Source organism: Leptospira fluminis (assembly GCF_004771275.1).
GTDB lineage: Bacteria > Spirochaetota > Leptospiria > Leptospirales > Leptospiraceae > Leptospira_B > Leptospira_B fluminis.
In genome coordinates this window covers 1-115,343 of record NZ_RQEV01000009.1, presented here as the reverse complement: position 1 = coordinate 115,343, position 115,343 = coordinate 1, and the positions used below count along the sequence as shown (strand labels likewise).

The 115,343-nt window shown below is 47.4% G+C and carries 109 protein-coding genes and 2 tRNA genes (1 of these 111 running past the window's edge); 87 read left to right on the top strand and 24 right to left on the bottom strand.

Annotated features, from left to right (window positions below; translation table 11 throughout):
• A protein-coding gene (gene rpoD, locus EHO61_RS08655; protein ID WP_135813272.1) for an RNA polymerase sigma factor RpoD crosses the window boundary here: on the top strand, window positions 1-22 show its 3' portion. It extends 1,748 nt beyond the left edge of the window; only the last 22 of its 1,770 coding nucleotides appear in the window; its start codon lies off the left edge, out of view; the stop codon is at window positions 20-22.
• Window positions 23-95: 73 nt separating this feature from the next.
• On the opposite strand, the gene EHO61_RS08650 is transcribed toward rpoD, so the two are convergent.
• The gene (locus EHO61_RS08650; RefSeq protein ID WP_135813225.1) at window positions 96-1,712 is read right to left on the bottom strand and encodes a glycerol-3-phosphate dehydrogenase/oxidase; all 1,617 of its coding nucleotides are present in this window, start codon (window positions 1,710-1,712) and stop codon (window positions 96-98) included.
• Window positions 1,713-1,798: 86 nt separating this feature from the next.
• On the opposite strand from EHO61_RS08650, the gene tyrS reads away from it, so the two are divergent.
• Together tyrS and EHO61_RS08640 are read left to right on the top strand one after the other, a co-directional pair.
• Window positions 1,799-3,016 (top strand): tyrosine--tRNA ligase, encoded by a 1,218-nt coding sequence (gene tyrS / locus EHO61_RS08645; protein ID WP_135813224.1) that lies wholly within the window; start codon window positions 1,799-1,801, stop codon window positions 3,014-3,016.
• Window positions 3,017-3,032: 16 nt separating this feature from the next.
• Complete coding sequence (locus EHO61_RS08640) at window positions 3,033-4,229, top strand: polysaccharide deacetylase family protein (protein ID WP_135813223.1); 1,197 nt, start codon at window positions 3,033-3,035, stop codon at window positions 4,227-4,229.
• A 34-nt stretch (window positions 4,230-4,263) separates the two neighbouring features.
• On the opposite strand, the gene def is transcribed toward EHO61_RS08640, so the two are convergent.
• The 3 genes from def to EHO61_RS08625 form a co-directional block, all read right to left on the bottom strand.
• On the bottom strand, window positions 4,264-4,800 hold the full coding sequence (def, locus tag EHO61_RS08635; RefSeq protein WP_135813222.1) for a peptide deformylase: 537 nt from the start codon (window positions 4,798-4,800) through the stop codon (window positions 4,264-4,266).
• A 5-nt stretch (window positions 4,801-4,805) separates the two neighbouring features.
• Window positions 4,806-5,486, bottom strand: a complete 681-nt coding sequence (locus EHO61_RS17345; protein ID WP_246032054.1) for a hypothetical protein — start codon at window positions 5,484-5,486, stop codon at window positions 4,806-4,808.
• A gap of 68 nt (window positions 5,487-5,554) precedes the next feature.
• Window positions 5,555-5,627 (bottom strand) — tRNA-Ala (locus EHO61_RS08625).
• Between the two features lie 61 nt (window positions 5,628-5,688).
• Here EHO61_RS08625 and EHO61_RS08620 point away from each other — a divergent pair.
• The 7 genes from EHO61_RS08620 to EHO61_RS08590 all read left to right on the top strand — a co-directional run bounded on the left by EHO61_RS08620 (window position 5,689) and on the right by EHO61_RS08590 (window position 17,651).
• On the top strand, window positions 5,689-5,994 hold the full coding sequence (locus EHO61_RS08620) for a hypothetical protein (RefSeq protein WP_135768886.1): 306 nt from the start codon (window positions 5,689-5,691) through the stop codon (window positions 5,992-5,994).
• 11 nt (window positions 5,995-6,005) lie between these two features.
• Complete coding sequence (locus tag EHO61_RS08615) at window positions 6,006-8,771, top strand: SpoIIE family protein phosphatase (RefSeq protein ID WP_135813221.1); 2,766 nt, start codon at window positions 6,006-6,008, stop codon at window positions 8,769-8,771.
• A gap of 12 nt (window positions 8,772-8,783) precedes the next feature.
• Complete coding sequence (locus EHO61_RS08610) at window positions 8,784-9,113, top strand: STAS domain-containing protein (protein ID WP_135813220.1); 330 nt, start codon at window positions 8,784-8,786, stop codon at window positions 9,111-9,113.
• Window positions 9,114-9,345: 232 nt separating this feature from the next.
• Window positions 9,346-11,001: an acyl-CoA carboxylase subunit beta gene (locus EHO61_RS08605; RefSeq protein WP_135813219.1), complete on the top strand. Its 1,656-nt coding sequence runs from the start codon at window positions 9,346-9,348 to the stop codon at window positions 10,999-11,001.
• A 6-nt stretch (window positions 11,002-11,007) separates the two neighbouring features.
• Window positions 11,008-13,752: an ATP-binding protein gene (locus EHO61_RS08600; RefSeq protein WP_135813218.1), complete on the top strand. Its 2,745-nt coding sequence runs from the start codon at window positions 11,008-11,010 to the stop codon at window positions 13,750-13,752.
• Between the two features lie 498 nt (window positions 13,753-14,250).
• Entirely contained in the window at window positions 14,251-15,540 is a 1,290-nt protein-coding gene (locus EHO61_RS08595; RefSeq protein ID WP_135813217.1) for a sensor histidine kinase, read from the top strand.
• Between the two features lie 8 nt (window positions 15,541-15,548).
• Window positions 15,549-17,651 (top strand): DUF1577 domain-containing protein, encoded by a 2,103-nt coding sequence (locus tag EHO61_RS08590; RefSeq protein WP_135813216.1) that lies wholly within the window; start codon window positions 15,549-15,551, stop codon window positions 17,649-17,651.
• Here the strand turns inward: EHO61_RS08590 and ispH are convergent.
• Window positions 17,640-18,578 carry a 4-hydroxy-3-methylbut-2-enyl diphosphate reductase gene (ispH, locus tag EHO61_RS08585; protein ID WP_135813215.1) on the bottom strand — a complete coding sequence of 313 codons (939 nt, stop codon included), beginning with the start codon at window positions 18,576-18,578 and terminating at the stop codon, window positions 17,640-17,642. The genes EHO61_RS08590 and ispH overlap by 12 nt on opposite strands.
• Before the next feature lie 293 nt (window positions 18,579-18,871).
• Here ispH and EHO61_RS08580 point away from each other — a divergent pair, with 293 nt between their 5' ends.
• Together EHO61_RS08580 and EHO61_RS08575 are read left to right on the top strand one after the other, a co-directional pair.
• The gene (locus EHO61_RS08580) at window positions 18,872-19,720 is read left to right on the top strand and encodes a flagellin N-terminal helical domain-containing protein (protein WP_135768878.1); all 849 of its coding nucleotides are present in this window, start codon (window positions 18,872-18,874) and stop codon (window positions 19,718-19,720) included.
• Between the two features lie 235 nt (window positions 19,721-19,955).
• Window positions 19,956-21,620 (top strand): ArnT family glycosyltransferase, encoded by a 1,665-nt coding sequence (locus EHO61_RS08575; RefSeq protein WP_210415324.1) that lies wholly within the window; start codon window positions 19,956-19,958, stop codon window positions 21,618-21,620.
• Here the strand turns inward: EHO61_RS08575 and EHO61_RS08570 are convergent.
• Window positions 21,617-22,564, bottom strand: a complete 948-nt coding sequence (locus tag EHO61_RS08570) for a glycosyltransferase family 2 protein (RefSeq protein ID WP_135813214.1) — start codon at window positions 22,562-22,564, stop codon at window positions 21,617-21,619. The genes EHO61_RS08575 and EHO61_RS08570 overlap by 4 nt on opposite strands.
• Window positions 22,565-22,777: 213 nt before the next feature.
• Here EHO61_RS08570 and EHO61_RS08565 point away from each other — a divergent pair, with 213 nt between their 5' ends.
• The 6 genes from EHO61_RS08565 (at window position 22,778) to EHO61_RS08540 (ending at window position 30,667) form a co-directional block, all read left to right on the top strand.
• The gene (locus EHO61_RS08565; protein ID WP_135813213.1) at window positions 22,778-23,869 is read left to right on the top strand and encodes a CehA/McbA family metallohydrolase domain-containing protein; all 1,092 of its coding nucleotides are present in this window, start codon (window positions 22,778-22,780) and stop codon (window positions 23,867-23,869) included.
• Window positions 23,870-23,915: 46 nt separating this feature from the next.
• Window positions 23,916-24,335, top strand: a complete 420-nt coding sequence (locus EHO61_RS08560) for a hypothetical protein (RefSeq protein ID WP_135813212.1) — start codon at window positions 23,916-23,918, stop codon at window positions 24,333-24,335.
• A 43-nt stretch (window positions 24,336-24,378) separates the two neighbouring features.
• A complete protein-coding gene (locus EHO61_RS08555; protein WP_135813211.1) occupies window positions 24,379-25,752 on the top strand; it encodes a TolC family protein in 1,374 nt (457 codons plus the stop codon).
• 103 nt (window positions 25,753-25,855) lie between these two features.
• Window positions 25,856-26,863, top strand: a complete 1,008-nt coding sequence (locus tag EHO61_RS08550; RefSeq protein ID WP_135813269.1) for a heavy metal-binding domain-containing protein — start codon at window positions 25,856-25,858, stop codon at window positions 26,861-26,863.
• A gap of 13 nt (window positions 26,864-26,876) precedes the next feature.
• The gene (locus tag EHO61_RS08545; RefSeq protein WP_135813210.1) at window positions 26,877-30,194 is read left to right on the top strand and encodes an efflux RND transporter permease subunit; all 3,318 of its coding nucleotides are present in this window, start codon (window positions 26,877-26,879) and stop codon (window positions 30,192-30,194) included.
• Window positions 30,195-30,355: 161 nt separating this feature from the next.
• Window positions 30,356-30,667: a hypothetical protein gene (locus EHO61_RS08540; RefSeq protein WP_135813209.1), complete on the top strand. Its 312-nt coding sequence runs from the start codon at window positions 30,356-30,358 to the stop codon at window positions 30,665-30,667.
• Window positions 30,668-30,741: 74 nt separating this feature from the next.
• On the opposite strand, the gene EHO61_RS08535 is transcribed toward EHO61_RS08540, so the two are convergent.
• Entirely contained in the window at window positions 30,742-32,121 is a 1,380-nt protein-coding gene (locus EHO61_RS08535) for an MBL fold metallo-hydrolase RNA specificity domain-containing protein (protein WP_135813208.1), read from the bottom strand.
• A 145-nt stretch (window positions 32,122-32,266) separates the two neighbouring features.
• Window positions 32,267-33,118 carry a flagellin N-terminal helical domain-containing protein gene (locus EHO61_RS08530; RefSeq protein WP_135813207.1) on the bottom strand — a complete coding sequence of 284 codons (852 nt, stop codon included), beginning with the start codon at window positions 33,116-33,118 and terminating at the stop codon, window positions 32,267-32,269.
• A gap of 308 nt (window positions 33,119-33,426) precedes the next feature.
• Between EHO61_RS08530 and EHO61_RS08525 the strand changes: the two genes are divergently transcribed.
• Genes EHO61_RS08525 through EHO61_RS08515 form a run of 3 tightly spaced genes read left to right on the top strand, consistent with a single transcriptional unit; the run spans window position 33,427 to window position 36,505 of the window.
• Entirely contained in the window at window positions 33,427-33,984 is a 558-nt protein-coding gene (locus tag EHO61_RS08525; protein ID WP_135813206.1) for a cob(I)yrinic acid a,c-diamide adenosyltransferase, read from the top strand.
• Window positions 33,957-35,258, top strand: coding sequence for a peptide MFS transporter (locus tag EHO61_RS08520; RefSeq protein WP_135813205.1), 1,302 nt, complete (start codon window positions 33,957-33,959; stop codon window positions 35,256-35,258). Before EHO61_RS08525 ends, EHO61_RS08520 begins: the two co-directional genes overlap by 28 nt.
• On the top strand, window positions 35,255-36,505 hold the full coding sequence (locus EHO61_RS08515) for a C40 family peptidase (protein ID WP_135813204.1): 1,251 nt from the start codon (window positions 35,255-35,257) through the stop codon (window positions 36,503-36,505). Before EHO61_RS08520 ends, EHO61_RS08515 begins: the two co-directional genes overlap by 4 nt.
• A 39-nt stretch (window positions 36,506-36,544) precedes the next feature.
• Here the strand turns inward: EHO61_RS08515 and EHO61_RS08510 are convergent, their stop codons facing one another.
• Entirely contained in the window at window positions 36,545-37,168 is a 624-nt protein-coding gene (locus EHO61_RS08510) for an LON peptidase substrate-binding domain-containing protein (protein ID WP_210415326.1), read from the bottom strand.
• A gap of 57 nt (window positions 37,169-37,225) precedes the next feature.
• Between EHO61_RS08510 and rfaE1 the strand changes: the two genes are divergently transcribed.
• The 28 genes from rfaE1 (at window position 37,226) to EHO61_RS08370 (ending at window position 61,052) form a co-directional block, all read left to right on the top strand.
• Window positions 37,226-38,236 (top strand): D-glycero-beta-D-manno-heptose-7-phosphate kinase, encoded by a 1,011-nt coding sequence (gene rfaE1, locus EHO61_RS08505; protein ID WP_135813202.1) that lies wholly within the window; start codon window positions 37,226-37,228, stop codon window positions 38,234-38,236.
• Window positions 38,233-38,721, top strand: coding sequence for a D-glycero-beta-D-manno-heptose 1-phosphate adenylyltransferase (gene rfaE2, locus EHO61_RS08500; protein WP_246032053.1), 489 nt, complete (start codon window positions 38,233-38,235; stop codon window positions 38,719-38,721). Before rfaE1 ends, rfaE2 begins: the two co-directional genes overlap by 4 nt.
• Window positions 38,722-38,833: 112 nt before the next feature.
• Entirely contained in the window at window positions 38,834-40,453 is a 1,620-nt protein-coding gene (locus tag EHO61_RS08495; RefSeq protein WP_135813201.1) for a CTP synthase, read from the top strand.
• On the top strand, window positions 40,450-41,313 hold the full coding sequence (gene kdsA / locus EHO61_RS08490) for a 3-deoxy-8-phosphooctulonate synthase (RefSeq protein WP_135813200.1): 864 nt from the start codon (window positions 40,450-40,452) through the stop codon (window positions 41,311-41,313). The genes EHO61_RS08495 and kdsA overlap by 4 nt, the downstream gene beginning before the upstream one ends.
• Window positions 41,314-41,392: 79 nt before the next feature.
• Window positions 41,393-41,950, top strand: a complete 558-nt coding sequence (gene lptC, locus EHO61_RS08485; RefSeq protein WP_135813267.1) for an LPS export ABC transporter periplasmic protein LptC — start codon at window positions 41,393-41,395, stop codon at window positions 41,948-41,950.
• A 7-nt stretch (window positions 41,951-41,957) separates the two neighbouring features.
• Entirely contained in the window at window positions 41,958-43,295 is a 1,338-nt protein-coding gene (locus EHO61_RS08480; RefSeq protein WP_135813199.1) for a hypothetical protein, read from the top strand.
• A gap of 7 nt (window positions 43,296-43,302) precedes the next feature.
• Window positions 43,303-44,028 carry an LPS export ABC transporter ATP-binding protein gene (gene lptB / locus EHO61_RS08475; protein ID WP_135813198.1) on the top strand — a complete coding sequence of 242 codons (726 nt, stop codon included), beginning with the start codon at window positions 43,303-43,305 and terminating at the stop codon, window positions 44,026-44,028.
• Window positions 44,025-45,455 (top strand): RNA polymerase factor sigma-54, encoded by a 1,431-nt coding sequence (gene rpoN, locus EHO61_RS08470; protein ID WP_135813197.1) that lies wholly within the window; start codon window positions 44,025-44,027, stop codon window positions 45,453-45,455. Before lptB ends, rpoN begins: the two co-directional genes overlap by 4 nt.
• Before the next feature lie 5 nt (window positions 45,456-45,460).
• A complete protein-coding gene (hprK, locus tag EHO61_RS08465; RefSeq protein ID WP_135768857.1) occupies window positions 45,461-46,426 on the top strand; it encodes an HPr(Ser) kinase/phosphatase in 966 nt (321 codons plus the stop codon).
• On the top strand, window positions 46,398-46,664 hold the full coding sequence (locus tag EHO61_RS08460) for an HPr family phosphocarrier protein (RefSeq protein WP_135768856.1): 267 nt from the start codon (window positions 46,398-46,400) through the stop codon (window positions 46,662-46,664). The genes hprK and EHO61_RS08460 overlap by 29 nt, the downstream gene beginning before the upstream one ends.
• The gene (locus EHO61_RS08455) at window positions 46,661-48,451 is read left to right on the top strand and encodes an LIC_11548 family sensor histidine kinase (RefSeq protein ID WP_135813196.1); all 1,791 of its coding nucleotides are present in this window, start codon (window positions 46,661-46,663) and stop codon (window positions 48,449-48,451) included. Before EHO61_RS08460 ends, EHO61_RS08455 begins: the two co-directional genes overlap by 4 nt.
• 6 nt (window positions 48,452-48,457) lie before the next feature.
• The gene (locus EHO61_RS08450; protein ID WP_135813195.1) at window positions 48,458-49,801 is read left to right on the top strand and encodes a sigma-54-dependent transcriptional regulator; all 1,344 of its coding nucleotides are present in this window, start codon (window positions 48,458-48,460) and stop codon (window positions 49,799-49,801) included.
• On the top strand, window positions 49,794-50,642 hold the full coding sequence (locus tag EHO61_RS08445) for a hypothetical protein (RefSeq protein ID WP_135813194.1): 849 nt from the start codon (window positions 49,794-49,796) through the stop codon (window positions 50,640-50,642). The genes EHO61_RS08450 and EHO61_RS08445 overlap by 8 nt, the downstream gene beginning before the upstream one ends.
• Window positions 50,639-52,582, top strand: a complete 1,944-nt coding sequence (priA, locus tag EHO61_RS08440) for a replication restart helicase PriA (protein WP_135813193.1) — start codon at window positions 50,639-50,641, stop codon at window positions 52,580-52,582. Before EHO61_RS08445 ends, priA begins: the two co-directional genes overlap by 4 nt.
• A complete protein-coding gene (fmt, locus tag EHO61_RS08435; protein WP_135813192.1) occupies window positions 52,582-53,526 on the top strand; it encodes a methionyl-tRNA formyltransferase in 945 nt (314 codons plus the stop codon). The genes priA and fmt overlap by 1 nt, the downstream gene beginning before the upstream one ends.
• Window positions 53,523-54,524, top strand: coding sequence for a PASTA domain-containing protein (locus tag EHO61_RS08430; protein ID WP_135813191.1), 1,002 nt, complete (start codon window positions 53,523-53,525; stop codon window positions 54,522-54,524). The genes fmt and EHO61_RS08430 overlap by 4 nt, the downstream gene beginning before the upstream one ends.
• Window positions 54,521-55,174, top strand: a complete 654-nt coding sequence (gene rpe / locus EHO61_RS08425) for a ribulose-phosphate 3-epimerase (protein WP_135813190.1) — start codon at window positions 54,521-54,523, stop codon at window positions 55,172-55,174. Before EHO61_RS08430 ends, rpe begins: the two co-directional genes overlap by 4 nt.
• A 141-nt stretch (window positions 55,175-55,315) precedes the next feature.
• The gene (gene rpsP, locus EHO61_RS08420; RefSeq protein WP_135813189.1) at window positions 55,316-55,582 is read left to right on the top strand and encodes a 30S ribosomal protein S16; all 267 of its coding nucleotides are present in this window, start codon (window positions 55,316-55,318) and stop codon (window positions 55,580-55,582) included.
• The gene (locus EHO61_RS08415) at window positions 55,582-55,812 is read left to right on the top strand and encodes a KH domain-containing protein (protein ID WP_135813188.1); all 231 of its coding nucleotides are present in this window, start codon (window positions 55,582-55,584) and stop codon (window positions 55,810-55,812) included. Before rpsP ends, EHO61_RS08415 begins: the two co-directional genes overlap by 1 nt.
• A complete protein-coding gene (gene rimM / locus EHO61_RS08410; protein ID WP_135813187.1) occupies window positions 55,805-56,332 on the top strand; it encodes a ribosome maturation factor RimM in 528 nt (175 codons plus the stop codon). The genes EHO61_RS08415 and rimM overlap by 8 nt, the downstream gene beginning before the upstream one ends.
• Complete coding sequence (trmD, locus tag EHO61_RS08405; protein ID WP_135813186.1) at window positions 56,322-56,990, top strand: tRNA (guanosine(37)-N1)-methyltransferase TrmD; 669 nt, start codon at window positions 56,322-56,324, stop codon at window positions 56,988-56,990. The genes rimM and trmD overlap by 11 nt, the downstream gene beginning before the upstream one ends.
• Window positions 56,987-57,421 carry a 50S ribosomal protein L19 gene (gene rplS / locus EHO61_RS08400; RefSeq protein WP_135813185.1) on the top strand — a complete coding sequence of 145 codons (435 nt, stop codon included), beginning with the start codon at window positions 56,987-56,989 and terminating at the stop codon, window positions 57,419-57,421. Before trmD ends, rplS begins: the two co-directional genes overlap by 4 nt.
• Window positions 57,422-57,424: 3 nt before the next feature.
• A complete protein-coding gene (locus EHO61_RS08395; protein WP_135813184.1) occupies window positions 57,425-58,090 on the top strand; it encodes a ribonuclease HII in 666 nt (221 codons plus the stop codon).
• On the top strand, window positions 58,087-58,896 hold the full coding sequence (locus EHO61_RS08390) for a hypothetical protein (RefSeq protein ID WP_135813183.1): 810 nt from the start codon (window positions 58,087-58,089) through the stop codon (window positions 58,894-58,896). The genes EHO61_RS08395 and EHO61_RS08390 overlap by 4 nt, the downstream gene beginning before the upstream one ends.
• Entirely contained in the window at window positions 58,893-59,153 is a 261-nt protein-coding gene (locus tag EHO61_RS08385) for an EscU/YscU/HrcU family type III secretion system export apparatus switch protein (RefSeq protein WP_135813266.1), read from the top strand. The genes EHO61_RS08390 and EHO61_RS08385 overlap by 4 nt, the downstream gene beginning before the upstream one ends.
• 10 nt (window positions 59,154-59,163) lie before the next feature.
• Complete coding sequence (locus EHO61_RS08380; RefSeq protein WP_135813182.1) at window positions 59,164-60,348, top strand: HD-GYP domain-containing protein; 1,185 nt, start codon at window positions 59,164-59,166, stop codon at window positions 60,346-60,348.
• A gap of 54 nt (window positions 60,349-60,402) precedes the next feature.
• On the top strand, window positions 60,403-60,759 hold the full coding sequence (locus tag EHO61_RS08375) for a YraN family protein (protein WP_135813181.1): 357 nt from the start codon (window positions 60,403-60,405) through the stop codon (window positions 60,757-60,759).
• A 95-nt stretch (window positions 60,760-60,854) separates the two neighbouring features.
• Window positions 60,855-61,052 (top strand): hypothetical protein, encoded by a 198-nt coding sequence (locus EHO61_RS08370; RefSeq protein ID WP_135768838.1) that lies wholly within the window; start codon window positions 60,855-60,857, stop codon window positions 61,050-61,052.
• 33 nt (window positions 61,053-61,085) lie between these two features.
• Here the strand turns inward: EHO61_RS08370 and EHO61_RS08365 are convergent, their stop codons facing one another.
• Complete coding sequence (locus tag EHO61_RS08365; RefSeq protein WP_135813180.1) at window positions 61,086-62,621, bottom strand: YifB family Mg chelatase-like AAA ATPase; 1,536 nt, start codon at window positions 62,619-62,621, stop codon at window positions 61,086-61,088.
• A gap of 90 nt (window positions 62,622-62,711) precedes the next feature.
• On the opposite strand from EHO61_RS08365, the gene EHO61_RS08360 reads away from it, so the two are divergent.
• The 14 genes from EHO61_RS08360 (at window position 62,712) to gspN (ending at window position 76,304) form a co-directional block, all read left to right on the top strand.
• The gene (locus EHO61_RS08360) at window positions 62,712-63,077 is read left to right on the top strand and encodes a type II secretion system-associated lipoprotein (protein ID WP_167884835.1); all 366 of its coding nucleotides are present in this window, start codon (window positions 62,712-62,714) and stop codon (window positions 63,075-63,077) included.
• Window positions 63,046-64,059: a M23 family metallopeptidase gene (locus tag EHO61_RS08355; RefSeq protein WP_167884834.1), complete on the top strand. Its 1,014-nt coding sequence runs from the start codon at window positions 63,046-63,048 to the stop codon at window positions 64,057-64,059. Before EHO61_RS08360 ends, EHO61_RS08355 begins: the two co-directional genes overlap by 32 nt.
• A gap of 92 nt (window positions 64,060-64,151) precedes the next feature.
• Entirely contained in the window at window positions 64,152-65,048 is an 897-nt protein-coding gene (locus EHO61_RS08350; protein WP_135813177.1) for a general secretion pathway protein GspC, read from the top strand.
• A gap of 7 nt (window positions 65,049-65,055) precedes the next feature.
• Window positions 65,056-66,843, top strand: coding sequence for a type II secretion system secretin GspD (gene gspD, locus EHO61_RS08345; protein WP_135813265.1), 1,788 nt, complete (start codon window positions 65,056-65,058; stop codon window positions 66,841-66,843).
• Between the two features lie 4 nt (window positions 66,844-66,847).
• The gene (gene gspE / locus EHO61_RS08340; RefSeq protein WP_135813176.1) at window positions 66,848-68,521 is read left to right on the top strand and encodes a type II secretion system ATPase GspE; all 1,674 of its coding nucleotides are present in this window, start codon (window positions 66,848-66,850) and stop codon (window positions 68,519-68,521) included.
• A gap of 13 nt (window positions 68,522-68,534) precedes the next feature.
• On the top strand, window positions 68,535-69,761 hold the full coding sequence (locus tag EHO61_RS08335; RefSeq protein WP_135768832.1) for a type II secretion system F family protein: 1,227 nt from the start codon (window positions 68,535-68,537) through the stop codon (window positions 69,759-69,761).
• A 27-nt stretch (window positions 69,762-69,788) separates the two neighbouring features.
• Entirely contained in the window at window positions 69,789-70,256 is a 468-nt protein-coding gene (gspG, locus tag EHO61_RS08330; RefSeq protein WP_135768831.1) for a type II secretion system major pseudopilin GspG, read from the top strand.
• A gap of 6 nt (window positions 70,257-70,262) precedes the next feature.
• A complete protein-coding gene (locus EHO61_RS08325; protein WP_135768830.1) occupies window positions 70,263-70,829 on the top strand; it encodes a type II secretion system protein in 567 nt (188 codons plus the stop codon).
• Window positions 70,810-71,367 carry a type IV pilus modification PilV family protein gene (locus EHO61_RS08320; RefSeq protein ID WP_135768925.1) on the top strand — a complete coding sequence of 186 codons (558 nt, stop codon included), beginning with the start codon at window positions 70,810-70,812 and terminating at the stop codon, window positions 71,365-71,367. The genes EHO61_RS08325 and EHO61_RS08320 overlap by 20 nt, the downstream gene beginning before the upstream one ends.
• An 8-nt stretch (window positions 71,368-71,375) precedes the next feature.
• Window positions 71,376-72,062, top strand: a complete 687-nt coding sequence (locus EHO61_RS08315; protein ID WP_167884833.1) for a type II secretion system protein GspJ — start codon at window positions 71,376-71,378, stop codon at window positions 72,060-72,062.
• Window positions 72,059-73,207 carry a type II secretion system minor pseudopilin gene (locus EHO61_RS08310; RefSeq protein ID WP_135813174.1) on the top strand — a complete coding sequence of 383 codons (1,149 nt, stop codon included), beginning with the start codon at window positions 72,059-72,061 and terminating at the stop codon, window positions 73,205-73,207. The genes EHO61_RS08315 and EHO61_RS08310 overlap by 4 nt, the downstream gene beginning before the upstream one ends.
• Complete coding sequence (locus EHO61_RS08305; protein WP_135813173.1) at window positions 73,207-74,826, top strand: cell division FtsA domain-containing protein; 1,620 nt, start codon at window positions 73,207-73,209, stop codon at window positions 74,824-74,826. The genes EHO61_RS08310 and EHO61_RS08305 overlap by 1 nt, the downstream gene beginning before the upstream one ends.
• A 13-nt stretch (window positions 74,827-74,839) precedes the next feature.
• Window positions 74,840-75,364, top strand: a complete 525-nt coding sequence (locus tag EHO61_RS08300; protein ID WP_135813172.1) for a hypothetical protein — start codon at window positions 74,840-74,842, stop codon at window positions 75,362-75,364.
• Window positions 75,365-75,371: 7 nt separating this feature from the next.
• Window positions 75,372-76,304, top strand: coding sequence for a type II secretion system protein GspN (gene gspN, locus EHO61_RS08295; RefSeq protein ID WP_135813171.1), 933 nt, complete (start codon window positions 75,372-75,374; stop codon window positions 76,302-76,304).
• Window positions 76,305-76,432: 128 nt separating this feature from the next.
• Here gspN and EHO61_RS08290 read toward each other — a convergent pair whose 3' ends face one another.
• Entirely contained in the window at window positions 76,433-80,020 is a 3,588-nt protein-coding gene (locus EHO61_RS08290; protein ID WP_135813170.1) for a vitamin B12-dependent ribonucleotide reductase, read from the bottom strand.
• A 219-nt stretch (window positions 80,021-80,239) separates the two neighbouring features.
• On the opposite strand from EHO61_RS08290, the gene EHO61_RS08285 reads away from it, so the two are divergent.
• Window positions 80,240-80,312 (top strand) — tRNA-Asn (locus EHO61_RS08285).
• Between the two features lie 273 nt (window positions 80,313-80,585).
• Window positions 80,586-81,065 carry a hypothetical protein gene (locus EHO61_RS08280; RefSeq protein ID WP_135813264.1) on the top strand — a complete coding sequence of 160 codons (480 nt, stop codon included), beginning with the start codon at window positions 80,586-80,588 and terminating at the stop codon, window positions 81,063-81,065.
• A gap of 8 nt (window positions 81,066-81,073) precedes the next feature.
• On the opposite strand, the gene EHO61_RS08275 is transcribed toward EHO61_RS08280, so the two are convergent.
• The 6 genes from EHO61_RS08275 to EHO61_RS08250 form a co-directional block, all read right to left on the bottom strand.
• The gene (locus EHO61_RS08275; protein WP_246032052.1) at window positions 81,074-81,397 is read right to left on the bottom strand and encodes a DUF2752 domain-containing protein; all 324 of its coding nucleotides are present in this window, start codon (window positions 81,395-81,397) and stop codon (window positions 81,074-81,076) included.
• A gap of 115 nt (window positions 81,398-81,512) precedes the next feature.
• The gene (locus EHO61_RS08270; protein ID WP_135813168.1) at window positions 81,513-81,869 is read right to left on the bottom strand and encodes a DUF5684 domain-containing protein; all 357 of its coding nucleotides are present in this window, start codon (window positions 81,867-81,869) and stop codon (window positions 81,513-81,515) included.
• A 132-nt stretch (window positions 81,870-82,001) separates the two neighbouring features.
• Window positions 82,002-82,292 carry an exodeoxyribonuclease VII small subunit gene (locus tag EHO61_RS08265; RefSeq protein ID WP_135813167.1) on the bottom strand — a complete coding sequence of 97 codons (291 nt, stop codon included), beginning with the start codon at window positions 82,290-82,292 and terminating at the stop codon, window positions 82,002-82,004.
• Window positions 82,276-83,565: an exodeoxyribonuclease VII large subunit gene (xseA, locus tag EHO61_RS08260; protein WP_135813166.1), complete on the bottom strand. Its 1,290-nt coding sequence runs from the start codon at window positions 83,563-83,565 to the stop codon at window positions 82,276-82,278. Before xseA ends, EHO61_RS08265 begins: the two co-directional genes overlap by 17 nt.
• Window positions 83,566-83,586: 21 nt before the next feature.
• Complete coding sequence (locus tag EHO61_RS08255) at window positions 83,587-84,702, bottom strand: AI-2E family transporter (RefSeq protein WP_135813165.1); 1,116 nt, start codon at window positions 84,700-84,702, stop codon at window positions 83,587-83,589.
• Window positions 84,702-85,298, bottom strand: coding sequence for a hypothetical protein (locus EHO61_RS08250; RefSeq protein WP_246032051.1), 597 nt, complete (start codon window positions 85,296-85,298; stop codon window positions 84,702-84,704). Before EHO61_RS08250 ends, EHO61_RS08255 begins: the two co-directional genes overlap by 1 nt.
• Between EHO61_RS08250 and EHO61_RS08245 the strand changes: the two genes are divergently transcribed.
• Window positions 85,272-85,937, top strand: a complete 666-nt coding sequence (locus tag EHO61_RS08245; protein ID WP_135813164.1) for a DedA family protein — start codon at window positions 85,272-85,274, stop codon at window positions 85,935-85,937. The genes EHO61_RS08250 and EHO61_RS08245 overlap by 27 nt on opposite strands.
• On the opposite strand, the gene EHO61_RS08240 is transcribed toward EHO61_RS08245, so the two are convergent.
• Window positions 85,909-87,450, bottom strand: a complete 1,542-nt coding sequence (locus tag EHO61_RS08240) for a phosphatase domain-containing protein (protein WP_135813163.1) — start codon at window positions 87,448-87,450, stop codon at window positions 85,909-85,911. The two genes, EHO61_RS08245 and EHO61_RS08240, sit on opposite strands and share 29 nt — an antisense overlap.
• A gap of 123 nt (window positions 87,451-87,573) precedes the next feature.
• On the opposite strand from EHO61_RS08240, the gene EHO61_RS08235 reads away from it, so the two are divergent.
• Genes EHO61_RS08235 through hslU form a run of 6 tightly spaced genes read left to right on the top strand, consistent with a single transcriptional unit; the run spans window position 87,574 to window position 92,984 of the window.
• Complete coding sequence (locus tag EHO61_RS08235; protein WP_135813162.1) at window positions 87,574-87,891, top strand: Smr/MutS family protein; 318 nt, start codon at window positions 87,574-87,576, stop codon at window positions 87,889-87,891.
• Window positions 87,888-89,438: a (R)-citramalate synthase CimA gene (gene cimA / locus EHO61_RS08230; protein ID WP_135813161.1), complete on the top strand. Its 1,551-nt coding sequence runs from the start codon at window positions 87,888-87,890 to the stop codon at window positions 89,436-89,438. The genes EHO61_RS08235 and cimA overlap by 4 nt, the downstream gene beginning before the upstream one ends.
• Window positions 89,426-89,995 (top strand): aminoacyl-tRNA hydrolase, encoded by a 570-nt coding sequence (pth, locus tag EHO61_RS08225; RefSeq protein ID WP_135813160.1) that lies wholly within the window; start codon window positions 89,426-89,428, stop codon window positions 89,993-89,995. Before cimA ends, pth begins: the two co-directional genes overlap by 13 nt.
• 58 nt (window positions 89,996-90,053) lie before the next feature.
• On the top strand, window positions 90,054-91,001 hold the full coding sequence (locus EHO61_RS08220; RefSeq protein ID WP_135813159.1) for a tyrosine-type recombinase/integrase: 948 nt from the start codon (window positions 90,054-90,056) through the stop codon (window positions 90,999-91,001).
• The gene (gene hslV, locus EHO61_RS08215) at window positions 90,979-91,542 is read left to right on the top strand and encodes an ATP-dependent protease subunit HslV (protein WP_135813158.1); all 564 of its coding nucleotides are present in this window, start codon (window positions 90,979-90,981) and stop codon (window positions 91,540-91,542) included. Before EHO61_RS08220 ends, hslV begins: the two co-directional genes overlap by 23 nt.
• Window positions 91,539-92,984, top strand: a complete 1,446-nt coding sequence (gene hslU / locus EHO61_RS08210) for an ATP-dependent protease ATPase subunit HslU (protein WP_135813157.1) — start codon at window positions 91,539-91,541, stop codon at window positions 92,982-92,984. The genes hslV and hslU overlap by 4 nt, the downstream gene beginning before the upstream one ends.
• Before the next feature lie 13 nt (window positions 92,985-92,997).
• On the opposite strand, the gene EHO61_RS08205 is transcribed toward hslU, so the two are convergent.
• Window positions 92,998-93,831, bottom strand: coding sequence for a hypothetical protein (locus EHO61_RS08205; RefSeq protein ID WP_135813156.1), 834 nt, complete (start codon window positions 93,829-93,831; stop codon window positions 92,998-93,000).
• A gap of 70 nt (window positions 93,832-93,901) precedes the next feature.
• Between EHO61_RS08205 and EHO61_RS08200 the strand changes: the two genes are divergently transcribed.
• Genes EHO61_RS08200 through EHO61_RS08185 form a run of 4 tightly spaced genes read left to right on the top strand, consistent with a single transcriptional unit; the run spans window position 93,902 to window position 96,818 of the window.
• Complete coding sequence (locus EHO61_RS08200) at window positions 93,902-94,162, top strand: lipoyl domain-containing protein (protein WP_135813155.1); 261 nt, start codon at window positions 93,902-93,904, stop codon at window positions 94,160-94,162.
• The gene (locus EHO61_RS08195) at window positions 94,159-95,040 is read left to right on the top strand and encodes a metallophosphoesterase family protein (RefSeq protein ID WP_135813154.1); all 882 of its coding nucleotides are present in this window, start codon (window positions 94,159-94,161) and stop codon (window positions 95,038-95,040) included. Before EHO61_RS08200 ends, EHO61_RS08195 begins: the two co-directional genes overlap by 4 nt.
• A gap of 1 nt (window position 95,041) precedes the next feature.
• The gene (locus EHO61_RS08190; protein WP_135813153.1) at window positions 95,042-96,088 is read left to right on the top strand and encodes an Mrp/NBP35 family ATP-binding protein; all 1,047 of its coding nucleotides are present in this window, start codon (window positions 95,042-95,044) and stop codon (window positions 96,086-96,088) included.
• A gap of 40 nt (window positions 96,089-96,128) precedes the next feature.
• Entirely contained in the window at window positions 96,129-96,818 is a 690-nt protein-coding gene (locus tag EHO61_RS08185) for a hypothetical protein (protein WP_135813152.1), read from the top strand.
• A gap of 28 nt (window positions 96,819-96,846) precedes the next feature.
• Here EHO61_RS08185 and EHO61_RS08180 read toward each other — a convergent pair whose 3' ends face one another.
• Both EHO61_RS08180 and EHO61_RS08175 read right to left on the bottom strand, forming a co-directional pair.
• Window positions 96,847-97,491 carry a UbiX family flavin prenyltransferase gene (locus EHO61_RS08180; protein ID WP_135813151.1) on the bottom strand — a complete coding sequence of 215 codons (645 nt, stop codon included), beginning with the start codon at window positions 97,489-97,491 and terminating at the stop codon, window positions 96,847-96,849.
• A gap of 18 nt (window positions 97,492-97,509) precedes the next feature.
• Complete coding sequence (locus EHO61_RS08175; RefSeq protein WP_135813150.1) at window positions 97,510-98,424, bottom strand: UbiA-like polyprenyltransferase; 915 nt, start codon at window positions 98,422-98,424, stop codon at window positions 97,510-97,512.
• A 101-nt stretch (window positions 98,425-98,525) separates the two neighbouring features.
• On the opposite strand from EHO61_RS08175, the gene EHO61_RS08170 reads away from it, so the two are divergent.
• From EHO61_RS08170 to ychF, 3 genes are all read left to right on the top strand, one after another.
• Entirely contained in the window at window positions 98,526-99,176 is a 651-nt protein-coding gene (locus EHO61_RS08170) for a hypothetical protein (RefSeq protein ID WP_135813149.1), read from the top strand.
• A 41-nt stretch (window positions 99,177-99,217) separates the two neighbouring features.
• Entirely contained in the window at window positions 99,218-100,129 is a 912-nt protein-coding gene (locus tag EHO61_RS08165) for a hypothetical protein (protein ID WP_135813148.1), read from the top strand.
• Window positions 100,130-100,195: 66 nt separating this feature from the next.
• Window positions 100,196-101,293, top strand: a complete 1,098-nt coding sequence (ychF, locus tag EHO61_RS08160; protein WP_135813147.1) for a redox-regulated ATPase YchF — start codon at window positions 100,196-100,198, stop codon at window positions 101,291-101,293.
• A gap of 15 nt (window positions 101,294-101,308) precedes the next feature.
• Here the strand turns inward: ychF and EHO61_RS08155 are convergent, their stop codons facing one another.
• Window positions 101,309-102,898 carry a helix-turn-helix domain-containing protein gene (locus EHO61_RS08155; RefSeq protein WP_425460343.1) on the bottom strand — a complete coding sequence of 530 codons (1,590 nt, stop codon included), beginning with the start codon at window positions 102,896-102,898 and terminating at the stop codon, window positions 101,309-101,311.
• A 619-nt stretch (window positions 102,899-103,517) separates the two neighbouring features.
• Between EHO61_RS08155 and EHO61_RS08150 the strand changes: the two genes are divergently transcribed.
• From EHO61_RS08150 to EHO61_RS08115, 8 genes are all read left to right on the top strand, one after another.
• Window positions 103,518-104,501 carry a sodium-dependent bicarbonate transport family permease gene (locus EHO61_RS08150; RefSeq protein ID WP_135813146.1) on the top strand — a complete coding sequence of 328 codons (984 nt, stop codon included), beginning with the start codon at window positions 103,518-103,520 and terminating at the stop codon, window positions 104,499-104,501.
• 209 nt (window positions 104,502-104,710) lie between these two features.
• Entirely contained in the window at window positions 104,711-106,711 is a 2,001-nt protein-coding gene (locus tag EHO61_RS08145) for an alginate export family protein (protein WP_135813145.1), read from the top strand.
• Window positions 106,712-106,728: 17 nt separating this feature from the next.
• Window positions 106,729-108,453, top strand: coding sequence for a proton-conducting transporter transmembrane domain-containing protein (locus EHO61_RS08140; RefSeq protein ID WP_135813144.1), 1,725 nt, complete (start codon window positions 106,729-106,731; stop codon window positions 108,451-108,453).
• On the top strand, window positions 108,420-109,307 hold the full coding sequence (locus EHO61_RS08135) for an NADH-quinone oxidoreductase subunit H (RefSeq protein WP_135813143.1): 888 nt from the start codon (window positions 108,420-108,422) through the stop codon (window positions 109,305-109,307). Before EHO61_RS08140 ends, EHO61_RS08135 begins: the two co-directional genes overlap by 34 nt.
• Before the next feature lie 4 nt (window positions 109,308-109,311).
• On the top strand, window positions 109,312-109,923 hold the full coding sequence (locus tag EHO61_RS08130; RefSeq protein ID WP_135813142.1) for a formate hydrogenase: 612 nt from the start codon (window positions 109,312-109,314) through the stop codon (window positions 109,921-109,923).
• Window positions 109,920-111,128, top strand: a complete 1,209-nt coding sequence (locus tag EHO61_RS08125) for a proton-conducting transporter transmembrane domain-containing protein (protein ID WP_135813141.1) — start codon at window positions 109,920-109,922, stop codon at window positions 111,126-111,128. Before EHO61_RS08130 ends, EHO61_RS08125 begins: the two co-directional genes overlap by 4 nt.
• Window positions 111,125-112,546, top strand: coding sequence for a hydrogenase large subunit (locus EHO61_RS08120; RefSeq protein ID WP_135813140.1), 1,422 nt, complete (start codon window positions 111,125-111,127; stop codon window positions 112,544-112,546). The genes EHO61_RS08125 and EHO61_RS08120 overlap by 4 nt, the downstream gene beginning before the upstream one ends.
• Entirely contained in the window at window positions 112,543-113,361 is an 819-nt protein-coding gene (locus EHO61_RS08115) for an NADH-quinone oxidoreductase subunit B family protein (protein ID WP_135813139.1), read from the top strand. Before EHO61_RS08120 ends, EHO61_RS08115 begins: the two co-directional genes overlap by 4 nt.
• Before the next feature lie 81 nt (window positions 113,362-113,442).
• Here the strand turns inward: EHO61_RS08115 and EHO61_RS08110 are convergent, their stop codons facing one another.
• Both EHO61_RS08110 and EHO61_RS17290 read right to left on the bottom strand, forming a co-directional pair.
• Window positions 113,443-114,879, bottom strand: coding sequence for a hypothetical protein (locus tag EHO61_RS08110; protein ID WP_135813138.1), 1,437 nt, complete (start codon window positions 114,877-114,879; stop codon window positions 113,443-113,445).
• 276 nt (window positions 114,880-115,155) lie between these two features.
• A partial coding sequence (locus tag EHO61_RS17290) for a hypothetical protein (RefSeq protein WP_210415323.1) occupies window positions 115,156-115,343 on the bottom strand: 188 nt, incomplete at its 5' end.

The window sequence follows — 115,343 nt, the reverse complement described above, 5'->3', positions numbered from 1 at the left end:
ACTTCGGGATTATATCGACTAAGAAAGCCGAAAACGGGATGAGGATTCCGGACGGTTTTTCCGTTCGGAATTCTTTCTTCCTTCGGGAAAGGCGGTTATTTTTTTCCCTTTTCCCGGATGCTTCCCGACAGGTTGTGCACCAGCAAGAACGCGGATTCTTCCTGCTTTTTCCTCTCCGATTCTTTCCAGCTTAAGCGTTTAGAAAGGACTTGGGCGATAGGAGAGATCAATTTCTCCGATAATTTCAGATCTAGAAACTGGACCCGGAACCTACGCGCAATCACGTCCGTCACTGTCAGAGCGAATTCTTCGGCTACGAACCATTCCACTTCCTCTTTGTAATAGCCGGACCCCGGGACCAGAAGGGAAGGTTTCTTTCCTAGAACAGTAAAGACTTCTCCGCCATAAGCATCTTGGAGACGCTTCGCGGTCTCGGGAGAAGTCTTGTATGTCTTTCGGATTTCCGAATGCAGTTCCTCGGAAAATCCTTCTTTGCCGGGAAATTCGTAATGGTAGGTATTGCATCCGAAATTCGGTGCGAGATTTCCCTCTTGAACGACCCGATCGATCAGATCCTCCGACATTTTCCGGTACGTGGACCATTTTCCTCCGCCCATAGTAACCAATCCGGAGGGAGAGACCAAGATCACCTCTTCCCTAGAAATACTTTTCGTATCCTGGTTCCCTTCGGGCGAGATGAGAGGGCGAATCCCCGCATATACCGAAAGGATGTCTTTTCGTTCCAAAGGTTTTTCGAGATAATCGGAACCGGTCTGGAGGAGAAATTCGACTTCCGATTCCAACGGCAGGGGGTCTTCGGAAATCTCGTGGACAGGAGTGTCCGTCGTACCCAAAATCACATGGTTCTCCCAAGGAATCATAAAGACCACCCGGCCGTCTTTCGTTTTGGGAATAATGAGAGCCGTATTACACGGGATGGTTTCTTTTTTAAATACTAGGTGAATCCCTTGGCTTGGGGAAAGCACGCGATAGGTCCTGGGATCGTCTTTTAAACGGATATCGTCCACCCAAGGTCCTGTTGCGTTGATCACTACCTTGGATTTGACGTCGATCGTCTGGCCCGAAAGTAGGTCCTTGATTTTCGCTCCTACGATTTTTCCGTTCTTTTTCTGGAAAGATACCAGTTCCGTTCGGTTTAGTACCACGGCTCCTTCCTTTCGGGCGGATCGAGCCAATAGTACGTTCAATCTGGAGTCGTTAAATTGGGAATCGTAATATACGATTCCTCCGGCCAGATGTTCCCTCTTTAAGGCGGGAAAATCCTTTAGGACTTCCTCTTTAGAAACCCTTTTGTGTGCCGGGAGCCTTCCTTTCCAAGCGAGGATGTCGTACATGGTCATTCCTATGCTATAATACGTTTTTTCGTAAAATTTATAGGTTGGAAGAACGAAGGGAAGAGGTTTTACGAGATGGGGAGCGTTTTCCAAAAGTCTTTGTCTCTCGGTCAAAGCCTCGTGGATGAGTTTAAAATGAAATTGGGCAAGGTATCTGACTCCGCCATGGATGAGCTTCGTGGAACGAGAGGAAGTACCCGAGGCAAAATCCGATTTTTCGATCAATGCCGTTTTCAAACCTCGTAAACTTGCGTCGAGCGCCGCACCTGCACCGGTAGCCCCTCCGCCAAAGATCAAAACGTCGAATTCCATTTCCGAGAGGCTCTTAAATCCGGCTTTGCGATCTTGTTTTTGCATTCTTAGTTTCTTCCTGCTTTACAGACTGGTTTCCGCCTGCGAATTTGCAAATAGATTTCCTAAATCGGAACGACTTAAAGGACTCCATGGACCCAAAGAAACAGATAGAGATCATCAAACGCGGTTGCGTAGACGTTATCAGCGAAGAGGAACTTCTGTCCAAACTCAACCGTAAGAAAACTCTGAAAATTAAGGCGGGTTTCGACCCGACCGCTCCGGACTTGCACCTGGGGCACTTCGTTTTACTCAGAAAGATGAGACACTTCCAAGAGTTAGGTCATGACGTTCAATTTTTATTGGGCGATTTCACGGCTATGATCGGAGATCCGACCGGAAAATCCGAAACGAGAAAACGACTTTCCAAAGAGGAGGTTTTGGAAAATTCCAAGACCTACCAAAACCAAGTCTTTCAGGTACTGGATCGGGAAAAAACCAAAATCGTGTACAATTCTGAATGGTGCTCCGGAATGAATTTCGAGAACGTGCTAGTGCTTTCCTCGAAATACAGCGTCGCTCGACTCTTAGAGAGAGACGATTTCAGTAAACGTTATAAATCGGGGCAATCGATATCGTTGATCGAATTCCTGTACCCTCTGGTCCAAGGTTACGATTCGGTGGAAATGGAAGCGGATGTGGAATTAGGCGGCACGGACCAAAAATTCAATCTACTCGTAGGTCGCGATTTGCAGAGGGAGTATGGAAAAGAACCCCAGTGCGTCTTGACCGTTCCTCTTTTGGTCGGGTTGGACGGGGTCAAGAAGATGTCCAAATCTCTGAGCAACTATGTCGGGATCACGGAAGAGCCGGTCGAAATGTTCGGAAAATTGATGTCCATGGCCGACGATTTGATGTGGAACTATTTCGAACTATTGACCGACCTGGCTATGGACAAGATCGAAGAGCGAAAGAAGGGGATAGAATCCGGAAATCTGCATCCTAAGGAAGTTAAGACGGAGTTGGCCAAGCTGATTATGGACCAATTTTCTTCGGAGGAAAAAAATCGGGAGGCGATCGAAGAGTGGAACAAGGTTCACAATCCTAAATCCAGGGCAGTTCCGGAAGAGGTTCCGGTCGCCAAATTGGGGGAGGAATTCTTTTCGGAATCCCAAAATCCCCAATTGGTCTGGGTTTTGGCCAAGTTGAACTTTCTTCCCTCCGTTTCGGAAGGAAGAAGGATCATCAAAGCGGGAGGAATTTATGTCGACGAGGAAAAGATCGGAGATGAAAAATTTACCATTTCTAGGGGCGGAGAGTACTTGATTCGCCAGGGTAAAAAGGGAAAATTCCTCCGTTTGGTCACCTAAGACCAGACGTTCAGATATGCTCAGCGAAGAAGAATCCTCCGTACTTTCCAAAACCATTAAGGAAATCCAGGATACCGGAATCGAATCCGAGGAATTGGAGAGAAAGTTTCGTACGATCCGATTGGTTTCCTCCGGAATCTTCTTTTTCATTCTAAGTTTGACTACCGTGTTCGCCTTAGCTAGACGCTTGGATTCCCTCCAAAGTACGGTGGAATCCCAGAATAAGGTCATTTCCGTGCTCTCCGAGGATATCACGAGTCTCAGGCTGGAGGAACAACAACGGGAAGAGGAAGTACTCCGTTTTAAATCCTCCCTCTTGGACGACGTACCGGAAGGGGATCTTCAGGAAGAAGTGGATAAGAATTTCTCTTTGCTGGAGCATTCCTTAAGTGCGAGGGGCGTAGGAAAAAATATCACGAGAGGAAATCCGAATTTCAAAGAAATCGCGCTTACCTTCGACCTAGGCACCGGAGAGGATCTGCAGATACTTTACGAATTCATGAATCGATTTCCCATAAAGGTCACTCTGTTCGTTTCCAACGAAAATCCTGCAAAAAAAGGGGGCTCACTATTTTCGAGTACGAATATCACGTATCTGCGAAAGTTGTCGGGGATGAAAGAAAGAATCGTGTTCGGAAATCACACTTGGAGCCACTATAATTTGCCCAGGAGTCTAAAGGAACCTTCCCTGAGGAAGCGGGCCCTGTTGAGCTACGTGGACGACGAGATCCCGGATATGGACGACCTGTTAGTGGAAATGAAATCCGTGGAGGAAAGATTCAAGACTCTCACGGGAAAAGAATTAACCAAATATTATAGACTTCCCTACGGAGCCATCGATCCGATTCTATTGGACGTATATGCCGAACACGGATATGTAAATCACATTTTTTGGAGCAATAACAACGTCGGTTCTCTGGATGTCCCGGACTTCGTTTATAAAAAATACATCACGAGAAGGGATTCCGGCGGAAAAATCAAACTGATCCCGAACCCGCATTACAAAACAAAACAGGAAATGCTGGATTTTCTCTATCGTTGGGAAAAGTCCGACAAGAACGGAATGAACGGCGCCATTATTCTCATGCACTTAGGTTCGCCTAGGCAGACGGAAAAATTGATCTACATTCTACCGGACTTCATCCAGGCTATGATGGACAAAGGATACAAGTTCGTTACGGTTCCGGAAGTGCTGAACGACAAGCAGGACTAAAGATCGGATTTCCCGTTTTCGTTCCCGGATTTCTTTAGTCTAAAACGGGACCGGAAAGCTCCAGAGCATCGTTGAATCCGAACATCTTCGTGTCTTTCAACCTATCCACGTAAAGAACTCCTTTCAAATGGTCGCATTCGTGCTGAAAAACGACAGCCTCGTATCCTTCCAGCACTTCTTCGTGACGGTTTCCCTTTTCATCCATCCAAGTAACACGGATCTTGTTCGGTCTTTCCACAAAACCGCGCATGCCGGGAACGGACAGGCATCCTTCCCAATTTCCATCCACGGATTCCGTCAAAGGAGTAATCTCCGGATTGAGTATTACTCTTTCTTTGACACGGGAACTTTCGGGATAATCCTCCTTGGGATCCGTTCCGACGACGACCATCTGCTTCAAAATTCCGATCTGAGGTGCCGCTAAACCGACTCCTTCGGCATGTCTCATCGTATCGAACATGTCCCGGATTAACTTCTTGAATTCTTTCGTCTGCAGTTCGTCGGTTTGAATTGGTTCGCTCACCCTGCGGAGGAGCGGGTCGCCGATTTTGAGAATTTTACGTATGGACATATCTATTAAAATCTTGTCCTAGAGTTAGACCGTTTTTGAACAGTATTATTCCGAAAGATGTCTAGGATTTTCCCAAGTTCCTTCCTGTCGGGGACGGAAAATCTAGGATTTCGGGATTCCCATCGATAAATTCGAGCATTTGCGGACAGTTTAGAAAGGAATTCCGACTGATCGGAAAGAGAAAGAACAGTTCTAGGCAATAACATTCCCAGCGGCGGATGGACAGGGAGAGAATAAAAATCGGAAGAATCGAATTCGGAAAGGATTCGATCCAATGCGAAAGGTTGGAGAAAAAACCCCGGTAGCAAATGCAGATTCTTTAACAGCCAATCCGTCTTTTCCAAAAAAGGAATCCGAAAACCCGAAATCGGAGGCGGATTCGGAAAAACAAGGAATAAAAATTGTATTTTTTCGGGGGCTTTTTGAGCGATTTCCCAGGCGAATCGTACTGAAAAACCCTCCGCTACGATTCCGATCTTTTTTTTTCTGGAGGAAATCGTCTCGAGCAATTGGGAAAAGGTTTCCTTCCCCAAATTTTTAGGCGGAGTCGCTAGAGTAAAGTACGTACCCTTTATCGGAATCGGCTCTTCCGACTCGCTGGAAAGATGCCATAGGTCCCGGATCCAGAGGATTTCTTCCCCGTTCGAAGAACCCGTATCGGTAAAAGTCCAATGGTTATCGTTCATAAGTCCCAAAAGATATTGACAGTGGCCGTGAAAAGTAAGTAGTTATAGGGAAGAAAACGGGAGGGTATTGGAGACGAGGGGAATCGAACCCCCGACCTTTTGAATGCCATTCAAACGCTCTCCCAACTGAGCTACGTCCCCTCGGGCCCAAAGATTCCACGGGAGGGCGTGCTGTCAATAGATAATTGTTAGGAGCACATGGATGAGCGAATCCATAGAGGAATTAAAGAAAAAGATAAAGATTCAGAACGACATTATCAAGGGCTATGAAAAAGTCCTTAGGCTCAACGAACAGGAATTAGAGAATGCGGACGAAATCATCCGGATGTATGAGACGATCATCCAATACTCCGGCCAAGAATTAAAGAATGTGAAAGAAGCTTTCGACGCTACTTCCATAGTCACGAATCTTTCCAGAGACGAACTTATTACCGCAATGAACAGAATCAAGGAATTGGAACTCACCAATAAAAAACTGCGGGAAGAATCTCTCAAGTTCCAATCTTAAGCGTTTCACACTTGTCCCAAGTCAAAAAACAGGAGACTCTACTTCGAAGCCGTCCGGATGGCTCCCTCGTCTTAGAGGAAGGAGAGGGAGTCTCCGCTATCTTCGAGAGTTTTTTGCGGGAATCGATCGGTCTTACGCACGCCGAGAGTGGAGCCGTGTTTTCACGATTTCATTCCGGCGGACTGCGACTGGTCTCCGGATCTTCGGACAAGGATTTAGTGGAAGCGGCGGATTGGGTTTTTTCCCATAACGGAAAAGATCTGCTGCTCGATAGAGGAAAATCTCCTCCTTGGACAAAGAGTTCTTCTCCCGCTCCTCTTATAGTCTGCAAACTGAAACTAAACGGGCTCGAAATTCCCACTCAGAAAGAATCGGCGTATGCGGTTTTAGTACTGAGAGGGAAGCGAACCCTAGATAAGTTCGCTAAGACCGACTTCGAACTTTTACGAACCACCTGTAGAACCATCGGCAGACTTCTGCGGGAATCCTACGTTTCGGGAGATTCCTCCCTAGTCACTCTCTCCTTATTAGCAACGACTCAGTTGGTCCTGGAGGCGGCGCAGGCCAAAAGACAATCCGAACGTTTCGATTTTTTACTAACCGAAGTGATCCGCGTATCCGGGTTGATCAATTCCTCCTTGGATTTGTCGCAGCTTTTGGAGGCGATCATGCTTTCCTCCAAAACGGTCTTTCGAACGGAAGCCTGCAGCGTGCTTCTCTTAGATGAAACCAAGGAGCACCTTTATTTTCATACGGTTTTGGGCGAAAAAAGCGAAGCCGTCACGAAGATGAAAGTGCCTGTTGCAAAAGGCGTGGCAGGCTTAGTCGTCCGAGAAAGCAAACCGATGATCATCAACGACGCGCAGAACGACGATCGAGTCTATAAGGAAGTGGATCGGGTTTCCCAATTTACGACTCGGAACATCATGGCGGCGCCGCTTGTCGCGAACGACGAGGTGATCGGAGTCATCGAGGCGATCAATACCGTAGACAGAGAAGCGTTTACGACCGAGGATCTGGAACTATTCTTAAGTTTTTCCGGAACCTCGGCTCTGGCCATACAGAAAACCGGACTGTTACAGAACCTGGAACTCGCAAACAGGGACCTGAGAAAAAAAGTCTCGGAACTCGAATCTCTTTTCGAGCTTTCGCATGCCGTGACTCAATCTAGAAACAGGTTAGGTCTCGTTCGCAAAACGATTCGCATGGTTCATCACGAGTTGGACGCCACTATTTCGGGAATTTTTCTGTACAGTCTCAGCAGAGAGGGAAGTATCAGTTGCGCTTTTTATGACGGAGTGCACGAAAGGATCGATCGCATTCCGGAAGCGGAGATCGAGACTTCGCAGATTTTCGCGAGCATTAGGGAAGGGCTTCCCATATTAAAGCGGGATATTCTAAACCAACCCTTTCCTCACTCTCTGGATAGAACCTATCTGAAAGGTTCCTATATTATCGTTCCGTTATTTCTTTCCAGCGGGGAACCGTACGGCGCCGTTACGGTGGCGGATCGTAAGGATAAACTTTCCTATAGGGATTCCGATTTTCGTCTTTTGCAAACTATGGCCTCCCAGGTCACGAAGGGATTCGAAGCGTTTCGATTACGGAACGAGATGCTGGCCAAAAAGGCGATCCAGCAGGAAATCGATATCACACGAAAGATCCAACAGAATATTCTTCCTTCCGAAAAAGTCTTTCTGTCCAATTTCGATTTGGGAATTCTTTCCTACCCCGCCAAGGACGTATCGGGCGATTTTTACGACTACTACCAGTACAGTGACGGACAGTATTCCTTTTTGGTCGCCGATGTTTCCGGTAAAAGCCTTCCCGCAGCGCTTTTTATGGCGATGAGTTCCTCCATTATCCGCACTCTCGCGAGAAATCACGACCTGACCCCGGAGGAAATCCTGCGTCAGGGAAACGAACTCATTTTCGAAGATTCCCATTTCGGGATGTTCGTGACCGCTTTCTTTATTCATTATAATCCCTCCATTTTTACGGTGGAATATGCGTCCGCCGGACACAATGATCAGGTTTGGATCAAAGAGGACGGATCCTACGAATTGATTAAAGGACAGGGTCCTCCCTTGGGAGTGATTCCTACGGCGAAATATAAGGGTGGAAATTTCAGAGTACGTCCCGGCGACATCGTAGTCCTCTATACGGATGGGGCGGTAGAAGAAAAGGATCCCCAAGGCGCGGAATTCGGCCTGGAAAGGATGATCGAAGAGATCAAAATCAGACGCCATCTCCCGTCCAGACAGATCGTTCAGGAACTATATTCGATCATTCGAGCTTTTTCGGGTTCCAAAGAGCCGTTCGACGATTTTACAGTTTTGCTCCTGAAATTCAACGACGACTTCCAATTTTACCGCACATTCGACGCAAATACTTCCCAGATTCCGGTATTTAGGGAGTTCATCTACGATACGATCAAGGTCAGAAATTTGGACGAGGCTTTCCGGGACGATATACTACTTGCTTGCGATGAAGCAGGGACGAATATAGTGATGCACGGATACAAGGATACTCTACTCAGAAATCCGAAATTCGATTGTAAAATACGCTTTACTGAAGATTCTATCACGATCGTCCTTACCGATTCAGGCACAGAATTCAATCGATCTACGGTAAAAAACCCGTCGATCGAGGAAAATCTTTCCGGAAAAAGGAAGGGCGGATTCGGTGTGTATTTAATCGAAAAACTGATGGACTCGGTGGACTATAACACCGAAGAAGGGCGGAACATTCTGACCCTCAAGAAAAACTTTCGCTAGCGGCGGTTGAAAATGGAGCTTACTGTAGAAATCAAAGGGAATTCGCGAGTCGTTCATCTGATCGGAAACATGGACGTTCATAATACCCATAAAATCGAACAGGCGTTCATGGAACATATCAATAAAGCCAGCGAATCAAATATCGTTCTGGATATGTCCAACGTGGAATTCGTTTCTTCAGCCGGCCTGAGAGTGATCGTGGGATCCTTACGCGTTTGTAAGGAACGCGAGATCCAGCTTAAATTGGCGGCGCTACGCCCGGCAGTCCGTAAGGTATTCGAAATTATCGATATGGATTCCCTTTTTAAGATCTACGACACGGTGGATTCCGCCTTAAAATAAAGCGGGGTCCTTTTCGTTATTAACCGAAGCATGCAAGATCCCGCTTCGGTCTCGCTTTAGGCTTGCCGAAGCTAGGGACTTCCTTTATTTTCCGCTTTCCTCCCTGGCCTTTTTAAAAAAACTGTGTACCGGCTAGCCTCGGCACGTATAGAATCGCCTTTCAAAGCAAACGGCGGACATACTTCGATCAGATTCCGAGAAAAGCCATTATTCCCAACGGACAGGAACAAGCATGTCGGAACAAACCTATTCCCTGGAAAATCCCTTCCTCAATCCTTCCGGATTCCACCAAGGCTCCGTCTCCGGCGGCATTTATGAAGAAGCCAATGCAATGGGCAAGGAACTGCTTACCAGACCTTTGCAAGGAGGCGGAACGGATCGGATTTTGGTTCAACATTCCAAAGGACGGATGACCGTTTGGGAACGTATCAAGGTTTTGACCGAATCGGAACCGAATATTCTATATCAGAATTGGGGAAAAAATCTAGACGGGGCCTCTCTCGTCACCGGAATCTTAAACATTAACGGAAGAGATGTCGCCGTATACGGACACGACTTTACCTTGCGTGCCGGATCCATGGACGCGACCAACGGAAGTAAACTTGCCAGATTGATCTATATGGCGGGCGAACACGGAATCCCTCTCATCGGAATGAACGACTCCGCAGGGGCCTATGTTCCCGCTGGAGTCGGAGGTTTGGACGGGTATTCGGAAGCGTTTACCGCTTTGCGTAAGATCAGCGGGGTGGTTCCGAGCATCATGCTTATGTTCGGATTCAACGCGGGGGGCGGATCCTATCTTCCTCGCCAGGGATCTTTTATGATCCAGTCCGAAAACACCTTTTTCGGTCTGACCGGTCCCGGAGTGGTCAAATCGGTATTAGGAGAGGATATCTCCGCGGACGATTTGGGAGGTCCGAAAGTACACGGTCAGAGCGGAGTGGTGGATCTCGTCACCAACGACGAACTGGGCTCTCTGCGTACCTCGCTGCGATTGCTGTCTTATCTCCCGAACAACAACTCCTCCTTTGCTCCTTTCCACCCTACTTCGGATCCTACGGATCGATTCATATACGAGGAGGATATTCTATTCAAGAAAACCTTCAATTCACCGACCGGGATGAATACCCCCTTTGATATTACTCTCTACATTCAGAATATCTGCGATCACGGACAGTATTTCGAACTGCAACCCCAGCGCGCCAGAAATCTGGTTACCGCCTTCGGAAGAATCGGAGGCCACGTAGTGGGATTCGTAGCGAATAATTCCGCGGTGTCTTCCGGACAGATCGATATCGGCGCGGCAAGAAAAGGAACCAGATTCATTCGATTCTGTAACGTGTACAACATTCCGGTGATCTTCCTGGAAGATACCACAGGATTCCTCCCCGGAAAAGAACAGGAGCACAACGGAATCGTTTTAGAAGGACGCAAACTGTTGGATTCCATCATCGATCTGAGAACGCCTCGACTGACTCTGATCATCCGTAACGCGTTCGGGGGAGCCTATGCTTCCTTTAACTCCTACCACACCGGCGCAAATATGGTATTCGCATTGCCGACCGCAAGAATCGCGGTTATGGGTCCCGCGGGAAAAGACTACGTCTATAAGGACGAAATGACCGCCATCCACAAAGAGTTTCAGGAAAATCTGAAAAAAGGGATGGGGGAAAAAGAAGCGGTCTCCATAAGAGATAAGAAATTCCAAGCTCTTTCCCAACAATATGAAAAAGAGCTAATGAACCCGAAAGAAGCATTGTCCCTGGGTTCCGTTTCCAGAATCGTCCTTCCGGGAACGACTCGAAGCATTCTATTCCAGAATCTTGACTATCTAGTCCGTCACTATAAACCGGCGCCGATGTCCGGACCACAAAGGGAGTTCGAATAAGAACCGATGATCGACTACCAAAACAGACGTATTAAATTCCACGAATCTTCTTCTCCATGGATTCGATCTTTTTCGCTCGAATCCATTAAGTGCCTGATCGTTTGCCGTGGACCGGTCCGTAAGGAAGCGATGGAGATTTTCGATCTGATCGGAATCCGCGAATACGGGATCCTTCTTTCCGAAAAAGATTCGGTAGTTTATCCCATGTCCTTGGCTCCCGAACTGAGAGGATTCCGATTTCCTTCCAATATCCATCGCGTTCCCGATTATATGGGCGCCGGAGCCGAAGAAAAAGCGGCCAGAATCAAGCAGATTATCGGGATCGCAAAAGAGAACCAATACACCCATATTTTCGCCGGCTACGGTTTCATGGCTGAAGACGCCGAGTTCATCGAAGCCATAGAAAAGAGCGGAATTATCTTCATGGGACCTTCCGCCTATGTGGCCCACCAAGCCGGTTCCAAAGACGAGGCCAAAAAATTAGCCAGGAAGTTGAACGTTTCCGTTACTCCTGGAGTGGATAATATTTCCGCGATTTGTCTTCTGAAAAAGGCGAAAGACAAGTCGGCTTTGGAAGCGCTCGCGAAGGAAAAAGGGATTTCCTTTACCTTCGATTCCTCCAAGAGCTTGGAAGACAATGCGGAAGCACTGTTATACCTAGGATACGATAAAATCATAGAACTAGTGACGATCGCGGATTTGCAAATGCAAGCCGAGCTGGAGTGCGCCGAGATCTGGAAAAAATATCCTTCGAACCGAATCCGTTTCAAATACGTAGGAGGCGGAGGAGGAAAGGGACAACGCGTGGTCGCGCGACCGGAGGAAGTCAAAACCGCCGTTCAAGAGATCCTATCCGAATCCAAAGTGACCGCTCCCGGATCCAACCGAAACTTTTTGATAGAATTGAACATCGAAAAGACCAGACACAACGAGATACAATTGATCGGAAACGGAGAATGGTGTCTGGCCTTAGGTGGAAGGGATTGTTCCGTGCAGATGCACGAACAAAAACTTTTGGAAATCTCCCTGACCCAAGAGCTTTTGGAAAAGGAAATCGAAGCTACGGAAAAAGTTTCCAGAAAGAAAGCGGAGATATTAAAAGCCGACTTGAAAGTTCTGAAAGAAATGGAGGAACAATCCGAAAGATTCGGGGAAGCCGTAAAGCTGAACAGCGTTTCCACATTCGAGTTGATCGTGGAAGGAACGAATCACTTCTTCATGGAGATGAATACCCGGATCCAAGTAGAGCACAGAGTGACCGAAATGGTTTACACTCTGAAGTTTATGAATCCGGAAAATAAGGCGGAATTCTTCGTCGTAGATAGTCTGATCGAAGCGATGGCATTGATTTCGCTTCACGGAAAACGTTTACCGAAACCGACCCGCGGGGTTCGAAACGTTTCCGGCGCGGAAGTCCGGATTAATGCCACTAATAAAGCCATCCAACCGCACGCCGGTGGAATTATCCTGAATTGGTCAAAGTCTTTGCCGGAAGAGATCCGGGACGATCAGGGCATTTCTGTACGAAATCCGGATACCGGCCTCTTCGTTCATTATCGGGTTGCCGGCGCTTACGACTCCAACATAGCGCTTCTCATAACCTACGGCTCTACCCGGGAAGATAATCTTCGCAAATTAGGAAATATTCTGCGAAAAACGGAATTGAGAGGGCAAGACCTTCAGACGAACCTGATCGTACATTACGGATTGATCAATTGGATCCTGGGTAAGGATCCTATGTTCAAACCGTCCACCGCGTTTATGATCTCGTACTTAGCCGCCGTCGGTTCCCTTGAAGTCCTAGCGAAGGACGTGGACTTAGAAGTAGCCTGGAAGAAAGTTACTTCTTCGGGGCCTGCGGAAGCAAAGAAGACGACGGGTCGAAAACTGACCTTGATCACAAGACCGCTCGGAGATCTGCTTTCCGATGCGCATCTTTTGGCCGGCTTTTTAGGATACCACTTGAACCGATCTTGGAAACTGGATCGGGAAAATGTGGTGTGGCTTAGGAACCCGTTGCACGTTCTTTCCGACCTTTACACTTATCTGAATATGGAAGGGGAACTTCACCAATCTCCGTCCGAAAAGATTTGGGACCATGACGACCAAATCCTGAAGGCCGGTCTCGCTTTCTATTCCGAATTGGAAAAACGAACCGGTATCAAAGCGGATTCCGCCGAATGGGATTCCTTTTTTGCCGCCAAAAAAGCCCCTGCAGAATTCGACGATTCACTCTGGTCTAGGGCGATTTCATCTCACAAAGGTTTCCAGATCGGATTGGAACTACTGAAAATCATTCCGAATCTAGGAAATCGTTCCAGATTTTACACACTCTCCGTAGACGAAAATCTGGAACCCATAATTCCCGATGAATTCAAGAATGCCTCCACTAGAGACGCGCTCATTAAGTATTTGGCACCGGCTCCCAAAGCGAGTTCGGACGAAATCGTATCCCCTATGGGAGGGATGTTCTACTCCAGGGAAGCTCCGGACCTTCCTCCTATGATCCAGGAAGGGGACCATTTCAAGGCCGGACAGCCATTATTCATCGTCGAAGTGATGAAAATGTTCAATAAAGTGACAGCTCCTTTCTCCGGGAGAATCAAAGAGATCGTACTAAAGGAAAGCGACGGTAAGATCATCCAGAAAGGCCAGACCATTTTTAAAATCATTCCGGATGAAATCCTAAAAGTAGAAACTCCGGAAGAAATTCAGGAGAGAAAGAACAAAACTACCCTATCTCTTCTTTGAGAAACCGCAAATTCCAAAGAAAGACTTCCGGATACATCCGGAGTCTTCTTTGGAAGCTCCCGAAAATTTCGGAACAGGTCCGTTCCTAAAATTCTTTCCCGCTCTTATTTTTTCTTTCCTATCTATAATTTATCCCCTAAAATTATACCAAAATCGATAGCGCGTGTAACGTTTTCGGTTTATAATATGCCCCTATCCCAAAATAAAATGAGGAAAGTTAGAATATTTAGAAAATCTAATTATTGACATCCTATTCAAAAATTGTATTAATTTTTCCATAAATTAGCAAACAAAATAATACATACTAAAAAACTTCGACCCGCGGTCGAGCGGGAGTATGGCAGGAGAGCCGAGCCGATGGATATTTCTTTTCTGACAGGTATTTTTGCATTTTGGACCGGAGTCGATGGGACAGGTATTTCCGGAAGAAATCACTTCGATTTCAAAGAAAGTGTAATTATGAGAATTACATTCTATTCGAATGGAGGAGCTTGATCGATGAACAACGCTCATTATACTGAAGCGAATCTGCTCGAATCCGGAACTGAACTGCGGCTACTGATTTTAAGTTCCTCGCAAAGTTTATGGGAAACGGCAGAAACCAAACTATCCGACTTTTCCGCAAATATAGTCCCGGCGGATTCGTATGAAGAAGCTCTGAAAGATATCATCTCGACCACTCCCGATCTGTTGCTTGTGGAGTACGAAACGGTCTCCGAAAATCTGCACACGAGACTTTCGCTTCTTCACAAGCTCTGCCCGGAAAGTCTATTTTTGTTCGTATTGCCTGCAAAGACTCAGACAAGAAGTCTGGAAGGTTACGATTGGATTTGGAGCTACTTACGGGAGGAATCTCTCAACGAAGATTTATCATCCGAAATTTCGACGGCGATCTTCCACATCCTAGAATTGAATCAAAAAATAAAGTTACAAAGCGCAAAAAAGGAAAACCTGTCCTACGAATTGGAATGGTTGGTTTGGAAAGAATCGATTTCCGTTACCGACGATTTGCAATTGGGAAAGGGAATCATTCACAATCTTGCCAATAGTATGTTTCAAGGGATCGGAATCGGATCCTTGGTCGGCCAGTTAGACCTTTGCGAGTTCTTTATGAAAAAGGAGGAGGAATGCACTCGATTGCCCGAAAAGCTGATGGATGTGGTTTTAAGCACTAAAGATGCCCTTAGAGAAAGGATCGATCAGATCGAATTCTTTAAAAGATATCTAGACCTAAACGTAGAAAAGGTTCCGATGTCTTCTTCGGAATTGAGGGATTCGATGGAAAGGATCGGAAAGGAACTTCTTCCTACGTTTCGGATCAAAAACCACACTCTTTCGATTTCCGACGCGTTCGAACCCGCCGTTTTCCATTGTAATTCGGAATTTCTCAACTTTTCTCTGTATGAAATCTTAATTAATGCGATGAAATTCTCGCCGGAGGGTTCCGAAATCGCGGTTTCTTTCAACGCTTCGAAACAATCTAGCAGCTTGCTCGTCAAAAATTCTCCTAGTCGATCCACAAACGGAATTTGCGGCGTTCCGGAGGAATATTATCATAAGGTATTCGAACCTTTCTTTCGTATCAGCAATCTTTACGATGAACGTTTTTATACGAAAGAATTAGGGATGGGGATCGGCCTAAATGTGGTGCGAAATCTCGCCAAGCAAATCGACTGCAAAACCTACCTCTACGAAGTCAAGGGAGGCAAAAACAATCTTCCGGGCCGAGAGGTCGTAATAGAGCTCAAATTCAAAAATGTCTCCGCCGAATCGGCGTCCGAACTCTAACGAAAGCGATGAAACGTTCAGAAAAAAGAATCCCTCTCAGTGGGGGAATTTGCTACGTGACCGATTTTCAGTCCGCAGATTCCTCCTCATTAGATTCCGAGGATCCGATTACAGCGGACTTCGTGAGATTTTTATTCAAAAAATACGAAAGCATTTTGGCAAGAATGCCATTCGATACTGTGCATATAGATGCGTTCCAATCGGAAGACCCAGAGCGTTTCCATCTGGTTCAAAAAACGGGAAAGGTTTTTTATCTAAAAGATACCCGTAATTTGGAAGTGGAAGGCGCGGAAGGCAAAAACGTACCGGATGACGATACGTTCATAAGGGAATCCCCGGACGTTCTTAGGGAAAGATACAAAAATGAAAATATTCGATCCGAATTGATTCTACCTATTTTTGTTCGCGAAAAATCGGCGTCCGATCCTTTACCGTTTGCATATCTTTGGCTTCAAAGCAGAGAGAAACGCATTTCGGAAGAAATGTTAACCGAAATGGTGGACATAGTGAAACAAATGTCCGACGAGCTAAAAAATCCCTCTAAGCAGAAATTTGCGGGTAAATTTGCCGTGTCCGACATTTCGCATAACGGTGTCGGTTTCTCTCTGACGGGCGACCTTCTGCGTGAAACGCTTAATCAGCACGAAAACTACGAATTTACGCTGCATTTGCCGAAACAGAAACCCTTTTTTCTGATAGGCTCTTTACGTTGGTGGACCAAAGGGGAGGAGGGAACGGTCAGAGTCGGATTAAAAATGGATTGGACGAACATCGAGGAAGCGGAACGTTCCAGATTCGAAGGTTCCGTCCTCGGGTTCGTAAAAAAAGAAGAAGGGATTCCCGCCAACTCAGGCAAGCTATCGGAAGAAAAAGACGAGATTTTTAGAAAAGTCTTATATTTGGACGATGACCCCGCATCCTTGTCCAGGATGTTACTTTTATTCCAAAAACAACATGTACGACTGATTACGGCTTCCTCCCTCGCGGAAGCATTTTTCAAATGTAGCTTAGAGACCCCGGCTATCATTATCAGCGGTATCAAGTGGCAGGGGATGGAAGATTTGGCGGTATTGAAGGCGCTTAGAAAAGTGTCTCCCGGCTGCTTAGTGATTATCTATTCCGAATACGAAGTCGCTTCGCTCAGAATGGTCTCTTACAATTGGGTCTGGGCGCAATTGAGAAAACCGGAACAGGAAAAACAATTGTTACAATCCACCTTGGACGCCGTCGAATGCTATCAAAGTAAAATCCGAAACTATCGCGCGGTTTTGGAAGACGAATCCTCCCTTTCCGGCGAAATAGATTGGCTTTTGTGGAAAGATTATCAGAGAAATTCGGATCAGATGACGATCGGAAAAAACATATTGAATAATATTTCGCATAGTTCCGCCCAGGGATTAGGTTTGGGTTCTCTTTTGATCAACCTCGACCTCGCGGAAATCTGCATGAAGAGGGAAGACGGGGAGGTTCTGATCCCGAACGACCTAATGCGCACCCTTCTAGAAAACAAGAATATGATGCGCAATTGGACGGATAAATTGGAGAACCTAAAGAGTCTCTTCGATTTGAAAATCGAGGACGAGGCTATCGAGATGAGGAGAATACAGGAACTGCTATCTCAGACCATAACCTCCGTCGATAAACTTACTCAGATAAAAAACAATCAGATTTCCTTCGAAAGTAAATTTCCGGATCGCGTCGTGAATAGCAACGGAAAGTTTTTAACGTTTGCCGTTAAGGAGCTTTTAATCAACGCCATGAAATTCTCTCCCGAAGGTGCGCACATACAGGTGATGCTGTATGCCGACGACAAAAACGTCAGTATCGGCATCCTTAACGAGATCGACGGAAAAGAAACCGGCAAATCGGGTATACCGGAAAAATATTCGGACAAAGTGTTCGAACCGTTTTTTAAATTGAATCATATCTATGACGAGCGTTTCCATAAGGAGGATTTCGGATTCGGCATAGGGTTGAATATGGTCCAAAATCTGGGAAGGCAAGTCGGATGTTCCGTTCGCTTAAGCGAAGTGAACGACTACACGGGAGCCCAAATCCGCCGCAAAGTAGCCGCGGAAATCAAGCTACCCATACTGCATTCAATTCAATAATTTTCCCGGAAGTTTGAAGCTCATGGAATCCTCTCTGGAATCGGGGAAAAGCTGGACCTCGACTCCGGGGTAGAAATACCTAAGCTTTTCTATAATTTCATCCACTAGAATCTGCGGAGTGGACGCTCCTGCGGTTATTCCGAGGATGCGAATCCGATTTTTTTCCAGATATTCCTTATCCAGATCCTCAGAGGAGGTAACTTTAAAGGAGGACGGTCTGGACTTCTGCGCCAATTGGAGGAGTCGTAAGGAATTGGAACTATTGTCCGCTCCGATCACGAGCATGGCATCTATGGAATCCATCATTTGGGCCACGGCTTCCTGTCTCTCGGTAGTCGCATAACAGATGTCGTCTTTGGCAGGATGCTCCACCGAAGGGAAAAGTTCCGAAATCCGATTTACGATAATCTGGGTATCTGCGACGGAGAGGGTAGTCTGCATCAGGTATGTGATCGGTTTTTCAGGATCTATCCGATCCGTAAGCTTCTCCACATCCTCAGGAGATTCGACCAAATACATTTTTGCCTCTCCCATGGTCCCTATGGCTTCGTCGTGACCCTGGTGGCCGATGTAAATGATCTGATATTCGTCTTTGTAACGTCTCGCCTTGCGGTGCACCCGAGTCACGAGGGGGCAGGTGGCGTCGCCGACTTTCATGTTTCTAAGCTTTGCGTCTTCGACCACAGCGGGAGAGACCCCGTGAGCCGAAAAAATCACGGTGGCACCGTCGGGAGCTTCACCCAATTCGTTGATGAATCTGATCCCTCTTTTTTTCATGTCTTCCACCACTCGACGGTTATGAACGATCTCCTTCCTTACGTAGATCTGTTCATCGGACTGCGCCTGTACCTGCTCCACGTAGGAGATGGCGTACTTTACGCCGGCGCAAAAACCGCGAGGATTTGCCAGATAAATGGTTTGCAACATGAGTAACTTCAGCTTGCCCGATCCCGGTCGCGATGCGCAAGCATTTTAAGTCCGTAAGATTTCCTCTGAAAACATGCCCTTTCCCTCTAAAAACGGATCCGGAAAGCCGCGTTCCTCAAAGGAAAAAGGGACATAGAAATCGGAAGAGGGAAGGATTCTTTTATCCGATCGCACCAAAAAAAGTATCTTATCGGTTTTTCGGAACCAGTCGATTCAAAAGGTGAAGAGGTCAAGGAAGACCTCTAGGAAAGTCACATTCCTCGAAAGAGGATTCGGATTCAAGGAGGAACCGAATGATTATTAACCACAATATCAGTGCCATTTTCGCTCACAGAACGTTGAAGTTCAACAGCGAAAACATGACTAAAGACATCGAGAAATTGTCTTCCGGTATGAGAATCAACCGTGCCGGAGACGATGCATCGGGTTTGGCTGTGTCTGAGAAGATGCGGACCCAGGTCGGAGGTTTGCGCAGAGCGGAACAGAACACTGAGGACGGTATGTCGCTGATCCAGACGGCGGAAGGGTATTTGCAAGAAACCCACGAAGTCGTCCAAAGGATCCGTGTTCTCGCGGTTCAAGCCGCCAACGGTATTTATACCGAGGAAGACCGTCAGCAAATCCAAGTGGAAGTCTCCCAATTGATCGACGAGATCGATAGGATCGCTTCCCAGGCCGAATTCAACAAGATGAAACTCCTGACCGGAGCTTTTGCAAGGTTGAATCCGACCGCGAGTATGTGGTTCCACATGGGTGCGAATATGCACCAGAGAGAAAGGGTATATATCGAAACGATGAATACCGCGGCTTTGGGTCTCAGAAACCCGACCGTTCTTACCTTCATCTCTCTTTCTACGGCGGGAAAAGCCAACTCCGTGATCGGATTGGCGGACGATGCGCTCAGGCTGATCTCCAAACAGAGAGCAGACTTAGGCGCTTACTACAACCGTCTGGAGCATGCCGCTAAGGGGTTGATGAACGCTTATGAAAACATCCAAGCAGCGGAGTCTCGGATCAGAGATACGGATATGGCTGAGCAAATGACCAGCTTTACCCGTTACCAGATCCTGACTCAGGCAGCCACTGCGATGCTTGCGCAAGCGAACATGAAACCGCAAACCGTGTTGCAGTTACTCAAGTAACCTTCCGGTAGCTTCTCGACCGGTTTTCTAACCGAGAGCCGGTCGAGAGGACCTTAAGCGAATGCAGGTTCTTTCGACGGGACCGACGGATTTATAATTTTGTTATAAATCGCCGTACGACTCTGAAGCCTAACGTTCTGAACGCGGACCGTTGGGCTTTTTTTTGTACTAAAAATCATTGTATTTGTAACGGCTACCGATTTACTCGGAAGGGATTCTATTTAGGGAGACCCGCTTGGAGTTCCTTTTCAGATCCGTTCCTTTTTTGACCTTCCTGTATTTTTTTCTTTTACTTTGCGGCCTAGGTTCTTTTCCGCTAATCGACTGGGATGAGAATATTTACGGTGCCGCTTCGAAAAGCATGTATCTATCCGGGGATTTCTTCAGGATTTCCGTAAATGGGCAGCTTTTCACGGAAAAACCTCCTCTTTATTTTTGGTTGGCTTCTTTCTCTTATTTTTGTTTCGGTCTAAACGAATTTTCCACGCGGTTTCCGTCCGCGCTCAGCGGTCTTTTGGCATTCGTTTCCGTTTTTTGGCTGGGGAAAAAACTGAAGTCCTCCTCCTTCGGATTGGTTTGGGCATTGGTATATTCCTCGTCACTTTTGCCTTTGGTGCTGGCAAGAACCGCTTACATCGATCACCTCTTCAATACCTTTATCTTTTTGGGTTCGGCCGGGCTCATTCTCTATGATCGGAAGTCCAGAAAAGGGGAGGAGAGAGCTTGGACATATTCCGCTTTTGCCTCGTTTTGTATGGCATTAGCGGTACTCGCCAAAGGACCTCTCGGGCTCGCCATCCCTGTGGCTTCCTTTTTGGCGATGAGAGTCGCGGAACGTAGATTTCAGATTTCGGTTTTGCACGTAACGATTGGAGTCGTGATTTTCGTATTAGGAGTTTCTTCCTATTATCTCACCGATTATCTGCTGCATGGACGGGAATTTCTGGACGGCTTCCTGGAATTCCAAAGGAAACTTTTGACGAAGTCTCTGGAATCCCATACCGGTCCCTGGTTTTACCATTTTATCGTAGCATTGGTGGGATTTTTTCCATGGACACCCTTTTTGTTCGCTTATAGTAAGAGAAAAAACCTGGAACTGCTTCGTAAGGAAGATCTTCGCTCTCCTGCGATCTTTCTGTTAAGCTGGACGGTTCTAGTACTGCTGATCTTTTCCGTCGTAAAAACGAAACTTCCCCATTACTCCTCCTCGTTTTACTTTCCTCTCTCCTTCTTTGCCGCCGTCTTACTGGAAGAGAGGGGAAGAGAATTTTTGGATCAGAAAAAAGGATTCTTCCTGGCTGTCGGCATTTTCGGAGCCTTCCTGTCCCTGCTTTTCATTTCCCTTCCTTTTGTGGCGGAATACCTGATCGCTCAAGGTACGTTTTCCGAGTCCAAGGTTCCAACTTTTTCCTGGACGGATGCTCTTCCGGGAATCCTGCTGCTCTTAGGACTTTCCGTCTCCGTTCTGTTCGTATTCCTTCTTCCTTCCAAAAAGGATTTGCTACATCGGTTTCTCCTTCCGGTTTGGTTGACTCTTCTTCTCTTCCTATCTTCCCTTTCCTTCACCCTCGTTCCGAAAGTATTGGCTTTGCTACAGGACAAGAATCTTCGCCTGTTTGATCGAGCGATACAAGAAGGGGGAGAAGTCGTATTTTACAAATATCTTTCCTTTTATCCCATGTTCTATCGGGATCAGAAAATCCATATCATAGGAAGTTACAAGTTTTTGGACGAGACGGAAATTCTGACCGAACCTCAGGACAAAAAAGTGTTTCTGATCGGAAACGAGAATAGCCTCACGGAACTGACCTTTCTCTATCCGAAGAAAAGGTTCGAACCGGTAACGAAGGATGGAGGATTGATTCTACTTCGCGTGTGGAATGAGGAAAAATCTCGTTAGGACTTGTCGAATTTCAACAATTGGAGTTCGAAATTGAATCTTTGGATTTTCGAAACGGTATGCAAGATCAGTCCGATGGAAAAATTCAGAACGGCGACCACCATCAACCCGGTGGCTAAAACCGCTAGAGGAACGTGATATACGTACCTGTAACGGAGAAAATCCACTATGGCGGGAGCACCCGCCGCTACGGCCGCTAGCAAAGATAATACGGATAAAAAGCCGAAAAAATGCATGGGCTTATAATCCTTGAAAATCCAGAGGATATGATTCACCACACGATAACCGTCGCTGATCGTATTCAATTTGGAAACGCTTCCCGCCGGCCTGTCCTTGTAGGATATGGGGATCTCTCGGATCGCAAAACGTTTGTCCAAGGAATGCAGCGTCATTTCTATTTCCAATTCGAATCCGGAAGATAAGACCGGATAGTTCTTGATGAACTTTCGGGAAAAGACCCTATAACCGCTCATTGCGTCCTTTAACTTCGCGCCGAAGAGAAGGTTGATAATGGCGATGACGAGATTGTTTCCCAAAGAATGGAACCTGCGCTTGTTTTCCTTGTGATAGATTCCTTGGCTCAATCTATCGCCTACGACCATGTCCAGCTCTTCGGTTTCTAAGGCGCCGATCAACTTATGAACTTCCTCGGCGGGGTAGGTGGTATCGGCGTCCGTCATCACGTAGATATCGGCGTCCGCATGGAAGAAGGCCTTCCGCACGGCGTTCGCTTTTCCTTGTCTACTTTCCGACAGTACTTTCCCTTTGATTTTGTTTTTTTTCAAAGTTTCGGTAGCGATGGAATTCGTTCGATCGGAGGAATTATTATCTACGATCCAGAATTCCGCCTGAGGCAATTCCTTATAAAAAGCGAGAATCGTTTCTCGGATCGTGATTTCCTCGTTGTATGCCGGGAGGATGACTGCAATTTTTTTAGATTTCAATTTTCGTAGACCAGTGAGAAACGCGAATCCGACGGGGAGGATCGTATGTTTAAAATCTAAACTTTTTCGGGAAGGAGAGCGCAACAATCTTTTCGGAAAAAGAGGAAATCTTGGGAATTGGAAAGACAAATTGACGTCGGAACAAATATATAGCAATCTGATTGCAAGCGATTTCCCCCGAACACAAAACGAGAGGTATCTCCTAAAATTCCGATGTGGAAACGAGTCCTGATCTATTTTCTTCCCGCTCTTCCGCTTTTCCTTTTAGGATGGATTGCCTGGGCAATCCTCTTCCTACGTTCCCCTTTAAAAACGAAACCTCTCGGAGAATGGAACAAAGGAGAATTATCAAATCCATACGCGACCTCTAAGAAAAAAAGGTGGATCAAGGCCGCCATCCATTTGCACACGAACAGAGCCTGGTTTACCCCGCTCCGTAATTCACCGGAAGAAGTTATGGAAGTGTATGCGAACCACGGATACGAATTACTCTCGTTTACGGATTACGAAAAGATCACCCGCATTCCATCGGGAAAAATCGCCGGATTGTCGGGATACGAGTGGGGAAGAAATTTCCGAAAGCGGCACATGACCGTTCTGGGCGCCCGGGAAGTGGATCACGACATGTTCCCGCTGTATTCCTCTCCGGAAAACATCCAATGGGAAATCGATCTCCAGAACAAGAAAGGGAATTTCGTTACGATCAACCATCCCTCCTTGTACGACAGTTTTCCCCTTCCTTTTTTGGAAAAGTTGAGCGGTTACAATGCGATCGAAGTACTTTCTCCTTTCGGAGATATCCTGGAATATTGGGACAGGCTCTTAAGCTTAGGCGTGTCTTCTTTTTGTATGGCGAGCGACGATCTGCACTATCTTCCCAAAGAGGAATACCTAAAAGTGACGAAGGATTCCTTTCCTTCTCTACGGGAGTTCGCGACTAAGATGTCGGACCAGGACGGAGAATCTTTGATGAGATACGTTCTGATCAATTCGGATTCCTTGGAAGAAAAGGACGTACTCTCCTCCCTAAAATCGGGAAATTACGCCTGCGTCCGAAAGATGGATCGGGTATTGGCGGATCCGAAACTCAAAATCTTCGGCATTCGGAACGGAAAAGAGGTGTATTACGAATTCGAGGACCTTCCTTTGACCGTGGATTTTATCGGGAAAAACGGAAAGCTCCTTTCGAGATCCTACGGGCAAAAAAAGGGAAGTTATCGTTTTCAGCCGGGGGATCTTTATGTTCGAATCCAGATCGTATTCCCCACTGCTGTGGTCTTAAGTAACCCGTTTTACCAAAAATGACTTTTTTTCTTGACAAAGCCGTCCTAGACTCAGTCAGATAAATCAGATGAATTCTTCCAAGAAAGTGGCCGGAATTTTACTCCTGGGCTTTTTGCTACAGGTTTCCTGCGCTTCCTTGGCAAGTCTGTTCGGAATTTGCCCGATAGACAATCCTCAGAACCGTTTCCAAACGGTGGCACAATCGGAAGCGGACGTACCCCCCTGCCATGCGGACCGATCTTCTCAGAGAGAATCCTCTGAATCGGAATCCGGAGATTGTTGCCAAAAGGATTTTACTGCTTCCTCGGAAGACTCGATTTTGAGAGTTTCCTTGGACAAGTTAAAGATGGAAATCGTTTCGATTCCGTTCTTCCTTCCTTTGCAAACTAAATTAGAGACTCCCTCTTTCCGTCGTGTTCTCGCCGACCGGAACGGTTCCTTTTCCAAAATCCGTACGTACAGCTTTCTACAAGTTTTTCTAATTTAATCCCGCGCTTCTAAATTTCCCCTTTTTGATTTCGGAGGATTTTATGAGCGTACTACGCATTCTTTTTATATCGTTTCTATTCTTTCTCTCTTTTTCCGTCTTCGGAGAGAACAAAAAGTTGGAGGACATTCTGGAGATTCTGGCGACGGAGCATCCTGAAGCGAAGACTCTCGCAGGGGTGTCGCACGCGCACAAATCGCATTCGGAAGCGTCCGGCATCTTGCCCGATCCGAAAATCGGTTTTGCTTATCGAAATTATCCGACTCGAAACGGCTATTCTTTAAACGGAAATCGGGCCTTAGACACTCCCACTATGACCGGAATCGAGTTCTCCGTTTCCCAGGAGTTTCCTTTTCCGGGAAAACTAGGAACGGAGAAACGGATTTCGAAGATTATGGAAGCCGAAGCCGGCCTGGGGTATCAGGTCGGAGTCAACCGGATGCTCGGAGATTTTTTTATCCGTCTGAATCGTTACAAAAGGGCGGAGAGGAAGAAGGAATTTAATTCCAGAATTCTGGAACTTCTAGGAGTCCAAAAATCGGTTTTGGAAGGAGCGTATTCCTCCGGAGTCGTCCCTTTGACGGGAGCGCTGAAGGTTTCCGTAGCAAGGACGGAAGCACTCGAAAAGCAGGAGGAATATAATACTCTTCTTAAGGATCTCACTTCCCAATTGGAATATTACCGGATCGAAAATCGGATTTCATCGAACGATTTTTACGGAATCGACTTGGAATCCTACTTGGAAGAAAGCGTACGTAGATTGGGAGAGATCACCGGATCCGGAAAATCGGCGGCGGAAGAAACTCCGGATTATAAAATTCTGATAGAGGAGGAAAAAAGACTCAAAGAACAATCCAAGCTGACGAAGTATTCCCTGGCTCCCCAAACGGAAGTCTTCTTCTCTTATATGAAAAGAAGGTCCCAGACCTTTGCAGCCGATACCGGGCCTTTGAATTACGGACTCATGGATACGACGGAATATAGAGGCGATCTTTTCAGCGTAGGCGTAAATATGAGGGTTCCGGTCTGGTCCGCTTTAAAATGGAATTCCATCACGGGAGAAACGGAACATCTAGCGGAAGTGGGAAAGGACTCCGTGAATAAAACCCGCTCCCAACTGGTCTCGGAAATCACCCGAAATATGGAATTGATCCGCGGAACCTCCAACCAGATCCAGATCATCGAAAAAAAATTACTTCCGGAAATGGAAAGAGTCGTCCGTGCAGGATCCTCTTTGTACGCTCCGGGAAAGGCTAACCTGCAGGATACCTTGGTTTCACAGGTGGAGGTCTGGAATACCAGAATTCGATTGGAGGATTTGAAGGAACGCAAAAACGAGACCGTTCTAAATCTTCTCAAACTTTTAAGTCTGATCTACCGAGAACCGAAGATCCCGAGCCATGAAAAACACGGATGACCAACAGGGGAATTTACATACGATGAACGCTTTCCATCCACCGAAGAATAACAGATCTATCTCCGACCTATTTGGGCAAACGAAAGGCTTTCTTTTCCGAACGATGCTCTGCGCGCTCCTCGTCTCGACGATTTTTTGCGCCAAAAAAAAGGAGACCTATTATTGCCCCATGCATCCCACCTATACGAGCGATCGTCCCGGAACCTGCCCGATTTGCGGAATGGATCTGGTCAAAAAGGGTGCGGCGGAATCAAACCAGAAGAAAGATGCGGAACGCTCTCCCGACTCGGAAACGGGAAATCCGTCCGAGCAGTCCGCGAACGAATTTTTTCTTTCCGAAGAGAAACAAAGATCCATCGGAATCAAAACGGACAAGGTATTACGACGGAATCTTATCAAAAAGATAAACCTATATTCCAACGTGGCCTACGATCCGGATTTGTATGCGGCCTTGACGGAATACAAGGCGGCTCTTAGATCGTCCGAGCTCTTTCCCGAAACGGGGTCTTCGATTACGATCACGAACCTACAGCTACGTTTAAGACAATTGGGTTTGTCGACGGAACAGATCAGAGTCTGGACTTCCGGTCAAAGGGATCCGTCCGAATTGATTCTAGGCGGAAAGGGAGGAAAGGCACATATCTATTCTCAAATTTACGAATCGGATCTTTCCAGTGCAAAGGCTGGACTTCCGTTTCACTTCAAAACGGACGTATATCCTAACGTCGAATTCGAAGGAAAAATCAAAAGCATAGATACGATTCTGGATAAGAATAACAGAACGCTCAGACTTCGAAGCGAAGTGTCGGATCCCAAACAACTTTTGAAACCGCAAATGTTCGGAAACGGAAGCATAGAAGTGTCCTTTTCCGCGGTCTTGAGCGTCCCTACTTCCGCGATCTTGGATACGGGAACGAGAAAGTTGGCGTACGTCCGCACGGGACCCGACCGATTCAAAGGGGTGGAAATTCGAACGGGAAAATCGATAGAGAATTGGACGGAAGTTCTTTCGGGATTGGCGGAAGGGGAGACGGTCGTGATCGAATCCACTTTTTTAATCGATTCCGAGGCGAGAATTCGTCTAGGCGATTCGGGCGAACATAAGCATTGATCCGGAGAAAAAAATGATCCGCAATATAATTCGATTTTCCGCAAATAATAAATTTTTAATATTATTGTTCACGCTGGCGCTTCTCGTTGCTTCCTACGTTTCCATGAAAACTATTCCATTGGACGCGATCCCCGATCTTTCGGATACGCAAGTGATCGTATACTCCAGGTGGGACAGAAGCCCCGACATCATCGAGGACCAGGTAACGTATCCCATCGTTACCGCGCTATTGGGTGCACCCAAAATCAAGGTAGTGCGAGGTTTTTCGGATTTCGGCTTTTCTTACGTATATGTGATCTTTCAGGACGGAACGGACATTTACTGGGCCCGGTCCAGGGTTCTGGAATACCTTTCCCGGATCCAAGCCCAGCTTCCGCAAGGGGTAAAAACGGAACTCGGACCGGATGCAAGTGCGGTGGGCTGGGTGTTTCAGTATGCTTTGGTGGACACGACAGGAAGTCAATCTTTGGCGGACCTTCGAACCTACCAGGATTTTCACCTCAGATATTTATTGAATTCCGTCCCCGGAGTCTCGGAAGTAGCCGGAATCGGCGGATTTAAAAAGCAGTACCAAATCACGGTGCACCCTAACGCTTTAAGATCCTATAATGTAGGATTCGAAACTCTCGTCCAGAGGATCAAGGAGAGTAACCAGGAAACGGGCGGTCGCCTTTTGGAAATTTCCGGAGCGGAATATATGGTCCGGGGAAGGGGTTACCTTACGTCCTTGGCGGATATAGAGAACATTCCGTTAGCGACGGACGTAAACGGCACACCGATCCTACTCAGGAACGTCGCCTCCGTACAATTCGGTCCCGATATCCGTCGTGGGATCGCCGATTTGAATGGAGAAGGGGATGTGGTCGGCGGGACGATTGTCATGCGACACGGGGAAAACGCGCTCTCGGTGATCGAAAGAGTGAAAACGAAACTGGAAGAACTTAAGAAGAGTCTTCCGTCCGGAACGGAAATCGTAACCACGTACGACCGGTCCGAACTGATCGAGCACGCCATTTCCAACCTAAAATTCAAACTCGTGGAGGAAATGCTGATCGTCTCGTTGGTCATCCTATTATTTTTATGGCATTTTCCCTCCGCGATCATTCCTATTTTGACCATTCCTATTTCGGTAATCATCGCGTTCATTCCCATGAATCTGATGGATATCAATGCGAATATCATGTCCTTGGCGGGAATGGCGATCTCCATCGGAGTGTTGGTGGACGGAGCGATCGTGGAGGTGGAGAACGCGTATAAGAAATTGGAGGAATGGGAATCGGGCGGAAGGAAGGGGGATTACCATCTGGTCCGGTTGGAAGCTCTGCTGGAAGTAGGTCCTTCCGTTTTCTTTTCTCTTTTGGTCATTGCGGTCGCCTTCTTTCCGATTTTCACGCTCGTCGATCAGGAAGGACGACTTTTCAGACCTCTCGCTTATTCCAAAAATATCGCGATGGCGGTCGCCGCAATCCTTGCAATCACCTTGGATCCCGCCTTCCGAATGATTTTTACCAGAATGGAACCTTTCCGATTTAAAAGTGCGATTCTTTCCAAAATCGCCAGCACGCTCTTGGTCGGAAAATATTATCCGGAGGAAAAACATCCGGTCAGTAGGGTTTTGTTTCGACTGTACGAACCTGCGTGTCGTTGGGTTCTGAATCGACCCAAGACAACGATCGCTTCCGCAATTTTAGCGGTCTTAGTCAGCGTCCCAGTTTATTTCGGTTTGGGATCCGAATTCATGCCTCAATTATATGAGGAATCCTTGCTGTACATGCCTACGACTCTTCCCGGGATATCGGTCGCTGAAGCGGAAAAGCTATTAGTAGCGATGGATCGCAAACTCAAATCGTTTCCGGAAGTCAAAAGCGTATTCGGTAAAGCGGGCAGATCGGATACCGCGACGGACCCTGCTCCTTTTTCCATGATGGAGACCGTGATTCTTCTCAAATCCAAGGATGAATGGAGGGAAGGAAACCGCTTCTATTCCGGATGGCCGAAACCGCTCCAAGTTCCTTTTCGTTTATTCATAAACCCGAAACTCAGCAAGGATGAACTCGTCGATCTGATGAATCGCGAGATGCAATTTCCGGGCGCGACGAACGCGTGGACCATGCCGATCAAGACGAGAATCGACATGCTCAGTACCGGAATGAGAACCCCCATCGGAATCAAAATCCTAGGTTCTTCCTTGGTGGAGATCGAAAAAATCGGAGTGCAGATAGAATCCGTTTTGAGAACCGAAAAGGACGTACGAAGCGTATTTGCCGAACGGACTGCGGGGGGATATTTTTTGGATATCCAACTTCGACGGGACAAGCTTGCAAGATATAATATTTCGGTCGACTCGGCCCAACAGATCGTCGTAGCCGCGATCGGAGGGGAACCTGTGACCCAAACCGTAGAAGGAAGGGAACGATTCTCGGTCAATGTCCGTTATCCCAGGGAATTAAGAGACTCGATCGATAAGATCCGATCTATTTTGGTCCCGACCAAAGAATTCGGTCATATCCCCGTCGGAGAAATCGCGGACGTCACGACAAAGACCGGGCCGTCCATGATCCGAGACGAAAACGGTTTTTTGGCGGGATACGTCTATTTAGATACTTCCACCTCCGATATCGGAGGCTTTGTGGATAAGGCCAAACGAACGGTGGCGGAAAAAATTTCCGTACCGGCGGGATATTCCATAGTTTGGAGCGGTCAGTACGAGAATATGCTCCGTGTCAGGGAGAGAATGAAGTACATCCTGCCTCTGACTCTGTTCGTGATCTTCCTTTTGATTTACCTGAACACGAAGTCCTACGCCAAGACTTTCATCGTCCTATTGGCCGTGCCGTTTTCATTGATCGGGGCCGTATGGCTTTTGTACATATTGGATTACCAGGTATCGGTCGCGGTTTGGGTAGGAATGATCGCCTTAATGGGACTGGATGCGGAGACGGGAGTCTTTATGCTCCTATATCTGGATCTCTCGTACGAGAGCGCGGAACGTAACAAAGGCTTTTTGACCAAGGAAGATCGCATACAGGCCGTGATCCACGGAGCCGTTCATAGAGTACGTCCGAAAATCATGACCGTACTTGCCGCCATGATGGGACTTTTGCCTATCATGTGGTCTGACGGAACCGGTTCCGACGTAATGAAACGGATCGCTGCTCCTATGGTAGGCGGCTTGGTAACCAGCTTCCTTTTAGAACTGCTTGTCTATCCCCCAATCTACCTGCTCTGGAAGGAGGGAAGGTTCGGACGATCGACTCCGGCTAAGAAAGAAAATTCTGACCTTCCCCTTGTCCGCGAGTCAGCGCCGGAAAAAACAAAACGCAAGAGATAAGGAGAAGATTCGAATGTATAGCTGCTTAAAAAATAGACATGGAAAAGGAATGTGCACGTTTTTCAATTTTCATCTTGCTAATACAGCTTCCGACTTCTAGAATATGCAAAGGCGGGCCAAGAAAAACGAATTGGAATCAATCCGCCGCCATTGGAGACAAAATGAAAAAACTGTTAGTTGCAACTCTGATGTTGACTATCCTTCCGTTGGTCAACATTCACGCCTTCAGCGAGCTTGAAAAACTTTTGATCGCCGAAGCTACGACCCCCGAGTTAAAGAAAATTGCGAAAGACTATTTTCTGAGAAAAGCCCAAGACCAAAAGGAATTGGCCGAAAAATACAAAGCCATGAGCAATTTGAATCGGGGCGGAAAATCTACTTCGGAAGATTCCGAAAGGAAGAAGTACAAACAACTCGCCGATCATGTAAGCCTGGAATCCGCGAAGTACAAAGAGCAGGCGGATAAGTTCTAAATCCTCTGCAACGGTTACCGACGGGAGGGTTCTTTTGCCAAACTCTCGAGAAGCCGTCGGTAACCGGATCGTTCTTACTCCAGAGAAAAGCCTTCCACCTGATTGTATCCTGGAACTTCCACCGTCCAAGAGTATTCGGTTTCTATCTTTTTCTTCAGACCTTGGGCTCCGTCTTTTTCGCCGTGAACCACGTAAATCTTAGGCTGGGTTCCTTTTAGCTCGGACAACCAATCCAGCAATTCCCCCTGGTCCGCATGGGCCGAAAAACCTTCGATCATATCGACGGCGCAAAGGACAGGATGCCATTTTCCGCGGATTTTGATTTCCTTTTTACCTTCCCATAGCTGTCTTCCTCTGGTTCCTTCCGCTTGGTATCCCGCGAGAAGAACCAAAGAATTTTTATCCTTTAAGATTTCCTCCAAATAGGTCAAGACCCTGCCTCCGGTGACCATTCCGCTTCCTGCAATTACGATCTTCGATCCTTTTAAAGCGGAAATCCTTCTGGATTCGTCCGGGCGCTGCACGATCCGGATCTGTTCGCAAATCTTTCCCAAGTCATCCTGGTTCAGTTTGTGCCAGCCTTCTCCCGATCTGCGGAAGACTTCCAGAATATGTTGCCCCATAGGTGAGTCCATGTAGATCGGAAGGGAAGGGATCCGTTCTTCGGTGCGTAATTTCCAGAGCAAGTACATGAGGAGTTGGGTTCTTTCCACGGCAAAACTGGGAATGACGATGGTTCCGTTTTTACGATGAAACTCATTGATCAGAGAAACTAGTTTTCCCTCCGAATCCTCGGAATGAATCCGATTTCCGTACGTGGATTCGATCAAAACAACGTCCGCATGTTTCGGTTTTTCGGGAGGAAACAGAAGAGGATCCTCCTTTCTGCCCAAATCCCCGGAAAACACGAAAGTCTTGTTTTTCACCCGAATCTCGATCGAACTCGCTCCCAGTATATGACCCGCATAGAAAAAGCGGACCTGAATTCCGGGAAACAATTCAAAAGAAACGCCTAACGTTTGCTTTCTAAAGAAAGAAATCGTTTTTTCCACATCCTCTGAATCGTAGAGGGGAAGGGCGGGAGAATGTTTGGAATATCCGTGCTTATTGGCCGCTTCCGCATCTTCTTCCTGCAACCTAGCACTGTCCTTCAGGATGATTTCCGCAATTTCAAGCGTGGGTCCCGTTCCGAAAATATCTCCGGAGAACCCGGATTTTACCAGTCGGGGAAGATAGCCCGTATGATCCAGATGTCCATGTGTCAGCAGAACCGCGTCGATATGCGCCGCTTCCGCAGGCAGGGATTCCCAATTTCGAAGTCTCAGTTCCTTGATTCCCTGGAACAATCCACAGTCTATGAGTAAATTCTTACCCAAGGCTTGGAACAGGAATTTGGAACCCGTAACCGTTCCTACTGCTCCCAAAAATCGTATGCTCGCCATCTCGGAATTCATTCTAAGGTACGCCGGCCTCCCGAACCTTTACAATAACTATAAAAATGCCCGCATAGAATGCGGGCCTTCGTCTCAGTTTTGTAAATTCTTTCCCCTTACCGAAAATCGAGCAAGAGAAAATGTCTACGGAACGTTCTAGTAAAAATCAACCGAATCTTTCGCTAAGCAACTTGACTACTTGCTCCGGTCTCATATTCGCTTGCGCGAGCATTGCGACTCCGCTCTTCGTCAAAATCTGATTTTTAGTGAATTCCACGATATGCTCCGCCATATCCGCATCTCGAACTCTACTTTCCGCTGCGACCATATTGATGTAATTCGCCTGGAGTCCTTCCGCTGTGATTTCGAGACGATTGTAGTACGCCCCCAAATCGGACCTTTGCTTGTTAACCCTCTGGATCGCATTGTCCAAGATTCCGATCATGGAGTTGGAAGAGGCGGGGGTGGACAAAGTCTGCTTCTTACCGTTGTTTTCCAATTGGAGAGCTGCCGCATTCATCGCATCTACGAAAATTTCCAGCCTTTCGTTTTGGTTCGGTCCCACATGCAACTGGATCGGATTCTTGGATTCCTTGGAATAGTTTCCGCTCAAAGGACGGATCTTATTGAACTCCGCGGATTTTCCCAAGCGATCCACTTCGTCGATCAGTTGGTCCACTTCCAGCTGGACCAACTTCCGATCCTCGTCCGAATAGATTCCGTTCGAGGTTTGGATGGAAAGTTCTCGGAGCCTCTGCAGAATATTATTCACCTGCTCCAGATTTCCTTCCGTAACTTGGATAAAGGAAACACCGTCCATCACATTCCGTTCCGCCTGAGCAATTCCGCGGATCTGGGTTCTCATTCTTTCCGAGACGGAAAATCCGAGAGCATCGTCTCCGGCGCGGTTAATGCGCATTCCTGTGGAGAGTTTCTCCGCAACTTTGTCTTGGTCTTGATTGACTGTCTTCAGTACATTATTCGTACGAAGAGCGCTGATGTTGTGATTGATTATCATCGACAACCTCCCTGTAGAAGAGGCTCGGATCCGTCCGAACCTATATTTCCGGCTCTTTTGAGGGGAGGGAGCCCCCCAGGCAACCGGGTTCCACTGCGATTTCCACCCCTCTTTTTCCGAAGGGACGGACTTTTTTTGTATCTCCCCCTAAAGACCCTAAGCGAAAAAGGCGATACTGTCTATAAGGGGATTTGTGCTTTCATTATATCTTTTTGCGATAGCACTGCAACTTTTTTTCCCAAACCCTCCTCTTTTGCTAGGGAAAATTCTAAGCCTTCCCGGATTTTGTCCCGTAATCCTCGAATTTTATGAAGATTTATACCAAAAAAGGCGATTCCGGTACGACTTCTTTGGCTTCCGGAACCCGCGTTTCCAAAGGTGACCTCCGGGTGGACTTGTACGGCACGGCGGACGAATTGAATTCCGTCTTGGGTGTGGCCGTTTCTTTTTTAAAAACCCCTTCCGAGTTAAAAGGGATTCTGGATCGGATCCAAAATTTGCTTTTTGAATTGGGTTCCGAATTGGCCGGCTTTCATAAAAAGGACGGCACTTCCTGCATTTTAGAGGAAGATATTCTGCAATTGGAAACGGAAATAGATGCTTGGGAAACGTCCCTAGTTCCTTTAAAACATTTCGTTCTTCCCGGAGGATCCCAAGCGGCGGCATTCCTACATGTGGCTCGCACGATCGCAAGAAAGTTGGAAAGGGATCTTGTAAAGGCCAAGGACGGTGGATCTCCGATCCATCCCGAAAACCTACGGTTTTTAAACCGACTTTCCGATCATCTTTTCGTGGCGGCGCGTTACGCGAATTTTGAAGCACAAGTACAAGAGCCTCAATGGAAATCCAGAGCCAAAGGAAATTGAGGCATCCTAAAGGACTCTTTCTACTTTTCTTCGTGGAAATGTGGGAGAGATTTTCCTTTTACGGAATGCGGGCCTTGTTGGTCCTTTTTTTGACGAAGTCCTGGCTTCTAGCCGACCAGGAAGCGAATCGAATTTACGGGATATACAATGGACTCGTATATTTGACTCCGATTTTCGGAGGATTTCTTGCGGATCGATTTTTAGGCTATCGGACTTCCATCTTTTTAGGCGGACTTCTGATGATGTTAGGCCATCTCTCTCTGGCCATAAACGGGACCGAAACTTTTTTTCTGGGTCTGGGACTACTCATCTTAGGAAACGGTTTTTTTAAACCATGCATTTCCACGGTCGTGGGAAAAATTTACGAACTGGAAGGAAAAGCGGATCTGAAAGATTCGGGTTTTACCATATTCTATTTCGGAATCAATCTAGGAGCGGTCTTGGGCACCTGGGCCTGCGCCAACATTGCGGAAATGTACGGTTGGCATTTCGGATTCGGAGTGGCCGCTTTGGGAATGCTTACCGGTCTTCTCATTTTCGGAACCTGGAGCTCTAGTCTTCCGAAAAATTCTTTCGTGCCGGGTGCGGCAGTAAGCGACTCTATAGAAGAAAAAACGGAGTCGACTTCCTCTACCGCGGGTAGGGATCGGATCCGAGCGATCCTTGTGTTCTCGGGCATTACGATCATATTCTGGGCTTCTTTCGAACAAATGGGTTCCTCCTTGAATTTGATCATAGATAGATACGTGGATCGGAATCTGTACGGATGGACGATCCCGGCGGCGAATTACCAATCTTTGAATCCGATTTTCGTCATTCTGTTTTCTTTGGTCGTATCCAGCGGTTGGAAAAAGCTCGAATCTTCCGGGATTCATGTTTCAAGCGTGGTGAAGTTTTCCATGGCTCTAGTGACTTTAGCCTCCGGGTTTTTAGTTTTGTGTCTAGTCACCTCCTTGACCCAAGGAAAATTTTCCTCTTGGTGGATCATTCTCGCTATCCTATTACATACGCTCGGCGAACTGTTTATTTCTCCGGTAGGTCTTTCCCTAATTACGAAATTGGCCCCGGCAAAATCAGGGTCGATGATGATGGGAATTTTTCTCTTATCCAGTTTTTTCGGTCATTTGATCGCCGGAGAATTGGCCGGAACTATGGGCGGAAGAGAGCATCTGTCCGACTTTTTTCTTCTCTTCGTGATCGTGCCGGGCTGCACGGCCTTCGTTCTTTATCTCTTCCGAAAAAAATTGGAATCTTGGATGCACGGCGTAAGATGAAACCGGGAGTTTTCGCGGTTCTGTTTCTCAGCTTTCCGATCTCCCTTGCGGCGGATCCGTTTCAGGACCTTCTAAAACAGGATTTTTCCAAGAGCCAAAGCCTACTCATCCAAAATGCGGTATTCCAAAGAATCGGCCGCAGAGCGAACGAAAAGGAAGTCTTGCAGATCGCGAAAAACCTGATCCCTTGGGCGGTTTTGGAAGGTCTATCTCCGGAAACGGTCGCGGATTTGATCCTGAAAATGGACACGGCCCGAAAATTCGGTTTCTCCTTCGAGGAGTCCGAAGATGCGATTCCGGTTTCCGCAAAACGGGAAATTTCGGAAAAAGATTTTCCCCTGATCGTTCTTTATCTAAAGGAAACGAACCAAGCCAGAATCTCCGAAGAGGTACGAAATCGTTTTTTGGATGTCGCTTTGGAAAGAAACTGGTCCGGTTTTTCCGTCTTAGCGGCAGGAAGAGCCTTGGCCGCAGGAAAATTGGTGGACTTTCCCCAGAATCGATTGGCTACCCGGATCCTAAACCGCTTCAGCCCTAAAGGTTCCAGAGAACCTTGGTCCAGATGGGAATCCGATTTTAAATCCGTTCTGGACGGAAAATTGGAAGGGACTTCTTATATTCTTTTATCGAATTTAAAAAAATTGCATTCTCAGATCGAAAAAGGAGATGCGGGGCCTCTTGCCAAAGCTAGATCCGTAGAAAATTCGTTAAACGAAGTAGGCCAAATCGTAATCGGAGACCGACCGAAATTCGAACCGGTTTCCGAGCCCCCGCTTGTTCCGAATCTTCCCGAGCCGAACGAGCCCATCCCGTCGCATAGCGAAGCGAAAGAGGATTGGCATGTTCTTTCCGCTTCGACTCTGAAAAAAGTCGCGGGAGAATGGGTCGGAACTCCTTACAAATGGGGATCTTCGGCTAAGACCGGAACGGATTGTTCCGGATTCACGTACAGGGCCTTGACAGACGGACGAATAGGAGTTCCGGAAAAATTGGTATCGAGAGCTTCGAGCGCGCAGTCGAAATTGGGCGTTCCGGTGGGACACGACGAAATGAGAGCCGGCGACCTGATCTTTTTTTCGGCGTCTCCGAACCAATCCAAAGTCACTCACGTCGGACTTGTGCTTTCGCCGAAGGAGTTCGCCCACGCATCCTCGACGAGAGGAGTGATCTTCGACCATGTGGATTCCAAATGGTGGTTGGAACGTTTCGTTCTTTCCAGAAGATTGTTCAGCAAAGTGGTGGAATAAGTTTCGAAAGATAGGTCCGGAAACGAGAAATTGGGAATCTCATTCTCCCAGATTCATTTCCTCGACGATCCAAAGTAGGACCTTGGCTTTTTCCACAGGATCTGAGTTGGACAAAATCTCCTGTTTTTTATCAAAATCGAAGTTTAATATGGAAGAGATGAAATCCACCGGAAAAGGATGTCCCCAGAGATCGTTCATTCTAAGAATGAGTTCCTCCTGAGCCCCCTCCGAGAGCAGGATCCTTTTGGTCAGCGAAAGGATTCGGTCGAATAAATCCCGAAAGATCTCATTTTCGGTACGGGAGCGTTCCGGAGGGATTTTTTCCACGATCCCGATCCGAAACGGATCCAAAGTCTCGTATCCGCTGAGCCTTGCGATTCCCTTTCCCTCCAATAAGATATTCGAACGACCGTCGGGAAGGGGATCCTTTCTAACGATGGTTCCCCAACCGAATACGGTCTCGATTTCGGGATGAGGATCGTTGTTTTTCAAGGACTCCATCCGAATCGGAGCGACCGCCATCTCTTCTCCCGACTCGGAACAATAATCGAGCATCATCCTGTATCTAGGTTCGAAGATGTGCAAAGGCAAAAAAGTTCCCGGAAAAAGAATGATGCCCGGCAATGGAAAGATCGGGATTGTAGTTGTTGACACCGAAAGAATATCCTAACCATTTGAAGGGAAAACGCAAACGAATTTGCGAAAAAGCCCGGTCCAAAATTGTACTCGATAGAAAAGAATCTTTACCTTACCGCCGCAAATCGTCTTTCCGGGACGAAAATCATCGTTATCGGAGACCTCATTTTAGACGAATATCTCTTCGGCGAAGTGAATCGTATCTCTCCGGAGGCTCCGGTTCCCGTAGTCTGGATCCGGAAGGAAAAAAGAACCTTGGGAGGGGCGGGGAACGTCATCAAAAACTTGTCCCGTTTCGGGGTCACATCCGTCGTTTTGGGAAGATCCGGAAACGACGAAACCGCAAACACTCTAAAGGAATTGTTGACACAAGAGAAGACCCACGCGGAAGGAAATAAAATACTTCTTTCGGAAAACGTACCGACCATCTTGAAAACCAGGGTGATCGCGGGTCACCAACAGGTGTGCCGGATCGATCGGGAAGAAACGCATTCCCTGACTAGCGTGGAGGAAGCGGAATTGTTCCGCGCTTTCTCCGAAAGGATAGACCAGGCGGATGCGGTAGTGCTCTCGGATTATGATAAGGGAACCCTCACTCCGAAATTGATCTGGGATATTATCTCCCTCTCCGTTTCGAAAAAAAAGATCGTTACCGTGGATCCTCAAGTTTCCCATTTTTTCCACTACGAAAAGGCCAGTATTCTGACTCCGAACCATCACGAAGCCGGTAAGGCCCTGGGGAGAAAACTGGAAACGAATGAAGAGGTAGAAACTGCGGCAAAGGAAATCGCAGTCCGACTCGGTTCGCCTTCTATGATGATTACGAGAGGGGAAAAAGGAATGAGTCTGTATTTGGCGGCAGAAGACAAGACCTATCATATTCCCACGGTTGCCAAGCAAGTATTCGACGTTACCGGAGCGGGAGACACGGTTATTTCCGCGTATACCGCATTTCGAGCCGCAGGTTTAACGGAACTGGAATCGGCTTTGGTTTCCAACGTGGCGGCAGGAGTCGTCGTAGGAAAACTAGGTGCGGAAACTGTTTCCCTTTCCGAATTGCAGGAAGCTCTGGAAAAAAGAGGAATCCTCGCTTGAGTCTTTTGGAAACATGCCTGGAAAAGATCGTTCCGTTTTCGGAAGCCTCCGCACATGCGAACCGAATCCGAACCTCGGGAAGGATCGTCTTTACCAACGGGGTCTTCGATTTGATTCATAAGGGGCACCTGACCTATTTGGCGCAAGCCGCCGAACTGGGAGATTTCCTCTGGGTAGGATTGAATTCGAACGAGTCCGTTCGCAGACTTAAAGGCCCGGAGAGACCGATAAACTCGGAAGAAGACCGGGCTCTTTTACTCTCCTGTCTTTCCTTCGTACATACGATCACCGTGTTTTCCGAAGAAACCCCTCTCAATTTAATTTCCCAAATCCGTCCGAATATCCATACCAAAGGAGGAGATTACGATCCGGAAACTCTTCCGGAAGCGCCTTTGGTGAAAAATCTAGGCGGGGAGGTTCGAATCCTTCCTTTTGTTCTCGGATTTTCCAGTACGGATCTTATCCGGAGAATCCGAGGGGCGTAAATCGCCCGGAAGAGAAATTCGAGTCTTCCGATTTCCGGGAAAATTCCGCGAAATTCGGAGTTGGTTTTTCCAGAACCGGGAAAAACCCTGTTCCCCAAGGAAGGAGAGGGAATTGTCCAAGACCAAATTTATTTTCGTCACCGGAGGAGTGTGTTCCTCTTTAGGAAAGGGGGTTTCCGCCGCCGCTTTAGGATGCCTTCTCGAAAGTAGGGGGTATTCGGTTTCTCTCCAAAAAATGGATCCCTACATCAACATAGACCCGGGAACGATGAGCCCGTACCAACACGGAGAGGTCTACGTAACCGAAGACGGAGCCGAAACGGACCTGGATCTGGGTTATTACGAGCGTTTTACCAAATCTAAGTTTACTCGTAAGAATTCCGTTTCTACGGGCCAAATCTATAATACCGTGATCCAGAGGGAGCGCAAAGGAGATTACCTCGGAAGGACGGTGCAGGTAGTACCTCATATCACGAACGAAATCAGGAACCGAATCTATACCCTAGCGAGGGAAAACGCGACCGATTTCGTGATCGTAGAAATCGGCGGAACGGTGGGGGATATCGAATCCATTCCTTTTTTGGAAGCCATACGCCAGATGCGCTACGAACACGGTCCGGCGCACGTACTATTCATCCACGTTACCTTAGTTCCTACCATTACCGTCGCCGGAGAAGCGAAGACGAAGCCCACGCAGCATTCCGTAAAGGAATTACTCGCTTTGGGAATCCAACCGGACATCCTGATATGCAGGGTCAATCAGCCGATGGGAAAAGAGATGAAAGGGAAAATCTCCCTCTTCTGTAACGTTAAGGAAGAGAACGTGATCTCGGCCTCGGATATCAGCACTTCCATCTATGAAATTCCTAAAATGTACAAGGAAGAAAAGCTGGACCAGGTAGTGCTAAAAACTTTGGGAATGGAACTGGGGCGTTCCAATTTTGCAGAGTGGGAAAAGATCATAAAAAGCATCCAAACCGTGAAATATACGGTTCAAATCGCGGTAGTCGGAAAATATATATCGTTACACGACGCATATCGATCCGTGTACGAAAGTCTTTCCCACGGAGGGATAGCCAACGAGGCGAATGTGGAGTTCGTGAAAGTGGATCCCGAGAAAGTGGACAAAGCGAACGTAAAGGATCTCTTAAAGGGAGTGCAGGGTATTTTGGTTCCTGGAGGCTTCGGAGATCGCGGTATAGAAGGTAAAATTCTAGCCATCCAATATGCCAGGACCAAGGGCATTCCCTTTTTCGGAATATGCCTGGGAATGCAGTGCGCCGTGATCGAATTCGGAAGAAACGTTTTAGGATTAAAAGAGGCCAACTCCACGGAATTCCGACCGGATTCCCCGGATCCGGTGATCTCACTCATCGAAGAGCAGATGGACATAGACCAAATGGGCGGAACCATGCGTTTGGGTTCTTATCCTTGTAGGATTCGTAAAAATACTCTGGCTTTTACGGAATACAAGCAGGAGCTGATTTACGAACGGCATAGACACAGATTCGAATTTACGAATCGTTACCGGGAAGCATTCGAAGAAAAGGGGTTGGTTTTTTCCGGAATTTCTCCCGATGAAAACCTGATCGAAATCGTGGAAATCCCGGATCATCCTTGGTTCATAGGAGTCCAATTCCATCCGGAATTTACGGGCAAGCCTACGAAACCCCATCCCTTATTCGCCGGATTCATCCGCGCAGCGGTCAAACTAACTAGGAAGGCGTCATGAGCGATCGAACTGCCACTAGCCGGGACTTTTTGGACGGCACCAAAATCGGAGGAGATCATCCTTTTTTTCTCATCGCGGGTCCTTGCGTAATGGAAAACCGCGACCTCTTGGACAGAGTCTGTGGAGAGATGGTCGAAATTTGTTCCGAACTGGGAATTCCTTACGTTTTTAAAAGCAGTTTCGATAAAGCGAACCGTTCTTCGGTCAATTCCTATAGAGGTCCCGGCCTTGCCGAGGGTATCAAACATCTGGAATTCATTAAAGGAAAATATAATGTTCCAGTGTTGACGGATATTCACGAGACCTCGCATATCTCTCCTCTGAAGGATATATTGGATGTCTACCAAATCCCCGCCTTTCTCTGCAGACAAACGGATTTGATTTCCGAATCCGCTAAGACGGGCAAATGGGTCAACGTTAAGAAAGGACAATTTCTTTCTCCGCAAGATTGCAGGCACATCAAAACGAAAATACAGGAATCCGGATCGGAAAAATATATGGTCACCGAGAGAGGAACCACTTTCGGATATGGAAATCTGGTCTTCGACGGGAGGACCGTGCCCATTCTGCACCAATACGATATACCCGTGATCTTCGACGCTACCCATTCCGCACAATTACCCGGAGCCGCCGGAAACAGTACGGGAGGGCAGAGAGAATTCATTCCCAGTATCGTCAGAAGCGCCGTCGCGTTAGGAATCGAAGGACTATTCATGGAAGTCCATCCGGATCCGGAAAAGGCTTTGTCCGACGCCACGACCCAATACCCGATCTCCCAAATCAAATCCCTGCTGAAAGAACTGATCGGTTTGGATCGGTACGTAAAAAGGGAAATCCTGAATTCAAACGAATCTAACTAGAATAAAATTCGGTATTGCCGTGAAACTCCGTTTGCCCTTCTTAAAAAATCTCGATGCGGAGACGGTGCAAAAATACCGGATGTACGCCGGAATCGTTCTCGGAATCGCTTCAATCGTAACCTTCTTTTTGGTGGCCGGAAAGAAGGAAGCGAAATACACCAGGGTAGAAAACGAGAAGGAATCCGGTGCTACGGTATCGTTCAAAAACTTCGAAAGAGATCAATACGATCAGAGCGGCATTCTGAATTGGAAACTACGTGCGGATGAATCCTACGTTTTTGTCGGGGAAGGAAAAACCGTATTGTACGAAATAGACTTCGATCAGTTCGAGGAAGGCAAATTCAAATCGAAACTGACCGGAGACAAAGGGGAAATCAATCATTCCACGAAACTGATGGTATTAAACGGTAATATCCGGCTGGTTACGAACGAGGGGAGAACCTTACTGGCAAAATCCCTGGAGTACAACACCGAAACCAAAAAACTATCCTCGGACGAAGAAGTGGTCGTGGAAGCGGACGGAACCAGGATCCGCGGGATAGGATTGAGAGCCGACAAGGATCTGAACAAGTTTACCATCCTCCACCCGACCGCCATTACCCAAGGCGGCACCAATCCTCTTTCCACGGCCCAATGATACGATCATGGTAAAACGGGCCCTTCCTTTTTTCTGTTTTTCTTTTTTATTATTTACGAACGTTCTATCCTCTCATGTTCGGCCGCCTCTGCTTTTTTCCCCGGATTCCTTGGAAAGAAAACCCATTTTAGGAATCGGGGAACCCGATCCCGCTAGAAAAGAAAGTTTCCCCACGTATTGGGGAGGAAGTTCCCTAACGCAGGAGGACAAACAGATCCAGGGAGCTAAGGTGACTTTTTTTACTCTGGAAGGAGGCGCATGGATCCAGCACAAAAAGGTGAAATTATCCGCCTCCAAAATCGAGGTGTTGGGCAAAGACGCATATAAAGCTTTTTTAAAGAACGGCGTGGAAGTCGACGATCAGGAGAACGGAACCACCCTAAGAGCCGGATCCGGAGATTACGATAAATACGCCGAAACCGTCGTAATCAAGGAAAGGCCTAGAATGTTTTTCAAGGATAAAAGCGGTAAAACCACGGTAATTTCCGCCCAATTGATCGAAAGACAACTCAGTGCCAAGATCACGAAATTGACCGGCGGGGTCGTCATTTCCCATCCCGATGTCACCATCCTCTGCAAAGAGGCATTGTTTCAGGAATCGGAAAATCTGATCACGACGGATCCGAATCCATTTCTAGTTTCCAAAGATCGATATTTGACCGGGGAAAAACTTTCCTTCTACACGAACGACAACAGGATTCTCTTGGAGCAGAATACGGTACTCTTTCAGACCTCGTATGAAAAACGACAATCCGAAAACGAGGAGGAAATCACCGAAAAGGTGATCACTATTCTGAAAGGAGATCGTTTGGAGAGTTCCTCCGACGAAAAAGGGGAAAGGATCGTCACTCTAAAAGGAAATTCCACCGTGCTCAGAAAGCACCTCAAGATCACTGCCGATATTCTACAGTCCGTAGGTTCGGATTCGCACACGATACGGGGAAAAAATAATATCAAAATCGAAGATCGGGAAAATCGCCTGATATTGTACGGCCATGTCCTGGATTATTTCCGAAAAGAGGAATACATGCATATTACCGACGACGGTAAAATGGAATTTCTGGACTCCAAAACGGGAGCGGTAACAACCACGATGACCGCCCAGGAATTCGAACGTTTTTTAGACAAAGGAGAGACGGTCATACGAGGGAACGTTCTCATTAAAGCGAAAGGTTCCCAAGCGATGGGAGAATATGCTACGTATGTGGAGGAAGAGGAAATCATTTATTTGGAGGGAAATCCGAGAATGGATCGAGCCGGTAAGATTTTACGGGCGGGAAAAATCCTCTTTTATCCTAGGGAAGGGCGGGCGATTCTGACCGAAGGGGTCCATCTAGGAAATTAGGAGACAAATGGGTACGACGATCCGTTGCCAAAACCTCGTAAAGATCTACAATAAACGGAAGGTCGTGGACGGGGTCACCTTCGATATCCAAAAAGGAGAAGTGGTCGGTCTTTTAGGACCGAACGGCGCGGGGAAAACCACGTCTTTTTATATGTCCGTAGGTTTCGTCCAACCCGACTCTGGACAAGTATTCATAGATAATCAGGACGTTACCGAGTTTCCAATGCATACGCGAGCCAAACTAGGAGTAGGGTATCTCGCGCAGGAAGCTTCCATCTTTCGAAAACTCACGGTCGCGGAAAACCTAGAGGCCATCTTGGAGACTCTAGATATATCCAGAAGTGAAATCATCCAAAGAAGAGACGAATTGCTTTTAGAACTGCAAATTATGCGGGTCGCCAATCAAAAAGGCTATACTCTTTCAGGAGGCGAACGGAGAAGATGCGAAATTGCCAGGGCATTGGTTACAAAACCCGATTTTATCCTTCTTGACGAACCTTTTGCAGGGGTAGATCCTATAGCGGTTAAGGACATCCAGACCGTTATCAATAGTCTGAAGGAAAAAGGTCTAGGAATCCTGATAACGGACCACAACGTGAGAGAAACTTTAAAGATCACCGATCGAGCTTATATCATGCACAGCGGTAAGATTCTCATCGCAGGGACTCCCAAAGAATTAGTGAACGATAAAGAAGCAAAGCGAATGTATTTAGGCGAGGATTTTAAACTGTGAATTTAAACCACCAGCTCGTCCAAAAGCAGACCCAAAAACTGGTCATGACTCAGGACCTGCGCCAGTCCATAGAGCTATTGCCTCTCTCCACGGTGGAGCTTGCGGACAGAATCAGCGCCGAGTTGGTGGAAAATCCGATGCTTGAAGAGGAGGCTTCTTCCGAAAGAAGCAAAAATCCGGAACTCTATTCCTCCGACGATCTTAGAAGAAAAGAAAAAAACGATTTTATAAAGAACTCCGACGTAGGCTGGCAGGATTCCTTTACTCTGGATAGACCCCAGGCTCGCGGATCCGATGCTTCGGATCGGAACCAGAAATACATTGAGTCTTCCCCGAACGCACAATCCTTGTCGGAGCATCTTCTCTGGCAGCTCAGGATTTCTCCTTTAAAGGAAAAGGAAATGGAAATCGCGGAGATTCTGATCTCCATGTTGGACGACCGAGGCTTCATTCCGAAAACGGAACAGGAATTATCCACGGAAATAAACGTACCGGTAAAGACGATCCAAAAGGTGTTAGGGCAGATCCACCAATTGGATCCGTTGGGAATCGGTGCGAGGAATATCCAACAAACCCTGCTCGTCCAATCCAAAATCCTGAGACCGAACGACGAAAAACTACACGACCTGATCGAAAATCATTTGAAAGATCTGGAAAAATTGGATTACAAAGGAATCTCCAAGAAAATGGGGATTTCCATCGAAAACGTGGAGGCGATGGCGGCCGAGATCAAAAAGCTCGAACCTTTTCCCGCGACTTTGTACAATCCCAAAAAACCGGATTATATCTTACCCGATGTTATCGTTCGGGAAATAGGAGGGGAGTTTAATATTCTGTTAAACGACGAATGGCTTCCCAAATTGAAGATAAACAAGGAATATAAAGGTTTTTTAAAAAAAGGCGCCAAAGATTCGGACAAGGAATATATCTCCTCCAAACTGAATTCCGCCGAATGGCTGATTCGATCGGTCAATCAAAGAAGACAGACATTGTACAGGGTCGTCTCCGCCATTATAGAACTCCAAACCGAGTTCTTTAGAAAAGGGGTCCGGCATCTTAGACCTTTAACCCTGAAGGATATCGCCGAGCGCTTGGAGCTCCATGAGTCCACCGTTTCCAGGATCACTTCCAACAAATATATTCAGACGTCTTGGGGAATCCTAGAACTGAAATGGTTTTTTTCCTCGGGTTTGAAATCGAAAAGTTCCGAAGGGGGGATGGAATCTTCGAAAACTATCCATGACATGATCCGCAATCTTGTGAAGGAAGAAGATCCCGAAAATCCCCTCTCCGATCAGGAGATCGTGGAATTGATCGAAAAGAAAGGGATCGAAATAGCGAGACGGACCGTCGCGAAGTACAGAAAGATTCTAAAGATCCTCCCGTCCAACCAGAGAAAAAAAGTGAAATCCCTGGAGGCAAGATAGCGGCAATGTCTGTGCCCGGAATCAACGTATCGAACATTCTAAAAGATCACCCGGAATTAGGATTGAAGTTGATCGCCGGAGAAACCGGCTTGCAAAATCGGATCCACAGTTCGGAAATCAATCGACCGGGTCTTTCCTTAACCGGATTTTATGAGAGTTTTGCCCACGATCGGATCCAAATTTTCGGAAAGGGAGAATGGGCGTATCTGATTTCGAGAGAGGGTGACGGACTCAATCAGATCGCTTCGGAATTTTTCCATTTTCATCTGAATTGCATCATTTTTACCCATGGAAATTCCGCACCGCCCATATTCGTGGAATATTGCAACAGGCTGAATATTCCCCTCTTGGTCTCGGATGTATCCACGCATAAATTCATCACTCTGATTTCTCAGATATTGGATCGCAGCCTCGCCCCCAGAACCATGAGGCATGGAGTGTTGATAGAGGTCTTCGGTATCGGCATTCTGTTGTCGGGGAAAAGCGGAGTCGGAAAAAGCGAAACCGCCCTAGAACTCATCGAAAGGGGACACCGACTGGTCGCCGACGATATGGTAGAAATCAGACGGCTTTCCGAAAGTTATCTGATAGGGACCTGCTCCGACCTTCTCCGTCACCACATGGAAATCCGCGGACTAGGTATATTAAATATCAAAGATATATTCGGAATAGGTTCCGTCCGCGACCATAAATTGATCGAGCTCATCATCCACTTAGAAGAATGGTCCGACGAAAAGGAATTCGACCGTACGGGTCTGGAAAATAGAACCGAAGAGGTTTTGGGCGTGCTGATCCCTCTCATCAGATTGCCGGTCCGTCCGGGACGGAATATTCCGATCATCGTGGAAACGGCGGCAATGAATCAGAGGTTAAAGAAGCTGGGCAAAAACGCCGCGGCCGAATTCAGTCAGAAATTGAATATTTATTTGCAGCAAGGTAAAGTTGAGAGAAATCCACCTCAAAATCAATGAAAATAGCACGGGTATGCACGCCCGGCCGGCCTCCGTCTTCGTAAACTGCGCGTCCAAGTTTCCTTGCGAAGTTTTAGTTTCCAAGGAAGGAGTGGAAGTAAACGGAAAAAGTATTATGGGTTTGATGATGCTCGCGTTGGCCCCGGGACAGGAATTTTCGATCCGGGCGACCGGCGAAAAAGAATCCGAAGCCATCGATGCATTGTCTAGGCTGGTTACGGACGATTTTGCCGTATGAGCCTCTTTCCGGTTCGAAACGAAGAGAACCGATATTATCTAAGAGATTTTTTTATCCTCTTCGGTGTGGTCGCCGTCGCAGTCCTCGCAGCGGAAATTCTGCATTTCCCCAGGGCGGAAGACGCGAGCATAGTGGATCGAATCCTGGTCTACGTTTATTATACGATTCCGCTATTTACTCTAGCCATTGCGATCTCCTATTTTTACAGGAACAAAAGAAATCTGGAAACGGGCAGACTCAAAAGTTCCATCCGTTATCGTCTCTCCTTAGCCTTCCTATTCGTGGCAATGCTCCCTTCGATCCCGATTTTTTTCCTCTCTTCAAACGTGACAGGAAGGTTGTTCGAGGGATTTTACGGCTTGGATATAGGACAAGCCTTGGACGCCGGGGATTATTTCGTCGGTAAGGAGCTACGCCAGGAAAAGCAGGACCTGAAAATCAAAGCGCGACTTTTCCAGAACCTGATCAAGAAAGAAAATACGAACGTCAATTCCTTGGTACGAAGAGCGTACGAGCTAAATCTGATTTCGGATCCAGAATATTACGTAGGCTGGTATGAAAAAGGGACCCCCGTTCTCGAAACCCGTTCTCTGAAAGTTCCGCCCGACGGATCCGGATTCCTCGCGGTGGAAGGGGAAACGATCGAGGAAAATCTTTCCGTTCATCCTTCCCAATCCTATTATTTCCTGAAAATTCCTTCTCCGGATCGCGCCAAATACCTCCTGCTCGGAAAAAGGATTTTCGTCGGAGAAGAAGAGAAAGCCTATTCTCTTTTAAACACGAGAAAGAATTATCATAAGGCCGACCTGGCAAAAGAAAGGCTTCCTTATGAATTACGAGTCACGATCAGCCTGATGATCATCATAGTATTTCTCCTTTCCATAATATTCTCCCTTATCTTCGCCAGAAAAATATCCCGACCCATCATAGACTTGGCCAATGCGACGCAAAAGGTTTCCCTAGGAGATACGGATATCAATCTTCCTCTGACCGAAGGAGGGGAGATCGGTGCTTTGGTAGAATCTTTCAATCAAATGGTGAAAGACTTAAAGTCCAAGAATCGCGAATTGATGCATATACAACGCGTGGCTGCGTGGAAGGAAGTCGCCCAGAGAATGGCGCACGAAATCAAGAATCCTCTTACGCCGATCCAGTTGTCGGCCGAACGTATTCGAAGAAAGTTGGATGCGAGCGTGCCGATTCCTTTCCAAGAGATCGTCGCCAAAGGAACGGAAACGATCGTAGGACAGGTCAAGATCCTCGAACATCTGGTAAACGAATTCTCGGAATTCGCGAGAATGCCTGCGCCTAGATTGATCAATCAGCATCTGGAACCGATCGTTTTGGAAAGCGTCAAATTGTACGAACATACCCCCGGAATCCAGATCGAACTCCAACTGTCCAAAAATCTCCCCGAGATTTTTTTGGATAAAAAACTTTTTTTAGGAATCATGAATAATCTCTTTAAAAACGCCGTGGAAGCGATCGAAAGGAAAAAGGCGAAAGGGGAGTTGTCCGGAATCGGAAAGATACGAGTTTCCACGAAATTGGAAAGAAGGATCATGAGAAAATCCGTGGTTTTAATGATAGAGGATAACGGAACAGGAATTCCGAACGAGTACAGATCGAAAGTTTTCGAGCCGTATTATTCCACTAAAGAGGAACATACCTCCGGTATCGGTCTCGCCATCGTACAGAAAACTGTGATTGACCATAGCGGCCATATTTCGGTAGATTCTTCCGAATTGGGAGGCTGCAAATTTCGGATAGAGCTACCGGTGGCCTGACAGTTTATGAAGATATTCATCGTTGACGACGAACCGGAAATCAGAAAGTCCCTCAAGGATATCCTGGAGGACGAAAATTACGAGGTGGAACATTTTGCCAACGGAAGGTCCTTTCTAAAACAACTGAAGACGGAAAGACCCGGCTTGGTGCTTTTGGATGTCTGGCTGGGTAAGGAAGACGGGCTCGTTCTTTTGGACGAATGCAAGAAGATCTATCCGACGCTGCCCGTATTGATGATTTCCGGACACGGGACCATAGAGTTGGCCGTCCAAGCCACCAAAAAAGGCGCCGTGGATTTTTTAGAAAAGCCTCTATCCATCGAAAAAGTTCTGGAAGCTGTAGAAAGCGTGCTCGTCCGCCAGGAAAGAACGGAACTGCCCGAAATCAAATTGGAATACGACGAGATTCTGGGAAATTCCTTGGCTATCCAGAAAGTAAAGTTCGCGATCGCTCAAGCGGCTGCGACGAATGCGAGAGTTTTCATATACGGGGAGAACGGCACGGGCAAGGAATTGGTCGCGAGAACCATCTTCAAAAATTCCAAGAGAAAGGACCAACCCTTCGTCGAGATCAATTGCGCCGCAATTCCAGAGGAATTGATAGAATCCGAATTGTTCGGATACGCAAAAGGCGCGTTTACCGGAGCCATGGAATCTAGGATCGGAAAATTCGAAGCCGCAAACGGCGGAACCCTGTTTTTGGACGAGATCTGCGACATGTCCTTGTCCACCCAAGCTAAAGTTCTCCGAATTCTACAAGAACAGAGATTCGAAAAATTAGGAAGTACGGAAACGGTTTCCGTGGACGTGCGAATCATCGCTGCAACGAATATTCCCGTGGAAGAGGCGATCCGGGACGGAAAGTTCCGCGAAGATCTCTATTATCGTTTGAACGTGATTCCGATCGTCATTCCGCCGTTACGGGATAGAAAACCGGATATCCCTCTCCTTGTGGACCATTACGTAGGTCTCACTTTGGCGGAAAACAACCTTCCCCCCAAAAAAATCGAAAAGGAGGCGCTCTCCCTGCTGGAAAACCATTTTTGGCCCGGAAATATCCGCGAATTGAAAAACGTGATCGAAAGACTTTGCATATTGACGGTAGGCGATTCCATACGGGCACAGGACGTAAAGGATTCTCTGACCGGTTTTTTGAAGGCCAACGATCTTGTGGAAAAAGGGGATTTTAAGCGGGCCAAAGAGGAATTCGAAAGACAATATATTATAAAAACATTACAGATGAACGAAGGGAACGTATCCAAGACTTCCAAGGCTTTAGGGATCGAAAGGTCTCACTTGTATCGTAAGATAAAATCCCTCGGAATCCAGACGGAAAACGTCCATGATTAAATCCGAAGGCGCTCTCGCCGAACTTAAAGGGATTTTGCAGGATCTCAGGTTCCTGATCCAAAAGCGGGAAATTCCCATACGTAGGAAACAAGGAGAGCCCGATCCCGAAACCATGGAATTATCATGGAAGGAAGATTGGAATTCCATTACCGGGCAGCCTGGAAATACTCTATCCACAACCGAAAGTCCGTCCCATACCAGGACTCCCCCCAAAAACATGGATAGAAATTTTTCCTGCAAATTGTGCCCGGAGAGACTCAGTGCAGTACGCCATTTCCTCGTAAAAGGAAGAAAAAAGGTTTTGGTGCTCCATTATACGGGAGAATTCCAGGCGGGAAAACCTTCGTACGCAAAAACATCCCCTCAGCAGATTTTCCGTTCTCCGGAAGCCGAAGAACTTTTCGATCGATTGGTCCGGAAGCAGTTCGGATTTTCGATGAGAGAATTTTACTACCAGGAATATCCCGCTTGTCTTTTCGCACCGGATAGATCCTCGGAATCGGATTGGAAGAGAAGGACGGAAAATTGCAAAGAACAAGCCAACGAAACGATCCGTCAGGAAGACATCCGCGGAATCATCCTCTTAGGCGCCGCGGCAACCTTGGCATTCGGAAAAGATCAAGCGGCGGTACTTCTCGGAAAGACGACGGAATTTTCTCCCGGGATTCCTATGGTGGTCCTACGTTCCCCGGAGGCGATTTTAGCCGCGGAAGAAAAACGTAAGAGGACTTCCTCAGACGATCCCGGTTTCCAGGAGGCGAAGAAGAAGGAAATCGAAGTAAAGGAAAGCGTACTTTCCCAATTGAATCTCTTTCATTCTCTTATCAAGGACAGAATTTGATTCGCTACGCCGAAATCGCTTTCGACCTACCCATCCTAGAAGATACCTTCACTTACGAAGTGGAACCGAATACACAGGTCGGAGTACGGGTTTTGGCCCAGCTCCGGGGCAGAAAAGAAGAAGGCATCGTAATCTCCACGCATTCCAACGAACCCAATTACTCCGTCTTATCCGTGGAAAAAGTTATCGATAAGATACCGATCATCACGGAAGACCAGATCCGATTGGCTTACTGGATGAAGGAACAGTATCTCTCTTCCCTAGGGCAATGCATCCATAAAATGATTCCGAAAGGTAGAAGACATTCGAAAGTCGCATTTTCCGAGGCGGAAGTCGAAGCGGAACCTCTCCCCTTAAACGAGGAGCAAGATAAGGCGTTTCGGGAGATCAAAAAAGATTTCGGAAAGGAGTCGGTCCATCTTCTGTTCGGAATCACAGGAAGTGGAAAAACGGAGGTCTATCTACATCTGATCCGGGACCTCTTAAAAGAAACTGACAAAGGAGCGCTTCTTCTCGTTCCCGAAATCGGATTAACGTACCATATTATCCGAAAATTGGAAGCGGTCTTTCCCGGCCAAGTCGCCTTATTACATTCCGCTCTAAAAGTCTCGGAAAGATTCAAAGCGTACACGGACCTGCTTCTAGGTCGGAAGAGGATAGCCGTTGGGACCAGGTCCGCAGTCTTTTCCCCCGTTCCAAAATTGGGGCTCGTCATCATAGACGAGGAGCATGACGGTTCGTTTAAGGAACATTCCAGTCCGAGATACCATGCCCGCCAAGTCGCTCTCCAGAGATGCAAAGAAAACGGCGGCGTACTAGTGCTCGGATCGGCGACGCCTGCGCTCGAAATCTACCATTTGGCGGTAAGCGGAAAAATCGGATTGCAGGTATTGAGCAAACGCCCTGGAAACGCGATCCCGCCCGTCGTACGGATCGTGGAAAACAAAAAGGAATCCCGTCTTCTCAGCTCGGACCTTACGTTCGGGATCAAACAGAGACTCGACAGAAAGGAACAAGTCATTCTATTATTAAACCGAAGAGGCTACAGTCCTTTATTGTATTCCGAAAGGGAAAAATCCTACGTCCCCTGTCCAAACTGCACTTCCCATCTTTGCTTCCACAAAAAAGGAACCGTGATCTGTCACCTTTGCGGTTTCAAAGATCTCTTGTCCAGATTGGAGGTCGAAAGGGGGGAAAAACTGATCCTACTAGGAACAGGTACGCAAAAATTGGAGGAACACCTTCTCGAATCCTTTCCGGGTTCCAGAATCGAGAGATTGGACCAGGATTCGATCCAAGATCGTTCGTTATTAACCGAAGTGATCGATCGACTCGTAAAGGGAGAAATAGACATCCTGACAGGCACCCAGATGATCTCTAAGGGATTGGACGCGGGAAGAGTAACTCTCGTAGGAGTTCTGAATGCGGGTATAGGTTTAGGCTTGCCCGATTTCAGAGCGGGTGAAAGGATTTTTTCCCTGATGACCCAAGTGGCGGGGAGGGCGGGTAGGGCGGAGCTAAGAGGGGAAGTTCTGATAGAAACGCATACTCCCGACCATCCCGTCCTGCAAATGGCAATCCATCAAGATTACGTAAAGTTTTACGAATCCGAGCTACCGATCAGAAAGGAATTATTCTATCCTCCGTTTTCCAGATTGGTCAGGGTTCTCGCGAGATCGACGGAAGAATCCGCGTCCGCCAAAACTATGGAAACGATTTCGGATCTGCTTAAAAAACACCTGCCGGAGCCGAATTCCTTCCTTCTCGGCCCCGCTCCCTGTCCTTTCTATAAAATAGATAAGAATTTTCGAAACCATATCCTGATCAAAACATCCTCTCCGGGAAAATGGAGAGAAATCTTAAGAAAAGAAATCCGCCCTTTAAAAGTTCCGAAAAACGTTTACTTGGAATTGGATTTTGATCCTGTGGACCTAGTCTGATGAAAATCGCTTTTTTCGGCACGCCGGAACATTCGGCCAAACTTTTTCAGTCCTTGCTCGAGACTCAGGGAATCGAGGTCCTATTCGCCGTAACGAACCCGGATCGACCTAAGGGTAGGAGTAAAACTCCCGTTTTTAGCCCCGTCAAACAAGCGGCCTTAGAGAAAGGTCTACCGGTATTTCAGTTCGAATCGATCAGAAAAGAAAAGGAAAAAGCTCTGGAGGAATTTGCCCGTTATCCCGCGGAGCTCTATCTGGTTTTCGCTTACGGTTCCATATTACCGAAAGAGATATTCGAATTCCCCAGATTCGGAACGATCAATTTGCACGGTTCCCTTCTTCCGGATTTGAGAGGGGCTTCTCCCGTTCAAACCGCGCTGTGGAAAGGCTACGACAAGACAGGAATCAGTATCCAATACATCGGAGAGAAAATGGATGAGGGGGACATTATCCAAGAAGCGGAAATTCCGATCTCCCTCCAGGACAATACGGGAACCTTGATGGATCGAATTACGGAATTGGGAACGGAGCATCTAGGGAAACTTCTTGCCGGCCCGAGAACGAACCCTTTTGTTTCCCGACCTCAGGATCCATCCTTAGCCACCTATTGCACGAAAATCAAGCCCGAAGATCGAATTTTGGATTTTAAAATTTCCGCAAGGGAAGTCCATGATAGAATCCGGGCTTTGGCTCCCGAACCGGGCGCGGTTTGTCGCTTCCGAGACAAGAGGTTCGTCCTCCACCAAACCAGATGGACGGGGGAAAGAGAAGACAGGGTGCTACCAGGGAAATTGAAACGAATGGACAGAAAAACCCTTCTTTTCCAGTGTGGAGATGGCCTGTTCCTGGAAATCCTTTCCCTCCAACCGGAAAATAAGAACCGTATGAGCGCCTCGGATTTCCTAAACGGTTTCCGCATCACAGAAGAGGACCGGTTCGAGTGACAAAGGAAGAATTCCGTTCCAAATACCTCCCCGTCGGGGGCTATTTACTATTCATCGCGTTCGGCTTAGTCGTTTTTTTTATCGCTGCCTTCTTGGTGGTCTTCGTACGGACCAAGAGTGCCACTCTCGTTGTGATGCCGGACGTAGTGGGAAAGCCTTACAACGAAGTCCACAACGAGCTGAGCAGACTTCAATTAAAAGTGCGCCTGGAATCCAAAAGATATCCGGATAAGACGGACGGAATCATCATCTACCAATCCATCCGCCCCGGCAGGGAGATCGAAGCGGGTTCCAAAGTTTCCTTAACCGTAAACATCGGATTGGACCGTTTGATTATGCCGGATCTCAAAGGGCAGACTCTAGCTTCCGCAAAAAACGCGATGGAAAAAGTTCTTTCCGGAGAAACTTACGTTTCCCTGCAACTCGGAGGAATCACCTACGTGGAAGCGAAAAACGGGGAATTGCCGGATACGGTCGTGGATCAAATTCCGGAAGCGGGAAAAAACACGACCGCGCGAGAGAAAGTGTTTTTATTAGTCACCAAGGCCCCTGGAAAGAAGAAAGAAGGGGATCCGCAAACCTTTGAATTCAAACCGGGGGACTCTTACGTGTTTGCACAAAGAGTTTTGGCTCGGAGCGGGATCCCTTCCAAAGCGGAAATTTTGGAAACCAAGTTCCGTCCTGCAAACGGGAAAATCGAATCCGTACAAAAAACAGGCTCCGAATACAGATTCAAGGTATTCTATTTTGAACCGGAAGATCGAATCGAAAGCGGGTATGAGAAATTCGAATATAAGATCTCCGATAACGGAATCTACAAATTGGTAGTGAAGGACCAGAAGGACACTTCCAAACAGTTGGAAATTTCCGCACCTACGCAGTACCAAGAGGGCGAAAAAATCCAAACCGTATTTTATCGGGCCGGCGACGTGACCCTGGTTTTGCTGGACCAGTCCGGCTCAAAAGTAAAATCAAAAGATTACGAGAACGAACTTTGAAGATATCCGCCTCCATTTTAGCCGCCCAATTAACTTCTCTTTCCTCCCAAATCCCTTCGTTTCAACAAGAAAGCATAGACCTGATCCACATGGATGTGATGGACGGAAATTTCGTTCCTCAGATCAGCTTCGGAGAAGCGATCACCAAGGAAGTCAAGGGAATGACCTCCATTCCTCTGGACGTTCACCTGATGGTGGAAAAACCGGAAAATCACGTAGCAAAATATTTCGAACTGAATCCTTACTGCATTACGTTTCATGCCGAAACCACCCGTTTTCCGATCCGACTCGCCCAGGAAATCAAAAAGAGCGGAACCAAAGTCGGAGTGTCACTGAATCCCGGGACCCCGGTACAGACCCTGGAAACCTTGCTACCTTACCTAGATTTGGTACTGATCATGACTGTGGAGCCCGGTTTTTACGGACAGAAATTCGTGGATGGAGGATTGGAAAAAATCCGCAAAGTAAAATCGCTGATTTCATCCTTCCCCATAGAGCTAGAAGTCGATGGTGGAGTGAACGATTCGAATATTCGCTCTCTCTCGGAAGCAGGCACGGACATTTGCGTAGTGGGAGCGGGCCTATTCAAAACCGGGAATCCCAACGAGAACGGCAAAAAACTCAAGAAAATCGCGGTAGGTGGAGCCTAGTCTCGGTTGAAAGAAAAATCCGGGACGTTTCTCCAGCACAAACCGGATATATTCTTGACATAAGAGTTCCGTTCTAAAAAATGGCTTATTGAGGCGGACCGGATTTCGGCTCGCTCCTATCCAAACGAAGGATTTTTTACTTTGGTTAAGATTAGACTACAAAGAACCGGAGCCAAAAACAACCCGCACTACCGGGTCGTGGCTGCAGACAGTCGTTCTCCGCGCGACGGAAAGTTCATCGATATTCTCGGACATTATCACCCAGCCGAAGTCAAGGAACAAACCACTTTAGACAAGGCAAAAGTTTTAGATTGGCTTAGAAAAGGCGCCCAACCCACCGGGACCGTTCTGAACCTCATTAAAAACGAGGGAATCTGGGCGGAATACAAACAAGCCGCTAAGAAATAATGGAAGAATTAGTCCGTTATATCGTTACTTCTCTAGTGGATCACCCGGAAGAGATTTCCGTAACGGAAATAGAAGGCGATGAACAAACCGTCCTCGAATTACGGGTTTCTCCCAAAGACGTGGGAAAAGTGATCGGTAAAAACGGAAGAATCGCAAAATCTCTCCGTGCGATCCTTACGGCAGCCTCAGTGAAGGCCGGCAAAAATATCTCGCTAGAAATTATTGACTAACGACTGGATTCTTGTCGGAAAGTTGGGCAAGCCTTTCGGACTGAAAGGCTTGGTCCGGCTGGTAGCCCAGGACAGTTCGGTTCCTTCTCTCCAACTCCCTCTTTCAGTCAAACTCAAGTTCCGAGGAAAACCGGATTTGGACCTGGTTTTACTCGAAGCAAAGATTCATTCCGGTAAAATCCATCTCCTATTCCAGGGATATTCCAGCCCCGAAGATGCAGCGAAATTGACGGGAGGAGATGTGTTCGTCGACCCCAGTCATTTTCCGCCGAGCAAAGAAGGAGAATTCTACCTTTTTGAGCTGAAAGGATTGCAGGGAATCCGAGAAAATGGAGAAGATTTGGGTTGGACTCTCGTAGATATTATGGAAAACCCTGCCCATCCTATATTGGTATTTCAACCTCAAGAATCGGATCGTGAAGAAATTCTCGTTCCATTTCTGGAAATCTACGTAGGGGAAATTCGGTTGTCGGACAAAAGGATCGTACTTAGGAATCCGGAGGTTTGGAATGAAGTTTAATTTCATCACTCTATTCCCTTCCAAGATTCAGTCCTATTTTGCGGAAGGCCTTCAGGAAAAAGCGATCCGAGCCGGGATTTTTTCCGTTCATACCGTCCACTTACGGGATTACTCCAATAACAAGCATTTCAAGGTGGATGACACTCCTTACGGGGGAGGGCCGGGAATGCTATTAAAGGTGGAACCGGTGCACTTGGCATTGCAATCCTTGGGAGAGCAAAAAGGATTGGTGATTGTCCCGACTCCCTCTGGAATTCCTTTCACACAAGAGGTCGCAGTTCGCTTGGCCAAACGAAAAGGTCCGATCACTCTGATCTCCGGATATTACGAAGGTATCGATCATCGAGTTTCCGAACATCTTGTTGACATAGAGCTGTCCCTTGGAAATTATGTAATTTCAGCCGGAGATTTGGCCAGCCTTTGTATCGTGGACGCTGTGTCCAGGCTTTTGCCCGGATTCATGGGCGACCAAGAAAGCCTGGAAGACGAGTCGCATAACGATCAAAACGTATTGGAATACCCTCAATACACAAAACCCTCCGAATACAACGGATGGAAAGTTCCGGAAGTTTTGCTGAGTGGAAATCACGCCGCGATAGAATCCTGGCGCGAGAATAATAGAAAAAGAATCGACCCCGAGAAAACGAGGAATCTATGAAAGAACTTCTGAAAGGCGGATTGCCCACGGATCAAAATCGCACCCTGAATTTCAACGTCGGGGACACCGTTAAAGTACATTATAAAATCCAAGAATCGGGAAAAGAGCGCATCCAGGTATACGAAGGGGTAGTCATTTCCATCTCGAACGGCGGAAACGGAAAATCTTTCACGGTTCGTAGGATCTCCTACGATGTAGGCGTGGAAAGGGTTTTCCCACTGTACTCTCCCAGAATCGCGAAGATCGAATTGATTCGGAAAGGTCGAGTTCGTCGTTCTAAATTGTTCTTCCTGCGTGAACGCTCCGGTAAATCGGCTCGTATCCGCGAATTGAAAGGCGGTAAAATTCTGGTTGCAGAAGACAAAAAGCGCCAGGCTGCGGAAGAAGCTGCAGCAGCAGCGGCGGCTGCCGGAACTCCTGCTTCCGAATAAGATTTGCCTACGGGAAACTTCGAGCCCGAAGAATCCCGTTTTTACCCGCGAGGAATCCCTTGCGGGATAGACGAAGCCGGTAGAGGTCCTTATGCAGGACCTCTTTCTATCGCCCTCGTTTCTTTTTTTCCCGAACAACTCGATTCGATTTTAAAAGGCACTCTTCTGCCGGGGTTGAACGATTCCAAGAAACTCTCGGAATCCAAGAGGGAAAGACTCTATTCCGGAATCCTTGAAATCGCTCCGATTCGTTGTCATACTTTCGTTTCCCACTCCTATATCGATAGATTCGGAATCAATCGTGCAGTGTTGGAAGGAATCACTAAATGTTACAGATTAGCGCTCCGCTCCCCGATAGCAAAAGAAAGGGGGGAACCGATCCTGCTCATAGACGGAAATTACAATTTTTCCAAATACGTCGAATCCGACTTTCTTCGGAATAGGTCTCACTATTATACGAAAGGGGATTCCCGGATCGCAAGTATAGCTGCGGCGTCCATTATCGCAAAGGTTGCCAGGGATCGTTGGATGAGCGGAATCGCTTCCAAATTTCCAGGGTACGGTTTCGACGCCCACAAAGGGTATGGAAGCGCAAATCATGAAAAAGCGATCCGTGCCTTGGGTCTTTGCAGAATCCATCGTTTGTCCTTCACGAAAAAATTCCAATGAGCCCGATCCCACCCATTCCGTTTTATCCAAAAGAATTTCCCATAACGCCGAACCGTCCGAGACCTGAAGCCGATCCCATCAAAAACATGGATTCCATCGGATTCGTGCGACTCATTTCCCATCCGGAGGTATTCGACGGTGAATCCAAGCAAGCACCCTTCTTTCGTGTTTGGGTCAAGGAGGGAAGCCGGGAAGGAAAGGCTGTTCTATTTTGGGAGGGGCAAGATAGGGAAATCCGGACCGAAACGCCGTTGCTCGAAGGGGAAGAACTGAAACTTGAAAGGTTTTTAACCCAGCAAGGCACCAAGTGGAAAATACTGGAAAGGCGACTAACGGAGGGGGAAGAAGCCGAAGAATCGATTCCACTCTCCAAAACGGGCGTTCTTGCCACATTGGAAAAACTGCTGAAGCAAGAAGACGGGCCGCAATCCCAGGAAGGAATCCTTTCTTTTCTAAAGACGTATTTTCCATTCTTGGACTGGAAGGCGGAAACTCCCGTTTTTTCCTGGAATCTAGGAGAAGAAGGCCAAGCCGAGGGGTGTCTAGGAAAGGACCAAAAAGGGAAAATATTCGCTCTTAGGATCGAGTCTAAAAATGGTGGGCCGAGTCTCTATCGCTTCCATTGGAAAAGGGAGGATGCTACGGACTTGATTTTAACGGCAACTTATAGTAGCTTTAAAATGTACTTGCACATGGGGGAAAATCGGAAAAAATTCAGGGAATTTCTGGAAAAAAACGGAGTAAAATTCCGGGAGGTTCGAATTTTATACAAACCTTCCTTTCAAAGGAGGGAGTGGAGCGCTTGAAACTAGGAATCGCCCTTAAATTCGTTCCGAAACAAGATACTGCGCCTAAAATCGTCGCAACCGGGGAGGGCTTTTTGGCCGACCGAATTCGACGAGTGGCAGAGAATCATCGGATTCCTATCGTATCCAATCCGCCTCTAGCGGAATCCTTGTCTTCCCTCCAGGCAGGAGAGGAAATTCCGGAGAATTTGTATAGAGCTGTAGCGGCGGTTTTCGCATACTTGTTAGGAGAAAACGAAGCAGGCGAAATGTTTTAAGGAATTGAAAATGAAAAAAGTAAGTGTTGCGGAACTGAAACCGGGGATGAGATTCACCAAACCCGTTTATCTGGACAAGGAAAACCTTTTTATTACTTCCAATACACCGATCACGGATTCCGATTTGGAAAGGCTGAAGAGGTTCGGAATCACGGAAGTGCTCACTCACGGGGATCCTCTTCAAATCAATACGGATCCCGAGTTTTTGGAAACCCAGATCGAGGACGTCATTCTAAGCACGATCGTAGACGAGGACCTTCTCCCCCTCAAGGGAATCTACGATAACCTGAATCGAATCAAGATCCAATTTTCCTCATTGTACAAAGCCACGTTCAACGTGGTTCAGGACGTGTATAGAAAGGCGGCCGAAGATAAGACCTTCGAATACGGCCCGATCCGGGACCAAGCCGAGGGCATGGCGGATTTCGTAAGAACCCACAGCAATCTTTCCTATCTGATCTTAGGGATGAACAACCCGGGGTATTATCTGTATAACCAGATCACAAACTCCACTTTCTACGCCCTCATCATAGGAAAATTGTTGGACTATTCCCGCCCGAAAATGGTGGACCTTGCCATTTCCTGTTTGGTAGCGGACGTAGGGATGACGAAGGTCCCGGCGACTATTTCCGAAAAAACCGACCAACTGAACGACGAAGAATACAAATCGATCCTAAAACATACGATCATCGGATACCAAATTCTGACCCAGAGGATTAAGATCAAGAACAGCCTCGCCGTGGTAGCTCTCCAGCACCACGAAAGATACGACGGAAAAGGGTATCCGCAAAAATTGGCCGGAGCTTCCATCGAAGAAGCGGCAAGAATCTACGCGATAGCGGACAACTTTTCCGCGTTGATCACGAATCGTCCACATCGCAAAAGGATTCTTCCTCACGAAGCGATCAAGTCCATGATCAGCATGGACGTAGGAAAGTTCGATTTAAAAATCGTGCGCACGTTTCTGAATCACGTATCCCTATATCCGGTCGGATCCTGTGTGGAACTTTCGGACAAACGTATAGGAATCGTTCTCAGCTCCAATCCCGACAAACCTCTTAGACCCAGTATCCGTATTCTAAAAGACGAATACGGGACTTTTGTTCGTCATCTCATTCTTGTGGACTTGGTGAAGGAGAACCACCTCTTCATCGTTAAGGCTTTGGACCTACAGGACGTTACGAGCAATCATTGAACCGATTGCGCTCTGAAAAATTCCGACTCCGAGTTTTCCGGAACCGTTCTGAATATGAATCGTTCCCGGGAAAATCGTGCGAAAGGAATTTTAGGAGAGGAGGTCGTCGCCTCATTTCTTATACGGGAAGGTCACACCGTTCTCGCTCGGAACTTTCGAATTCGAATCGGTGAAGCCGACATAATCGCCCGAAAAGGGGAGCAGCTTTTCTTTATTGAAGTCAAACATTGGAGTTCCGTCGGGTTCTCGCATCCGCTGGAAGTCTTCTCCGCAGGGAAAAGAAGGAAGATGCGCGCCGTCGCCGAGGCCTATTTGAACCGGAACGTTTCCCTAAAGGGGTGTTCTGTCTCTTTTTGTTTGGCCTTTTTAAACGAAAAAAGGGAACTAAATTTTTATCGTAATCTATTCTGAAAACCATCGTTAAGGCTTCCGGCATTCGAGTCGATTTTCGAATTGTCTGCGGGTTCTCAAGGATGAGGACCTTAAATCGTTACAAGGAAGTAACTATGAAAAGCATCCAAATTCTCGGCAACCTGGCCGAGACCGATCCTTTCGGTCCCGATCCGGTGATTCTGAGAAAACGAGGAATTCCGATCAAAAAGCGGAAATTCGAGGACTACAAAAAGAAAATCGAGGACGAAAGTTATATCGATTTTGCGATAGATAAAATCGCAATGGAGCTCTCGCATTTCCTGTCCAAATAACCACAGATACAAACACGTCGAAAGAATCTAAGTTCAGGCAGCGGCCCTGTTTTCCGGAAACCATCCGGAATTCAGGAAAACAAGGGCCTCCTCCAAATCCCTCTCCTCAATCTCGTCTCTCCCGACCAAATCTGCGATCGTCCTGGCAATTTTCCGTAATTGGAGCATTTTCCGAATGCTTAGGCCCTTTTTTCGAACGGCCTTGGAAACCAATTCCTCCGCTTTTGAGGAAAGGGGAATCCACATAAGTATTTCCTCTCCTCTCAGCCTTCCGTTATAAAGTTTTCCCGTTCCTGTCAGAAGCCGTTTTTCCTGCCGCTCGGAGGCCGATCGGATCGATTCCCTAAGTCGGACTAGATCTATTTTCACCCTTTCTCGGTTCGGTTTACTCCCCGCTCCTAGATGGAGAAAAATTTCGATTCGGTCCAAAAAAGGACCGGTAATCGCGGATTGATAGGATTGAACTTTAGAAATTTTGCAAATACAAAGATCGTTCGAAGATTGATAAAAACCGCATGGGCAAGGATTGGTGGCTCCGATCAGCAAAAAAGGAGAAGGGTAGGTGACCGACCCCGAAATCCTAGAAACCGTAATATAACCCTCTTCCATAGGCTCCCGCAAAGCCTGCAAATGGTTCGGCTTAAATTCGGCCAATTCGTCCAAAAAAAGGATTCCATGACCCGCTAAAGTGACTTCCCCCATACGTAAGGAACTGGAACCACCCACGAGCGCTACGTCCGAAGTCGTATGATGAGGACTTCGAAAGGGTCGCGATACTTCCGAATCGACGATCTGTTCCTGAAGGGATCGTAAAGATAATAGGTCGAGTGCTTCGCTTTCCCTAAGCGGCGGTAGAAGAGAATACCCCAAACGGGCCAGCATACTTTTTCCGGCACCTGGTGGACCCGAAAGTAGGCAATGGTGCCAGCCCGCAGCGGAAATCTGAACGGCTCTTAAACCCGGCATCTGATCCCTATAGATTTCCAACGAATCCGGAAACTGTTGGGACTTGATTCGAACCGAAGTTTTGGGTTCGAACAAAGCCTTTCCCGTTAAAACGGATTCCAACTGCTTGAGATGCATGATCGAAATCACGGGAAGACGGGTTTGCAATGCGGCTTCCTCCCGGTTTTCCCAAGGAACGACGACGGCACGATACGACCCGTATTCCAATTGCCGGAGAATGTGCAGAATTCCTCGAACAGGTTTTACGCTCCCGTCCAATCCAAGCTCCCCTAGCCAAAGGAGATTTTTTCCCGTTTCCGGATCAGGACATTGGCCAGTGAGATGCAAAAGTCCGACTGCGATCGGCAAATCCAGGTATGTGCCCTGTTTTTTACGATTGGCGGGTCCCAAATGCACTAGAACGTTCGCGATAGGAGATTCGAATCCGCTGTTTTCGATGGCGACTCGAATCCTGTCCGAAGATTCTTTGATAGAAGTAGCCGCCAAACCGGTAATCGTAAATCTAGGGATCCCTCGTTTTACGTTCACCTCCACCTGTACAGGAAACGCCTGGGTCCCGTCCAAAGAAGCGCCTTTCAATCGAATCAGTCCGTTTTCCTGCATGTGCAAACAGGTGCAGGAAACTCGGATTCGACCGCTTTTTTTCGAAAAACTAGTTTATCCCTTCCGGTAACCGAGTAACCTTTGCCAGAAATGGTGCGAATCCTCGTTTTTCTTCTGGCTTTGCTGACCTTCCAGTGCGGCTCCCGGTTGATCAAACAGGATAAATTATCCAATATCAATACGTATTACCAAGACAAGGTCTATTCCTTAAAGCGGGACACTAAAGTTTCCGCGACGGAGACTTTTAAAAAGGGAATGTTGGTACGGATATATATAGAATCGACTCCTTCTCTCATAAAAGTCAAATGCTTCCCTGCGGACCAAAAGCGGGAGCACGCAATCGGAAGGCTATTGGCTTACCAGGTGAACGAAGATTTCGAAAAAAGATCCATTAAGATAGAAGATTTGGATAAACTGATCGACAATGAGCTCACGGAATACAAAAAGAAAAAGTAGGAGACCGAATCTCCCCGGTTCAAGAACCGAAGTACGGCGAACCGATATTAAATACGTGAACCGGACGATTCTTTATCTTCCATTGATTTCTGCCCTAGTCGCTTCCTCTCTGTCGGCGGATCCGTTAAAGAATTACGATTCTGCGATCAACGATTACGCGAGCAAAGATTCCTCCTTTTTTACCGATCGGGAAGAAAGGAAAATAAAACAATTGTTCTCCCAATCTCCGGAAGAATGGCAGGCGGATAAATATTCCGCAGTCAGTTATCATAAGGACAAATCGAATATAGAATTGCCGTCCTTTATCAATATCAATCCGATCATTTCTTCCAGAATCGTTCACCAAAGCGGTGTCATTATCAAGAATTACGTCGTAAAACCGAAAGATACGTTGTTCCGGATCGCAAAAAGCCTGAAAACCACCGCTGCGAGAATTACGGAAGCGAACGGATTGCAAAAAGGATCCGTTCTAAAGGTCGGACAGAATTTAAACGTACCGGTCAAGGTAGCAAATGCGACCAGGCAAAAAATAGAGCACCGCAGAGTTTTTTTGACTCCCGTCGTAAATTCACGTATTACGTCTCGATACGGGCGTAGAAAGGATCCGTTTCATACCGGCAGCGGCGGCTATCATACGGGAATCGATTTGGCCGGTCCGCAGGGCGCGCCGATTCTTGCCTCCGCAGACGGAACGGTTTCCTTTGCGGGTATCAACGGTGGATACGGAAATAGCGTGATCGTAGATCACGGCAACGGCTATAAAACTATGTATGCACATTGTGCGAAAATAACCGTGGAGCAGGGAACCAAAGTCCGCGCTGGCACGGTCATAGGTGGAGTAGGTCGCACCGGTTCTGCCACTGGTTCCCACCTTCATTTCGAAGTGTTTCTGAATGGAAATAGGATCAACCCGGAGATCGCCCTAAGGAAGACTTTGAAAATTGTCACTAACCTGGAGACAGGAAAAGTGGCGAAACTCTAAAACCTCCGAAGAAAGTACTTTGAAAGTACGATTCCGTTCTTTGCACCCGATAAAGGACGAAACCGTACGAAAGGTTCGAATCACCATTACCCATGAACGCGTTTTTTATCGAGCTACGGAAAAATACTTTTTACGCACTGATTCCGATCGTAATCTTATTTTCCCTTTCCCTGGCTTATCTGTTCCGGGGAGTGCTCCTGTTATTTCTGACTCCCGATATCCAGACGGGAGCTTCGAATGCGCCCGTTCGTAGGACGGCCCCTCCGATCACGATTGCTATGTCCTCTTACGAGGAGATGGTGACCGGAAATCTGTTCCGGGGTAGCTTAGCTCCTGTGGGCGAGGCTGCGGCAGGAGTGGAGGGAGGCGCCCCGCCGGATTCCGGAGAAGGGGAGGATATGCGGGTTACGGGAACTCTCAGCGGACATTGGAGCTTTGCTCGAGTCACGATCCTGGAAAAAGGAAAGCAGGCCGCAGAGGAATTCGCCACGGGAGAAACCGTCGGCGGATATAAAATCAAGACCATCAATCTGACTCATGTTGTACTGGAAAAAGGGGGGGGCTCCCTAAAAGTGGAAATCGGCCAGACTCCCGGAGAGGCCAGGACGAAGTTGGCAGGCGGGCCCGCCGGTGCTGCGGATTCGGGCGCCAAAAGCTCGGGAGATTCCATCCGGAAAGTCCTTTCCAGACAGGACGTGAATAAAAAATTGAAGGATCCTACCGCCATATATAAGAACGCCAGGTTCGGTCCTTTTATGGAAAATAACGCGATCACCGGATACAAGATATATAGCATAGGTAACGATCATATTTTCTACGCTCTGGGAGCCCGTAGCGGAGACGTGGTACGAAGGGTGAACGGAATGCCCTTAAACGAAACGGAAAAAATGTTGGAGATCTGGAACTCCATCAAAAATGCCGAAAAAATATCCGTAGATGTGGAACGAGGGGGGAAGATGCTCTCCTATGAATTTATCATTCGAAATTGAAGGTTGCATGCGTAAGTTAAATCCTAAAGTCAAATATCTGAAGACGGCAACGATTACCCTGTTGCTTTTGATGACTTATACAGAGACAATACATTCCCAATCCACAAAGAAAGGGACCAAGCGTTCGACACCCACGGAAGACTCTAAAGAAAGGACTTTCTTTGCGAATTGGAGAGATACGGAGTTGAACGATTTCTTAAAAGGGATGAGCGCCATCCTGAAGAAGAATATCCTTTTGGACGAAAGCCTAAAAGGAAAGAAAATCACCATCATCTCTCAAAAGGAAATTCCCGTTAAAAATGCCTTCTCTTTTATGAAGGCCGTCTTGGAATCCATGGGATTCGCAATCGTGGAAGAGGCGGATCTGATTACGATCGTAAAAATGAAGGATGCTCTGGCAAGGTCCTCCTTTATCCGTGTGGGCAAGGAGCCTATTTCGGAGACGGAGGCGACCGACAATCGGATCATCACCCAAATCATTCCCGTGGAGAACGTCAAACCGGAGGAACTGGAGCCGGTTTTAAAGAGACTTACTTCCCCGAATACGGATATCATCGTATACAGAAATACGAATACCATCGTGCTTTCCGGATCCACTGCGGATATCAATAAATTGTTGATTCTAGTGAATGAATTGGACGCCAAAGCGAGCGAAGGCACTCCCGGGTCGGTATCTTCCGCAGGGGACATTCACATTTATACCCTAGAGCATAGCGAGGCGGAAAAAATCGCCGCTACTCTTATCAAATTGGACAACCCCGTCGTCGGAGACCAACCCGCACCTGTTTCCAACCAGCCGGGAGTTCCTCCTCCTCCACCCGCAAAAGTGGAAAAAATAAAAGCGGTTTCCCACAAGGAATCCAATTCGGTTATCGTTACCGCTACCGAAGCGGAATGGAACGAAATCCGTAAAATCATACGGATCCTGGACTCTTCCAGAAAGCAGGTTCTGCTGGAAGTTCTGATCGTGGAACTTTCTTCCAACGACCAAAACGATTTCGGTATAGACTGGCGCTATCTAAACCAGGGACCGTACGGTCAGTTCAACTCCGGTCTCGCAAAGGAAGGAAATATCATCAATTCCAGCGGAAGAATGAATCCGAACGTGAATACTCTGTCCGGCTTCTCTCTCGGATTCGTCCAAGCGGGTTCCCAGCAGATCCTGGGGATTTTGAGCGCGAATCAAGGAAATGAAAATTTCAACGTTCTTTCGGCACCGCAAGTGCTGACCTTGGACAACCAAGAGGCGGAGATCAACGTCGGGCAGGACGTTCCGGTCCGTACCCAAAGTAGGAACGCAGGTCTGGGAGGAGCGAATGCGGTCACCGTCGACCAATACGAGTATCGTCCGACCGGAATCAAACTGAAATTCACGCCGCACGTAAATAAGAACAACAAGATCACTTTGGACTTGCTCCAGGAAATCAAGAACATAGCCTCTATCGCACTTTCCGGAGGAAACCCTACCTTCAATAGAAGGGAAATAAAAACTACGATTACTTTAGACAATCGACAAACGATCGTAATCGGAGGTCTAATCTCCAGCGACAAGGAGAAGCGGCTGATCAAGATTCCGCTTCTGGGCGATATCCCTTATTTGGGATGGGCATTCAGAAGAACTACGGAGCAGAATAAGAAGACAAATCTGATGGTTTTCATTACTCCGCATATTTTGGACAACAGGGAACTCGCGGACAAGATGACCGCCAAGAAAAAACTTCAGCAAGAACGTTACGAGCTGGAGAGAGAAAAGATCCTGAATCGGGAAACTACGATCAAAGAAAGAGGGGAATAGTAAAATGAAAACTCTAGGCGATATACTCGTCGAAGAGGGAATCATCTCCCCGAAGGATCTGGAGGATTCTCTCAAGCTCCAGAAAAAAAACAACCTCCCGCTCGGACATATCCTGCAAAAGAAAGGGATCGCCGGGGAAGTGGACGTTCTCAAGGCCATGGCTCGTCTATACAGGATGAATTTCCAGGAAAAGCTGGAGTTCAAAGGTATGGATGAGGCGTATCAAAAAATCCCACTGAAACTAATCCAAAAAAGTAGACTCGTCCCTTTCGAAATTTCCAAACATACGGTGAAGGTGGCCATTTCGGACCCGAGCGACCTTCACCCGATGGACGACGTGCGTTTTTCTCTCCGGGAATTTAAAGTGGAGTTCGTACTCGCTCCCGAACCGGAAATCATGAGAATCATACATTCTCATTTCGATACCACTTCCGCCGCCGCAAAAGACCTTCTGAACGAGATGGAGGGAAGCTTTTCGGAACTTGCGGAAGGTTTCGATAACGAAACCATCGATTTGTCGGACGACGCTCCGATCATCAAGATGGTAAACGTCATCCTTTCCCAAGCAGTGAACGAAAGGGCATCGGATATACACGTCGAGCCCTACGAAAAAAGCCTGGTAGTTCGCTACAGGATAGACGGGATTCTGCATAATGTACTCAGTCCTCCGAAATCCTATCATGCCGGAATCACGTCTCGTATCAAGATCATGTCCAACTTGAATATCGCGGAGAATCGTCTTCCCCAAGACGGACGGATCAAACTTAGATTGGCCGGAAAAGATATCGATATCCGCGTTTCCACGATTCCTTGCCAGTTCGGAGAGAGGATCGTAATGCGTCTCTTGAACAAAACGGATCAGAAATATTCCCTTGAGACCATGGGCTTTTATTCGGATTTGTTAAAAGAACTTCGCTCGCTCATTTATCAACCTCACGGAATCATTCTGGTGACCGGTCCGACGGGTTCCGGTAAATCCACAACCTTGTATTCCGCTTTGACGGAACTAAATACGGAAGAGAGAAACATCATCACCTGCGAAGATCCGGTGGAATACCAGATCGACGGCGTCTCCCAAATGCAGATGCAGGAAAAAATCGGCCTTACGTTCGCGACCGGCCTTCGAGCCATTCTGAGACAGGACCCGGACATCATCATGGTAGGAGAGATCCGGGACGAGGAAACGGCGCGGATAGCCATCCAAGCCTCTCTGACGGGGCACTTGGTATTCTCTACCTTGCACACGAACGACTCCGCATCCGCGGCGACACGACTCGTGGATATGGGAATCGAGCCTTATCTGATCACTTCCACCGTCTTAGGGTTCATGGCCCAACGTCTGGTTCGTACGATATGTCCGAAATGTAAGACTTCGTACAAACCTTCTCCGGCGGAACTCGAATCCTTAGGTATTCCCCGGAAATCGTTGAAGAACGGCCTCTTGCATAAAGGGGAAGGTTGCAATCATTGCATGGGTACGGGATTCAAAGGGAGGACCGGAATTTACGAACTGCTAATCATAGATACCCAGATTAAGAACGCAATTCTAGCCGGGCTGGATACTACTAAAATCAACGATATCGCGAAACAAGAGGGATTCCTGACGATGCGCGATTACGGAATCCGCAAGGTTTTGGACGGAGTCACGACCCCGGACGAAGTATTAAGAGTGACCTAACGGCGATATTAGAATGGCCTTATATACCTACACAGCCTTTAACCGAAAAGGAAAGGAAGAAAAAGGGATCATCGATGCCCCGAACATCCAATCCGCTAGGACGAAATTAAAGTCCAAGGGGCTTTATGTACGTCAGATCTCGGAGGATGCGGAAAGAAAGGACAGGGAGCTGTTTCCTTTCCTGGCAAAATTTCTATATAGAGTTCCGCGCAAAATCATAGGAATGTTCTGCCGCCAGTTGGGAACCCTAGTCGGAGCTGGAATCCCTCTGGACAAATCCTTGGCAAACATAGTGGAGCAAACGGATCACGAAGTATTTCGAAAGGTCGTGGTCGCGATGCAGGCGGATATTACGGAAGGAAGTTCCCTTTCCGAGGCGATGAAAAAACATCCGGATATTTTTCCGAACCAGTACCCTTCCCTGGTTTCCGTCGGGGAAAGGACGGGAGATTATGAAACGGCTCTTATCCGTTTGGCTGAGATGGAGGAAAAAAACCAGGAATTAAAATCCAAAGTCACCACTTCCCTCGTTTATCCCATCATCATTTTCGTTCTCCTGCTCGCAGTGGTCGTTTTCCTTCTAACGACCGTCGTCCCCCAGATTGAACAACTGTTTATTCAGTTCGACGCGCCCTTGCCGTTAATCACGAAGATCGTGATCGGTAGCTCCAAGCTAGTGACCAATTGGTGGTTTTTGCTATTTCCTTTCGTATTCCTCTGTATCGCAGGATTCCTTTATTACAAGAGTACTCCGGAAGGAAAATTGTCCTGGGAAAGATTCGTGCTTCGGATACCGATCATCAGTAATCTTTCCAAAAAAGTACTGATTTCCAATTTCGCCAGGAATCTGGGGATCTTACTTACCAACCGGGTTCCTCTCATCATATCCCTGCAAATCGTGGAGCAGATCGTCAACCATTCCATCTTCGGGGAGGAAATCCGAAACGCCTCCTCTAGAATCCGGGAAGGGGAAAAACTTTCCGCCTCTTTCCTAAGTTCGGAGATCCTTCCCCAGATGGTTTTAGGAATGATGTCCGCGGGAGAGGTCTCGGATCGGGTACCCGAAATGATGAACAAGCTGGCCGAAATCTACGATTCAGAAGTCGATAATTCGTTGAAGGCGATGACTCAAGCAATCGAGCCTCTGATGCTCGTCTTCATGGGTTTTGCGATAGGTATCATCATGGCTTCCATCATAGTTCCGATGTTCAGCTTGACCCAGAATTTAAAAGGCATATAGTAAATTAAGATAGATAGGAGACCGGCTTTGAAAACGGGAAACAAACGCAGAAGAGGATTTACTCTCATAGAATTAGCGATCGTCGTCGCGATTCTAGGGGCGATAATGGCGATCATCATCTCAAGCATCAACGTGGGAGATATCAAAGATGACACAGCCTCCATGGAACTACGCAAGGAAGGTCGCGAAATCCAAATGCACCTGGAAAGGTACGCGCAAAAATTCGGAAATTACCCTAGCGAAGAGCAGGGTCTGGAGGCCCTCGTAGAAAAGCCAACGACCGGAGACGTTCCCGAGGACTGGAGACCGATGGCCAGCAATAAGGATATCATCAAAGATCCGTGGGGGACTCCTTATAAGCTCAAGTTCAACGAATATGGCGAGATGCAAATCATCACTCTTGGCAAAGATAGACAGGAAGGCGGAGAAGGCGTAAACGCCGACTTCAACATTCTAAAAGAGGAAGATTACCCTTCTCAATTCAAGAAAAAATAATCCACCATGATCGGGAGGAGGAAAGGCAGGAATAGCGGCTTTACTTTGATCGAAATCGCGATCGTCGTATTCATAGTAGGGACGTTGATGATTCTGGTTCTTCCTTCCGTCGCAAAAATATTCACCCCCGGCTCCCAGGAAGAAGCGACGATTTTGCATAATGTGGTCACCTTCTGTTACAGAAGGGCAAAATTGAACCAAAGGACCGTCTTTCTGGAATTGAATATCGACGACGAAAAATACAAAGTTATAGAAGTGGAAAGAGGGGAAGAAGGGATGGTCGAGAAACCTCTCTTCGAAGATAAAGAGCTTCCCTCCTCATCCTCCCTAGTGGATATCATGGATGCGCGCGGATACAGGTACGTAAAAGGAAAGGTCCGTATTCCTTTTTCCCCCTTGGCCGTCTCCGAAGATTTTTACATCCATTTGGGTCCTGATCCGGAGATAAAGAGGACATTGATCGTTCGAAGATACGGAGGAAAATCCGAAATTCGAGAGGGAGAAGCGGTAGTGTCCCAGGAAGATCTAGATTGGTACAAACAACATGACACCTATGGTACTAGCTCTCTTTAAAACTCGGAAAAGAAAATCCGTTCGTCGCGGAAAGCGATCGGGCTTCACTTTGATCGAAATTACGATCGCCTTATTGATAGCCGCAGGTTGGATCGCCTTCGTCCTGAGAACGGTCGGAGACGGAATCCGACTGAAGAGATTAGCGACCCTCCAAACGGAGGCGGTCCATTTAGCTAAGATCAAGATGGCTCAGATTGAATCCGCAAGTATCCTACAAAAGGACGTTTCTTCCGGAGATATCCCCGGATATAAAGGATTTCGTTATACTACGATCGTAAACGAAGAGGATTTAGATTTGCTCAAACTCGCCGGCAAGGGGGGAAAAAAGCCGGAAGATCTTCTGGGAGGAGGGAATTCCGAAATGAATAAACTGATCGCCCAGAGAACCGGAAACAGTCAGGGCTCCGCTACCGGAGGGTTGATCAAAGTATTCCATATCTACGTGACGATCGAGTATCCTACCGGAGAAAGAAACAACCAGGGTGATCTGAAGCGGGAAAAATACACGGTGGAAACCTTTAAGGCCTCGATGAATTGATGCGAAAAATGCGCGTTCCACGATCTAAGATTCCCCTACTTCGGCGTAGGCATCGCTCGGGATTCACGTTATTGGAGCTTTCGATCGTCGCAATGCTGTTAGGCGGAATGCTAGTGATGATTTTCGGTACTTATACTTCCCTATTGCGAATTTCCCGTGACAATTCCAGCGAAGAAGGTGCGGACCGTCAACAAGCAATGTCCGCTCTGGAAAACATACGCAGTACTCTTGCCATGACCTTCTTCTTTCAAAACGAAAAAAGATTGGTGTTCGTAAGCCGCAGAGGAAGAAAATCCGAGGATGGAACCAAGCACCCGAAGGAAAGCAGTAACGATTATTTCATCGTTTTTTCCGCTGTGCATCCTAATTCGGAAGAAACCGCTCTTCCGGAGGTTCGCGAAGTGGAATACTTTCTAAAGCAAGGAGAGGAGGGAAGGGGGTACCTTTTGATACGGAGAGAGGATCAAATCGTGGACAAATATCCTTTTGCCGGCGGTCAGGAATACGTACTTTTAAGCGGAGTAAAAAGTCTTTCCTTCAAATTTTCGCGGACAGGTTCCAAATGGGAAGAGGAATGGGATTCGAGAGAGGCAAAGAACATTCCGAGGCTGATTCGGATCGAAATCGTAGCGAAGATAGGTTCGGAGGAGAGGAGATTCGAGACTCTCGCCTTTCCGGGAATTTTATACAAATGATCCGACACGGAGATAAAAAAACTCTGAGATCGAACGGGCTCCGCCATTCGCGTCGTAGGGGAGCCATCGTGATCCTTCTCGTAGCGGGAATCGGAATGGCCGCGATTACCACTACGTTGGATTTTGCGGATCGGACCATCAGCGAGTACAAAATTTCCAAAGGGGAGATGTCCGGATTCAGGGCCTTGCTTCTGGCTAAGGCCGGATTTCAGGGCGGTTTAGGAGCTCTCAGAAAAATTCCGGAGGAGCAATTGTACAAATCCGGTCTAGGCCTTAACCCTCCGCCCGTTCCGCTCGGCGGAGGATTTATCTACTACAAGCTTCAAGGAGAAGACGGAAAAATCAATTTGAACTCCGTCTTTAACGCGGATACCAAGGACATCAATCTTCGGAACCAGGAAATGGCGCAACGTTTGCTGGAACGCTTGGGCCTAAAACGGGAATTATTGACTCCGTTGATCGATTGGATAGACGACGACTCCCAGGGCAATACGGAAGCCTCCTATTATGAAAAATTGGTTCCGCCCAGAAAAATCAAGAACGGATATTTGTATTCCTTGTCCGAACTCACTTCCGTAAAAGGCTTCGATCCTAAGATCGTATACGGCTCCCAAAAACCGGCGGATTATGCGGAAAAGTATTCCAAGGAATTCATGTCGGAAGAGGAAAAAGTTCTCATGAACGAGTCCGATTTCGTTTTGGCCAATAATTATACCGCTTTCGTTCCTTACCAACGCAACTACGACGATAGAATCAACTTGAATGCCGCGCCTTACTTCGTTTTAATGTCCCTATCCGATTTTATGACCAGACAGGCCGCGATGAAGATTCTCAAATTGAAGATTCAAAAAGGCGGTTATCTCAAGGACACGAAAGATATAGAGAATCTACCCGAATTTCAGGTTCCTTCCGTGGGGGGCATAACCTTATATAAAGAATTGGCGGGGGAGGGAACCGACGTATCCGGTGGGAGGATCAAAACGAAAGGGGAGATATTTCGGATCACCGCGGTCGGGGAAGTTTCGATGGATACCGGAAGACAGTCGGAAGAACCTTCCTCAAAATCCGGAAAAATCGCCGTCCGACGGATCACGGGGATTTTCGATCTTACGAACAATATGATGCTATACTATAGGGAAGATTGATGTTCCTTTACGAAAAATTCCTGACCATCGATTTCGGCACAAGCTCCGTCAAAGGCGCGCTTTTTCAAAGAGTTATGGGAAATCTCACGATGCTACGCGCCGAATCCATGCCGATTTCCAAAATGGAAGAGCGGGAATACGAAACCAATCTTCTCCGATTCTTAAATACGTATTTTCCCGGGGAAACTTCGGTCGTACTAGCTCTCTCACTGGACAAACTATTCATTCGGGAAATCACCATACCGCTTACAACGGAAAAAGCGGTTCGCGAAGTAATTCCGTACGAAGTGGAAAGCCGGGTTCCGTTTCCGATGGAAACCGTGGAAGTACTGGGATCGATCTGGAGAATCGATCAGGAAAAATCCGACGTCATCACATACACGGCTCACCACGGAGAATTCGATACTTTAGCCGATCCGTTTCGAGAAACCACCACCGTTTTTCGCGGAATCTTCGTGGATTCGGTATGCCTAGGTTCCATTATCGCCAAGCATTTGGATCGGGAAATCCCTTTTGCCAATGCGGCACAAATCGATATAGGCGGCACTACGAGTCTCTTGAATATCACTCGGGACGGAAAGATCGTGCACACAAGGTTTCTTCCTTTCGGGGGACAAAACTTGACGGAGGAAATCGCGAAGGGATTGAAGATAGATCCCGGAAAAGCGGAAGCTCTAAAAACGAGTCTCCAATTCGAGCCATTTCATCCTCCCGAAGACGGATTGAATTTGTTCGCGAAAGAATACAAACTCAAAGTCGCGGATTTAAAAAAGGCGTTCGGGATCGTTCAGGATTTTTTCGAGAGGTTAGCTGAGGAAGCGAGAAGAAGTTTCCTTTCCGTAGGAGACACGGAGCGTCCGGAAGCCTTATATCTCTCAGGAGAGGGAAGCAAGATCAAGGATTTGGATTCTTTTCTCGGAGAAAAACTAAGCCTGCAAATTCGGAGGTACGATTTCATTCCCGGAGATATCGACCGTTTCGCGACCTGTTTCGGCATGGCTTATCAATTGGCCTTATCCCGGAAAGCGAAGGTCGACTTTTTAGATACTCCTTATGTGAAAAAGTTGAATAAGAACCTATTCGACTTCTCCGCGTTTCGACCCCATCTTGTCCTCTCGGGAATTTCTTTGGCAATATTTTTGGGAGTCTTCTTTTTAGGGATCGTTTCCGATCGGAGAAAGCTCGCGGCCTCGAACCGTATCCTGGCGGAAAAAGTAAAGTCCGCAATCGGAACCTCGGTACCGGCGGATACGGATCCTCTAGAATATGCAAGAAAGTTGAAGGACGAAGCTAAAAACCGGACCGAACTCTATCGGAAATATCTATCCAAGCCGAGCGTACTGGACGTTTTTTACGAAATCTCATCCAAATTTCCGGATCCCGGAATGCAGGTGTTCCAATTTCAGAGTTTTACGTACGACAACGGACACATAGCCATCCAAGGACGGGTAAACGAATATTCGGAAATCGGGGTCATCCAAAGGTCCTTGGAAAATTCCCAGATGTTTAAGAAGATCACGATAGAAGACAATCGGATCAATCCCGGTTTAAAGACGTACAAAGTAAGCTTTACAATTAAGATGGAGGTCGCACCGAAACTCGGCGAATCCGAGCGATAGGTCGAACGGTTTTATGTGGGAAAAACTGGAACCTCGCGAAAGACTTTTGCTTCTCGCCGCAGGAGGAATGGTTCTACTTGCCCTTTTTTTCATTGCGGGAAGGAAGGTTTACCGACTCCGAACGGAACTCTCCGAAACCGTCAACGATACTCCCGGCCAACTGGCCAAGCTGGACAAGATCGTCGGCGAGTATATGTATTTCAGCACCCTGGATACAACCGGAGGGGAAAGGGATCCGAGCGAATTCTCGGGCAAACTGGAGAAAATATTCCTAGACCACGGAGTCAAAGACCGCATTTCCACGATGAAACCTATCCCCGCCAAAGATATAGATAAGGGAAAATACCAAGTCTTGGTATTCGACGTGAATTTCAGGGGAGTGACTCTCGAATCCATGATGAAAGTGACGTACGACATAGATAAAAATAAAAGGGTGAACGCAAAAGTGGAATACTTTCAGGTGAGTAAACCCTATCAGGATCGAAATACCTACGACGTGAACATGAAGATCGCTGCGTACAGCGGGAAAGCGAGGTAATTTACAGATGCCTCGGGAAAAATCCAAGGAGGACCAAGAAACCCTTTCCAACGAGGAAGAGGAATTTCTAACCATGGAGCTAGAGGAGGTCCCCGAAGAGGAAGAGGAACTCCAGCCGCGATTCACAGTAAAACAAAAGCTGATATTAGCCGGGACTGGAATTTTTTCCTTCCTGATCTTTGCGTTCCTGCTTTTTCCGTATGAGAATATCGTTCGCACCATCATCAATTCCGGATCCGGAGTTTCCTCGGCCCTTTCGTTCCGCGAATTGAAGGTATCCGTACTTTTCGGAGAAATATCCGCTAAGTCCTTGGAGATAAACGCTCCGAGCCTCCGAATCAAAGCCAACGAGGCTGGAATCCGAGCCGGTCTGATTTCTTTACTTCGCAAAAAGGTCAACGGAGAATTCAAAATTCTGGGAATCAAATTCGATTATGACGGCAACCCCCTCGGAACGATCGATTCCCTAAAAGGGTTTCTGAAGCTGGATTCCGCGACCCTTCCGATCAGCCGACAAAACGGAGCCTTTCAATTAGAAATGCCTTCCGGTAGTAGGGGATTTTTACCGGGAATACCGGAACTTCCGGTATTGGATAAACTCGAAAATTTCCGGATCAATAAATTTTCCTTAAAGTCCAGATTGAACCAGGGAAACATGGATATAGACGAATTCATTTTGGAAACTTCCGTCGCAAGGTTCGATGTCAGCGGAAATATCCGCCTTTCCGATTCTTTGGGATTCTCCCAATTGAACCTTCGGGTCTGTCTGGAATTGGAACGGAATTTCGCTTTGGAAAGGGAGGACCTGGCGGGCATGTTGGCGCTGCTGGAAAAGAACGGAGGAGGCAAGTGCATTCCGGTCACCGGTCTATTACAAAAACCGGAAGTAAAGATCCCCGGATTGAGCGGAAGCGGAGGAGCCGGACCCGGCGGTTTATAAATTCTTAGAATTGAATCATTGATAAAAAAACCTCCTTGGAATTCCCAAGGAGGTTTTTTTGCGCCGTACTGAATTCGAGCGCCTCTGGGCTTTCTTGCCCTCCGCCGTTTTTCTTTTTGTCGTCTCTCTTAGGAACAACCTGTGGTAGCGCCGCAGGACATACATTTGAGACAGGAACCGTTGCGAACCATCTCAAAGGAACCGCATTCCGTACAGGAATCTCCGGTATATCCTTTGATTTTCGCCATTTTGATTTCTTCCATCAATGCCGTCCCGGAAGCCGGTTTGATCATCTGGGAATAAGAAATCGTTTCGGGTTCCGGACGATGAATTTCCGTCGCCGAAATTCCCGAGGTCGGAGCTACGGAAGTCGAAGTCGGACGTATCGACTCGGAAGACTTTCTGGATCCGATCTCGTCCCCGCGGAGATCTTCCGGTGCCACTTGTCCAAGATCGTAGCGACCCAAATACGTAATCGCGAGCTCCCGAAAGATGAAATCGATCACGGAAGTACTCATTTTAATATGCTTGTTTCCGGTAACGATTCCGTTCGGCTCGAATTTGAAGAAAGTGAACGCATCCACGAATTCCTCCAGAGGAACACCGTGCTGCAGTCCTAAAGAAACGGAAATCGCGAATGCATTCATCAAACTTCTAAATGCAGCCCCTTCCTTGTGCATATCCACGAAGATTTCCCCGATCTGTCCGTCCTCGTATTCTCCCGTTCGTAAGTAGACCTTGTGTCCACCCACGACGGCTTTTTGGGTATAACCCGCACGTCGGTTCGGTAATTTCCTGCGATGGGAAATGTACTTGTAGATTACCTTTTCCGCAAAGGCAGCGGGGTCTTTTGCAACTGCCGCTTCCGAGATCTCTTCTTGTTCCTCCAATTCGATTCCGTTCAGCAATTCCAAAACGGAGTTCAAAGGTTGGGAAAGTTTGGATCCGTCGCGGTAAAGGGCATTCGCCTTCACCATCGCCTTCCAGGAGAGATAATAGGCGTTTTTAATGTCTTCTACGGTCGCGTCTTCGGGTAGGTTGATCGTTTTGGAGATCGCCCCACTGATAAACGGTTGGGCGGCAGCCATAGTCCGGATATGGGATTCGTAGGAAAGGTATCTCTTTCCGTATTTTCCGCACTTGTTCGCGCAATCGAATACCGGATAATCCTTCTCTTTCAGGTACGGCGCGTTTTCGATCGTCATGGTTCCGCAGACGTAATCGTTCGCACGATTGATCTCTTCCTTGGTAAAGCCCAAGTATTCCAAGAGATTGAATCCGAAAGAGTCGTAGGACTCCTTAGGAACTCCCAGACCTTTTTGTAGGAAATCTTCTCCCAAATTGAATTTGTTAAAGGCGAAATTGATATCGAAGGCGAGAGGAAGAGAAGCCTCTACTTTTTCCAGAATCTCATTCGTGAATCCCTTCTCCTTCAAACTCTGGGTATTGATTACCGGGGCTCCGTTCAAGGTCGCGTGACCCTTGCAGTAGTTGATGATGGATTCGATTTCCGCCGGAGAATATCCTAATTTTCTTAAGGCCAACGGAACGGACTGGTTGATGATCTTAAAGTAACCGCCCCCTGCCAGCTTTTTGAATTTTACCAACGCAAAATCGGGCTCGATTCCGGTCGTATCACAATCCATGACCAAACCTATCGTTCCGGTGGGTGCGATCACGGTGACCTGCGCGTTTCGGTATCCGAATTTCTCGCCCAATTCCAACGCTCGATCCGAATCTTCTTGTGCGGCTTTGAGCAGATAGGAAGGACAAAAAGCCGGATCGATTCCTACCGGTTTGATCGTAAGACCTTCGTAGTCCTCCGAGGGAGCATTGTATGCGGCTCTTTTGTGATTCCGGACCACGCGGAGCATGTGCTTTTTGTTTTTTTCATATCCGGGAAAAGGACCGAGCTCTTTAGCCATTTCCGCAGAAATAGAGTAGGCGGTCATGTGCATGATCGCAGTGATTGCTCCCGTAATCGCCATCGCTTCTTTGGAATCGTAAGGGATTCCGAGGATCATGAGAGCGGAGCCTAAGTTCGCATATCCCAACCCTAGAGTACGGAATTTATAGGAAAGTTCCGCAATTTCTCTGGAAGGGAATTGAGCCATTGTTACGGAAATTTCGAGGATCATCGTCCAAAGTTCGCATAGGTAACGGAAGCCTTGAACATCGAATACGAGAGTTTCCGGATCGATGAATTTCTGTAGATTGGCGGACGCCAAGTTGCAAGCGGTGTTGTCCAGGAACATGTATTCCGAACAAGGATTGGATGCGTGAATATCCCCGTCTTCAGGACAAGTATGCCATTCGTTAATCGTAGTATGGTATTGGGTACCTGGATCCGCAGAGGACCAAGCCGCATAGGAAATCCTATCCCAAAGTTCCCGAGCCCGGATCGTCTTTGCCGGCTTCGGAGCTCTCTTTTCTTTCAGAGCCTTTTCTTTTTCGGTTCTATTGTACAAGTGCCAGGGTTGGTCCTGTTCCACCGCGGTCATAAATTCGTTCGGCAAACGCACCGAGTTATTGCTGTTCTGGCCGGAAACCGTATTGTACGCTTCGGATTGCCAATCGGTGGTCAGCTCTTCGAAAAGGATTTCTTTATAGCCTTGTTTGGCAAGGTCGATCACTCTCTTGATATAATTGTCCGGAATCAGAACCTTCTTCGCTTCTAAGACCGCCTTTTTTAAGGCCAGGTTCTTTTTAGGTTCGAAACGATCCGGACCTTCCATTTCGTAACACGCTTTTATGATCGAATTCAGATGGCGGTTGTTCAGAATCGATCCAGTAACGAGAGAAGCGACTTTCTTCTCTTCTTCCACCTTCCAATCCACAAAACGGTCGATATCCGGGTGATCCACATCCAGACAGACCATTTTAGCGGCACGTCGAGTGGTTCCTCCCGATTTGATCGCTCCGGCGGCTCTGTCCCCGATCTTCAAGAAACTCATGAGCCCGGAACTTTTTCCTCCTCCGGAGAGAGACTCGTTTTCGGCCCGAAGGTTGGAAAAATTCGTCCCGGTTCCGGATCCGTATTTGAACAGGCGAGCTTCTCTCACCCAAAGATCCATGATTCCGCCCTCGTTCACGAGATCGTCATCCACGCTTTGGATAAAGCAGGCGTGAGGTTGGGGGTGTTCGTACGCGGAAGCCGATTTTACGAGTTTTCCGGACTTAGGATCCACATAAAAATGTCCTTGGGATTTGCCATCGATTCCGTACGCCCAGTGGAGTCCCGTATTGAACCATTGCGGAGAATTAGGCGCTGCCATTTGTGAAGCGAGCATGTAAACGACTTCATCAAAGAACACTTTTGCGCTTTCTTCATCGCTAAAATATCCGTATTTGTATCCCCAATAGGTCCAGCAACCGGCCAATCTATGGAATACCTGGAGAGCGGAGGTTTCACCCCCGAAACGGTCTTCCTGTTTTAAGGATTCTAGCTTCTCTAGATCCGGTTCGGAGCGCTGGAGCCAGCTCGGAATGCCTTTTTCCTCGACTTTTTTGAGGTATTTCGGAACTCCTTTTCTCCGGAAATATTTCTGAGCTAAGATATCCACCGCCACTTGGGACCATTGCTCGGGCACGAGAATGTCTTTCGCTTCGAAGACTACGGAACCGTCCGGATTGGAAATCCTGGAATTCCGTTTGGCCCAATTTAATTTTGCGGAAAAGCCTTCTGATGGCTTAGTGAAATGTCTATTTAGCTTCATAGCATGCTCCTCATATGAAACTCCGATCGGATCTATAGCGTTTTTAGGATTATGTCACGCTATTCCGGCTTTCTAAAACTTCCAAAGCATTTTTTACAAACAGTTCTCGATTCCCTATAATTTTCATCGGAAGAAAGAAGGGAAAAACGCCTATGTCTCAAAGAATTTTCATTGCCAACCTACCCCAATTCGAAAAAATGGGCCTCGTACCGAGGAAACTCCCCTTTAGCTCAGTCGGTAGAGCAAATGACTGTTAATCATTGGGTCGCTGGTTCGAGCCCAGCAGGGGGAGCATCCCGATTTTTCCTTCCTTTTTCCTCCAAATCCTGTAGAAATCCTGATTTCTCTACTGCGATTTAGTGTATTCTCTTAGACGAGAAACCGCCGTCGTTTGTTTAGTCCTTTGTTCTTTTTTCCGATTTTCCCTTAAAAATAGGAGAGGGCCTTTTCTTTTTCAGAACTTGCAAAAAATGAAAAGTTTTTGCACTCAAACTCTCTTTTTAGGGAGCCGAACTTGCGAGAAGCGGATCCAACTGGTATTGTTTCGTTTTTTTTGAGAGACCTAGTGCAATTTCAGACCTTTCCGATCCTACTCTTTCTTCTACCGGCGTTCTTAGCGACTTGTCATAGCAAAAGCAGCTCTACAACGGAAAATGATTCGGCCGCCGCTTTGCTATACTCCGCTTATGGAGCCAGCTTTACCCCGAACCCCACGGGGGGATGCGCGGATTCCTCCGTACCCAATATCGTGAGAGGAAGTTCCGTTACGATTACGAGCCAAAATTATACGTATTATTTTTACAAATTTACCGGAGACAATACGGCGACCGAAACCTTTACGGTTTCCGTCAGCTCGGGAGAAGCGGATCTATGGATCGGAGCCTCCGGTTATAGTATGACCCCTTCCGATTTTAGTCAGGTAGAGTACCGAAGCGAGAACGCAGGAAACGATTCGATTTCAGGCGTGCCAACCGCAAATCTTGCGATTCGGTGCGTGGTAGTTCCCGTTTCTACGGGAGGAGGGTTTACCTTAACCGTTCAATAGAGGAAAGTTCAGAATTTCCTGTACAGAAAACAGGCGACCATGCAAAAACCGTACAGGAACATACAAGCGTTGAATGTTCTTCCGTCCAGAAAAGTCCTCCATCGCTCGGAATCCGCCCTGGTATAAGCGAAGAGCAGGAGGCAAAATCCGATTCCTGTGGGAACTCCCATCGGATGGTATTCCAGAGATCTTGCGAATTCCCCTCTGAAAAAACATACGATTGCTCTGCCCATACCGCATCCGATGCAATCCGTTTCGAACCATTGTTTCCACCAGCAAAGAGTAAACCAATATTCGGATTCCGTATCCAAGCTTAAAATACGAGAAATCATAACGGCAGCAAGGATGCCGACTGAGAATGATAGATTCGGAAATGCTCTAATTCGGTCGAAAATCTTCGAAAAGCCGACCGAAAAGATCGGAAGGCTTTTCGAAATAATCGAAGAATCAGGCTTTTGCAGGACCCTGGTATTTTGCATCGGAGAAGGCGAGGATGAAATAACCGATTCCGAGTATGAAGAATAAAACGGCAAATCCGGCGGATTTTCCGAACGCTTTGGCCAACTCGATAGCTACCAAGATAAATACGACCAAGTTAACGCAAGGAATCAGAAACAATACGATCCACCATACCGGTTTACCCACGATTTCCAGCAAAACCACTAGGTTGTAGATCGGAATGATCGCCGCCCAGCCCGGTTTACCGGCTTTTTGAAAGATCACCCAGTTCGCTGCCAAAAACGCGACGATGATCACTGCATAGACTAGAATCCCGACAATTCCTACTCCGGAATTTCCTTCCATAGGTTTTCTCTCCCAAAATCAAAGAATTTCGGAAGGAAATCACTTTTAAAAAATAAATCAACAAAAAAATGACTAAATTTCATATGGAAATCGCATGAATCGGAAGCTTGTATTTCTCGCGGCTACAACTATTTAGAAAAGCTCTTCTTCTTCGGCCGGGGGAGGAGAGACTGCCCTGCCGGACGACTCGCTTTTGGGAAGGGCCGTTTTCTTTTGCGACTCTCCGGAAGCGTTTTTGGACAGGTATTCGATTTTGCCTTCCGCTTCTGCCAAGATCCCTTGGCAGAGACCTCTCAACTCCATACCGCGCTCATATGCCTTGATCGACTCTTCCAGAGTCAATTGGCCTCTTTCCAGTCTCTCCGCGATCTGTTCCAATTCGGATAAAGCCTGTTCGAAACTGATATCAATTTTCTTTGCCATTCAATTCACCTCGATTTACGACTCGAAGCCTTCCTCCGGAAAGGATCACTTCGAGTTCTTCGTCTATTTTCACTTCCGCCGGAGAAGTCACGACCTGTTTCTCGCGGGTACGTAAAACGGCATATCCTCGGCTTAGGGTTCCTAAGGGAGAAAGTCCCTCGATCTTTCCGGCGAGCAATTCGAATTCCTTTCTTTTTCTTTCCAATAACGCTCGAAAGGTCAGAGGAAGCCCTGTGGATAAGGGCAGAAGTTTTGCTCGGGCTTGCATTAAAAAATTCCGTCCTAAAAGCTGTATCCGAGAGCCGGTTTCGTCCAAACGGAGAATTCGATCGTTCAACATGGATTTCGGATCGGTAAATACCATTTTGTTCGTCAAAATCCGGAGCCTCTCATTTAAGTTTCGCATCTGGTTTTTCAGCGCGGATTCCAAGCGACTTCCGAATTCGGAAAGTTCCGATTCGACGACTTCCATTTCCGGAACCGCGATTTCGGCGGCTGCGGTCGGAGTGGGTGCGAACGCGTCGGCAGCCAAGTCGGAAAGCACCGAATCGATCTGGTGTCCGACTGCGGAAATGATCGGGATTCGAGATTCAGCAAAAGCAAGGACGACCCTTTCGTCGTTAAAAGCCATCAAGTCCTCGAAGCTTCCGCCTCCTCTTCCCGCGATGATCACATCCGCTGCCCAGGCCGGATCGTTCAATTCCCGAATCGCGCTGACGATGGACTCGGGAGCTCCGTCGCCTTGCACCAGACAGGGGGAAATCAGAATATTGATTTTAGGAAACCTTTGTTTGGCGATCCGAATAATGTCCTCGATCGCGGCTCCGGTAGGAGAGGTGGCGACTCCTATCGTCCAGGGGAAGGCAGGGAGCTCTCTCTTTTTTTCAGGATCGAAGACTCCTCGCGAGGCGAGCTTTCGCTTCAGCTCCTCTATTTTTACGAGTAGATCCCCTTGTCCTACTTCCTCCACCCTCGACACGTTTAAGTTGTACTGTCCACGGGGTTCGTACACGGAGATGCTTCCGTAAGCCCGGACCTCCATCCCGTTTTCCAGGGGGCGCCCCTTATACCTTCCGTTGCTATAAGAAAAGAAAGTGCAGGCCAAAAGGGATTTCGGATCCTTTAAATTGAAATAAATATGTCCTTGGTGGGATCTAGAAAGATTGGATATTTCCCCCTGTACCCAGATATTCCGTAACAGGTCGGGACCTGTCAGGAGCTGCTTGACTATGGAATTGACTTCCGAAACGGAAAGAGGCTTTGAATCTTCCACGAAAATTCGTTTATCCGATCCTCATCGGGCGAAAAAATCTTTTCGGTAGAGTTTCCAAAAATCCCAGAGGATTACGACCAAGGTCACAGCTACTGGACCTAATACCAGCCCCATAATTCCGAATTGCTGTATTCCCCCGATCAAGGAAAGAAAAATGAGTAACGGGTGAATGCGCAGCTTTTTATCCAGCATTTTGGGTTTTACGACATTTTCCAAAGCAAGGTAGAACGTAAGGCCGGCAGCCATAAAAAGACCTGCTCCCCAGATATTATTTTCAATAAACATAATATAGAGTCCGATCGGCAGCCAGACTACGGAAGTACCGATCACGGGGATTATGGAAAAGAAGGCAGCCAAGCTAGCGTAGAGGAAAGGATTCGAAATCCTGGCGAATACGAGCAGAACGTATACCGCCGCTCCCTGCATGATGGAGACGATCAAATTCCCGCGAAACACCGTCTGGACCGCAGAGGCGATCTTTCTTCCCACCTGTTCCTCCAGTTCGCGGGAAAAAGGAAGATTGTCCAGAATGAATCTCTCCACCTTCCTCCCGTCCTGGTACAGAAAGAAAAGCAGAAGGAGAGAAAAAAACAGATTCATGATGATCCCGGCAGGCAGATCGATGGAACCGAGAATCAGAGAGGAAGCGTTGCTCAATACGGCGTAGAGGCTGTCCAAATTCAATATGTCTATATAACTACGCGCGAAATCACCGTAAATCTCCGGCAATTTGACCCAAAAGAACGGATTATCCGTAATCAGATCCGTCAGCATATTCAGGCTCATCAAGGTCTCGATGATCTTATCCTCCGAAAGGGAAATCCGGATCTTGAATAGTATGGACAAGGACTCGTCGATCAGAGTGCGAATCACGAAATAGGAGGGCAACAGGACGATCATGCATACGAATCCGATCATGATCCAGGGGGCCAAAAAATCCAACTTCAGCCCCACCAATTTACGCAACTGTTTGTACTGCTTTCTTGTGGCCAAGTACAGGATGAGTGCGACTAAGAAAGAATAAAAATAAGGCCGGAGAACGGCGAACAAAAGCGTTCCCGCACCGATAAACAACACCCCTAAAAGAATATTGAAAGCGGTTCTATTCGGATCGTCGGCTCCCGTTCTGAATGCCATCAAAAACCTCCGGATTTGCGATAGAAAAGTTTGACCGTGGAGCCGGGCCCGTCCGGAGAGATGGAGATGGCCACGGTCTTCCGATTCATTCCTTCCACCAAATACAGACTTTTTTCGGGAGATTTCTGGTTTTGAAGCACCTTGAAATTCAAAAAGCCGAAAACGGTTTCGTAATAGATTTCCATACGAGGCTTAGACAAGGGGTGATTCAGCACCACCGCCGATTCCCTGATTTCGAAAATACGCTCCGATCTTAATTCCGTAGAATACAGAATCTTGGAATCCTTCGGAACGAAATCGGAAGGAATCGAGGCAGGCGCTTTGTATGGATTTTCCTGGTACGTTAAACGGTTGTGTCTGAAAATCCTGGCTTTTTCCTTCGGAAGCTTTCGAGTCGGAGGATCCTGATCGAAAAGAGAGGGGACGGTCTCCTGTTCCGCGAGAACCGGGACAAGGGCACCGAAAAGCAAAAAGCAGAAAAAGATTCCGTTGCAAAGGAAATGAAGAAGACGCACGAATTTTAGTTGAACCAAACGCTCCCTCTTTGACAATCTTTTTCTTAAGCCCAAATGGTAGGATTCGAATCTAGTCTCCAACAGCTCCTGGACTGGGTAGCGAGTCTTCCCTCGATTTTAGTCTGGTTCTTCTTCGCGTTTTCCAATCTGACCGAAAACGTTTTTCCGCCTTGGCCGGGAGACACGGTCAACGCTTTCGGAGGTTTTCTCCTAGCGAAAGGTTCGATCGGATTCTGGGGATTGGCTACGAGCACGCTCGTCGGAAATCTAGCGGGAGCCTGGATCATGTATTCCTTCGGCCACCGTCTTTTAAACTGGCTGAAACACAAAACCTTTCCCTTTAAGGCGGATTTATACGACGAGGAAGCCATACAAAAAACCCTGGCCTGGTTTTCCAGAAACAGCGTCGTAGTCGTAATCTTTTCGCGTTTTTCGGCGGGAATCCGCTTCTTCGTTTCGATCATAGCGGGAATCGTGGAAATGAATTCTCTGCTTTTCTTCGCTTGTTTTACATTAGGTGTTTCCGTTTGGTGCGGGATCCTCATCGGAGCGGGATTTTATCTCGGAAAGCATTGGGAATTGGTATTGGAATTCCTGACCGTCTATAACCAGATCATCACAGGTTTATTGATCGTCGCTCTTTTGGGATTTCTGTATTTGAAGTACGGAAAGAAATCGAGAGATTCCAAGGTCATTGGTTCAAAGCGCGATCCAGAGTGATTAGAAAATCGGAATGCAATTCCGATACTGCCTTGGGCACCTCTATGTTCCGAGCTATTTCCATCAAATTGTTCGGGTCTATGACTTTTCCCTCGAACCATTCCCCCGCCATTTCCCCCGCGATCTTCAATACGGAGGAAAGATCCAGAATTCCGTAATGAACCAGGAGCAATGAAAATCCTAACGCTCCGTCCGTGGCGACGTAGGGCTTGATTCCCGGCATTTTCCAAGGATCGATTCCGGAAGGAAGAGCGCTCTGTACGTTCCATCTCATCTCTTCGGTGGATGGTCCCATTTCGGTCTTGTTGATCAACACGATTTCCACAGGATTCAAATTCCCGTGAATGCTCCGATTTTCCTCCGCCAATTCCCGGATGAGCTTGGCATTATCCCGAGTGATCGCGTCCCTTCCCAAAAAATTCAGACGGTAAAGATAATCCTCAAGTTCCTTTCCTTCCATGGCGCCCGTAAGAATCAGTTGGTACAGGGTGAAAATCAGGTAGTCGCTTTCCGTATTGTCACCGAGAAGGATTTCCTTTGCTTGGGTAGGTAGATAAATCCTGTCCCTGAGTAAAATCGTAAGTTTGTACGCCAGTTGATCGAAGAGGCTCTGAAAGGAGGACCCTGCGAATTTACGAACTCTTTCCAAGGCTCCCCAAATCCCGTCGGTCAAAAAGCGGGCAGGGTGAGCGAGACTGTCCCAGAATTTATCCACCATTCCTTTTAAAGTGCCTTCCAAATACTTCAAATGAAGGGACTCCGTTCTGATTCCTTGGGCCCGGAACGTTTGTAAAAGAGTCCTACGAAAAAAATGAGGACTGGCGGAAATAAAACAGAGGGGGGTCCCATTCGTATTTTCCCTCAATTCCCGGAAAAAAGCGGGCATCCCCGGTAAGGGCAATTTCTGTTCCGGAGTTTCGAATAGGGTGGAAATCTTCCCTTTATTAGAATGAATATCCGTCGCGAGATAGGTTTGGTCTATATCCGATGTGGTTACGAGTCCGGAATACTCTTCCGGTAGGATGCGCAAAGCGCCCATTCCGATCAAACTCTGGGAGACGAGCTCGTGCTTTCCCGGGGCGTTTAGGTATGCCAAATCCTTCCCGAATTGTCTGTAGGAATCCGGTTTTAGGAAATGAATGTGGAACATATAGTTCCCGGGCTTCAGGGGAAACGTAAACTCGTGAAAAAAGAACCCGCTTTCGTCCCCCCGGATTTCCGGAGATCGATGAACGATCTTTCCGGTTTCGTCCACGATTTCGGCCAAAAGGATCGGTTTTCGCACGGATTCCAGCCCGTAATCCAAAAACGGCGTAATCTCTTTTTCCTGGCCTTCGAACAAACCGGTCAGAAGATTCCATCGGGAGGAATCCTTCATTTCTTCCGTGATGCTAAGATCCAAAACCTGGCCGCGTATGTAATAACGGTTTTCCCGTCCGAGAGTTCCTCCGCAAATCGCGGCCCTTCTTTTATCCGTATAGCGGAGAAGTTTGCGTTCCGTTTCTTCTGTCACGTTTTCCGGATCCCTTGTTCCATTTTTGAGAAAGGAAACTCTATCACGGGGTCCTCAAAGGGAAAGCAGAAAATCCAATTTCTTTCTTTTCGCCTCGGTTCCGGCTGCTAGGATGGTCCTAGAATGCCAAAGGGGAACCATTCGAAAGGCGGCAAGCCAAAAGGACCGAAGGTAATCTACATACGTAAACTTCGGTTCGAAGAGGCCTATCGGGTTCTAGACTCGGGTATTCAGGAGGCGTTTCTAAAAGGAGAAACGCTTGTGGAAGTAGTGCATGGAATCGGAGAGGGAATCTTAAGAAGGATGACCGAAGAGTATATCCAGAATCACGATTTCCTAAAAGTCCTGGAGGACGGCGGACTTTCCATCGGCAATCCGGGCTCCACTTTGATAGAAATTCTGGGCCCGTCCGCGCAGGACTTAAAGAAATATTTAAAATGACCGATTTTCGACCGAACATCCAAATACTCGACGTGACCTTAAGGGACGGGGAACAGACACGGGGAGTCAGTTTTTCCGCATCAGAAAAACTGAATATTGCAAAATTTCTACTGCAAAACCTGAAGGTTGATAGGGTGGAAATCGCGTCCGCAAGGGTATCTCAGGGAGAATTGGAAAGCGTCCGAGGAATCATGCAATGGGCCGAGTCCGAATCTTTGGGAGATAGGATCGAAATCCTCGGATTCGTGGATTCGCGGCGCAGCGTGGATTGGATTCTCGCGTCCGGTGCAAAAACTTTGAACCTTCTCACGAAAGGTTCCCTGAAACACCTCACAGGACAATTGATGAAGAGTCCCGAGGAACACTTTTCGGACGTTTCGGAGACGGTCCGGTATGCAGTCGATAGCGGATTAAGCGTGAATATTTACCTGGAAGACTGGTCCAACGGATATCTGAATAGCCCCGAGTATGTCTTCGATTTCGTCGCGCATCTTTCCAAAGAACCCGTGGGAAAAATCTTTTTACCGGATACGCTGGGAGTTCTTTCTCCCGAAGAAACTTTTTCCGGTGTGGAAGGTCTGGTAAAAAGGCATCCGAATCTGCATTTCGAATTTCACGGTCATAACGACTATGATCTCTCCGTTGCCAACTGCCTGTTCGCGGTAAAGGCGGGGGCAAAAGGGGTCCATGTCAGCGTGAACGGGTTAGGGGAACGGGCCGGGAATTCCCCGCTGGAAGCGGTGATCACTGCATTGCACGACAAAGGAAAAGTACGCACCGGAGTGGATGAAAAGTGCATCACCGAAGCGAGTCGACTCGTGGAGACATTCAGCGGAAAAAGAATTTCCTCCAATCGTCCGGTGGTAGGAGAAGACGTTTTCACTCAGACTGCTGGAGTACACGCGGACGGCGACAAAAAAGGAAATCTATACGCAAACCCGATCCTTCCGGAACGTTTCGGCAGGAAGAGAAGTTATGCTTTGGGAAAACTTGCCGGAAAAGCGAGCATTTCGGAAAACTTGAAACAGCTAGGTCTAGTGCTTTCCCCCGAAATAGAACGGAAAGTTTTGGAAAAAGTGATAGAGCTAGGCGACCAAAACAAGACGGTAACTCCGGAAGATCTTCCGTTCCTGATCGCGGACGTCTCCGGTACCAGCGGAGAGCAGGCTCTCAAAATCACAGGTTGCAGACTGAACTCCGGATTAGGGACCAAACCCACCGCCCAAGTGGAATTGGAATTCAACGGGAAAAAATTCTCCGGATCGGGAGAAGGAGACGGAGGGTACGACGCATTCATGACCGCCCTGGCAGGAATCCTAAACCAGGCCGGAGTCAATATGCCGCGACTCGTGGATTACGAAGTGAGAATTCCTCCCGGAGGAAAAACGGACGCCTTGGTGGAAACCATGATCACCTGGAACCGAGCCCCGGAAAACCAAGAAGAGGAAAATTTTAAAACCATAGGCGTGCATTGCGACCAGACCATCGCCGCCGTCTTAGCTACGGAGAAAATGCTCAATATCATTCTGCAAGCATGGCACAGCTAAAACTTCTGATAGCCGGTCTCGGAAACCCCGGAGCCAAGTATGAGAGGAACCGGCACAACGTGGGTTTTCTATTGCTCGACGACCTGGCAAAAGATTGGGGAGCCTCTCTCCAAAATTCCAATAAGGAAGAAAAAACCAAAATCGATAAAAATGGGATTTTCTTCTATCTTCTAAAACCCTTGGAATACATGAATCTTTCCGGCAGGGCAATCGCCGAGGCCGCGAGAAAAAACGGAATTCCTCCTGAAAATATCCTGGTATTGCACGACGAAGTCGACTTTCCGTTTTCCAAACTGAAATTCAAACAAGGCGGCGGTCATGGGGGACACAATGGCCTCCGTGACATCATCGAAAAACTAGGATCCCCGAATTTTTTCCGATTGAGATTCGGAGTGGGAAAGCCGGGAGAAAGTTCCCTTACGGCAGACCACGTTTTGTCGAATTTCACCAAAGAGGAGTGGGAACGGCTTCCGGATTTGTTTTCAGAATCCAAGGAAAAAATCGCGAACTGGGTTCGGGAAAGAGAAATCCTTTTTCAAAAAGCCTCCGATAAATAAACTAACTCCGGGACGGACGGAATTTTCTCCGGAGGAAAAACGATTTACGGAGCCTTACGTGAGCGAATACACCTTGGCGGTCCCCAAATTCTCTTCCGAAATCCTGACAAAAGCCGCTCACAGATTCCACGAGTATCTTCGTATAGAAAAGAACTATTCACAAAATACGTTAAACGCATATCTCTTGGATTTAAAATCCTTCTTTGAATTCTGTCAAAGCGAGCAAATCGACATCTATACCCTGGAAGCGGTAGACGTACGTTCTTATTTCGCGTTTCTATCCTTAAAACAGGGGTTAGACCGAAGAACCCAGAGCCGTAAACTTTCCAGCCTAAGAACCTTTTATAAAGTCATGTTTAACGACGGAAAGGTTCCTTCGAATCCTATCCTATCCGTTCAATTTCCCAAGACACGGAAACAGATTCCGAAAAATTTTCGCATCCAAGAAACCGAAGAAATCCTGGAATTCGAGGAGGAAGGTAGGACGTCGGAAATTCTGAACCTCCGAGACAAAGCGATCATAGAGGTCCTATATTCCGGGGGTTTACGGGTATTCGAATTGGTGGATGCCACTTTGACTAGATTATCCCAGGATCGTACGATCCTAAAAGTTTTAGGAAAGCGTAGAAAGGAAAGATTCGCTTATTTAGGAAAGGAAGCGGTGGAGAGTCTATCCGCATATTTGGAAGTCCGTCCTAATTTCCGACCGCAATGCGAAGAAATTTTTCTAAACCAAAAGGGAAAGAAACTGACGACACGGGGGGTCCGTTATATTCTGAACGAAAGAAGGAAACGGATGGGATGGGACAAACCCATCACTCCCCATAAATTCCGACACACCTTTGCTACGGACTTGCTCGACGCCGGAGCGGACATTCGAGCGGTTCAGGAGCTTTTGGGCCATTCCTCCCTTTCCACTACTCAGGTTTACCTGAGCGTAAGTAAGGAAAAGATCAAAGAGGTTTATAGAAAGGCCCATCCTCATGCAAAACGAATCGAATCATGATCCCAACAAAATATACGCGACCACCATCCTTTGCGTCCGGCGGAACGGAAAAGTCGCCATAGCCGGAGACGGCCAGGTTTCCTTCGGAAATACGGTAATGAAAAACTCCGCCAGAAAAGTCCGAAAACTCTACGGAGATCGGATCGTTTCCGGCTTTGCAGGCTCGGCCGCGGACGCATTCACCTTATTTGAATTATTCGAAAAGAAGGTTCACGAATTCGGTGGAAGTCTTTCCAGAAGTGCCGTAGAATTGGCTCGAGAATGGAGAACGGATCGGATGCTCCGTCGTTTAGAAGCCATGTTGATCGTGGCGGACAAGGACGATTCCTTTTTAATCTCCGGTACCGGAGACGTGATCTCTCCTGACGACGGAATTTTGGCGATCGGCTCGGGGGGCAACTATGCGCTCGCCGCGGCAAGAGCTCTCTACGGAACTACCCCGCTGGAACCTTCCCAAATCGTAAAGGAAGCGATGCGTATCGCGGCGGATATTTGTATTTATACGAATCACAATATTATCGTCGAGGAAATCAGCGTATGAGCGACAGGAATCCCGTTTCTCAAGAAGTTTCGGACGAACCTAGATTGAGAGAGGAAGATCTCACTCCTAGAGAAATCGTCGCGCGCCTGGACGAGCATATCATTGGACAGAAGAGCGCAAAGAAAGCCGTCGCGATCGCGCTCCGAAACAGGACTCGCAGAAGGAAGCTAGACCCCGAATTACGCGAAGAAATCTATCCGAAAAACATCATCATGATCGGGCCGACAGGAGTCGGGAAGACCGAGATTGCACGGAGGCTTTCCAAACTTTGCGGCGCACCTTTCCTGAAAGTGGAAAGTACGAAATTCACGGAAGTCGGATACGTAGGCAGAGATGTGGAAAGTATCATCCGAGATCTGGCAATGGTTTCCTTGAATTTGGTAAAACAAGAATTCCGGAAGGGAGTGGAGGCCAAGGCGAAAGAAAGGGCGGAAGAGGCTTTGTTGGACATCCTGCTTCCGTTTCCGATCAAGCCGGCTTCGGATCCGCAGACTACTTCCATCGGTTTCGCGACCACTGTGGACGAAGAGGAAAGAAAGCGCCGTTTTTCCGAAACCAGAGAAACGATGCGGAAGAAATTACGTTCCGGAAAACTGGATAACCAGGAAGTGGAGCTGGATCTTCCGCAGGCGGGCACTCAGGGTTTGCCCATGCTCCAAGTTTTCGGAGCCGGGAACATGGAAGATCTAGACAATCATATCCAGAACGTCCTAGGTGACCTGATGCCCAAAAAGCAGAAGAAAAGAAAACTTCCCGTCCAAGAAGCTCTCAAGGCATTGGAAGAATCCGAAGCGGAAAAACTTTTGGATCCAGATAAGGTCCAACGGGAAGCACAGAAACGTCTGGAAGAGATGGGTATCGTCTTTTTGGATGAGATAGATAAAATCGCGGGGCGAGAAGGAAGAGTGGGAGCCGACGTTTCAAGAGAGGGAGTCCAACGAGATCTTTTGCCCATCGTGGAAGGAGCTACCGTAAACACCAAAATCGGTCCCATAGCGACGGACCATATTCTGTTTATCGCCGCCGGAGCCTTCCACATGTCCAAGCCTTCGGATCTGATTCCGGAATTGCAGGGACGTTTTCCCATCCGAGTGGAGCTGGAAAAATTGTCCATGGACGACTTCGAAAAAATTCTGACCGCTCCTAGATCTTCTTTGACCCGACAGTACCAAGCGCTGTTAAAGACGGACGGAATCGAAGTGGATTTTTCCCCAGATGGAATCCGGGAAATCGCGAGAATGGCCTACGATATGAACGAAAAACACGAAAATATCGGAGCCAGAAGACTGAATACCATCATGGAAAGATTACTGGAAGATGTCAGCTATGACGGTCCGGATCTCCCGCCGGATAAAAGGAAGGTTTTAGTGGATAAAGCCTACGTGGAATCCAAACTGAAAGGAATCGTAGAGGATAAGGATCTAAGTCGCTATATCCTATAGGGAACCGGCCCGATTAAAAGGCCAGTTCCTTAAGTGCAGAAAGCGGATATCTCATATACACTGTGGTGGTTCTACTACCTGTGGTGATGGTCAAAAGATCCAGCGGATTCAAGCCCATCGTATAAAAGCCTTCGTCGATCATCGCGATCCCGAATCCTGCGCTTTCCTTTTCGTCCAAAAATTCCGGACGGAAAAAATCCGCAGAGTTTCCTTTGTCGAAGAGTTCTTTGTGTTTCAATCTGGATTCTTCTATCCTGCCGAAATCCATATTGTGGATAGGAGAGTCGTTTCGAATCCTAAGATTCAATTCGCTCTCCGTGATCCTGATTTTTACGGAGATATTCATCCGGTTCTTTTCCAATTTGGACCGGACGTTCGTAAGAAACTCTTTTTCCTCCGGAACAAGAACCTGTTTTTTGGCGCGGATCCGATCTTCCAACTGGAGAACGTTTTGCACCTGCCTTTTGATCTTTTCCGGAACCACATATCTTTGCATCGCATCCCGGAGAGGGGACGTGTCTAAGATGACTTCCAAAAGCTCCTCGGCTTCCTCTTGGGTGTCGCCTAGGTTCGAAAGTTTTTTCAGTAATTCGTCGCGAAAGATAATATGCCTGATATTACCCTTAATCGCGTTCAAGAGAGCTTCCATCAACCCGCTGAAAAGGTGGAAGGCCGCTAAGGGATTCGCTCCAATCTCGTCTAAGATCCCGTTTACCAGCTCGGAAAGTATGTCCCGGGTCGGTTTCGTAAGTCCTTTCAACTCAAGGTGAAAGAATTTTCTCTTTTTAAGATCGGAGATGTTTTGGAGGATTTCAGCCCCTTTGAGGACAGATTTCTGGTTTGCCATAAGAGGGAACTTGGAAAATTTAGTACACGATGGCTGCGGGACCCCGGTTCGGCAAGCTGGTTTTAAGAAGATGTCCGCAAAAACCGAAGATTTCGAGCTGATCACTCCCGACCTGGGAGATACCGACAAAATCGAGCTGGTTCGTTGGAATGCTCGTCCTGGTGAAACAGTGGAAGTAGGCCAAGAAGTCTGCGAATTGGTAACAGACAAAGCTTCTTTTCCGATGGAATCTCCAATCAAAGGCGTTTTGTCCGATATATTCAAGGACAAAGGCTCCATCGTTTCAAAAGGAGAGATCCTAGGAGTGATCCGGAGGGAAAAAACAGAGTGAAATTGGTCCATCTGTCGGACCTGCATTTTCCCGTTCACCTTCCTTTGACGAGCCTCAAAGGTAAGATGGTACCCGGGTATTTAAACTATTCCCTTCGACGTAGGAAGAAATACCCCCTTCGGTTATGGGATTCCCTTGTGGAAACCGTACTTTCTTTGGATCCGGACGCGATCGTAATCTCGGGAGACATCACTAACGTCTCTCACTTGACCGAATACTTCGGCTCTTTGGAATATTTACGACCTTTGTTAAACGAAAAAACGTTTATGATTCCTGGAAACCATGACCGCTATACGCGTGCGGCAGTGAGCGGACCGGTTCCTTATTACGAAAAGTTCTTTTCGCAATGGATGGGGGAACAGGTTCCCGGAAGTTCCGGTTACCTAAGATGGAAACAAATCGGAGAGGTATGTCTGATCGGGTTGGATTCGAATAAGCCTTTATCGGTGCTGAATGCTTACGGTTACGTGGATCCGAAAGTCGTCCGCCAAGCTTTGAATTTCCTGCACGAGAATCGAATGATGCAATACGTATTCGTGTGCCACCATCCGATTTGGAATCCTCCGGAACGTCAGGAATCGGCAGGACATAGGATGAGGAATCGGGAGGAAATCGCCGAAATTCTAAGGGAATCCCCGCCCTTGGCTTATTTGCATGGACATGTACATACGAATTGGGTCAAAAAACCGGGAAAGAAGAAACCGTACTACGTGATCAATTCCGCCTCCAGTACCCGGACTTCCGATCTAAGGCACGAATGCGGTTTTCACTTATTGGAAACCGGACAAAAAACTCCGGAAATCAAACGCTTCACTTATTCGGAGCAGACGTCCAAGTTTATGGAAGCAGCAACGATCTTATACGAAGAAAAGGAATAAAATGGCCGGCAAAATACAACCGATCGAAGTTCAAAGAGAACTCACGAAAATCAAGCATCCGGAACTGAAAAAAGACATCGTGTCCTTAGGCATGGTCGCTTCCCTCGAAGTCGGGGAAGAAGAGACGAACATACTAGTCAAAACTCCGAACCAAGACAGAAGGGTTCAGATCGGGCTGGAAGCTCAGATCCGGCAAACCTTGTCCAAAAAGGAAGGGATCGGGAAGATCAAAATCAAGTTCGAGGTGGATCCCAAACTCCAACTGAACGATTCGAACCGGATCGTAGGAGTTCAAAAGGTCATCGCGATCGGATCCGGAAAAGGAGGAGTGGGAAAATCCACAGTCACCGTCAACTTGGCGGCAGCCGCGGCGGCCCAGGGCTATAAAGTAGGCGTAATGGATGCGGATATTTACGGTCCCTCCATCGGAAAAATGTTCGGTGTCAACGGTCGAGTCGCCCTGAAAGCGGAAGAGGATAAGATTTATCCTTTGGAAAAGGACGGATTGAAAATCATCTCCTTCTCCTTTCTAATAGACGAAAAGCAACCCGTGGTCTGGAGAGGACCGATGCTCGGAAAAGCGGTGGAACAATTTCTTTACGACATCGTCTGGGGTGACTTGGACTTTCTATTTATCGACCTTCCTCCAGGCACCGGAGACGTACAATTGTCTCTAGCCCAATTGATTGATTTAGACGGAGCCGTTTTGGTTACCACTCCTCAGTCCGTGGCGCTACTAGACGCGAATCGCGCTGCCTCCATGTTCCAACAGGTAAAGGTACCCATCCTAGGAGTTGTGGAAAATATGAGTGAATTTGTGTGTCCGAACTGTGGCCATTCTACTCCTATCTTTTCCCATGGAGGAGGGGAAATCCTGGCGAAAGGCACCGATGCAAAATTCTTAGGCGGAATTCCTCTTACTATGGATCTAATGAATGCGGGAGAATCCGGAAAGCCGCTCGTGTTCCAGGATCCGAACGGTAAAGTCGCGCAAGCGTACAAAAACGTCCTAGAAAATCTCAAGGAAGAGATAAAAAAGTGGGAATGAAAGCGGATCGTCAGTCTGTTAATATCAGGAGAGGGAAACAGTGAAGTTTGAGAAAGGCTCCGAAAAGAATCCATCCGGAAACCTCATCGTTTACTGTAACGTTGTGGGAGAAAATCCTCTTTATCCGGGCGGAAAAATCATAGCATCCAACGTAGTAGTCAGCTTCTTAAGGATTGGGGAAAACTTTCCCGTAGTGACGTTCCCCCCGGTTTCTTTGGACAGTTACGAAGATCTAAAACGGATCATTTCGGATAACTACGATAAATACGACGTAGTCAAGATCAAAGATTTCGAAATGCCCGTCGAACAGGATGATTCCAATTCCTATATCAAGGAAAGAATGGATCACTTCGAAAACGTAGTGATCCGCTACGTGGAACTCTGCAAGAATCGGGAAGGGAACTCGTATTCTCCCGGAGAAAAAGAGCCCGAAGGAGTCCGCGATTACCTGGATTCCTTGGCAAATTTATCCTTAAAAGTAAGACGCTCCAGCGGTATCGCAAGAGAAGCTTCGCTTTTACACATGGAAAAATTGGTGGAGAATTTCGCGGGGAAACACCCGGAATTCGATCTTCATAATTTCAGAAAGGCCCTGGAAGTTCCCGGCCAAACCGGAGAAGAACTGATCGGGTTGTACCTGCAAAAATTCAACGCGATCTCATACGAAAGATACGAAGACGCATCTTCTCTGAACAAACGGATCCAACAGATCGAATCGGTAAATTCCTGATTCGGATTTTACAGGGAAAGCCGCAGCTCTAGAGAATCAGGTTCGTTCCGTGGCTTTTCGGAGTTTCCGGATTCCATCTAGGGTACAAATCCACTTCCTTACCCAAGAGCTTAAAAATACGGGAGGCAATAAAATCTCCCAAATCGTCCAAACTTTTCGGCATCTGATAAAAGCCGGGAGATGCGGGTAAGATGACGGCTCCGGCATCATGAAGTTCCAACATAGTCTGAAGATGAATCCTGTTATACGGAGTCTCTCTCGGAACGAGGACCAATCTTCTTCTTTCTTTCAGGCTGACATCGGCCGCACGATCGATTAGATTCGCAGTCACTCCGGATCGAATGGACGCCGCCGTTTTCATCGAACAGGGAACGACCACCATCCCTTCCCAGGTATTGGATCCGGAAGCGATGTCGGCGCCGATATCCCCGTAGGATCGAACGTGGAACCTATGCTTTAGTTTAGATTTCCATAATGTACCTACGAATTCCAGAATCTCCTCCGCATTGGCGGCGGACGTTCCGTATTCTTCCTGAAAGACACGAACGGAAGCGGGGCTTGCGACGATCCAACTTTCTCCGTCCATTTCCATAAGAGCCCTGAGAAAGCGTGCCGCATAAATGGAACCGCTCGCACCGGCCATCGCCACGACCAGCTTGCATTTTTCATTCATGGCAGTGTCTCCTTCGGATCAGATTCCCAATTGTCGTACGGAATCCGCGATTTCTCTCGACTTTTCCAGCAGGATTCCCGCAAAGAGTACGACGGAGATCCAGGAATGGATTCCGTAAAAGGCGGGCGGAAAAATCCCATCCTCGTTTTTTCTAGCGATCCATTGTTCCCCCGCCATGAGGAAACCGGTCGCAAACCAAAAGATCCAAAAGATCCCGGACAGGCCCGACTCATATCCCGCCCATGCCAAAAAACAAAGAGATAAGACATGAGAGAGCCTGGAAATCCAGAGGGAATTCTCCAGTCCGAAAAAAACCGGAACAGAATGCAGTCCTTCTCTCTCGTCAAAATCCCTGTCTTGCAAAGCGTATAAAATATCGAAACCGGCTAGATTGAATGCGAGCCCGAGCGTCCACAATACCGGAATCCAGGAAAACTCCTCACGCAACGCGATCCAAGTCGCTAACGGAGCTAGTCCGATGGAAAGGCCCAGATAGAAATGACAAAGGAAGGTGAAACGCTTGGTATAAGAATACGTGAGAAGCAGAAATAGGGTGGGGGCGGCCAAGTAAAAAGACAATGAATTCAAAAACCAGCTCCCTACAAAAAAAAGGAGGGCTGCCAAAAGTACGAACACAATCGCCGCTACGTCTGAAATTTTCCCAGCGGGAATCTCCCGGTTTGCCGTTCTCGGATTCTTGGAATCGAAACCGCGATCCGCCCACCGATTGAAACCCATGGCCGCACTTCTCGCTCCGATCATGCAAACCAGAATCCAAAAAAATTTCATTCCCCATTCGCCGAGAGTCAATCCCGGAGTCCTTAAAAAAGCGAGAATGAATGCAATGCCAGCAAAGGGGAGAGCAAAGAGCGTATGGGAAAATTTTACGAATCTTCCGTATTTGCCTAAGATATCTAGTACCGAAGAAATCATTGATTTCAAAATCTTAAAAAGCGAAGTTCGAGGAAGCAGATTTTTGATTTTCGTTTCGAAAAAGGATGATTTTTTCCGCGAATCAAAAATGCTCGGAAGATATGGTTTCTAAGCTAGGGGGAAAGCGTATTTCTCCGGTACAAAGAGAGGAAATACGGACGGTTCTGAACCGAATTTTGAAGAATCCGAGCGTGCACTCCAAATGGTTGAATACTCTTTCTCTCTTGGAGCATATAGGTTCCCGGAAAATTCACGCCTCCCAAACCGGCACTGCGATTTCCGAAATGGTGCTGAGGCACGCATCGGAGGAAGCTCGGCACGCCGCCTTTTTTAAAAAATTGGCCTTGCAAGTCCATCCGGAAGGATCGGAGAATTACGACGAAGGCTCGTTACTGGTCGGGACCTCCGCAGTATTTTATTTTCAGAGACTGGATTCCATGGTGAATCGGGAACTTTCCTCCCGTGAAATTCCGAGTTTTTCGCGTAAATTTCTTTGTTATCTGTACGTCACCAAGTTGATCGAGGAAAGAGCAGGAATCGTATATGAAGAATACGAATCCTGTCTGAGAGAAAGCGGTAACGGAATCTCTCTCCGAACGATACTGAAAGAGGAAGAAAACCATCTTAGGGAAATGAACCATCATTTGGAAGAACAGGATCCCGATTTTCGCAGTAGAACGGAGGAATTCCGGGAAAAGGAAGCCGGATTCTTCGCGAAATTCTTCGCCTCATTAAAAGAAAAAACGGCATAATACGGACGATCGGGACACTGGTCAGGCAGGAAGAAATCAACATGGTCCAACCGGTCGTTCGGATTTTTCTGTCTTTCCTTCTTCTCGGACTTTCTTCGCTTCCGATTTCCTCCCAAACGGAAGTACAGAGTAGAAAGGATGTTCCGATTGGAATCATCGTCTACTGCCCCTCTCCGGAAAAAATCTCCGAAAAGGACCCCGTTTGGGAGAGGAATCTTTCACTATGGTACAAAGCGTACAAAAAAAGGAAACAGGCGGAAGGAGGAGGGGCGTTTCTACTGGGTTCTTTTCCGATCACCTCGGCGAATTCCGAAGAAGAAAGAAATCGTCTCCGTAATACGATCGGATTCGACATAATGTTCGACGGAGCTTCCGCGGACCTTTCCAGGAAAAAGATTTCTAACGTCAAAAACGAGGGCAGAGAGAAATCATCTCGCAAAAAGAAGAACCGAAGAGACAAAAAATCCGATTCGAAAAACTCGAAACCGTCGTCCTCCTCCGTACTAGGCCCCACGCAAGCGCTCGCAAGAACCGAAGCGAATTTAAACTTTCTATTTTATTCCTCCGCCTTTTCACCTTCCACGGACACTCTCCCCGCTCGGAAAGAATTCAGGTCCCAACTCCTAAAATGGGTCGGTGAAATGGAAAATCACTTTTTATTGATACAAGATTTCGATCCTGCCTCGAAAGAGGATCCGAATCCGGTTGCGGAAGAACTTCGTTCCTTACGCGCCCAGGGAATCGGATCCCTGCCTTCGGTGATTTTACTGACCGGTTCTAGACCGTTGCGTTTTTATGAGGGCGAATATACGTTCGGCTGCGGAGTCAATCCCGACTCCCTCAGACTAGTCGCGTTGGAATTGTTTTTCAGGAACGGAAAATTGATCCGGATCGCGGAGGAAACTTATTCCCTAAATTCCATGGATTCCAATAAACCTTGGGTTCTCGAATAAGACCACTGCCGCTTGTCCAGCTAACAAACGAATTTACATATTTTCGCGGCGAAGAACATTGACCTCATGAGTCTCAATTGCGGAATCGTAGGTCTTCCGAACGTAGGAAAATCCACCATCTTTAATGCGCTGACTAAGGCGGGCGCGGAAATGCAAAATTACCCGTTTTGCACGATAGAGCCGAATAAGGGAATCGTGGAAGTTCCGGATGCTCGCTTGGAAAGATTGGCCGAACTTTACAAACCGCAAAAAACAATTCCCGCAATTATGGAATTCGTGGACATCGCGGGCCTGGTCAAAGGGGCAAGCCAGGGAGAAGGGTTGGGAAATAAATTTCTTTCCCACATCCGCGAAGTGGACGCGATCTGCCACGTAGTACGCGCTTTCGAGGACGAAAACATCACCCACGTTCACGGTAAAATCAATCCGGTAGAGGATGCGCAGGTCGTCACCATGGAATTGATTTTCGCGGATTTGGAATCCGCCGAAAAACAGCACCAAAAGATCGCAAGAAACGCGAAAGCGGGAAACAAAGAAGCCCAAGAAACGGTCTCGGTGCTGGAAAAAATCCTGAACGTTCTTAAAGCGGGCAAACCGGCCAGATTAGCCGAGATCAAACCGGAAGAGAAGAAGATCGTCAAGACCTTCAACTTGATCACTTCCAAACCGGTAATGTACGTGGCAAATATCAGCGACAAGGCAGCGACTCAAAAGGACAATCCGTTGGTTGCAGCCGTAAAAAAAATGGCGCAAGAGGAAGGAGCGGAGGTCGTAACTCTCTGCGGGAAATTCGAGGAAGAAATTTCCGGACTTTCCAGGGAAGAACAATCGGAGTTCCTCACCGAAATCGGAGAAACTCAAAGCGGTCTGGACAGAATGATCCATGCCGCCTATAAGCTACTCGGCCTTTTGACTTTTTTCACGGCGGGGGAGCAGGAAGTGAGAGCCTGGACCACCGATTTAGGAAGCACTGCACCGATCGCCGCTTCGGTCATTCATACCGATTTTGAAAAAGGATTTATACGCGCGGAAGTGATGAAGTTCGAAGATCTGGACAGAACCGCAAGCCCCGCCAAAGTAAAGGAAGAAGGGAAGCTCCGTCTAGAGGGAAAGGAATATCTAGTCCAAGACGGAGACGTAATCTATTTTCGAGTCAACGCTTGAAGACCGAAAAATAGATTATCTCGACGCTACTTTCTCGCCCGAAACTTCCTTTCTAAACGAATTCGGGTTCGTTCCGGTCAATTTTTTGAATTCCAAATAAAAAGCGGATCTGGAGCTGAATCCGGAACGAGAACCGATCTCGGTAGTGCTTTCTCCCGGAAGTTCCATGAGCAGATTTTTCGCTTCCTCTACCCTGTATTGGTTGATCAAAGATGGAAAACTGGTTTTGAATTCCGTATTAATGAGTTCGGACAATTGGTGGATCGTAATTCCTAGCTCCCGGGCGACGTGCTCCTCTTTCAAGGATTTCGTGAGAAAAATCTTTTCCGATTCCAAGAGTTGGCGGATCCGTTGGACGAAATGATTCACGTCCAGAGAGGTTAAGTGCGATTTCCGAGAGGCGCCTTCCGCTTCCTCCCTTCTTCGGATAATCTCTCTTGATAATAGGGAGGAAAAAGCGGTCAAGAAAGGGATAAAGTATAACACGCCGTAAACCGCGATCCGATTGAAAGGGTAAAAATCGAAATGAAAGATCGTTTTGTATAGATCTAGCATAAGGAAAATTCCCCAAACGGATAAGAAGAGAAGATCGTAGGCACTCCTCGGTCGAACCAAAGAAAAATGCGTTTTAACGAAATATAAGATCATCAAACCGTAATTTGCCACGAGAATCAGAATCCGATGGTCGTACCAAAATTCGTAAAGAGGAATCAGCGGGTATAAAACTCCCGCAAAGCATACGATCCAGAAAAGAGGGGACCGATACACCGTCCCTCTCTCCTCTCTATCCCAAGTGGATAGATACAGGAAGAATGCGATATGGGTGATTCCCAAAAATAGAAAATAACTGTGTCGGAATAAGTTGTTCGCATTGCCCGCGATCGAAGCAAATTCCTTTCCATGAAGAAAATACAGGGTAACAACCACCGAAAAAAGGTAAAAGGGCAGGGATAAGAAGACGCTCTTTCTGGTTTTTATATAGTAGAAACAGTTATAGCTTAGGGATAAAAGCAAAACGAATCCCATGGTCACGAATATGACGGAGCGCAATCTTACCCCCATCATGTAATCCGCCTCCGTTCGAAGGCGGATCGGATAGTTGATGTCCTCGTTGGAACGGACATACAGATAAAACGTCCTCTCTTCCCTAGGCTCGAGACGGATGTTAAAATGAGGAAGAGGGGAGATCAGATCGTCCCAAAGAGGATCCACATCGTAACCCGCAAAACCGGCTTCAAACTTCCCTTGCAGATCGATAGAGCACAGTTCCGCATCGGGAACGTTCAACCATCCCAAGACCAAAGTACGATGAATCGCAAACTCTCCGGAATTTGCCAAACGGAAGCGAAGCCAATTCCCGTTGGGATTCCGTTTTACTCGAACGACTTCTCCCGCGTTATGATGCCATTCCATACGGCTCAATGCTTCTATGGTTTCGGACTTACAATTCAGGAATTGGGAGCCACGATAACGATACTCGATTTTAGAACTGATATTTTGAGGAGGAGAAAGTTCCTGAGTGAGCTGAATTACGTCCGCTACTTGGTTGGAAACTACAGGGTTCGAAGCAATCGGAGTCGCTAGCCAAAGTGCAAAAGGAATAATAAGAGAAAAAGTTTTTGCTGTGCCTCTTCCGATTCGCGGCCTTTTCTCTTCGATTATATTCACTTTTCAGGATCTTCCTTGTAGATTTCTTTGTACCAGACTCTCTTAGTATGTCCAGAGGAACAGTAAAAAGTATAAAGAAAAATGAGAAGATCGTCATTCTATTTTTTTACATCTAGCTTAGGAGTTTCGATGACAATAGTTCGGAATTACGATTCCGAAATAGGGTTTTCAAAACTTCCATAATTATAAACTTGGATTCGCTAAGAATTATTTTAACAAGCTAAGTTTAGAAACTAAGACGTTTCCAGCCTCAAAACTCCCTTACTCTTTCCCATCCAGTTTTCGATTCCTTTTTTCCTAAAAAACAGGATTCCTTAGGTCATTCTGACATAGAGCCTATCAGTTTCTCAGAGAACTGCCTATTCTTTGGGCAATCATCTCGAATCGCTGAAAATACTCTCATTTTTTGCTATTTGAAATATTTTTTGGTGTCCAAATTTATAAGTTTGGAAGGCTATGTAATACTTATATTCCTTCTCGGATCCGTGCCAGTTCGATTTTTACCTTCCAAAGAGGGTGACTCCGGCTCCAACGACCGAGAATCCAAGGAGATTTTATGGATATTCATGCCGTTGTGGAGAACATCCTAAACCCCCCAGTATTGTTTTTCTTTCTGGGGATGGGAGCGGTGCTTTTTAAATCTGATCTCGTGATTCCGGATCAGATCGGAAAGTTCTTCTCGATGTTTTTGCTGTTCTCCATCGGGTTCAAAGGTGGACACGAGCTCTTCAAAACCCCGTTTACTCAAGAGCACTTTTTCGTACTCCTGGGTTGCGCGGTTATGGCGACTATCGTTCCCATCTACGCCTACTACATTCTGAAGATAAAATTGGATCGTCCGAATGCGGCCGCTCTGGCAGGATCTTTCGGTTCCATCAGCGCCGTTACGTTCGTAACTGCAGGCGCCTTTCTACATAACGTGGGACAGGAATTCGGAGGATTTATCGTAGCCGGTATGGCTTTGATGGAATCCCCAGCGATCGTCGTTGCCGTTTTATTGGATAGAATAGGACGCAGCAAAGCGGAAGGCGCCGGAAAGAACGGCTTTTCCTGGAAACATCTTCTCCATGAAGCCTTCTTCGGTTATTCCATCTATCTCCTATTAGGCGCTCTGTTCGTCGGATACTTTACCGGAGAATCCGGCTGGAAAAAGGAATCTCCCTTTTCCGAAAACCTGTTCCAAGGGATCTTGACCTTGTTCCTTTTGGACATGGGAATTTCCGCGGCGAAACGCTTTAAGGAACTCGCTCATGTAGGTTCCTTCCTGATCATCGCAACATTGATCATCATGGTGATCAATGTTTCCCTCGGCTTAATCCTGGTGAAAGTGATAGGAATGCCCCTCGGAGACGCCTTCATGTTTACTGTGCTTTGTGCTTCCGCTTCTTATATCGCGGTCCCTGCAGCAATGAAGGGCTCCATTCCGGAAGCGAATCCGAGCATTTACCTGACGGTGGCTCTCTCGATCGTGTTCCCGATCAACATTGTCGCAGGTATTCCGTTATACTATTACTTAGTAAAAACGATCCTCGGCGCGTAACCGGACAAAGTGTGTTTCTTTAAATACAAAAACAAAAGTTTAAAGAAAGGTAAATAAAAACCAAGCGACAAACCCGGTTCCCGACCAACGGGAACCGGACTCCTCGCAACAAGCGAAATAGATGAACGCGAGTTTCGCCATCATGCATGGCGTATTGAATCAAAAATCCGGATGAGATCCGGTAACAAAACGAAACTCGGAGGAAGAAAATGAATATTCCAAATCGTGAAAAGGACCGGACGGTTCGACCACCTATATCGGTTCTGATCCATCTCTCCGCCCTTATTCTGTTCGGTCTGCCGACAATCGCAGTTTTAGGACAGGATAAGCCGACAGAAGTAGCGCAACCACAAATACAAGTGCAACCTCAACCGGCAACAACGACACCGACAACCGCAACACCTGCCGGCGCCAACGCGGACGACGAGAACTACGTATCTCCTTTAAAAACAAAGGGACTCACTAGCGAATTCAATCGGGCCGTCTTAATCGATCCCGAAATCAGTAAAAAATTCTCAACGAATAAGAAAGGATGGCTGAACGATTGGATACGGGTCGGCGCATACGTTCGCCCGAGATACGAGGACAGGGAAAACCTGGGCTTCGATCGTGCGAATAAGGGGAACGTTTCCCGGATTATGCAGACCACACAGCTATTTTTTATTTTAGATCCTAGTCCTTACTTTACCATGAAAGTAAACATTCAGGACGCCAGGGTTTGGGGAGGAGAAACCCCAGCATCCGTCGGAGACGTCCGGGCCAATACCTTTGCTTCTACCGGAAACTTCGTGATTCCGGGACAAGCATCGATCAATCCCGCCGGAGCGACTTCCATTAGAGAGGCCTGGTTTATGATTAAAAAACTGCCTCTGGATGCGAAAATCCAGATCGGTCGCCAAATCCCCGTTTACGGAGACCAAAGGCTGATCGGCGGCGCCAACTGGACGATCAACGGTCTTTCTTTCGACGGTGCGAGAATCATGTTCGACCGTGATTCGTTTAACATCCATTTCTTCGGATACAAATTGGTTTCCAACGCTAGCGGTCCGAATAATGTGCTTTCCGCCAGTTCACCGATTACGTACACTGATCCCACAACCGGAAAAACGGTTACTACTACGGGAAATCCGGACCAATACTTAGCGGGAACTTACAATACGGTGAAAGCAAAAGATTGGTTTTTAGTAGACCTGTATTCCTTCGGAGTCTTGACTCACAAAACTCCGATTTCCCCCGCAGGAACCCTAACCACTCCTTCCGCAGCCGGAGCCGATTTGACGCCGAACGCCTGGAACAAACAGCAAAACAACCTAATCACTTCGGGTTTCCGCATTTCCAACAGGACGGTTGGCAATTATCAGTCCGCTACCCACTGGGCCGGATGGGACTGGACCTTGGAAGCGGCTTGGCAGTCGGGAGCCACGGGAGCTAGAGTTGACAATCTTGTCGCTGGACAAGACGTAACATTACCTCTCACCGTCAACGGCGTCACTTATAACGGAAGCGTAGCGGGTACCAAAAATCAGAAATACGCCGGAGAGTTTTTCGTTTTACAGAGCGGGTATACGTTCTTCGAAAGATTACGTCTCGGGATCCAGTACCAGTACGCTTCGGGAGACCATAATCGAACCGACGCGACTAATTCCACGTTCCAAACGATTGCAAACCCTCGTTTCGGTATCATCCCGTATTTCAACAACGTCGCCGGTTTGTCCGAAAACATCGGCGTTAAAAACCTGATCAGCAAATCCGTTCATATGTCCTACAAATCGGAACAGTATGGAACCTTTTTCGTATCGTACTATTCTAACGATAAGGCACAGGTGCAGGACGCTTGGTACGCGATCAACGGTACGGCGAATACCGGAGCTTCTACGGAGGCAAACAACGGCGTGACGAATTCTTCCGGCCAAACGGTTTACACCCTGGGCAAATTAGGAAAGAACATCTATAACGAATTCGACCTCGCATGGAATTACGTGATCAGCGAATATACGTCCGTTTGGCTTGGAGCGGGATTCTTGACGGCAGGAAGCGCGGTTAAAAACCAAAAGAACGCTTTGTATACCTACACGGTTGGAAATGATGGCTCTGTGACCCTAACGCCTACTGCGGTCCTGAATCACATGACTACGCCTTCGGTCTACGGTCCTGCGGGAGCGGCCTCCCAGGCAAAAATGTTCTACGTGCAGTTTAACGCGTTATTCTAAAATCGAACGGGAGTATTATGACGATACTTGCTTACCTTGCAGTCGCGGCTTCCTTACTAATCCCCTTCCTAATCGGAAGGGTATTAGGAGTGGACTTCCTCGGAGCGGATAGCTCGATTTTTATCGGTTTATCCCTCCAGGCATTCCTGGGAGCATTCATTTCCCTTTACGTTGCAGGATACGAAAAAGAGAGAAAACCCCTGGTATTACTGGGATATTCTCTCTTTTTTTTGAGCACAGGATTGTGCTATCTTGTAGGAAAAAGCCTTTGGCTTATCCTGTTTTGGGAACTTTCCACGATTACCGCCTTCCTCCTGTATTTGGGAGGAAAATGGACGGACTCTTCGGTTCGCAGTTTCGTTGCTCTGGTTTCGGCAGGCGGGGTGGGGGCTTTTTGCTTCACTTTTTGGATTTTTGCCTCCGACCCTGCCATCGGTTTGTTTTTCCTAATCATCGGCCTTTTGATTAAATCCGCCTTTTTCGGGGTGCATTTTTGGCTACCGGAAGCGCACGCGGGAGCTCCTGCACACGCATCGGCGGCTTATTCGGGCCTATTGGTCAATCTGCCTTTAGTGCTTTTCTCGAAATTCGCGTTGCCTCTTTTATCGGGAACGTTCTATGCCACCGTTCTGATTCCGATCGCCGGGATCGGAGTTCTCTGGGCCGGAATGACCGCACTTTTCAGCAAGGAGATCAAAAAATCCATCGCATACAGCACGGTGGAAAACATGAACCTTCTCTGGTTGAGCCTATTGCTTGCGGGTTATTGGCAATCCAGCGAAGTGGAAGGACTCAGGCTTCTGAGCAAAGCCTTTACGGTTCTCTTTTTGATTTCTCTCGTCCATCACAGTATCAGCAAAACTTTTCAATTCCTTTACTTCGGCTATCTCTCCAAACTATCCGGTTCTTCGGCTGTAGACGAGAGTACGGGAGTGGGAAGAAGTAGCGGGATCCCCACATTTTTGGCGAGCTTGGGAACTCTCAGTTTCCTTGCGATCCCCGGAACCACCGGATTTCTTTCCGAAGCGACGTTCATCAAATTGCTTTCGGCGGTAGTCGCCGTGCCGGGTACAAGTCCTCTGTTGGTTCTACCTCTATTGATTCTAGTCTGCACAGGATTGGCACTAGGCGCGGCATCCCACTTAAGACTATTCTTGGGTCTCACACTTTCCAGACCCCGAAAAATCTTCGAAGACCATGGAAGAAATCTTCCCGTTTCCATCTCCCTCGGTTTTGTAGGAGCCTTCATTTTCCTGGCTCCCGCGATCTTTTTCGTGTTCGTAAATCATTATGCTCCCGTTAAAGTCGACTGGCTGGAAACGGAGTGGTTCCACGGACTCGGAATATTGAATCTTGTAGGATTTGTCCTACTTTTATCGGTCGGAGTTTTGGGACTTCGGCATAGAATCAGGCAGAGAAAACTTTGGGATTGCGGCGGCCAATTCGGCGGAGCCGAAGTCGCCATCGGTCCTTCTGCGATCTCGGATCCGTTGCTATCCCCCTTGGGGAGATACTTCGTGGATAAGAACGGAACTTCCCTATTCGACCAGAGTTTTACGCGCATTCTGATCAAATCGATCAGCGCGGCAAAGGCGAAAATTGTCGGCGCCGACGACGAATCCATTTCGATCAATCTGACTTATTCATCGTTAACCGTATTGGCCATACTGACCGTCATCATCGCGATCCGATTGGCCGAAGGAGGTATATGGAAGCAAATTCTTTCCCAGTGGATGCACTGATCCGCGTCATTTCCTTCATTACTCTTCCGTTTTTATGCGGAGGTATCATCCAAAAAATCCGCTCCTACGGACAGGGCAGAAGGGGAGCACCCGTTTTACAGATCTTTTACGATACGATTCGGATGATTCGGAAATATCCGATCGACGGACCTTTTTCCGGATTCTTTACGGAAAGTTCGGCGATCTTCGTATTCACGTTCGGAGTGACTCTCTGGTCTTTGGTTTCGTTCGAATGGGCGTCTCTCCTTCTGGTCCCGTTTTTGATCGGGATGATCCGATTCGCGACCGTCGCCTATGCGGTAGAAAACGGAACCTCTTTCGGAGGAATGGGAGCCGCGAGAGAAACGCTTTTGTACGTTCTGGCGGAACCGATTCTGATTTTGGTCCTGGTCGTCTTCGAATCGAATCTGGTATTCCAAGCGAGCGTTCCGAATCTGGCCTTCGGCTTTCTGTTTTTGATGGGGGCCTTATTAATCGTCCTCTCGGATCTCGCAAAACCGCCGTTCGACGATCCGAGAACCCACTTGGAACTGACCATGGTTCACGAAGCGATGCTTTTAGAAGCTTCGGGAAGAACAAGGGCCTTTTTCGAGCTGGCTCATCAGTTAAAAACGGCTTCCTTGGTTCTGTTAATCACTAAGTTGGGCCTGGAACACGTGGAAATCTTCCTGAATCTGATCACGAATCCGATCGCGAGGGAGCTTTCCGTAACCGGGGGAGCGCTTTTCTTGTCCGCATTGATCGGTTATTGGGAAGCGAACAGCACAAGAAGAAAGTGGGTTTGGATCCCCGAATTGCTCGGGTTGAACTTTATCTTCATGCTGATCTTGGGCATTTTACTCAAGCTAGGATAAAATAATGGCAACAGATTTCAGCTACCTTATCATTCTCTTAACGGGAGTAGTCGCTCTTTTAGAAAACCGTCTGAAACGGTTAGTCATATTGATCGGTATCCAGGGATTTCTCCTATTGATCCCACTTTATCAGGAGGAAAAAGGAGATACGTTTCATTCCGTTTTTCTGGCGTTGATGGTGGTTATCTTTAAAGGGCTGCTCACTCCTGCCATTCTGTATTGGACGGCGAGAAGAACGAATTCCGCCGAATCCACTTATCCGAAAGTAGGTTACTTTCCGACGTTGATACTTCTTTTTATCGGCGCGGTCGTCAGTTATACGTTTATAGGGGTGATCCACTCCTTCTTCGGAAACGACCATCCGTACGGATTTCACTTCGTGCTTCTACTCATCTATGTCGGGCTCGTCGGTTTCGTGGTTCGGAGAAATTGGTTCGGAATCGTCGCCTGCTTCAGTATCTTCGAAAACGGGATCTTCCTTCTTACGTTGCTCCTTAAATCGGGAGTTCCTCTGGGAAGCGAATTCGGTTCCTTCATCGACGCGGTCCTAATCATCGGCGCCGGCGCCGCTTTACGGATCAATAGTGAAAAAGGAAAGGAGGAAACTTCGGCATGAGTTTGGAAATTCTATACGGAATCGGGTTCGCCGTTTTTGTACTGGTCTTTTTGACCTACGTTCTTGCTCCTACCCGGAATCAAACGAACTTACCTTTTTGGTCGGTGCTCCTTGTTCTCTGCGCCGGATTGAACTTCGTCGCCTGGAACGAAAAAGATGCGACCCTACAGTGGGTCCTGATCGAAGGTACCACTTTCGTCGGTTCTCTTCTGATTTCCTCCAGTAGGACGCCTAAGTCCTATCCGATCGCTTGGAAATTCCTTTTGATCAACTCTTTCGGCCTCGGTATCGCGTTTTTAGGGATCATTCTAATTCTCGCGGCCTTCCATGTCATCAACCAACCTGTGGAAGTGTTGGTGGCAAACATCTCGGAACATCCCGAGATCATCTGGGTGGAAGTCGGACTCTGGCTGGCTATCTTCGGTTATTCGGCCAAGTTGGGTCTGTTTCCGAATCACGTCTGGATCGAGGACACGTATGGGGAGAGTCCTACTCAGGTTTCCTCTTTGCTTTCCGCCTTCATTCCGGTTTCGGTTTGTTTCGCATTGAGGCCCTTTGTTCATCTGGACCATCAACTTTTCCCGCATACGTTCAGCGGAGCGGACGGCCTATTAGTGCTTGGAATTATCACTATACTGATTAGCATCTTCGCGGTGTACGATCGGGATGATATCCGCAGGATATCTGCGAAAGTGGCTCTCTTTCATACGGGTGCCTTAGCGGTGATCCTTTGGATGGATTTGAGCGACAACATATTCTATTTCGTAATGGCTTCCAATCTGGTCGTGAAGTCCCTTCTGTTCATCAGCATGGGAATCGTCCGCATGGACGCCGGCAAGAGAGAATTGGGTAAGATACTCCAATCCGACGCGATCAATAAACCAGCTTTGTCCCTGTTTATTCTTTCGCTGTTTCTCGCTTTCGTCATGCCGGGATCTCCCGTATTCGTAAACGACATCGTGCTCATTAAGGCGGGTCAAATCGGAGGCAAAGGATTAGTGATTCTGGTTCCGATCCTCGGATTGGTATTTTTCGGGGTGATGCTGTATAAAATCGCCCCTTTATTGAATTTGAAAGGTCGGACTTTCCAAAAAGAAAATTCGACGATCTTACGAATCCGGATGACCAACGGATTCTTCCTCCTTCTCCTTCTGCTCGGAACCGGGTGTTGGGGCTTCTTCCTATTAGTCCAGGGGATTTTATGAGAACTGTTACCGGAATTTTTCATAACAAAGAAACCAAACATACGCATCGTTATTGGCTTACGAACGACGGAATCGAGCAGGAAACTCTATCCAAGGCCAGCGAAAAATCCCTGATCGAAGATCATACGAACCCGATCTGGATCCTTCGACATAGCCTCGGTAACAACCAAGGACCCGAAGATTATTCTTCCATCGACTTCGAAAAATATCTTTCCCAAGACAGAAAGCATTTGCTGGAAAGATTCGTAACCAAGTCGGGAATCAAGGACTTGGTGTACAGAGGAATCAACGTACCGGTTCCGAATTCCTTTTACAGCCACGCGGTCGGTCCGATCCACGCCGGAGTGATAGAACCCGGACACTTCCGATTTATCGTAAAAGGGGAAGAAATCCAAAATTTGGATATTCGTTTGGGATTCCAAAAAAGAGGCCTAACCGAATTGATGAAGGGCCTGGATAAGGATTCCATCGCACCGTATGGAGAGGCGATTTCGGGAGATTCGACGATCGCTTATGGCATCGCGTTCAGCAAAGCCTTCGAAGGCGCTCATGCGATCTCGGTCCCTCAAGAGATCGATTTTGCCCGTGCCGTTCTCCTCGAGATCGAAAGAATCGCGATCCATATAGGAGACATGGGAGCCATCGCGGGAGACGTAGGATACTATCCTTTACAAGGGGTTTGCTCCATGCAAAGGGGTATTCCGTTAGGCGTCATGGAAGCATTGACCGGAAACCGCTTCGGAAGAGGCGCTTTATCTCCGGGAAAAGTCCGGCTGAAAAAACAAATCAGCGCAGAGTTTTTATCCGATTTGGCGGGAAGAATTTCGAGCGTAACCAAAGATGTGGCTTCGCATTTCGAAAGATCCGCGGAAAAATCGACGAATCGGGAAAGACTACAAGTCTGCGGGACCGTACTGCAAAAGCAGGTCAAAAATTTAGGTTTTGTGGGCATGGTGGAAAAATGTACCGGCTTGTCCCGCGATTTGAGAAAACACGATCCTTCCTATAAAATGACTCCCGAACCTCTGAACATCGATATGCATCATTCCGGTCAAATGAGAGGAGATGCTTGGTCCAGATTTTATCTCAGATACCAAGAACTGAAACACAGCGGAGAATGGTTGGCTTCCGCTATTCCTATGCTGATCGAATTCCCTAAAGCAGCCGAGGCTTTTGCGAAAGCGAAAGCTTCCAAGCCGAAACCGGGAGTTTATTTCGGATCTGCGGAAGGATGGAGAGGACCGGTTTTGATCGCGGTCCAACTGGACTCCGCAGGCTCCATACTGGAAGCCTATGTTAGGGATCCATCCGTAATGAATTGGCATGCACTCGAACTGGCCGTCCGAGGTGAGAACATCGGAGACTTCCCTTTGAACAATAAATCTTTCAATCTCAGCTACGTAGGTGTGGATCTATGAAATTCTTTTACGAAGTACTCAATATTTTCAGGCCGGCTAAGAATATGGACTTTAAAAAGGTCCAGCCCACGAATCCTAACGCGAGAGGAATTCCCGTCCCGAATTTCAAAAAAGGGACGTCCTGTCTAGAATGTAAAGCCTGCGAAAAAGTCTGTCCGACCAAAGGGATAGAGATCGTATCCGCTAAGGAGATCGTATTCGATTACGGAGCCTGTCTTCAATGCGGTCTTTGTGCCGAAGCCTGCGGAGACGATAAGATCGAAAACTCCGGTTTTATCCATGCGTATTCCGTAGATAGAAAGGCTCTTGTTGTCTCCTATGTGGACGGAATTCCGACGGAATATTCCGAAAACGTTTCGGAAAACGTAAACGCTTTCCGCAAAATCACCCGGAACACCGGATTCCAATATAGGGAAGTCGCAGCTAGTGGAAATAACTCCACCGAAGCGGAAATCAACGCGAGCTTCAATGCGGTGTTCGATAGTGAGGCTAGTATGGTACGGGTTGTTGCTTCTCCCAAGCATGCGGATGCTTTGGTCTATGCGGGTCCTGTCGGTTCGAATATGGAAGTTCCTTTGCAAATCGCTTGGGATACGATGCCCGAAACAAAGGCCCTCATCGCTTGCGGGACGGAGGCAGTTTCCGGAGGACTATTCGAATTGGGAAAATTACCCAAAGAGCCGGATCTATTTATCGGGGGAGATCCTCCAAGACCGGACGTGATGATCAGCGCCTTCCGATATCTGATGGGTAGTAGAAAGTATTCTTTTCGAGAAGAACTTTCCAAATTCGTGGAAGGAAGAAAGAAACATTGAGCCGAACGAATTCGTAAAACTTTCTTTCGTTCTCAAAATTTCACCGTTCGAAAGCTTTTCGCCTCGGGTCGGAAAGCTTTTTTATGTACTCTCCGAGAGTTTAGCCGAGATATCGATCTTTCCGGCCGAGTATAACGCTTCCCTAGTTCTCAAACCGGTGGAAGAAAAGCGATCCTCGCTATTCAACCCTTCGATGATACTTACCGGATAAGAAATTCTATGGTCCGATTCGTTTGTCCGGACCGGATAGAACCTCTTTTGGTCCCTATAGGAATAGGTGGTTAGAATGACGATTTCTTCGTTCGTGAATACCTCCTGTACGTTTCGGAGCATCGTATTCATTCTAGATGCGATGTTTTCGTTGAAATCCTCCCAAATCCGGAGTTGCCCGGAATTCTCCACGTTCAGATGCACGATCACGGGATACGGCTTCGGATCTTTCTTTCTGTTTTTTTCCAAAACGTTTTTGGCCACGACGATCGCGTTCGTATCCTCTCCTCGGCCTGTTTTTACCAGTACGGCTTTGTTCCTTTGCAAAAGTTCGAATCCTTCTCCGTAACAAATGATTTCCTCGGCATGATCGAGGTATTTCCACCTATCCGCTTCCTCTAACGCGGATATCTTATTCTTTTGGTAGCAAGAATAGGACAAATTCCAAAGAGCCTGGTAGAGTAGGGGGGCGAGTAAGGTACGGGGAAGGTCCTTTACTTTAGAAAATTTATGAAGGAGTGCATTTAATATTTCCGGCTGTATCAATTTTTGGGAATGAAACTCCTCGGAAGAAACGATCGCGGATATCTCCCGAATCAGGAAGGACTTCATGGAAAGGGAAGTGGAATATTCGTCGAAAAAGGATGCGACATTACCGGAAAAAAGTTCCGCCGGAGTTCGAAAGTTCACATTGCGGGAGATCGCCGGATCTTTTACGGGGTATTTTAGAAAAAAAGAATGAAATACTTCCGAAGGGATCTTCAACCCGAATTCCGAAACGAGCTCACGTGTATCGATCCTATTGCCGTCTTCGAAAATGAGAGATTCGGACATCACGTCCGTATTCGTTTTTCCCTCGATTACGTAGAGTTTATCTTTGGAAAATACCTTTCGGACCGCTTTTGTTTGTTCGCTGATCGCGCCTAATGCGGCGTCCTCGTCTCCATGATGGGCCGCGCAACCCAGTCCCGGAATATCGGAATGGTGCATATAAGCGATAAAAAGAGCCGGCATTCCCGGAGTGTTGCAGACGGCGTCGTTGACCACTCTATCGATGCGATTCCAGAACCAGAAATTGTTCATGTTGGTGGATACTATGTTTCCGTCCGTTCTACCGAAGCGGATCGTTGTGACAGGATATCCTTTTAGCTTACTACCATGAACCCGACCGTCTATGCATTTGGTTACCAAGACTTTGGGAGCCCTTAGACTGAATTCCTTGATCACATGCCTCATTCTACGGATCGTCTCGGATTGAAGCACGTTTTCCGCGAGGTATCCTTCTATGTATCGGTGCGCTAGATCCAAGTCTTTCCTCCGAAAAATCAAACGATTCCAAGAAAATAAAGGTATAGATACATTACCCGTTTGTCACTAGATTTACGCATTAAATTACGGAGCCCCGTCTTCGGGAAAAATAGACCCTTTCTCGCTTCGTCTTTTCTTTTTCGCATCCACTCCTCGGGAAATCGGAAATAGTATATTCAATTTTTGTAAAATAATTTTCAGAAAAACCGAAAACACGATTGCGGATACATCCAAAAAAAAGAAACACGAAATAAGATTCGCTTTCCGCTCGAATCTTTAAAGCAAGAGAGCCCTTCTCTCAAGCCCAAATGCGACATAATAAACCGCCAAAAGAAGAAAATCCTGCTCTTTCTTCCCATAGAGAGCGGATCTACACAAAAAGAGAAAAGAAAATTGTTTTAGATGTTTGGATAAAATATACAAAAATAGTTTGACGTGTGTGGTGACGTAATTAATGTGGATAC

Bases quoted from the DNA above. Each gene is read 5' to 3' on its own strand.
- EHO61_RS08170 (WP_135813149.1), top strand. From the start codon at position 98,526: ATGGTTTCTAAGCTAGGGGGAAAGCGTATTTCTCCGGTACAAAGAGAG.
- gspN (WP_135813171.1), top strand. From the start codon at position 75,372: ATGCCTCGGGAAAAATCCAAGGAGGACCAAGAAACCCTTTCCAACGAG.
- EHO61_RS08135 (WP_135813143.1), top strand. From the start codon at position 108,420: ATGGAAGCAAATTCTTTCCCAGTGGATGCACTGATCCGCGTCATTTCC.
- EHO61_RS08265 (WP_135813167.1), bottom strand. From the start codon at position 82,292: ATGGCAAAGAAAATTGATATCAGTTTCGAACAGGCTTTATCCGAATTG.
- EHO61_RS08580 (WP_135768878.1), top strand. From the start codon at position 18,872: ATGATTATTAACCACAATATCAGTGCCATTTTCGCTCACAGAACGTTG.
- EHO61_RS08200 (WP_135813155.1), top strand. From the start codon at position 93,902: ATGTCCGCAAAAACCGAAGATTTCGAGCTGATCACTCCCGACCTGGGA.
- EHO61_RS08315 (WP_167884833.1), top strand. From the start codon at position 71,376: ATGCGCGTTCCACGATCTAAGATTCCCCTACTTCGGCGTAGGCATCGC.
- EHO61_RS08545 (WP_135813210.1), top strand. From the start codon at position 26,877: ATGATCCGCAATATAATTCGATTTTCCGCAAATAATAAATTTTTAATA.
- EHO61_RS08355 (WP_167884834.1), top strand. From the start codon at position 63,046: ATGAGCTCACGGAATACAAAAAGAAAAAGTAGGAGACCGAATCTCCCC.
- EHO61_RS08120 (WP_135813140.1), top strand. From the start codon at position 111,125: ATGAGAACTGTTACCGGAATTTTTCATAACAAAGAAACCAAACATACG.
- EHO61_RS08140 (WP_135813144.1), top strand. From the start codon at position 106,729: ATGACGATACTTGCTTACCTTGCAGTCGCGGCTTCCTTACTAATCCCC.
- EHO61_RS08480 (WP_135813199.1), top strand. From the start codon at position 41,958: ATGGTAAAACGGGCCCTTCCTTTTTTCTGTTTTTCTTTTTTATTATTT.
- EHO61_RS08515 (WP_135813204.1), top strand. From the start codon at position 35,255: ATGAAACCGGGAGTTTTCGCGGTTCTGTTTCTCAGCTTTCCGATCTCC.
- EHO61_RS08150 (WP_135813146.1), top strand. From the start codon at position 103,518: ATGGATATTCATGCCGTTGTGGAGAACATCCTAAACCCCCCAGTATTG.
- EHO61_RS08370 (WP_135768838.1), top strand. From the start codon at position 60,855: ATGAAAAGCATCCAAATTCTCGGCAACCTGGCCGAGACCGATCCTTTC.
- gspD (WP_135813265.1), top strand. From the start codon at position 65,056: ATGCGTAAGTTAAATCCTAAAGTCAAATATCTGAAGACGGCAACGATT.
- EHO61_RS08540 (WP_135813209.1), top strand. From the start codon at position 30,356: ATGAAAAAACTGTTAGTTGCAACTCTGATGTTGACTATCCTTCCGTTG.
- EHO61_RS08325 (WP_135768830.1), top strand. From the start codon at position 70,263: ATGATCGGGAGGAGGAAAGGCAGGAATAGCGGCTTTACTTTGATCGAA.
- rplS (WP_135813185.1), top strand. From the start codon at position 56,987: ATGAAAGAACTTCTGAAAGGCGGATTGCCCACGGATCAAAATCGCACC.
- EHO61_RS08445 (WP_135813194.1), top strand. From the start codon at position 49,794: ATGATTAAATCCGAAGGCGCTCTCGCCGAACTTAAAGGGATTTTGCAG.
- EHO61_RS08335 (WP_135768832.1), top strand. From the start codon at position 68,535: ATGGCCTTATATACCTACACAGCCTTTAACCGAAAAGGAAAGGAAGAA.
- EHO61_RS08605 (WP_135813219.1), top strand. From the start codon at position 9,346: ATGTCGGAACAAACCTATTCCCTGGAAAATCCCTTCCTCAATCCTTCC.
- EHO61_RS08350 (WP_135813177.1), top strand. From the start codon at position 64,152: ATGAACGCGTTTTTTATCGAGCTACGGAAAAATACTTTTTACGCACTG.
- EHO61_RS08190 (WP_135813153.1), top strand. From the start codon at position 95,042: ATGGCCGGCAAAATACAACCGATCGAAGTTCAAAGAGAACTCACGAAA.
- EHO61_RS08550 (WP_135813269.1), top strand. From the start codon at position 25,856: ATGCTCTGCGCGCTCCTCGTCTCGACGATTTTTTGCGCCAAAAAAAAG.
- EHO61_RS08455 (WP_135813196.1), top strand. From the start codon at position 46,661: ATGAGCCTCTTTCCGGTTCGAAACGAAGAGAACCGATATTATCTAAGA.
- EHO61_RS08255 (WP_135813165.1), bottom strand. From the start codon at position 84,702: ATGGCATTCAGAACGGGAGCCGACGATCCGAATAGAACCGCTTTCAAT.
- EHO61_RS08380 (WP_135813182.1), top strand. From the start codon at position 59,164: ATGAAAAAAGTAAGTGTTGCGGAACTGAAACCGGGGATGAGATTCACC.
- EHO61_RS08125 (WP_135813141.1), top strand. From the start codon at position 109,920: ATGAGTTTGGAAATTCTATACGGAATCGGGTTCGCCGTTTTTGTACTG.
- def (WP_135813222.1), bottom strand. From the start codon at position 4,800: ATGTCCATACGTAAAATTCTCAAAATCGGCGACCCGCTCCTCCGCAGG.
- EHO61_RS08235 (WP_135813162.1), top strand. From the start codon at position 87,574: ATGCCAAAGGGGAACCATTCGAAAGGCGGCAAGCCAAAAGGACCGAAG.
- tyrS (WP_135813224.1), top strand. From the start codon at position 1,799: ATGGACCCAAAGAAACAGATAGAGATCATCAAACGCGGTTGCGTAGAC.
- EHO61_RS08650 (WP_135813225.1), bottom strand. From the start codon at position 1,712: ATGCAAAAACAAGATCGCAAAGCCGGATTTAAGAGCCTCTCGGAAATG.
- EHO61_RS08310 (WP_135813174.1), top strand. From the start codon at position 72,059: ATGATCCGACACGGAGATAAAAAAACTCTGAGATCGAACGGGCTCCGC.
- EHO61_RS08390 (WP_135813183.1), top strand. From the start codon at position 58,087: ATGAGCCCGATCCCACCCATTCCGTTTTATCCAAAAGAATTTCCCATA.
- EHO61_RS08270 (WP_135813168.1), bottom strand. From the start codon at position 81,869: ATGGAAGGAAATTCCGGAGTAGGAATTGTCGGGATTCTAGTCTATGCA.
- fmt (WP_135813192.1), top strand. From the start codon at position 52,582: ATGAAAATCGCTTTTTTCGGCACGCCGGAACATTCGGCCAAACTTTTT.
- EHO61_RS08320 (WP_135768925.1), top strand. From the start codon at position 70,810: ATGGTACTAGCTCTCTTTAAAACTCGGAAAAGAAAATCCGTTCGTCGC.
- EHO61_RS08145 (WP_135813145.1), top strand. From the start codon at position 104,711: ATGAATATTCCAAATCGTGAAAAGGACCGGACGGTTCGACCACCTATA.
- hprK (WP_135768857.1), top strand. From the start codon at position 45,461: ATGTCTGTGCCCGGAATCAACGTATCGAACATTCTAAAAGATCACCCG.
- EHO61_RS08555 (WP_135813211.1), top strand. From the start codon at position 24,379: ATGAGCGTACTACGCATTCTTTTTATATCGTTTCTATTCTTTCTCTCT.
- EHO61_RS08300 (WP_135813172.1), top strand. From the start codon at position 74,840: ATGTGGGAAAAACTGGAACCTCGCGAAAGACTTTTGCTTCTCGCCGCA.
- hslV (WP_135813158.1), top strand. From the start codon at position 90,979: ATGCAAAACGAATCGAATCATGATCCCAACAAAATATACGCGACCACC.
- EHO61_RS08535 (WP_135813208.1), bottom strand. From the start codon at position 32,121: ATGAATTCCGAGATGGCGAGCATACGATTTTTGGGAGCAGTAGGAACG.
- EHO61_RS08610 (WP_135813220.1), top strand. From the start codon at position 8,784: ATGGAGCTTACTGTAGAAATCAAAGGGAATTCGCGAGTCGTTCATCTG.
- EHO61_RS08130 (WP_135813142.1), top strand. From the start codon at position 109,312: ATGGCAACAGATTTCAGCTACCTTATCATTCTCTTAACGGGAGTAGTC.
- EHO61_RS08245 (WP_135813164.1), top strand. From the start codon at position 85,272: ATGGTAGGATTCGAATCTAGTCTCCAACAGCTCCTGGACTGGGTAGCG.
- EHO61_RS08520 (WP_135813205.1), top strand. From the start codon at position 33,957: ATGGAAATCCAGAGCCAAAGGAAATTGAGGCATCCTAAAGGACTCTTT.
- lptB (WP_135813198.1), top strand. From the start codon at position 43,303: ATGGGTACGACGATCCGTTGCCAAAACCTCGTAAAGATCTACAATAAA.
- EHO61_RS08450 (WP_135813195.1), top strand. From the start codon at position 48,458: ATGAAGATATTCATCGTTGACGACGAACCGGAAATCAGAAAGTCCCTC.
- cimA (WP_135813161.1), top strand. From the start codon at position 87,888: ATGACCGATTTTCGACCGAACATCCAAATACTCGACGTGACCTTAAGG.
- gspE (WP_135813176.1), top strand. From the start codon at position 66,848: ATGAAAACTCTAGGCGATATACTCGTCGAAGAGGGAATCATCTCCCCG.
- EHO61_RS08365 (WP_135813180.1), bottom strand. From the start codon at position 62,621: ATGCAGGAAAACGGACTGATTCGATTGAAAGGCGCTTCTTTGGACGGG.
- EHO61_RS08590 (WP_135813216.1), top strand. From the start codon at position 15,549: ATGAAACGTTCAGAAAAAAGAATCCCTCTCAGTGGGGGAATTTGCTAC.
- EHO61_RS08620 (WP_135768886.1), top strand. From the start codon at position 5,689: ATGAGCGAATCCATAGAGGAATTAAAGAAAAAGATAAAGATTCAGAAC.
- kdsA (WP_135813200.1), top strand. From the start codon at position 40,450: ATGAGCGATCGAACTGCCACTAGCCGGGACTTTTTGGACGGCACCAAA.
- EHO61_RS08180 (WP_135813151.1), bottom strand. From the start codon at position 97,491: ATGAATGAAAAATGCAAGCTGGTCGTGGCGATGGCCGGTGCGAGCGGT.
- EHO61_RS08165 (WP_135813148.1), top strand. From the start codon at position 99,218: ATGGTCCAACCGGTCGTTCGGATTTTTCTGTCTTTCCTTCTTCTCGGA.
- EHO61_RS08640 (WP_135813223.1), top strand. From the start codon at position 3,033: ATGCTCAGCGAAGAAGAATCCTCCGTACTTTCCAAAACCATTAAGGAA.
- EHO61_RS08595 (WP_135813217.1), top strand. From the start codon at position 14,251: ATGAACAACGCTCATTATACTGAAGCGAATCTGCTCGAATCCGGAACT.
- pth (WP_135813160.1), top strand. From the start codon at position 89,426: ATGGCACAGCTAAAACTTCTGATAGCCGGTCTCGGAAACCCCGGAGCC.
- EHO61_RS08525 (WP_135813206.1), top strand. From the start codon at position 33,427: ATGAAGATTTATACCAAAAAAGGCGATTCCGGTACGACTTCTTTGGCT.
- hslU (WP_135813157.1), top strand. From the start codon at position 91,539: ATGAGCGACAGGAATCCCGTTTCTCAAGAAGTTTCGGACGAACCTAGA.
- EHO61_RS08360 (WP_167884835.1), top strand. From the start codon at position 62,712: ATGGTGCGAATCCTCGTTTTTCTTCTGGCTTTGCTGACCTTCCAGTGC.
- EHO61_RS08115 (WP_135813139.1), top strand. From the start codon at position 112,543: ATGAAATTCTTTTACGAAGTACTCAATATTTTCAGGCCGGCTAAGAAT.
- EHO61_RS08565 (WP_135813213.1), top strand. From the start codon at position 22,778: ATGTGGAAACGAGTCCTGATCTATTTTCTTCCCGCTCTTCCGCTTTTC.
- EHO61_RS08560 (WP_135813212.1), top strand. From the start codon at position 23,916: ATGAATTCTTCCAAGAAAGTGGCCGGAATTTTACTCCTGGGCTTTTTG.
- EHO61_RS08290 (WP_135813170.1), bottom strand. From the start codon at position 80,020: ATGAAGCTAAATAGACATTTCACTAAGCCATCAGAAGGCTTTTCCGCA.
- EHO61_RS17345 (WP_246032054.1), bottom strand. From the start codon at position 5,486: ATGAACGATAACCATTGGACTTTTACCGATACGGGTTCTTCGAACGGG.
- EHO61_RS08175 (WP_135813150.1), bottom strand. From the start codon at position 98,424: ATGATTTCTTCGGTACTAGATATCTTAGGCAAATACGGAAGATTCGTA.
- EHO61_RS08600 (WP_135813218.1), top strand. From the start codon at position 11,008: ATGATCGACTACCAAAACAGACGTATTAAATTCCACGAATCTTCTTCT.
- EHO61_RS08275 (WP_246032052.1), bottom strand. From the start codon at position 81,397: ATGATTTCTCGTATTTTAAGCTTGGATACGGAATCCGAATATTGGTTT.
- EHO61_RS08415 (WP_135813188.1), top strand. From the start codon at position 55,582: ATGGAAGAATTAGTCCGTTATATCGTTACTTCTCTAGTGGATCACCCG.
- EHO61_RS08530 (WP_135813207.1), bottom strand. From the start codon at position 33,118: ATGATAATCAATCACAACATCAGCGCTCTTCGTACGAATAATGTACTG.
- EHO61_RS08375 (WP_135813181.1), top strand. From the start codon at position 60,403: ATGAATCGTTCCCGGGAAAATCGTGCGAAAGGAATTTTAGGAGAGGAG.
- lptC (WP_135813267.1), top strand. From the start codon at position 41,393: ATGTACGCCGGAATCGTTCTCGGAATCGCTTCAATCGTAACCTTCTTT.
- trmD (WP_135813186.1), top strand. From the start codon at position 56,322: ATGAAGTTTAATTTCATCACTCTATTCCCTTCCAAGATTCAGTCCTAT.
- ispH (WP_135813215.1), bottom strand. From the start codon at position 18,578: ATGTTGCAAACCATTTATCTGGCAAATCCTCGCGGTTTTTGCGCCGGC.
- EHO61_RS08305 (WP_135813173.1), top strand. From the start codon at position 73,207: ATGTTCCTTTACGAAAAATTCCTGACCATCGATTTCGGCACAAGCTCC.
- ychF (WP_135813147.1), top strand. From the start codon at position 100,196: ATGAGTCTCAATTGCGGAATCGTAGGTCTTCCGAACGTAGGAAAATCC.
- EHO61_RS08205 (WP_135813156.1), bottom strand. From the start codon at position 93,831: ATGGCAAACCAGAAATCTGTCCTCAAAGGGGCTGAAATCCTCCAAAAC.